61 protein-coding genes are annotated in these 93,753 nt (G+C 66.8%); 31 read left to right on the forward strand and 30 right to left on the reverse strand.

What is annotated here, in order from left to right; all coding sequences use genetic code 11:
• Nucleotides 1-240: 240 nt before the first annotated feature.
• Nucleotides 241-987 (reverse strand): LiaF domain-containing protein, encoded by a 747-nt coding sequence (locus DB30_RS10065; protein WP_146658427.1) that lies wholly within the window; start codon nt 985-987, stop codon nt 241-243.
• Between the two features lie 47 nt (nt 988-1,034).
• On the opposite strand from DB30_RS10065, the gene DB30_RS10070 reads away from it, so the two are divergent.
• Complete coding sequence (locus DB30_RS10070) at nt 1,035-1,829, forward strand: SDR family oxidoreductase (RefSeq protein ID WP_052548173.1); 795 nt, start codon at nt 1,035-1,037, stop codon at nt 1,827-1,829.
• Nucleotides 1,830-2,367: 538 nt separating this feature from the next.
• On the opposite strand, the gene DB30_RS10075 is transcribed toward DB30_RS10070, so the two are convergent.
• From DB30_RS10075 to DB30_RS41335, 4 genes are all read right to left on the reverse strand, one after another.
• Nucleotides 2,368-3,150 carry a response regulator transcription factor gene (locus DB30_RS10075; RefSeq protein WP_146658428.1) on the reverse strand — a complete coding sequence of 261 codons (783 nt, stop codon included), beginning with the start codon at nt 3,148-3,150 and terminating at the stop codon, nt 2,368-2,370.
• 319 nt (nt 3,151-3,469) lie between these two features.
• On the reverse strand, nt 3,470-4,402 hold the full coding sequence (locus DB30_RS10080; protein WP_052548175.1) for a PfkB family carbohydrate kinase: 933 nt from the start codon (nt 4,400-4,402) through the stop codon (nt 3,470-3,472).
• Nucleotides 4,403-4,455: 53 nt separating this feature from the next.
• On the reverse strand, nt 4,456-5,307 hold the full coding sequence (locus DB30_RS10085; protein ID WP_052548234.1) for an MTAP family purine nucleoside phosphorylase: 852 nt from the start codon (nt 5,305-5,307) through the stop codon (nt 4,456-4,458).
• Between the two features lie 269 nt (nt 5,308-5,576).
• A complete protein-coding gene (locus DB30_RS41335) occupies nt 5,577-6,422 on the reverse strand; it encodes a hypothetical protein (protein WP_052548176.1) in 846 nt (281 codons plus the stop codon).
• 372 nt (nt 6,423-6,794) lie between these two features.
• Between DB30_RS41335 and DB30_RS10095 the strand changes: the two genes are divergently transcribed.
• Both DB30_RS10095 and DB30_RS10100 read left to right on the forward strand, forming a co-directional pair.
• Nucleotides 6,795-7,301, forward strand: a complete 507-nt coding sequence (locus DB30_RS10095; RefSeq protein ID WP_146658429.1) for a hypothetical protein — start codon at nt 6,795-6,797, stop codon at nt 7,299-7,301.
• Nucleotides 7,302-7,315: 14 nt separating this feature from the next.
• The gene (locus DB30_RS10100; RefSeq protein WP_052548178.1) at nt 7,316-8,383 is read left to right on the forward strand and encodes an endonuclease/exonuclease/phosphatase family protein; all 1,068 of its coding nucleotides are present in this window, start codon (nt 7,316-7,318) and stop codon (nt 8,381-8,383) included.
• 113 nt (nt 8,384-8,496) lie between these two features.
• Here the strand turns inward: DB30_RS10100 and DB30_RS10105 are convergent, their stop codons facing one another.
• The 10 genes from DB30_RS10105 to DB30_RS10150 all read right to left on the reverse strand — a co-directional run bounded on the left by DB30_RS10105 (nt 8,497) and on the right by DB30_RS10150 (nt 25,948).
• Complete coding sequence (locus DB30_RS10105) at nt 8,497-10,197, reverse strand: CAP domain-containing protein (RefSeq protein WP_052548179.1); 1,701 nt, start codon at nt 10,195-10,197, stop codon at nt 8,497-8,499.
• Nucleotides 10,197-11,498, reverse strand: a complete 1,302-nt coding sequence (locus tag DB30_RS10110) for a carbohydrate-binding family 9-like protein (RefSeq protein ID WP_146658431.1) — start codon at nt 11,496-11,498, stop codon at nt 10,197-10,199. Before DB30_RS10110 ends, DB30_RS10105 begins: the two co-directional genes overlap by 1 nt.
• Nucleotides 11,499-11,507: 9 nt before the next feature.
• Nucleotides 11,508-12,209, reverse strand: coding sequence for a tetratricopeptide repeat protein (locus DB30_RS10115; RefSeq protein ID WP_146658432.1), 702 nt, complete (start codon nt 12,207-12,209; stop codon nt 11,508-11,510).
• Between the two features lie 4 nt (nt 12,210-12,213).
• Nucleotides 12,214-14,001, reverse strand: coding sequence for a serine/threonine-protein kinase (locus DB30_RS10120; RefSeq protein ID WP_165703687.1), 1,788 nt, complete (start codon nt 13,999-14,001; stop codon nt 12,214-12,216).
• Nucleotides 14,002-14,122: 121 nt separating this feature from the next.
• Nucleotides 14,123-15,994, reverse strand: coding sequence for a DUF4215 domain-containing protein (locus DB30_RS10125; RefSeq protein WP_165703688.1), 1,872 nt, complete (start codon nt 15,992-15,994; stop codon nt 14,123-14,125).
• Between the two features lie 2 nt (nt 15,995-15,996).
• Nucleotides 15,997-17,826 (reverse strand): RCC1 domain-containing protein, encoded by a 1,830-nt coding sequence (locus DB30_RS10130; RefSeq protein ID WP_052548184.1) that lies wholly within the window; start codon nt 17,824-17,826, stop codon nt 15,997-15,999.
• A gap of 721 nt (nt 17,827-18,547) precedes the next feature.
• Nucleotides 18,548-20,980 carry an RHS repeat domain-containing protein gene (locus tag DB30_RS10135; protein WP_477181445.1) on the reverse strand — a complete coding sequence of 811 codons (2,433 nt, stop codon included), beginning with the start codon at nt 20,978-20,980 and terminating at the stop codon, nt 18,548-18,550.
• A gap of 19 nt (nt 20,981-20,999) precedes the next feature.
• Complete coding sequence (locus DB30_RS10140; protein WP_052548188.1) at nt 21,000-21,476, reverse strand: lipocalin-like domain-containing protein; 477 nt, start codon at nt 21,474-21,476, stop codon at nt 21,000-21,002.
• Nucleotides 21,473-24,496 (reverse strand): beta-ketoacyl synthase N-terminal-like domain-containing protein, encoded by a 3,024-nt coding sequence (locus DB30_RS10145; RefSeq protein ID WP_052548189.1) that lies wholly within the window; start codon nt 24,494-24,496, stop codon nt 21,473-21,475. The genes DB30_RS10140 and DB30_RS10145 overlap by 4 nt, the downstream gene beginning before the upstream one ends.
• Nucleotides 24,497-24,748: 252 nt before the next feature.
• Nucleotides 24,749-25,948, reverse strand: coding sequence for a vWA domain-containing protein (locus tag DB30_RS10150; RefSeq protein ID WP_146658437.1), 1,200 nt, complete (start codon nt 25,946-25,948; stop codon nt 24,749-24,751).
• Between the two features lie 518 nt (nt 25,949-26,466).
• Here DB30_RS10150 and DB30_RS41340 point away from each other — a divergent pair.
• The 7 genes from DB30_RS41340 (at nt 26,467) to DB30_RS10190 (ending at nt 40,560) form a co-directional block, all read left to right on the forward strand.
• Nucleotides 26,467-27,138 carry a hypothetical protein gene (locus DB30_RS41340; RefSeq protein ID WP_146658438.1) on the forward strand — a complete coding sequence of 224 codons (672 nt, stop codon included), beginning with the start codon at nt 26,467-26,469 and terminating at the stop codon, nt 27,136-27,138.
• 217 nt (nt 27,139-27,355) lie between these two features.
• Entirely contained in the window at nt 27,356-29,299 is a 1,944-nt protein-coding gene (locus DB30_RS10165; protein ID WP_052548192.1) for a PAS domain S-box protein, read from the forward strand.
• 721 nt (nt 29,300-30,020) lie between these two features.
• The gene (locus tag DB30_RS10170) at nt 30,021-33,068 is read left to right on the forward strand and encodes a helicase-related protein (protein WP_165703690.1); all 3,048 of its coding nucleotides are present in this window, start codon (nt 30,021-30,023) and stop codon (nt 33,066-33,068) included.
• Nucleotide 33,069: 1 nt separating this feature from the next.
• Nucleotides 33,070-35,655 carry a helicase-related protein gene (locus DB30_RS10175; protein WP_052548194.1) on the forward strand — a complete coding sequence of 862 codons (2,586 nt, stop codon included), beginning with the start codon at nt 33,070-33,072 and terminating at the stop codon, nt 35,653-35,655.
• A complete protein-coding gene (gene dpdG, locus DB30_RS10180; protein WP_052548195.1) occupies nt 35,652-36,554 on the forward strand; it encodes a protein DpdG in 903 nt (300 codons plus the stop codon). Before DB30_RS10175 ends, dpdG begins: the two co-directional genes overlap by 4 nt.
• Nucleotides 36,551-39,850: a hypothetical protein gene (locus DB30_RS10185; RefSeq protein ID WP_052548196.1), complete on the forward strand. Its 3,300-nt coding sequence runs from the start codon at nt 36,551-36,553 to the stop codon at nt 39,848-39,850. Before dpdG ends, DB30_RS10185 begins: the two co-directional genes overlap by 4 nt.
• Nucleotides 39,850-40,560, forward strand: a complete 711-nt coding sequence (locus DB30_RS10190) for a hypothetical protein (RefSeq protein WP_052548197.1) — start codon at nt 39,850-39,852, stop codon at nt 40,558-40,560. The genes DB30_RS10185 and DB30_RS10190 overlap by 1 nt, the downstream gene beginning before the upstream one ends.
• An 8-nt stretch (nt 40,561-40,568) precedes the next feature.
• Here DB30_RS10190 and DB30_RS10195 read toward each other — a convergent pair whose 3' ends face one another.
• Both DB30_RS10195 and DB30_RS10200 read right to left on the reverse strand, forming a co-directional pair.
• Nucleotides 40,569-47,012, reverse strand: a complete 6,444-nt coding sequence (locus DB30_RS10195) for an AAA domain-containing protein (protein ID WP_052548198.1) — start codon at nt 47,010-47,012, stop codon at nt 40,569-40,571.
• Nucleotides 47,009-49,261 (reverse strand): hypothetical protein, encoded by a 2,253-nt coding sequence (locus DB30_RS10200; protein WP_052548199.1) that lies wholly within the window; start codon nt 49,259-49,261, stop codon nt 47,009-47,011. The genes DB30_RS10195 and DB30_RS10200 overlap by 4 nt, the downstream gene beginning before the upstream one ends.
• A gap of 201 nt (nt 49,262-49,462) precedes the next feature.
• Here DB30_RS10200 and folE2 point away from each other — a divergent pair, with 201 nt between their 5' ends.
• The 4 genes from folE2 (at nt 49,463) to dbpB (ending at nt 53,613) form a co-directional block, all read left to right on the forward strand.
• Nucleotides 49,463-50,266 carry a GTP cyclohydrolase FolE2 gene (folE2, locus tag DB30_RS10205; protein WP_052548200.1) on the forward strand — a complete coding sequence of 268 codons (804 nt, stop codon included), beginning with the start codon at nt 49,463-49,465 and terminating at the stop codon, nt 50,264-50,266.
• Nucleotides 50,267-50,352: 86 nt separating this feature from the next.
• Nucleotides 50,353-51,201, forward strand: coding sequence for a hypothetical protein (locus tag DB30_RS10210; protein WP_146658440.1), 849 nt, complete (start codon nt 50,353-50,355; stop codon nt 51,199-51,201).
• 2 nt (nt 51,202-51,203) lie between these two features.
• The gene (gene dpdA, locus DB30_RS10215; protein ID WP_052548202.1) at nt 51,204-52,484 is read left to right on the forward strand and encodes a tRNA-guanine transglycosylase DpdA; all 1,281 of its coding nucleotides are present in this window, start codon (nt 51,204-51,206) and stop codon (nt 52,482-52,484) included.
• A gap of 4 nt (nt 52,485-52,488) precedes the next feature.
• Entirely contained in the window at nt 52,489-53,613 is a 1,125-nt protein-coding gene (gene dbpB, locus DB30_RS10220) for a DGQHR domain-containing protein DpdB (RefSeq protein ID WP_052548203.1), read from the forward strand.
• A gap of 105 nt (nt 53,614-53,718) precedes the next feature.
• On the opposite strand, the gene DB30_RS10225 is transcribed toward dbpB, so the two are convergent.
• On the reverse strand, nt 53,719-54,843 hold the full coding sequence (locus DB30_RS10225) for a 6-phosphofructokinase (RefSeq protein WP_052548204.1): 1,125 nt from the start codon (nt 54,841-54,843) through the stop codon (nt 53,719-53,721).
• 30 nt (nt 54,844-54,873) lie between these two features.
• On the reverse strand, nt 54,874-55,836 hold the full coding sequence (locus tag DB30_RS10230) for a hypothetical protein (protein WP_052548205.1): 963 nt from the start codon (nt 55,834-55,836) through the stop codon (nt 54,874-54,876).
• Nucleotides 55,837-55,888: 52 nt separating this feature from the next.
• Here DB30_RS10230 and DB30_RS10235 point away from each other — a divergent pair, with 52 nt between their 5' ends.
• The 4 genes from DB30_RS10235 to DB30_RS10250 all read left to right on the forward strand — a co-directional run bounded on the left by DB30_RS10235 (nt 55,889) and on the right by DB30_RS10250 (nt 63,039).
• Nucleotides 55,889-58,036: a hypothetical protein gene (locus DB30_RS10235; RefSeq protein ID WP_052548206.1), complete on the forward strand. Its 2,148-nt coding sequence runs from the start codon at nt 55,889-55,891 to the stop codon at nt 58,034-58,036.
• Nucleotides 58,037-58,102: 66 nt separating this feature from the next.
• Complete coding sequence (locus DB30_RS10240) at nt 58,103-60,292, forward strand: CotH kinase family protein (RefSeq protein ID WP_052548207.1); 2,190 nt, start codon at nt 58,103-58,105, stop codon at nt 60,290-60,292.
• A 172-nt stretch (nt 60,293-60,464) separates the two neighbouring features.
• On the forward strand, nt 60,465-60,980 hold the full coding sequence (locus tag DB30_RS10245; protein ID WP_052548208.1) for a phage tail protein: 516 nt from the start codon (nt 60,465-60,467) through the stop codon (nt 60,978-60,980).
• 637 nt (nt 60,981-61,617) lie between these two features.
• Nucleotides 61,618-63,039 (forward strand): serine hydrolase domain-containing protein, encoded by a 1,422-nt coding sequence (locus tag DB30_RS10250; protein ID WP_052548209.1) that lies wholly within the window; start codon nt 61,618-61,620, stop codon nt 63,037-63,039.
• Between the two features lie 20 nt (nt 63,040-63,059).
• Here the strand turns inward: DB30_RS10250 and DB30_RS10255 are convergent, their stop codons facing one another.
• Together DB30_RS10255 and DB30_RS10260 are read right to left on the reverse strand one after the other, a co-directional pair.
• On the reverse strand, nt 63,060-69,506 hold the full coding sequence (locus DB30_RS10255; protein WP_052548210.1) for an Ig-like domain-containing alpha-2-macroglobulin family protein: 6,447 nt from the start codon (nt 69,504-69,506) through the stop codon (nt 63,060-63,062).
• Nucleotides 69,507-69,581: 75 nt separating this feature from the next.
• A complete protein-coding gene (locus DB30_RS10260) occupies nt 69,582-70,853 on the reverse strand; it encodes an alpha/beta hydrolase family protein (RefSeq protein ID WP_165703691.1) in 1,272 nt (423 codons plus the stop codon).
• A 66-nt stretch (nt 70,854-70,919) separates the two neighbouring features.
• Between DB30_RS10260 and DB30_RS10265 the strand changes: the two genes are divergently transcribed.
• The 5 genes from DB30_RS10265 to DB30_RS10285 all read left to right on the forward strand — a co-directional run bounded on the left by DB30_RS10265 (nt 70,920) and on the right by DB30_RS10285 (nt 77,570).
• Nucleotides 70,920-71,738, forward strand: a complete 819-nt coding sequence (locus DB30_RS10265) for a M23 family metallopeptidase (RefSeq protein ID WP_052548212.1) — start codon at nt 70,920-70,922, stop codon at nt 71,736-71,738.
• A 130-nt stretch (nt 71,739-71,868) separates the two neighbouring features.
• The gene (locus DB30_RS10270) at nt 71,869-73,641 is read left to right on the forward strand and encodes an adenylate/guanylate cyclase domain-containing protein (RefSeq protein ID WP_052548213.1); all 1,773 of its coding nucleotides are present in this window, start codon (nt 71,869-71,871) and stop codon (nt 73,639-73,641) included.
• The gene (locus tag DB30_RS10275; protein ID WP_052548214.1) at nt 73,638-75,017 is read left to right on the forward strand and encodes a serine/threonine-protein kinase; all 1,380 of its coding nucleotides are present in this window, start codon (nt 73,638-73,640) and stop codon (nt 75,015-75,017) included. Before DB30_RS10270 ends, DB30_RS10275 begins: the two co-directional genes overlap by 4 nt.
• A 30-nt stretch (nt 75,018-75,047) precedes the next feature.
• Nucleotides 75,048-77,060 (forward strand): hypothetical protein, encoded by a 2,013-nt coding sequence (locus tag DB30_RS10280; RefSeq protein WP_052548215.1) that lies wholly within the window; start codon nt 75,048-75,050, stop codon nt 77,058-77,060.
• Between the two features lie 39 nt (nt 77,061-77,099).
• Nucleotides 77,100-77,570: a hypothetical protein gene (locus tag DB30_RS10285; RefSeq protein WP_052548216.1), complete on the forward strand. Its 471-nt coding sequence runs from the start codon at nt 77,100-77,102 to the stop codon at nt 77,568-77,570.
• A 46-nt stretch (nt 77,571-77,616) separates the two neighbouring features.
• Here the strand turns inward: DB30_RS10285 and DB30_RS10290 are convergent, their stop codons facing one another.
• Nucleotides 77,617-77,778, reverse strand: coding sequence for a hypothetical protein (locus DB30_RS10290; protein ID WP_153258273.1), 162 nt, complete (start codon nt 77,776-77,778; stop codon nt 77,617-77,619).
• A 335-nt stretch (nt 77,779-78,113) separates the two neighbouring features.
• Between DB30_RS10290 and DB30_RS10295 the strand changes: the two genes are divergently transcribed.
• Together DB30_RS10295 and DB30_RS10300 are read left to right on the forward strand one after the other, a co-directional pair.
• Nucleotides 78,114-78,980 (forward strand): SDR family oxidoreductase, encoded by an 867-nt coding sequence (locus tag DB30_RS10295; RefSeq protein WP_052548218.1) that lies wholly within the window; start codon nt 78,114-78,116, stop codon nt 78,978-78,980.
• Nucleotides 78,981-79,028: 48 nt separating this feature from the next.
• Nucleotides 79,029-80,120, forward strand: a complete 1,092-nt coding sequence (locus DB30_RS10300) for a metallophosphoesterase family protein (protein ID WP_165703692.1) — start codon at nt 79,029-79,031, stop codon at nt 80,118-80,120.
• A gap of 11 nt (nt 80,121-80,131) precedes the next feature.
• Here the strand turns inward: DB30_RS10300 and DB30_RS10305 are convergent, their stop codons facing one another.
• Complete coding sequence (locus tag DB30_RS10305; RefSeq protein WP_052548220.1) at nt 80,132-80,686, reverse strand: hypothetical protein; 555 nt, start codon at nt 80,684-80,686, stop codon at nt 80,132-80,134.
• A gap of 128 nt (nt 80,687-80,814) precedes the next feature.
• On the opposite strand from DB30_RS10305, the gene DB30_RS10310 reads away from it, so the two are divergent.
• The 6 genes from DB30_RS10310 to DB30_RS10335 all read left to right on the forward strand — a co-directional run bounded on the left by DB30_RS10310 (nt 80,815) and on the right by DB30_RS10335 (nt 85,728).
• A complete protein-coding gene (locus DB30_RS10310) occupies nt 80,815-81,399 on the forward strand; it encodes a hypothetical protein (RefSeq protein ID WP_052548221.1) in 585 nt (194 codons plus the stop codon).
• The gene (locus DB30_RS10315; protein WP_052548222.1) at nt 81,396-82,151 is read left to right on the forward strand and encodes a hypothetical protein; all 756 of its coding nucleotides are present in this window, start codon (nt 81,396-81,398) and stop codon (nt 82,149-82,151) included. The genes DB30_RS10310 and DB30_RS10315 overlap by 4 nt, the downstream gene beginning before the upstream one ends.
• Nucleotides 82,148-82,858: a hypothetical protein gene (locus DB30_RS10320; protein WP_052548223.1), complete on the forward strand. Its 711-nt coding sequence runs from the start codon at nt 82,148-82,150 to the stop codon at nt 82,856-82,858. The genes DB30_RS10315 and DB30_RS10320 overlap by 4 nt, the downstream gene beginning before the upstream one ends.
• Nucleotides 82,859-82,920: 62 nt before the next feature.
• On the forward strand, nt 82,921-83,721 hold the full coding sequence (locus DB30_RS10325; protein WP_240480200.1) for a response regulator transcription factor: 801 nt from the start codon (nt 82,921-82,923) through the stop codon (nt 83,719-83,721).
• Nucleotides 83,718-85,220 (forward strand): sensor histidine kinase, encoded by a 1,503-nt coding sequence (locus tag DB30_RS10330; protein ID WP_052548225.1) that lies wholly within the window; start codon nt 83,718-83,720, stop codon nt 85,218-85,220. Before DB30_RS10325 ends, DB30_RS10330 begins: the two co-directional genes overlap by 4 nt.
• Before the next feature lie 46 nt (nt 85,221-85,266).
• Nucleotides 85,267-85,728 (forward strand): peroxiredoxin, encoded by a 462-nt coding sequence (locus tag DB30_RS10335; protein ID WP_052548226.1) that lies wholly within the window; start codon nt 85,267-85,269, stop codon nt 85,726-85,728.
• Nucleotides 85,729-85,732: 4 nt separating this feature from the next.
• Here DB30_RS10335 and drmC read toward each other — a convergent pair whose 3' ends face one another.
• The 7 genes from drmC to DB30_RS10370 all read right to left on the reverse strand — a co-directional run.
• Complete coding sequence (gene drmC / locus DB30_RS10340; RefSeq protein WP_052548227.1) at nt 85,733-86,524, reverse strand: DISARM system phospholipase D-like protein DrmC; 792 nt, start codon at nt 86,522-86,524, stop codon at nt 85,733-85,735.
• Nucleotides 86,521-88,401, reverse strand: a complete 1,881-nt coding sequence (drmB, locus tag DB30_RS10345; RefSeq protein WP_052548228.1) for a DUF1998 domain-containing protein — start codon at nt 88,399-88,401, stop codon at nt 86,521-86,523. The genes drmC and drmB overlap by 4 nt, the downstream gene beginning before the upstream one ends.
• 1 nt (nt 88,402) lies before the next feature.
• The gene (drmA, locus tag DB30_RS10350) at nt 88,403-91,906 is read right to left on the reverse strand and encodes a DISARM system helicase DrmA (protein WP_052548229.1); all 3,504 of its coding nucleotides are present in this window, start codon (nt 91,904-91,906) and stop codon (nt 88,403-88,405) included.
• 72 nt (nt 91,907-91,978) lie between these two features.
• Complete coding sequence (locus DB30_RS10355; protein ID WP_146658446.1) at nt 91,979-92,335, reverse strand: hypothetical protein; 357 nt, start codon at nt 92,333-92,335, stop codon at nt 91,979-91,981.
• Nucleotides 92,336-92,369: 34 nt separating this feature from the next.
• A complete protein-coding gene (locus DB30_RS10360; RefSeq protein WP_146658447.1) occupies nt 92,370-92,729 on the reverse strand; it encodes a hypothetical protein in 360 nt (119 codons plus the stop codon).
• A gap of 29 nt (nt 92,730-92,758) precedes the next feature.
• Complete coding sequence (locus tag DB30_RS10365; protein WP_052548232.1) at nt 92,759-93,136, reverse strand: hypothetical protein; 378 nt, start codon at nt 93,134-93,136, stop codon at nt 92,759-92,761.
• A partial coding sequence (locus DB30_RS10370; RefSeq protein WP_205632952.1) for an FG-GAP repeat domain-containing protein occupies nt 93,136-93,753 on the reverse strand: 618 nt, incomplete at its 5' end. The genes DB30_RS10370 and DB30_RS10365, both read right to left, overlap by 1 nt.

Here is a 93,753-nt window from a genome sequence, read left to right on the forward strand (position 1 = left end):
CTCTTCCGATCTGGGCTTCGGCGGACGGGTACGGGGGGCTTCGGCGGACGGGTACGGGGGCTTCGGCGGACGGGTACGGGGGCTTCGGCGGACGGGTACGGGGGGCTTCGGCGGACGGGTGCGGGGGCTTCGCTCGGGGCTGGCTGGTCGCGGGGGGATGTGTGGCCCCGGGAGGGGGCTCGCGTCTTGTACCGACTGCGGCCGTTGGCGCGGCTGGTCGCGTAGCGGGGTTGGCTGGGGCTATTCGAGCTGGCGTTGGTTGGGGTGGGCGCGGCGGAGCTTGCGGGCTTGTTTGCGCTGGCGCTTGGCGGCTCGGCGGGCCCGGCGGGCGGCTCGGCGGGTGGCTCGGCGGCGGCGGCGGGCGTCTCGTTTGCCTTCGCCGGGGAGGCGCTCGCGGATCTCGACGGAGGCGAACAGGACCAGGCCGGTGATGACGAGGATCGGAGCGTTGGGTCCGGATGGGGAGGCGGGGACGGTGTCGTCGCGCTCGACGGCGCCCATGATGACGCTGGCGTCGACGCGGACGGCGAGGTTGGGGGGCACGATGATGCGGGCCTCGGCGAAGATGCAGCGCAGCTCGATTCGGGTCTCGCCGGGGGCGAGGTGGGCGTTGCGAAAGTCGAGCTCGGCCTCGGCGAACACGCCGAGGAGGCGGTTGGTCTGGGCGGGTACCCAGGCGCCCTGCTGCTCGATGCTGGCGAACATCGCGACGATGCTGCGGGTTGGGGCGACGTCTTGCGCGTTGGCGAGCGCGATGGTGGTCGGGACGGCGAGCGCGGTCGTGTCGACGTGGTCGACGAGATCAGCGATCAAGCGCTCTACGGCGTCAGCGGTCTCGGCGTCCTGCAGCGCCTCGAGCCGACGCTCGAGCTCGTCGTCGTCGATCAGACCTTGGGCGTAGGCGTGCGTGATCACGCCCTCGGCGTGTGGCTTGGCGTCGCGCACAGTGACGAGGTTGTGGGGCGCTCGAGTACGGTCGACGTCCACGCCGCACTATTGCGCGATCTGGCCCGACAAGCCACCATCCGCGACGCATGGAGCACTTTCGCGACAAAGTCGTTTGGATCACTGGGGCTTCGGCTGGGATTGGTGAGGCGCTTGCCCAAGAGCTGGCGCGGCGGGGTGCAAAACTGGTGCTGTCGGCTCGACGCGAAGCGCTGCTCGAGCAGGTCCGCGAGCGATGTGAACGGGCAGACGAGCACATGGTCGTGCCCCTCGATCTCAGCGACGCGGCGACGATCGAGCAAGCCAACGCGCGCGTGCTCGAGCGCTACGGGAACGTCGACATCCTGATCAACAACAGCGGGATCAGCCAGCGCGGGACGGTGGTCGAGACCCAGATCGAGGTCGACCGGCGGATCATGGAGGTCAACTACATCGGCACGGTGGCGCTGACCAAGGCCGTGCTGCCGTCCATGCTCGCGCGCGGGCGTGGGCAGATCGTGGTGATCAGCTCGCTGATGGGAAAGATCGGCACGCCCCTGCGCTCGGCCTACGCCGCGTCCAAGCACGCGCTGCAAGGCTTCTTCGACTGCCTGCGCGCCGAAGTTCACGATCGAGGCGTACACGTGAGCGTGATCAGCCCCGGCTACGTGCACACCGAGATCACCAAGAACGCGCTCACAGCCGACGGCTCGGTCTACGATCAAGTCGGCGACGCCCAGAGCAAAGCCATGAGCGCCGAGCAGTTCGCTACCCGTTGCGCCGACGCGATCGCCCGCCGCGTCAGCGACAAGATGATCGGCGGCCCCGAAGTCTGGGCCGCCCGCCTCGCCCCGTTCTTCCCGCGCGTCTACGAGTACCTGGTCCGCCGCGTCAAAAGTACGTAATTGGACCCCCCCGGAGGGCTTCGCACTTCGCAGGTCACTCGCTTCGCTTCCTTTTTAGACCCCCACAGCCGTTTTCGCACTCCGCAGGTCACTCGCTTCGCTTCCTTTTTAGACCCCCCCGGAGGGCTTCGCACTCCGCAGGTCACTCGCTCCGCTCGCTCCCAACGGGCTGGCTGTTCGCGGGGGCATGTGTGGCCCCCTCGAAGGGGGCTCTTGTCTGAGCACCCACGGCCACCGGCCGGCGCTCCATGGTTGGGGCGCGCGAAGCCAGTCCCCGTAGTGCGAAGCCGCCTATGGGGTTCTCAAAAAACGATGGAGCGCCGCACGGTGACCGTGGGTGCTCTGACGAGAGCCCAGCCAGTCTCCCGTAGTGCGAAGCCGCCTGCGGGTCTCTAAAACCGATGGAGCGCCGCACGGTGGCCGTGGGTGCTCAGACAAGAGCCCCCCTCCAGGGGGCCACACATGCGACAGCGAACAGCCAGCCCGTTGGGAGCGAGCGCAGCGAGTGACCTGCGAAGTGCCAAACCCTCCGGGGGGGTCAGGACTTAGCCCAGGGGTCTTCGACGCCGGCGTCCTCGAGCAGCACCCGCAGCAGATCCGAGCGCGAGCGAGCGCCGGTCCGCGCCAGCACTTGCGACACGTGATACTTGACCGTGCGCTTGGTGCAGCCGAGCAGCTCGGCGATGCGCTGATCCGGGTCGCCCCAGAGCAGTCGCCACGCGGTGATCGTCTGGACCGGGCTGAGCCCCGCGATGAACTGCAGACGCGCGAGCCCATGGCGGATGTCGAAGCTGATCGACTGCGTCTGGAAGATGAGCATCTCTTCATCTTCGGAGGTCGGCAGATCGTCGCCGCCCTTTTGCCCAAGCGCGACGCGCCACGCCTGGGTCGCGCGCACGGTCGCGCCGATGCCGGCGAGCAGCGACGCGTCTTCGACCGGCTTTTGGATGTAGCCGTGAGCGCCGGCGCTCATCAACTGCGCGGGCACTTCTTCGTCATCCTGTCCGGTGACGACGAGCGCCTTGGTCAGCGGCCGGTTGTCGAGCAGCACCGGGATGATGTCGAGCGCGGTGCCGTCCGGCAGCGAGAAGTCGAGCAGCGCTGCGTCGAAGTCTCGGTGCTGGGCGATCGCCTCTATGCCCTCCGCGGAGGTCGGACATCCGACGACGTCATAGCCGGCGCCCTTGAGCGTCCGTAGATACATCTCCAACACGACGTCCATGTCCTCGACCACGAGGATCTTTGGCTTTGCACGCGCGACGCGTCCAAGGCTGGCGGGGATGTCGGGGACCCAACGAGAAGGGGACTCGGTGTCGCTCACGGAAACCTCTGGTGGCTCGGGTTCGGCCACGAGTGACTACGTATCAAGCGACACCGGATCGTGTCCACGCGAAGACTCGTTTCGGCTCGGTTTTCGTGGGGTCGCGTCGGATCGGGCACAGGCGGCCGCAGACTGTGTACCAAGTTTGCGCGGAATCGCGCGAGCTCGTAGCGGCCGCGGCTCCTCGCGGCGCCAGGACCCAACGAGCGGTGGTCAGGGACCCAAATCGCGGTCAACACGCAGCGATCCGGCGATCAGTCCGCTGGCCAAACGAGCGACTCGATCTCGATTGGCGCGCGGTGCCGGATCCCAAAGCGGATCAGAAGCGGGTCAGATCCACGAAGCGACGGTAGCGAGCGTCGACCTGATCGCGGGTGAGCCCGCGCAGGCGATCGTACGAGAAGTCCTGCACGCAGCAGCTCGCCATCGTCGAGCCCCAGATCACGGCCCTGCGAACGTTGTCGCCGCTGAGATCGCCGGTGCTCGCGAGGTGGCCCATGAACCCGCCCGCGAAGCTGTCCCCTGCCCCGGTTGGATCGACGACGTCGTCGAGCGGCAGCGCGGGCGCACAGAACATCGAGCCGTCGGGACCAAAACACAGCGCTCCATACTCGCCGCGCTTGATCACCAGCGTCTTCGGGCCGAGCTCGCGGATCTTCGCGGCCGCGCGGACCAGGTTGTACTCCTCGGTCAGCTGCAGCGCTTCTTCTTGGTTGATCGCCAGCACGTCAACGCGCGCGAGCACCCTGAGCAGCTCGTCGCGGGCGATGTCGATCCACAGGTTCATGGTGTCGAGCCCAACGAGGCGCGGGCGCTTGTCCATCTGCTCGAGCACCGCGAGCTGCAAGCTTGGCTGGATGTTGGCCAAGAACAAGAAGTCGCTCTCGCGGTAGCGCTGCGGCAGCTTTGGCGCGAAGTCTTCGAACACGTTGAGGTGGGTCTCGAGCGTGTCGCGCTGGTTCATGTTCTCGTGGTAGCGACCCTTCCAGCGGAACGTGAGGCCGTCGCTGCGCTCGAGCCCGGCGAGGTCGACCCCCGCGTGCTCGAGATCGCTGATCGACCCCTGCGGGAAGTCGTGGCCGACAACGCCAACGAGCTGAACCTTGGCCAGCGGCGCGGCGGCCATGGCAAAGAACACCGCGGCACCGCCAACGCTGTCCTTGCGCTCGGCGCTTGGCGTGATCACCCAGTCAACGGCGACGCTGCCGACGACCACGAGGTTGTGATTGGACTGATCTGAGGTATTTGGCATGTCTAGCCTATGAAGCAGCAAGAAGCAGCAAAGAGAGAACAGCGCGAACCGGCTCAGCGATCGCGGAGGTAGTGCCCCACGATCAGATCGAGGCGCTCGCGGGTCACGGCCGGGATCTTGGCGGGATCGGTGATCAACGCGCCTGCCAGCGACCGTGGCCACGGCAGCTGCTCGCAGCTGGTGGGCAGCAAGTTGACGAGCTCGAGCACGATCTTGCGGACCCGCGCGACGTTGGCCTGCATGATCGCAACGACCGCGTCGACGCTGACCTCTTGCTCGCTCTGGTGCCAGCAGTCGTAGTCGGTCGAGGTTGCGAGCACGGCGTAGGCGATCTCGGCCTCGCGGGCGAGCTTGGCCTCGGGCAGCGCGGTCATCCCAATGATGTCGCCGCCCCAGCGCCGGTACAGCTCGGACTCCGCCCGGGTCGAGAACGCGGGGCCCTCCATCACGATCATCGTGCCTTGCCGATGCAGCTTCTGATCACTCGCGGCGATGACTGGCGCAGCGGCTTCGGTGACCAGCTTGCGAAAGCCCCGATCAAAGGGATCGCCAAACTGGATGTGGGCCACGCAGCCGTTGCCGAAGAAGCTGGACGCGCGACCCTTGGTGCGATCGATCAGCTGATCCGGGATCACGATGTGACCGGGGGCGATGTCGGCCTGCAACGAGCCAACCGCGGAGGCGCTGAGCAAGTGCGTGACGCCCAGCTGCTTGAACCCGTGAATGTTGGCCCGGTAGTCGATCTCACCCGGCAGCAGGATGTGGCCCGGCCCGTGCCGCGGCAGGAACACCGCGCGCAGCGGCGGGCCGTTGCGGCGCGGCAGCTTGCCGACGACGAACGCCGCGGAGGGCTCACCGAACGGGGTCTCGAGCGAGACCCGCTCGACCTGCTCGAGCCCGTCCATGGCGTAGAGACCCGAGCCTCCCACGACGCCAAGGACCAGCTCGCGGCGAGCTTCGGAGGACGCGGGGTGCGGCTTGAAGGTGCTCACGCGGCGGCATCCTAACCAAGCAGGGGCCTCGTGCAAACACGCGCGGTGCCGCGGCGCGCCGATCGCCCCTCATGGGGGCTAGATCGCGTCTGCTGTCGTGCTTCGTCGATCCGCGAGGTCGCGCGATCGCTACAGCGTGCGGCGCGGTCAACACGGCCACGTACCCAGGTGCAGCCCCGCAACTACTCGAAGCGGTGCCCGCACGCGGTCGGCTCGACCGGCGCTTGCGAGCTGCCCAACCAGATGTCGTGGAGCACCAGCTGCTCGCCCTCGAAGCTGAAGCTGCCCTCGCCCTGGACGTCGTCGGGCAGGTAGTTTCCGCCAGTCGGCGTCAGCGACAGCGCGCTGGTGTCGAGGTCGTGCGCATACGTGGCCCAGTAGTCGACGTAGACCTCGAACGGCTCCCAGGTCACGCGCGCCTCGCCGCCAGCGGTGAACACCAGCTCGCCGATCGGATCGCTTGGCACGAACTCCGGCCCCCCGCCGCAGGGGATCCGCGCGACCTCGGTCCAGTCGCCTTTGAGCGGGTGCAGCTCCGGGAGGTACGCGAGCACCGTGCCGTTGACGGTGGCGAGCCCGTCTTGAATGTCTGCGCTGACGTTGAACAGCGCGCCATCCGGGACATCGTTGGCGAGCGTGAACAGGCCCGTGTCGGGATCGATCGTCGCGCCCGCGTCAACGGGATCGACCGTGTAGACCGAGCAGGTGTCGAGCTCCTGCAGACTCACGGCCTCGTAGATCGTGAACTGATGGGCCCCGCCGGGCACCAGCTCGAGGTTCGGGTTCCAGAACCGTAGATCCAAGAAAGGCTCGTCGGGCAACGGCGTCGGGCACTCCGCGTCGCCGTCGCCATCACCATCACCATCCCCATCACCATCACCATCCCCGTCCCCATCTCCATCCCCATCTCCATCCCCGTCGCCCGTCTCACCATCGATCGTCGTCGTGTCGCTGGTTGCGTCATCCGTGCAGCCTGTGGCCGCGAGCGCGAGCGTGAGAGCCGTGAGTGTCGCCAAGCCAGTCTTCATCGCAAAACCGTGCCCGCAGGCGCGGCCGCGTGCAAGCTCAGCCGCGCGGGTTCACGACCAGGTTCAACCCGCTGTAGGCATGTCCGGAATGCCCGACCCGCTGTGCCCCGTGGGTCGCCGCGGCGGCAAATCCGGCGATCGACTTACAGCCTTCGGCCCCATTCCCGGCGTAGGCCAACCGCGGTGATAGCATCTGAGATTGGACCGTTCGGACTTCTCACTATCGAATTGGCGACATTCGACCCAGGTTTGGCACGCGCTTGATGGCCCTCGGTGTTAGTCTCTTCTTCGCGGCGTGTGTGGGAGCGGCGCCGTGCTTCACGTGTCATTCGATTGTCCAGCATCAGTTCCCCGACCGAAGGATAGGGTTCCATGACCGCAGATGTACGTATTGTAGACGACAAGCTCGTCCTCGAAGGCCCGGTTCGCATTCAGAGTCGCGCGTTGACCAACGGCAACCCCAACTCGCTCAACATCGAGGTCGACGATAACGCGGTGACGATCACTGGGCCTCTGCATGCCCGCGCTGGCGCACAGATCGTCGGCCTCGAGTCAACAAAACTCTCAACGGATGAGCTGTTCATCGTTGGCGAGGAACTCGCAGGGTTGCCGGCGCTCCCAGCGGTCACCGCCGAAACACCCAGCAGTCCCAGCCCGAGCCCAAAGCCGAGCTTGCGCCGCCCCGGCTCGATTCGGGACATCGCGGGACTCAGGCAACCAATCTCGATCCGAGGGTCTGGACAGACGACGACCGGGCAGAAGTGGGCGCGTGACACCGGCCTGGTCACGAACCACACCCTCGACCTCGTCGAGTACGTGCGCACGTTGCATGCGCACATCGCCGCCCTCTACAAACGAATCGAGACACTCGAGTCCTGAGCGGGAAACCTCTGATGACCTCACTGCAAGATCTTGCTCGCTTCATGGATCCCCTCGATCCACCCACGTCGCTGTCGGCGCTGGTCGACATGCACCGATGGCACTCCCGAGCTGATGAGCCGGGCATCGCGCGAATGCTCCGACGTCACGATCATCCAAAACGGGTCGACATTCGCTTGTTGTGGCAAAACACCTTTCTGCTGTCGAGCGGATTCGGGATAGGCGACAAGCCTGATCTTGGGCCGCGAGCCAAAGCCATTGGCACGCTGATCCGCGACCGCTACGATGTCGCCGCGCTCGCGGAACTCTTCACAGACTCTGAGCGCAACGGCCTGCTCTCGGCGTGGCCACGAGGCCAGCGGCCACGCGCGTTCGGGATGGGCCCAGGAGCAATGGAGAGCTCCGGGCTGTTGACGGTCGTCAACAATCCCAACCTCCAGGTGACTCGCTCGGCTGAGGCCGAGTTCGAGAATGAGGCTGGCGAAGACGCGTTGGCTGACAAGGGGGTCCGTTTCATCGAGATCTTCGCGGGCCCCGGAACGACTCACATGGGCGACGGTCGCATCGAGATCTTCTCGACCCACCTGCAGTCCGGCGGCCATCGGGACGTCGCATTGGCCCAGGTTCGCGAATTCGTCAACAAGATATTTCCCTATTTTCACCGCCCAGAGAACGCAGCGATCCTCGTCGGCGACTTCAACATCCGGCCTGGCAATCCAGAGTTTCCACAAGCCAAGAGCGCGCTCGAGAGTATCGGCTTTCGAGACCTCTGGGAGACTCGGAGCAACACGCGGGGCGACACCGACCTCGGAGAGCGAGACCTGGCGCTCACCAATTCGATCTGCCCGCTCGATCCAGCCGATCCCACCTTGTGTCGCGAGCATGGACTTGGGCCCCGCAACTCCAGGCGCATTGACTACGCTTGGGTGCTCGAACCCACGAACGAAGTGGCGATCACGATCGACTTCTCACGACCGCGTCGCGTCCGGCCGCCCGACTATGCCCGAGGCGGGGGCAAGGTCGGGCTCTCCTCGGACCACCTTGGGCTCGAGTTGCTGATTCGTGTGGCCGCGAGCCGGTAATTGGGGACCGCCTACGCAGGTTGGTCAGCCGGGTCGGCAGCGTGTCGCACGCGGAGCCCGGTAGAAGCGCTCGTCGACTATCGCGGCCAGTAGCCGGGAGGTTCAAGGCGCTGTCAGCTGCCAACGAGCAGCACCATCACGAGCCCCTGCCCTGTCCCCGCTTGGGCCACGCCCACGCCAACTTTTGCCGCGGCCCCAAGCTGCAGCCACAGATCCAGCGAGAGCAGATCCGCGAAGCTCCCCGCCGTGACCTGGTGCTGTTGGAGCGACTTCAGGCCCAGCTCGAACACCTGCGCTTGCAGATCGTCATCGGTGATCCCCGGCCCGATCCCGGCGGCCCCGTCGGCGCGGCGCTGGGCGATCTTGTTCATCGCGCCGACCCAGGTCACGCCCGGCTTGCCCTCACCCTTGCGCCGCTCGTCGACCCGATCACGCAGCGCCGTGCTCGGCCGCGCGGGGGTGTCGGCGCCGAGCTTGGCGTAGAAATTTTGGGTCAAGAACACCGGCCGCGGGGCATCGGCGGCGCTCGACTCGGGCTCACCAAAAACCACGCCGATCCCGACGTGGGTGATGTCATCGGCGAGCAAATTGGCGCGGTGGCCCGGGCTGTTCATCAGGCTCTCGTGGATGCCCTTGGGCCCGTAGCCGCGCGCGACGTTCTCACGCACGACCGACCCCACGATCCCCGCTCGCTTGAAGCGCGAGGGCGCGTCGCCCGTGGTCGGCGAGGTGTGGCCCACGAAGCCGTTGGCGGCCATGTCGTCGCTGTGGCCCTTGGCGACCGTGGCCGCGCGGTCGTCCCACGCGAGGATCGACAGGCCCCTCGCCTCGCGCTCGGCGTTGAGCAGATCGAAATTGCCGCGGACCACGTCGGCGTCGGTCACCTTGGGGCCGATCCGCTCGTAGCCGTAGCTGATCTCGCCGGGCGGTTGGACCCCGCAGAACACCCGGAAGTTGGCGACGACCTCGGGCCCGAGCGCGCCGTCGGCCAGCACTTCGATCTGGTAGGCGCCGTCGCCCGCGTCGCAGCTGACCACGGCCTGGATCGAGCCGTCGCTGCCGACGACCCCGGCGACCCGCGCCCAGTGGCCCTTGGGATCGACCCGCTCAATTCGTGGCTTGACGCGCTTGCCCAGCAGCTTGCCGCGCAGCTCGATCCGCCCGCCGCTCTGGACCGTGATCGGAATCGGCTGCAGCTCGATCGCCCGCTCGACGATCGCCACCATCATGCGGGTCTTGGCCCCGCCGTTGACCGCCGACACGCCCACGCCCACGCGCCAGCGGCCCGGGGTTGGGGACGCGCTCACGGTGTTGAGCACCTCGTCCACGAGCGCGTCGAGGGCCTCGCGGCAGTCGGGCTTGGCGGCGTGATCGCAGCCGTGATCGCTGCCTTGCAGCTCGACGACGACGACCGCCGGCTGGGGATCCGGGACCCCGTGCCAAGCCAGCAGCGCGTCGAGCAGGGTCGGCGGCATGTCGAAGCGGCTGGGGCTGGCGATCGCGAGATCGTGAACCATGGCCGAGAGCGCCGGATCGTGGGTCAGATCGCTGCCCCGCTGGCCGCGGTGGCCGGCCTCGATCGCGCTGAGGATCGCCTGCTCGACCTCGCTCAGCGGATGCGGACGATCGATCCCGTAGGTGGCCGCTGCGGTCCCGCTGGCGTGGGCGACGGCCTGGATCTCGTTGATGTGGCGGCCGCTGCCCTCGCTCGGACGCGGCGGCGTGGGGCCAGCGTGCCCGCCCCCGTCACAGCCGAACAGAGCCAGGCAGAAAGCCAGACACGAGCCTTGCAGTCGCAGGTCAAACGAGGTCATCAGTTGTCTCCTGCCGCGGCGCTCGAGTCTACCAGCAGCAATTCGGCGGCGTTGCGCCACGCGTGAAAATCTGGGTCCAGGGTTGGGCTCAGGGCCAGGCCGACCTGGCGCTTGCGATCGGGCTTGTCGAGCCGAAACACGTTGACGCGCAGCTGCTGGCCAGGCTTGGGCGGGCACCTGATCTTGGTGTGCTTGCACAGGTCTGCCCACGCAAACGCGAGCTCGACGGTCCAGCCTTGGTCGCCGCCGCGGCGCTCGAGCTCACCGTCGAGGGCGACCGCGCTGCGCCAGCTGCCGTCCCAGCCCTCTTCGCCCTTGCGATACTTGGGGAACCGGGCGTCGAACTGGACGTTGCGGGCCGAGACCTGATGCTCGAGGTAGCGCGCGCCCGAGTTGTCACCGGCGATGAACACCTCGAAGGCCTCGTCGCGGTACAGCGGATCGTCGCGCTCGCGGTGCGGGGCGTGGAGGTCGGGATCGGGCAGCGAGCCCGCGACGTACAGGTGGTCTTGATCCCAGGCGAACCACACCTTGGTCGGGCCGCCGAGCTGCGCGTTGAGCTCGTTGGCCGGCTCGCCCTCGCGGGTGGTCAGCAGCACCGCGGGCGCCGTCTGCCAGGCCGGCTCGTCGAGCACGCCGTCTAGGTTGATCGAGTCAGCCACGCGGATCGCCTGGACCCGCGCGGGCCCCGGTTCCACGGGTACGACCCCCAGGATCACGCGCCCACCCACGGCCCGGGTCTGATCCGAGAGCATCTCGCTGCGGGGCCCGGCGAGCACGGGCATCGCCGTGCTGCCAAGGTGCAGCTCGAGCGCGACCACGGCCCACTGGGCGTGCCAGGTGGGACCGGGCGCCGGCAGCTCGAAGCGCTGGACGCCGTCGGAGTCGATCGTGACGTCCACCCACACGCTGCGTGGATCGTCTGGCTGCCCGCGCATGTCGTAGGCGACCTCTTGCTGGGCCGCGGCCCGCGGCGGGAGCAGGCCGAGCTTGGCGGAGGCGCTGCGCAGGCCCATGGTCTCGAACTCGACGATCACCGCGGGGCCTTCGGCGCCGATCCTCGTCGGCACCAGCGGCGTGGGGCCGATCTTGCGGGCGTCGATGCTGGACAGCGGCAGCGTGATCGTGCCCATGAATTGCTCGAACGCGGGGTCGTCCGACTCGGCGAACGGCACGGCGACCTGGGCGATGCGATCTGGCGGCGTCGCGTCGCGGCCCACACACGCGACCCCGCATGTGACCACGCATGTGACCAGGGGAGCGAGCGCGGCGACGCGCGTGCAGGTCAGGCGATGCGACAAGCGGGCACCTCAGAACCGAAACATCACCCCGCCAGCGGGGATCGGCTGCCGCGCTGCGCCGGCGCTCGCGGTGCCGGCGTTGGTGTTGTCGCCGTCATCCACGGCTGACGAAATCGCGATTCCAGCGATCGCCCCCGCCGAGGCCACGATCGCGCCCAGCGTGACCCAGAAGTACCACTTCTTCGCGATCGACACGGGCTTGGGCGCGTCGACGACCTGGGGCGGCGGCGGTGGCTTGGGGGCCAGCGCGGCGAGCCGATCCGCGCGCGCTTGATCGATCGCGTCACGGTGCGTGGACGCGGGCTCTTCGGGCTTGGTCCCGCGCGAGGCGGCCTCGATCTCGGCCAGCTGCGCGTTGATCTGCGCGCGCTCGCCAGCGTCCTCCGGGAGCAGCTCGAGGGCCGCTGCGAGCGAACGCTTGGCCTGCTGGTAGTCGCCAAGCGCGAGGTGGACCTCGGCCTCGAGCTGGTGGTTGGCCACCGTTGGCGCCGCTTCGGTCCGGGCCTGCGCGAGCTCGCGGGCGGTTGTGAGATCGCCGTCGTCCAGGGCCGCGCGGACCTGCGAGGTCTCGGGGGTGGACACCGCGCCAGCTGACTCCGAGGGCTGCGGCGCCGCGTGGACCGAGACTGGGATCGTCGTCGCCAGCGCCGAGGCCAGCACGCCTGCACACAGCCGCGCGAGCGGGGGGTGCGTGAGCAAGTGGTTGCGCACGGGCTCAGTCATACACGTCGTCTTTGATCGTGGGCAGGTCTGGATCTGGTTTTGCGTCGGACGGCTTGGGATCGGGCTTGGGCGGCGCAGGATCGGGTGGCGGGGGCTCGGGCGCGACGGGATCGGGCTTGGGAGCTGGCTTGGGATCCGTCTGCTTGGGCTCGGGCTTTGGAGCCGGCTTGGGCTCGGGCTTGGGAGCTGGCTTGGGATCCGGTTCGGGAGAGATCGCCGCTGGATCGGGCGACTTGGGCTCGACCGTGGCGACCGCGGGCTCCGCTTCGCGGACATCACGCGGCAGCTCTGCGGTCGGCTGATCCACGTCCACGTTCGGCGGCGCTGGGTTTGATTGTTCGCTGGCCCCGGACACCTCGATGGGCGGCGCCTTCGCGGCCTCCGCCGCTGGCTCGCGCGAGGGTTGTTCGCCGCCCCCGACGACGATCCAAGCGACACCCAAGCTCGCAACGATGACCACCGCCCCCATCGCGAGCACCGCCCGCCGACGCGCCGTGCCCCCCTGGCTCGTCGTGGGTGGCGCGGTGGTTGTCGAGCGCTGCGCCTCCCACCGCGGCTCGTCCCCCGCCACCACCACGCGCGAGGTCGAGGTCGAGGCTGCCACGTGTCCGATCGATGTGCCCGCGCGCTTGTTGGAGCCCGCCGTCGTCGCAACCGCGAGCGCGCGCACGGGGGCGTCGATCGAAGGCGCCGCGGTTGGCCGGTCCGAGATCGACTGCCCCGCCTCGACCTCGGGCAACACGTGGGTGTCCGCCCCAACCCCAGCCACGTTGTCGCGCGGACCGGTGCGCACGACCGCCAGCGCCCGCCGCTGGGCGTCCAGCATCGCCCGCAGCTCGAGCGCGAGCGCCTCGGCGGTGGGACGGCGCGCGGGATCCTTGCTCAACAAGCGCATGCACAGGGCCGCCAGCGCATCCGGGATCGGCCGATCCGGCGCAGCTTGGCGCGGGTCCAGGGGCTCGGTGTGAACATGCAGCGCCAAGATCCCAACGAAGCTCGGCGCGGTGAACGGGACGTTGCCGGTCAGCAGCTCGTACAGGATCACGCCCACGCTGTAGATGTCGGCCGCTGCCGTCAGCTGGGCGCCCGTGACCCGCTCGGGTGCCAAGTAGTAGGGCGTGCCAAGCAGCGAGCCCTGCTGGGTCTGCACGCCCTGGCCGCCCTCGGTGATCTTCGCGATCCCAAAGTCGAGGATCTTGAGCTGGGGACCCGGCGCGCAGCAAAACACGTTGGCCGGCTTGATGTCGCGATGGATCACCCCCGCCCGGTGAGCGGCCGCGAGCCCCTCGCACAGCTGCGCGAGCAGCTCGAGCGCGTGATCCAAGCGACCTTCTTGCTCGAGCCAAGCCTCGAAGCTCTGGCCCGCGAGCAGCTCCATGATCATGTAGGTCTGCGGACCCGCCACCCCGACGTGGTTCGCAAAGTCGACGATCTCGACGATCTCCGGGGTCCGGATCCGGCTGGCGGCGAGCGCCTCTTGTTGAAAGCGCGCGAGGTTCTCGGGCGACTCGCGGGCGTCACGGCGCAGCAGCTTGAGGGCGACCCGACGCCGCAACACGGTGTGCTCGGCCTCGTAGACCCGGCCCATGCCGCCCTCGCCGAGCAGCCGCACGATCTGGTAGCGCTCGCCAACGATCTCGCCGGGCTGCAGCGCGGGATCGGGGTCGGCACGCTCCTCGCTGCCAAACCGAAACGGTCGGGTGGGACGCGCTGTGGTTGCCCGCGCGACCAGCTGCTTCGGCGGCTCCGACGTCCACGCCGCAGTTCCCGTGCCCGACACGGCCTCCACCGTAGCATTGCTGACGCGCGCGCACCGGCCCGAGTTGGCTGCGCACGAGCTTGCGCCACGGCGCGAACTGGGTCGCGCGCGGCGCCCCGCCAGATCAATCGAGCGCCCGTGGCTAGGGTGTGAACACCTGGACGTTGCCCACGCTGGAAGGGAGCTCGGCGTCGCCGATGTCGTTGGTGTTCGCGTATCCAAGCGCCCCGTAGGCGCCATCGCCCCAGCAGCGAAGCGCGCCGCTCTCGAGGATCACGCAGGTTCGATAGTACCCTGCGGCGAGCGTGTCGACTGGGCTGAACCCGCCGATGTCCACGTTGCCAGCGACGGCTGGCGCCTCGTTGTCGCCAATATCCGCCAAGTTGCCGTAGCCGAGCCCGCCTTCATTGGCCCACCCCCAGCAGCGCACCGCGCCGCCCTCGAGCTGTGCACAGTTGGTGCGAGTGCCAACGGCGAGCTGCGTCACCACGCCGCCGATGTTCACCACTCCAACGGCAGCCGGATGCTCGTTGTCGCCAATATGGCTCGAATTGCCATACCCGAGCGCGCCGCCCCAAGCTGCGCCCCAACACTTCACGTCGCCGGTGTCGAGCAGCGCGCAAGTGTGGTCCAGCCCAGTCCCGACTCCAACCGCCGTGCCACCGAGTTGGATCTCCCCCCAGTCGGCGGGGGCCTCGTTATCGCCGACGTTGCCGCTCGAGCTGTATCCGAGGCGGCCAACCAGTCCATTGCCCCAACACGTGATACCGCCGGTATCGAGCAGCGCACAGACGTGGGAATCCCCCACGCTCACGTGGACGGCGACGCCCCCAATATTCACGTCTCCAGCAAACACAGGGTCTTCATTGTCACCGATGTTATTCGTGTTTCCGTAGCCGAGCTTGCCGAAGCTACCCGCACCCCAGCAGCGCACCGCGCCGCCTTCCAGCAGCGCGCACGTCGATCCGCCACCAGCATCCAACTCGACCACGGGGGCTCCCAGGTTCACGTCACCGACCTCGGCTGGTTCTTCGTCGTCCCCGATGTCGAGTTGATTGCCGTAGCCCAGCCTGCCGTTAGTGCCGCCACCCCAACATCGGACCGCGCCCGTGTCCAGCAGCGCGCAAGTGTGATGCGCTCCCGCGCTGATCTGAACCACCGCGCCGCCAACGTTCACGTCGCCCGCGCTGAACGGGTGCTCGTTGTCACCGATCGTGTCTGTGTTCCCGTAGCCCAGTCGACCGTGAGCGCCCCAGCCCCAGCACCGCACCGCGCCCGTGTCCAGCAGCGCGCACGCGTGGCTGAATCCATGGCTCACCTGCAGCACGCGCTGCTCGAGGCAGTCGAAGCAGCCGTCGTTGGCCTCGTCGTTGCCGTCCTCGCACGCCTCGCCAGCTTGGACAAAGCCGTCTCCGCAAGCCGCGAGCGTGCAGGCGGTCGTGCACGCGTCGTGTTCGTTCTCGTTGCCGTCGTCGCACTCCTCGTAGCCAAGCCACACATGACCATCACCGCAGGCCGCGAACAGACACGCGTTGGTGCAGCCGTCGGTGGGGTCCATATTGCCGTCCTCGCACGCCTCCCCCGGGTCGAGGATCCCGTTGCCGCAGGTCGCTAGCACACACGCGTTGGAGCACGCGTCGTCGTCGTCCTCGTTGCCGTCGTCGCAGGCCTCGCCGGCTTGCACGATCCCGTCGCCGCACACAGGCAGCGTGCAGGCGTTGGTGCAGCCGTCGTCGGTCTCGTCGTTGCCGTCGTCGCAGGCTTCGTCAGCCTCGAGCACGCCGTTTCCGCAGACGCCCTCGTCGCCTGTCTCGGTGTCGGTGCCATCGTCGGTCGTCGTGTCCGTCGACTCGGTCGTGTCCGTCGACTCGCCCGTGTCCGTTGGCGTCGTCGTCGCCTCAGTACTGTCGGTCTGGGTGGCGTCGTCGAGGGTCGTGGCGTCGCCCGAGCAACCGGCAGCGACGACACTAGCGAGCGCCACCGTCAGCGATCCATGGATACGTGAGCGCCGCATCATCAGAATATCTTCACGTTCGGTTCCGAGGCCGGCGTCTCATTGTCGCCGATCGGGTTGGAGTGACCGAGTCCCAGCGCACCGTAGATGTTGAAGCCCCAACAGCGCACCAGCCCGGTGGTGAGAAGCACGCACGTGTGCCTGTATTTGACGCTCAGCGACTCCGCGAGACCGCCAAGCTCGACTGTGCCGACCGACGCTGGGGGCTCGTTGTCTCCGATGTTGACAGTGTTCGCGTAGCCGAGCTGCCCGTAGTTGTTGCGACCCCAGCAGCGCACCGTCCCGCCCTCGAGCAGCGCGCAGGTGTGCTCGCGTCCGACCGAGACTTGGGTCGCGGCCGCCCCGAGCTCGATGTCGCCGGCAGAAGCGGGCGCCTCGTCGTCGCCGATGTCCATGGTGTGTCCATAGCCAAGCTGACCAAACTCGTTGCGGCCCCAGCAGCGTACGGCGCCCGTGTCCAGGAGCGCGCAGGTGTGCGACAAGCCGAGCGTCAGGTCGACGACGACACCGCCGATGTCGACGTCGCCCGCGCTCGCGGGCACCTCGTCATCGCCGATCCACGCTTCATTGCCGTAGCCCAACACGCCATCCCACCCCACTCCCCAGCACCGCACCGCCCCAGAGTCGAGCAACGCGCAGGTGTGGGCATACCCAGCCCGCAGCTGCGTCACGACCCCGCCCACATCAACATCGCCAACGCTCGACGGCAGCTCGTCGTCGCCGATCGTCTCTTTGTTCCCATAGCCAGGCGAGCCGTAGAACCCCCCGCCCCAACACCGCACAGCTCCTGTATCGAGCAACGCGCAGGTGTGGAGCCCGCCGGCGGCTAGCTGAATGACAGCGCCCCCAACCTCGACGTCGCCCCCCGTGCCGCCCGGTTCATCGTCGCCGATCGGCTCGACGTGGCCATATCCGAGCAGGCCGTCGAGGTTGTTCCCCCAACAGCGCACGCCGCCAGTATCGAGCAGAACGCACGAATGATCGTCCCCCCCGTCGAGCTGGACGACATCTCCACCAAGAGCGACATCGCCCGCGGCAAATGGATACTCGTTGTCGCCGATGTCCGAGATGTTTCCATATCCCAGCTTTCCGCCCCACCCCTCGCCCCAACACCGGACCGCGGCGGTGTCGAGCAGCACACAGTTCGCTTGTGCCATCGCCGAGATGGTGAGCACGCGCTGCTCGAGACAACCAAAGCACCCGTCGTTGGGCTGCTCGTTGCCGTCCTCGCACTGCTCCTCGCCTTGCAGGACCCCGTCGCCGCACGCAGCGAACTCGCACGACGTCGTGCAGTCGTCGTCGTCGTTGGGGTTGCCGTCGTCGCATGATTCGTGGCCCGCCCATACGATTCCGTCGCCGCAGATCGGGAACAGGCACGCGTTCGTGCAGCCGTCGGTGGGGTCGTCGTCCCCGTCCTCGCACTGCTCGCCCGGGTCCAGCACCCCGTTGCCGCAGCTGGCCAGCACGCAGCTGTTGGGGCAGGCGTCGTCGTCGATCGCGTTGCCGTCGTCGCAGCTCTCGCTCGGGCCGGGGTCGCCGTCGCCGCAGACGTTGAGCTGGCACATGGCGTTGCAGAGCTGACCCGGGCCGTTGTTGGGGCCGGCGTCGCAGGGTTCGTTGGCCTGGACGATGCCGTCGCCGCAGGTTGGGAGCGTGCAGGCGTTGGTGCAGGCGTCGTCGTTGACGAAGTTGCCGTCGTCGCACTCTTCATCGGCGTCGACGGTGGCGTCGCCGCACGCGGGGTTGGGGGGGTCGTCGGTCGTGGCGTCGGTCCCCCCGGTCGTGGGGTCGCTCGAGCTTCCCGTCTCAGTGGCCGACCCAGTCTCCGACATCGTGCTCGTGTCGAGTCCGTAGTCTGTCGTCGCGTCAGCTTTACAGGCTGCGAAAATCAGCAACGTTCCGAGAATTACGAGCGGCCTTCTTGGGTTCGTTGCCCACATGCTTCGGCAGTAGAACACCACTCGGTCTTCAACACAAGCCCGAACTAGCAGTGCTCCTAGAACACTCATCGTTAATTCCTGCGGCACAGATCCACTCCGCCCGGACCTCCCAATCAGCCCAGCTCTTTCTAAACAAATCGAGGATCCCGAACCATTGGACACAGGTTTCACTACACGTTTTTTCACGCCCGCCCCGGATATTCGCCGTTCCGAATACAGTCAATGCGATCCTGAATCGCCCGACAAACCAAGGCGATCAAGTCATCCAAGCCCATACTCTCGGCCACCGCTACGAGATCTGGTTCCAACCCCGCGAGACGGCCAATGAGCGCCTTGCGAACCCTTCCCGGTTCCAATGGCAAATCGAGTTCTTGCACCTCAACCTCGAGCGCCGGTTGCAGGAGGCCAAGCAGCTTGCCGATGAGACCAGGTCGCTTGGGCGATGACTTCACCACTAGGACCACGGGTTTCCCGTCCGCATCCCAACCGTGATCACCATATTCCCCAGCGAGAACGTCCGGCGGTTCGGCGCAGCTAAGCGCGTCCCCAGTGGTCTCAAAGATGTTTAGATCCCACGCCCCCCCCGGCCCAAGAAACACTAACGGTTCCCTCATCAGAAAAACCGATCCCAGAACGACACATCGTCCGGATGTAGGTCCCAAGGCCGATGTCGCCCGAGGCCTCCACCTGGCTTTCCCTGACCGTTGGGCAACCGCTTGGACCGCCAGTGATAGTGAGGATATCGCCCCGTCGGGTGCGGCGCCCAATTACTACTTCGGTTACCCCAGGGAGCGATACGCAAGCGAACGCCAATTACAAGTTCCTCTCCTGCAGCCACGCTCGGACCTGCAATGCACGCTTGGGTCGCAAGGCCAGCCAACAAACCGTAGGCGTAGTTCGCGTCGTAATTCACTACATCATCCAAATTCGTAAAGTTTTTACGGATAGCAGCACCTAGCCCGAATGAAACTGTATCACCCCAACCGACAATGAAGTCGGGGACTCCAGACTGGTCAAACCACGTCCATGCATCACCGTACCAGGAAAGGCCTTCGGGATCGATCCGATTGACCGGATCACCGTCGACGTAGAAGTACAAGTTCGCCTGTCCCCCATCAAACAGGATCGGATCCTTCATCATCCACCGCCCGATCAGCGGATCATACAGCCGCGCCCCAAAGCGCACGAGCTTGACATCCGGATCCCACAGCCCGCCCGCGAACCCAAATGACGACTCGTACCCAGAGTTCCACTCCGTGATCACCTCGCCCCAGGGCCCGTACTCGATCGTCTGGACCAGGTTCCCTTCATCGTCGACCACCGCCCGCACACTGCCGCGGTAGTCGGTGATCAACCGATACGTCTCGCCCCCCGTGATCACATAGTCCGGCACGTGCCCACGGCTAGCGTACACATACCGCGCCGTGATCACCCCCGTGTCGTCGACCTCGGCGACGGGGTTGAGTTGGTCCTGCCAGAGCCAGCCCTTGTCGAACACATTGTCGATGTAGCGCGCGACCACGCGACCGCGCGCATCATAGTCGTACGAGATCTTCGTCGAGTCTGGGAGCGTCACCGCAAGCAGGTTCCCGAGCGCGTCGTACTCGTACTGCCGCACGTCGGACACGTTGTATGCCTTCTCGATGATCTCGCCAGCGGGGCCGTGGACGAAGTCCCAGTTCCCGTACTCCTCGATCCTATCCTGCTCGTCGTAGGTCGCGTAGGTCGTGCCGCCCGCGGTCGTGACCGACAACCGGTTCCCGTTGTCGTCGTACGTATAGGATGCGTACGCAGCATCTCGCGTTACGTACGAGAGCCGACCGCGGTCATCGTACTGGTACGTCCATGCCACCGGCGTCCCGCCGTCCACGGTCTCGGTCTGCTCGGTGATCCGTCCCAAGTGATCGCGCTCGAGTTCGTAGGTGAACAAGCTGTCGATGCCGTCGTAGATGTACTCGCTGCCGTCGACATCGCCAAAGCCGTCGTAGGTCAGCGTCTGTTCGATGTCGCCGACGGATACCGTCTCGATCTGTCCCGTCGTGGCCGAGCGAGCCAGGGTCGCGGCGCCGACGGCCGTCACGAGATCATCGTCGTCATAGCTGACGCTCACCGTCGAGCCAGCGTTGATGCTCTGGCTGCTGATCCGCCCGGCGCTGTCCAACCCCCAAGCGACGACACCCGCCGTGTCGCCGCTCCATTCTTCGGAGGTGAGCACAGAGCCATTGTACGTGAAATCGAGCTCGGTGCCTGCCGCTGCGTACGGGCCGGCGAGATTCTCGATCCGGCCGGACGCATCGTAGGTGGGCGTGATCACCGCCCCCTCGCTGGTGCTCACCTCGTCCACGCGGCCGGTGCTCACGCTGTACTCGATGTCGATCGTCTCGGTGTCAGGCCGGGTCACCTGCACCAGCCGATGGTCGTCATCGTACTCGTAGGTGGTCTCGTCGGTGCCCATGAATGCATCCGGGGGATCGTACTCGTCGAGCCGCCCAACCGGATCGTAGCTCATCGTGTGCGCCGACTGGCCGGGCGGCGTCACCGACACCAAGCGTCCCTCCTCGTCCCAGCCCAGACCGAGGGTCGAGGCATCCGGCAGCAGCGCCGACACGATTCGACCCACGCCGTCGTGACTGAACTCGTAGGTCCGCGCGACCATCCCGAGATAGGCGACGAGCTCGTCGACGAAGCCATCCGTGTCCCGGTCGAGCGTCGTACGGCGCAGATCGGCTCCCGCGCCCTGTTCGACCTCGATAACTCGGCCCTGCATGTCATAGTCGATCGAGATCGCGCTCACGCCCGGGGGCGCATAGCTGATCGTTCGGCCGGCGGAGTCCAGCTCATACGTCATGACGCGCCCTTCGGGGCTAGTCATGGTACCAATACGCGTCACCGTGTCGTAGCGGTACTCCCACGGAGCAGTGAAAGCGGAGTCACGTGCAGTCTCCTCGACCCAGTCATCGCCATCTTGGCTATCTCGACCGAGCACATCGCACCTCGGCTGGTCATGATGTCGACCGCGAACACGCGCGAGAGCAACCACGCCCACTCGATCGCCGGCGAGCGCGTCACTCCCCCGCTTGGGTGTGCGCGCGCCAGGTCGCGACCGCGACGACCTCGCGGCCAGCGAAGCGCTCGGGTGGCGCCCGCAGCTCGAGCAGACCGTCGACAAAGCGATAGGCCCGCGTCTCGATCTTGCCGGTCCAGTTGGGAAAGGAGCTCGCCTCGATCCGGTGATGCACGACCTGCCGATCGAGATCGATCTCGTAGCTGCCAAAGTAACTGAGGCAGGTCTCGAACGCCGCCTGGAGCTCCGCCGCGCTCGCCACCCGCATGTCGCCGCTGCTGAAGTTGGAGCGCTGCGCGGCCATGATCTGCATGCTCATGCGCCCGGCGATCTTGGGCGGCTCCTCCAAGCCACCCGACTCGCGCGGCACGTAGATCAGCTGACCGCGCGGATGCAGCCCGAGCGGGTGCGTGGTCTCGCCGTCGACGGACACCACCAGCGACACGGCGTCCCAGCAACCCCGCAGCGGCGTGCTCATGCGCCGGGCTCCCCCGTGAGACCCACGTCGAGACCCAGGTCCTCACGCAGCGCGCAGGCCAGCTCGGCCGCCGCCCCGCGCAGAAACAAGTGGCCGCCCGCAAAGCGACGCATCCGAAAGCCGGCGCCCCCGTAGGCCGCCCAGCCCCGCATGGAGGCTTCGTCGGCGGCCCGATCTTCGGCGCCAACGTACGCGAACAATGGACAGGTCAAGCGCGGCTCGGACGGCGGGCGATAGTCCTGCTGAAGTCGGAACGCCGCGCGCAGGGCCGGGCGCAGCGCTCGCGTCAACGCCTCGTCACTGGCGAAGCGCGCGAGATCGTCGAGGTACCCGATGCCGCGCAAGAACGCAGGGTCGGACAGGCGCGCGTCGAACTCGTCGGCGTCGAGGCCGGCGAGATCGCCAAGACCAGCCTCGGCCCCGGGGCTGGGGTGGGCCGCGACGCACACGGACGAAGGCCCCGGTCGCCCCCGAGCCTGGAGCTCACGAGCTAATGCCAGCGCAACGAGGGCGCCAAGGCTGTGGCCATACAGGGCGAAGGGCGGCTCGAGGATTCGGTCGTTCTTGTCGAGCTCGTCGAGCAGCGCGCTGACGAGCGTCCGCATCTGCTCGAAGGGCGGCTCGCGCTCGCGGTCGAGGCTGCCGGGCAGGCGAACGGCCCACAGCTCGACCTCGGGCAGCAGCTTCGCCCACGGTCGAAACACCGACGCCAGCCCCCCGGCGTAGGGGATGCAAAGCAAGCGCATGCGCGCCGTCGCAGGCCGAGACAGCGACTGCAGCGCGCCGCTTCCAGTCGCCTGTGCGCTGTCGCGCTCCACCCACGCGGCCAGCTCCGTGATGCTCGGACCGTCGAGGATCCGCCCGATCGGCAGACGCACGCTGAAGCACTGCTCGATCGCCTCGGCGAGATCCAGGGCCATGCCCGAGTCGAGGCCGAGGCTCGCCAGCGGCCGGTCGACGTCGAGCTCCGTCGGCGCCATCTCGAGCACCTGAGCGACCTGCTCGCGCATGCGCGCCTCCACGCGTGCCTCCACGCGCGCCTCGGGGTTCCCGGAGGACACCGGAGCGTCCCGCCGAACCTGGGCGTGGGCGCGCTCGACTGGTGTCTCGAGCGGGGCGGCGTCGGGCTGCGCGAGACCCAGCCGCAGCTCACGCCCACGCGGCGACTCGATCCAGTAGCGCTGACCGGCGAAGGGGTAGCTCGGCAGCGAGGTCAGCTTGGCGCCCGCCGTGCAACTGGCCACGAGCCGAGCCGGAACACCGCGCACGTAGAGTCGAGCGAGCCCGCGCAGCAACCCTTCGCGTTGCGCTGGAGCCTGGTCCGCCGCTGCGAGCTCCGCGTCGTCGACCCCACGCGCGGCCGGGTGTTCGCCGGACTCGATGGGCAGCGCGGGCTCAGCCTCGGCGCCCGGGTCCGATGCTTCGGGCACGACACCGTAAAACAGCTCCGCGTGCGACTCCCCGGCCAGGTGGGTGTCGAGCAGGCTCGCCAGCTCGTCCCGCGACCGAGCCACACACGCGACGCGATGCTCGAGCTGGGCCCGCGCGATCGTTGACAGGCTCAGATCAGCCAAGCTCGCCTGCGCGCCTCGATTGCCGCGCAAGAACGCGGCCAAGCGCGCGCAGGCTCGATCGAGCTGGGCCCGGGTCCGACCCGAGACCACGAACAACTGCGCGGCTTCGGAGGCCGGGCTTGCCTTGGCGTCGGGCTGGGGCGGCGGCGCGCCCTCGAGGATCAGGTGGGCGTTCGTGCCTCCCAGACCAAAGGTGTTGATCCCCGCGAGGCGACGCCCGTTGGCGGCGGGCCAGGGCTCCAGCGAGGTCGGAATCCGCAGCCCGAGCCCCGCGAGGTCGATGCTCTCGGGCGCCGAGCGAAAGTGCAGGTGCGGCGGGATCTGCCCGTGCTCGAGCGCGAGCGCGGTCTTGATCAAGGCCGCGACGCCGGCCGCCGCCTCGGCGTGCCCGATGTTGCTCTTGACCGATCCAAGCGCGCACGCGGGCCCCTCGCGTCCACCCCCCAGCACCTGTCCAAGGGCCTGGGCTTCGATCGGATCGCCGACGGGCGTTCCGGTCCCGTGGGCCTCGACGTACTGAAGGTCGGCGGGCGAGATCCCAGCCCGGCGCGCGGCGACGCGAACCACCTCCTGCTGGGCCCGCGCGCTCGGCAGGGTCACGCGCCGGGTCCTGCCATCTTGATTGACCGCCGAGCCGAGGATCACCGCATAGACCCGCTCACCCGCGGCCAACGCCTGCTCGAGCGGGCGCAACACCACGACCCCCGCGCCCTCGCTGCGGGCGTAGCCGTCGGCGCGGGCGTCAAAGCCCTTGCACCGACCATCGGGCGCCAACATCCGGGCCTGGCTCGCGGCGATCGTCGGCTCGGGCCGAAGCATGAGGTTGACGCCGCCGACCAACGCCAGCGACGCGTCGCCGGAGCGGATGCTCTGACAGGCGAGGTGAACGGCGACGAGCGACGAGGAGCAGGCGGTGTCCAGGACCACGCTTGGACCGCGCAGATCAAGGGCATGCGAGATCCGGTTGGCGGCCATGCAGCCGCCCATCCCAACCACGGTCTGCGCGTCGATCAGCTCGCGCTCGTGGACCGAGGTTCGGATCGCCAAATAGTCCTGGAGCATCAGCCCGACGAACACCGCCGCGTCACTGCCTGCGAGCGCTCGCGGATCCCGTCCGCTGTCCTCGACCGCCGCCCAGGCGACCTCGAGCAGCAGTCGATGTTGAGGATCCATGTGCGCGGCCTCGCGGGCCGAGATCCCGAACAGCTCGGCGTCGAAGCGATCCATCTCGTCGATGAAGCCGGCCTCGCGGGTTGAGATCTTGCCGCGCCGGGCCGCGTCGGGGTCGAACAGGGCGTCGACACACCAGCGATCACCGGGGACCTCGCGCATCGCGTCCCTGCCGGTGGCGAGCAACTCCCACATCGAGATCGGCGAGTCGACGCCGCCGGGGAAGCGACAGCCGATCCCGACGATCGCAATCGGTGCTTGGGCGGACGCGGCCATCAGCTCGCCTCGCTCCGCGCCTCGGTCAGCTCGGTCAGCTCGATCAGCTCGGTCAGCTCACCGAAGGTCCTTCGTGCCGCCACGGCGCGGAGTATAGCCAGCGGCAACCATGCCGTCGTGCGTGTCCTACGCGACCCGCACGATCGGCCCACAGCTCGTTCCGAGGACCCCAAAGCGCAGCATCGCTATCCCCGCAGCTGCTGACGGTCGTCAACGCCGGCAGAGTGCAGTGCGCCCGCGGGGGCCCCAAGATCAATTCGGGTTGCAGTAGAACTGGACGTTTGCCGTCTTGAACTCGGCAAGATCCACACACCCAGCCCCGCACATCTCGACCTGCAGGAACGTGTCGTCCGTGTACACGAACCCATCCTCGTTCTCGCAGTCGTCAACTAGCTCGTACTCGTTCCCGCCGATCTCGACCTTGGTGTAGAGCGGGAAAAACGGCGCCTCGGCGAAGTTGAGCAGGCAGCTGAGCTCGTAGGACTCGTCGACGAGCTGCTGCAGCGCGACGCTCAGCGCTTCGGCGTCGTCGGCTTGGTAGTACGAGTGCGGCGGCATGGGGTTGGGGGCCCCGCCTGCGTCGGCCATCGCGTCGAGCTGCATGATGATCGGCCCGAAGACCGACGGGGCGATCCCGACCACGTAGGTGATGACGCCGGCGTCGAGTCCAGCACCGATGGTTGCGACGGCGTTGTCGAGCGCCGCGGCCTCGTCTTCGGGCGTGTCGACGTCGCAGCTGAAGCGACCGTCGGTGATCAAGATGACGACCTTGGTCCCGTCGGCCTCGAACGGGATCATGTAGTTCATCATCTTCTCGAGCGCCAAGGGCGTGGGGGTGCCGCCGTTGACCATCTCTTGCGGACCCGGAATGTTGGCGAGCAAGGTGACGGCGTTGTTGAGGTCGAGCGGCACGTCCATGCCGTCGCTGACCCCACACCCGCCGAAGCCTGCGGTCGAGAAGGTCTTGGCACCAAACGCGATGTTCATGTCGTTGCCGTCACCCACCACGCCTTCGACGGCCTCGTAGAGGCTCTGCCAGCGCGACTTGTTGGGGTCCATCAGGTCGAAGCCGGTGTCGTTCATGCTGCCCGACCGATCGAGCAAGAACGCGACGCTGGGCGGCACCGGAGCGATGTCGCTGTCGAGCTCCTGGCAGGCGTCGTCACCGTCACCGTCGCCGGTACCGGGATCGCCGTCGCCGTCGCCGTCGCCGTCGCCGTCGCCGTCACCGTCGCCAGTACCGGGATCGCCGTCGCCGTCACCGTCGCCGTCGCCGTCGCCCATGGTGTTCGTGTTGCTCTCATCGCCGTCGCCATCGCCGTCGCCGTCACCCGTTTCGGTGTTCGTGCTCTTGGTGTCGCCGGCATCGGCGGAGCTGTCCCCACAAGCGGGGGCGCAGACGAGGCAGGGGAGGCTCAGCAAGACTAGTCGAGTCGCGTGGCGGACCTTCATGGGCTGCACGATACAGCGTTCTCCATCCTCGTCACCCGTGAATTAGTTGTGAGCTTGACCCTGGCGTGAACCTCGTCGTTCTCGTGAGCATCATCGCCAAAGTCTGCTCAACGAGTGGGTGGCGACACGACAACGGTCGGGTTCAGATCCCGTTGGAAGGTGGGCGGATGCAGGACATCACCTCCCAGCTGTTCAGCTAGTACCCTGCCGCTGGCGATCGCCACATTGGCAGACAGCGAGACGGAAGTCCGCGACGGGTTCCCGGCCTGGTCGGGGCGCACATAGCAGCGGCCCTGTTCGAGTAGGTGCGCTCGCCGACCGCGGGCAGAGAACCGTCCGCGTCGACGGCCGCGGCTGGGCTGTCGACCGGCTCGCGCTTGGGGAGCTTGGACTTGCCCATTCGGGCTTGGTTTACGTCAGACTGCATGGTCGATGAAGCTCGCACGACATGCGCCGTACTTGACAGCCGTCGCGTCGCTCAGGACTCTCCCGAGATGAATACGCGAGTGCTTGTCCTCATGAGTCTGTCAGCGCTGGGCTGCAACGACGAGGGCGGGCGTGCCACCGATACGTTCGCGGTCACCGACGACGACTCGGGGACGACCGAAGACAGCGGCGACGGAGACGGCGACGGAGACGGAGACGGCGACGGGGATGGGGACGGCGACGGCGACGGGGATGGCGACGGCGACGGCGACGGGGATGGGGATGGCGACGGCGATCCCGAGCCGTGCCCGGAGCCTGACCTCGACGTTCAGATCGTCAGCTGGGAGTCCGTCCACGGCATCGCGTTTCCGGGCCCGATCTACAACCATGCCAAGAACACGGTCATCCCCGACCCCGGCTACCTCGCGATCGAGTTCAACACCGCCAACTTCGTCAACCAGGGCGCGGTCTACTCCGTCGGGAACACCAACACCGGGGGGGCGCGCTGGGGCTCGATCAGCCGCTGCCCCGGCCAGGTCCACGATCCCCAGCTCGACGCGGCCAACTGCACGCACACCTGGGGCATCGGCGGCACCATTGAGTGGACGACAGCGCAAGACCCCGAGGACGGGACGTGCGCGCTCGAGCCGAACACGACCTACTACTTCAACCTGACGTTCGTGCGCGACACGGGCGACAGCACGTGCAACATCATCGCCGGCAACAACTGTACGACCACGGTCGCCGCCTCGTATCAGCCCTGAGCCCCCGGCCCCTAGGAGCCCGTGGTGGAACCCCTCGCGCCGCCTCGCTTGGCCTTTTCGCCGAGGGCAGTGTCGCCGAAACTTGCAGTACGCCCGGTACAGCTGCGTTTCGGCTCCTCGCCCTCGCCGAAAATTCCGGCGCGAGGCGACACGATGGGTTCCACCACGGGCTCCTAGCAGGGTTCACGCCGCGAAGAACTTTGTCATACTCGCGTTGGTGCAGGACCACGATGTCAACTTGCGCTTCGGGGTTCGCGCGTTGCAACTCGGCTACATCGATGATCACCAGTTTGCCGACGCCTGCACCGCGTGGGTACGGGACGGGCAGAGGTCTCTCGCCGAGCTCATGTGCGCGCGCGGTTGGGTGACCGAGCAGCAGCGCTCGGACCTCGAGCACCACGCCGGCGCCGAGACTCACACCGTTGTTCGCGCTGGCAACCGCGTCGACGACCGGCTGATGCTCACGCTGCACGCCAATGGGCCCCGCGACTCCGTCCTCGATCTCGAGCCCGCCGACTTCGCCAACCTGCCGCTCACGGTCCGCCAACGCATCACGCTCCGCGGCATCCACTCGTCCGGTGGCATCGGCGAGGTGTGGCGCGCCTACGACGAAGTGCTCGGCCGCGAGATCGCGCTCAAGCGACTCAAGCACAGCCAGGCCGCGCACGTCGACAGCCGGGCCCGGTTCTTCCGTGAGGCGCGGATCACTGGCCAGCTCGATCACCCTGGCGTGGTGCCGGTCTACGACTACAGCCACGCGCAAGACGACGGCGCGCACTGCTTCTACACCATGCGCTTCTTGCAGGGCCGCACCCTGTCCGAGGTCATCGCCGACTTCCACGACAACCGCAGCGCCGACGAAGACATGGTGTCGCGCCCGCTGCTGCAGCTGCTGCAATATTTCATCAGCGTCTGCAACACCATGGCCTTCGCCCACTCGCGGGGTATCGTCCACCGCGACCTCAAGGGCGCCAACGTGATCATCGGCGACTTCGGCGAGGTCATCGTGCTCGACTGGGGCCTCGCCAAGCACGTGGGCTCTGGCAACGTCAGCGCTGATGCCAGCTCAGCGCCAGACCCCGGCGACTCGCTCGCCGGGCTCATGCCCACGGCCACGCTGCAGGGCGACCTGCTTGGCACGCCCGCGTTCATGTCCCTCGAGCAGGCCAAGGGCGAGGTCGAGCGCATCGATCGACGCACCGACATCTACAGCCTGTGCGCGATCCTCTACGACATCTTGACGGGCCGCCCCCCGTTTGACGGCGATGACGTCGCTGCAATCATGGACGCGGTCATTCGCCAACCACCAACACCTCCGCGCGCGCTCGTGCCCGGCGTCCCAGTCGAGCTCGAGCGCATCTGTCTGTGCGGTCTCGCCAAGGCTCCAGAGGCGCGCTGGCACACCGTCGGGGAGCTCGGCGACGCGGTCGAGCGCTGGCTGACCACCCTGGCCGAGCGCAAGCGCACCGACCAAGAGCGCGAGCGCTTCTTCGACCTGTCTGTGGACCTGCTTGCGATCGTGGACTCCGGCGGCCACATCGCCCAGTTCAACATGGCCTGGACCACGCTGCTCGGGTGGCCCAGTGAGTCGCTCGATGGCGCCGTCCTGACCGAGTTTGCGTGCGAAGACCAGCGTGCCTCGCTCACCGCCGGGCTCGCCAAGATCTGGGCCGGCGAGTCGGACGTCGAGCTCGAGCTGCGCATGCGCTGCGCCGACGGATCCTCGCGCTGGATCGACATCCGCGCGCGCTCGATCCCCGACGAAGCCGGCGTGTACCTGGTTGGCCGCGACGTCACAGACCGCCGTCGCAGCGAGCAAAAATTCATGGGCCTGCTCGAGTCAGCGCCCGACGCCACCTGCGTGATCGATCGCAGCGGAACGATCGTGCTGATCAACCACCAGCTCGAGCGCATGTTTGGCTATTCGCAAGAAGAGCTGCTCGACCAGCCGATCGAGATCCTGGTGCCCGAGCACCTGCGCGGCCGTCATGTGGGGCATGTGCGTGGGTTTGTCAGTGACCCAACGCCAAGGCCGATGGGCTCGGGTCTAAAGCTGCAAGGGCAGCGCAAGGATGGGACGACCTTCGCCGTAGAGGTGAGCCTGGGCGTGCTCGAGACCGAGACGCAGATGCTGGTGTCCTGCGCGCTGCGGGCTCGTTAGCGCGGGGCCAAGCGCGACCTTCGAGTTGCCGCGCGTTCGAGGAATGGCACACGATGGCGGCGCCTCTCCGAGGACTGCATGACAGCGCGAACTGACACAGGTCCTGGTTGTGGGAGTGTCGACTCTTCGCCGCATGAGCGAGCGATGCCAGGGCGTTGGCGTCGTCGAACCCGCCGCTGAGATCGTGGGCCGAGACCGCGCCGCGAAACACGGCGACCCAGTCGCTGGCGTTCACGTGCTCGGGGACCGCGGCGAGGAGTGCTCGAACGGCTGGCATGCCGCGCCCGCCGACGCACAGCTCCGCTCCGGCGTGCAGCCGAGCGCAATCGTCAGCAAACACGGACTAAGTCGCAGCAGAGCATGTGTCTTGCTGGGCGCGGATCTCGAGGCTAACACGTTCGGAAGCGCGCCGGGTCAGGGACGCACAGAGCTTCGCAGCCCGTGACCTCGATGAACTCTGTCCACCAGCTGTGTAGAAAGTGATGCTTGAATCTCGGTCCCTGTTGGGCGACCATTTGCGCTCGGGACAGCGCAAATGCAGACTGGGACACTCGTTCGACTTCGCCACAACCAGGGGCTAGGGCCCGCACGGCTGCTCGAGGCGAACCCACACGGTACGGTGTGGGTGGAGTTCCTCCATCGCGTTGGCGAGCGCCAGGTGCAGGGGCAGCTCCTCGAAAGATTCCCCCTATATATAGGCCAGCGAGTCAGCATCACGTCGATGGAGGGTCGATTCGTCGTTCGCGAGATCCAGGAGTTGAATGCCGACGACGAGTTGCGCCGCTGCGTCATTTCCGATGGCGATACTGACCAGACTTTGCCTGAGTCGATCCTCCTGCCAGTGCCCCCTTCCATCGACGATCCGGCCAGCTTCTTCGAAAGTCTGCAGTGGGACCAGCCCCATCACTTTTTTGCCCGGCTGAATCTCTCGTTGACGCGCACACAGTGGTATTCGGTGTCCGAGGGCCTCCCAACCCTTCGGGGCGCTCGGGTCCGTCCCCTTGCCCATCAACTCTACGCCGCGCGCCGCGTGCTCGAGGCCCATTCTCCTCGCTTCGTCCTGGCTGACGAGGTCGGGCTAGGCAAGACCATCGAGACCGGGTTGGTCATTCAGGCGCTGCTCGCTGCCGACCCAGACTTGCGTGTGCTGGTCGTCGCTCCTGGCAGTATGAGTCGGCAGTGGTTGTGTGAACTCTACTTGCGCTTTGGTGGGCGTGCATTTGTACATGTTCCCGGTGACGTTGTCGGGGGCCCACCTGTGGCGGAACGCCGGCGACGGCTAGCTGCCCCGCGGCTCATCGTCTCGACGACGGCGCTACTTGTCGACGAGCCGTTCCGAAACGCGCTGGTGGATCTGCCCTGGGACCTCGTGGTCATCGACGAGGCTCACCAGATTTCACCGCAGCACTCCCTGTATCCGACGCTGCGGGAACTCTCAGCCCGTAGCACTGGTTTCCTGGCGCTCTCAGCAACACCGTCCAAACGAGAGGCTTGCGGCCTCACGGGCTTGCTGGCCCTCGTGGCACCCGACGCATATGCGCTGGACGACGGGGACGCGCTCGCGGCGAAGTTGAAGGATCGACGTGACATCTGGCGGGCGCTGACGTCCACCGAAGACATTCTGGGCGCGGCCCGAAACTCCGAGGATGGAGCGCCCGACCAAGAGACCATCGAGTTCCTCGTCGATGACTGGAACGGCGTGCTGCCGGAAGAGCCAGAGGTCGCGCGGATGTTGAGTCGGGCCCGAGACGGCGAGGTCGAGGCGCTGGACGAACTCGTCGCCTATGTCCAGGAGCACTATCGGATCGATCATCGTATCGTGCGCACGCGTCGCCGAACGCTCGGCGTCCTGGGCACGCGCTTCGCTCGTCGGCAGTTGAAGTACCTCGAGTACGAGCCCTCTGCGCCCGAGATCCTGCTGGCCCAGCACATGGACAAGCTGGCCACACCGGAGGCCCAGACCGCAGCTCAGACTCTGCTTCGTATCTTGTTCTGGCGAGGGCTGTGTGCCACGGCCAAGACCTTCATCGAGTTGATCGAAGGGCGCGTTAGTGCACTTGAACAGGACGAGCATCACGACACCGATGCGTGCGCCCACGCGCTGACATCCGACCCCGGGCCAGGAGAACAAGAACAACTCGAGCATTTGCTTGTCATGCACACTCCCGCGCTACCCGAAGAGCGCGCGTGGCTGGAAGCGGCTCGCGGGCTCGCGCGGGAGTGGTTGGCGGCTGGATCGGATGCCTGTGCGCGGCATCGCGACGTGATGAAGTGGCTCGGCGAACTTTTGACGACCTCACCGAACGCAAAGGTCCTCGTGTTTGCTCAGGACCGTTCTACCGTGTGCGAATTTGTCGAAGTGCTGCGAGCCCATCACCCGCAATGGGGCGCGGAGGCATTCCATCACGCATTGGATGATCGAGAACTCGAGGAAGCGGCGCATCGTTTTCAGCGACTTTCGCGGCACAGGATCCTGGTCAGTGACGAACTCGGTGGCGAGGGACGGAATTTCCAGATGGCAGCGTGTGTGGTTCACCTGGATACACCGTTGTCGGTCGGCCGTGTTGAGCAGCGGATCGGCCGACTCGACAGGATGGGTCGCGAGCCGGATTGCCCAGTGACGTCCATCGTCGTTCGCGGGCCCAGCCGTGTGGAGCGGGCACTACAAGACATGCACGAGTCGGCATTTCGCGTCTTCACCGACTCGGTGGGCGGCCTGGAGTTCGTCCTGCCCCGGCTCCAAAACATGATGTACGCGGCGATCGGCAAGGGCGAGGACCTCGCCGAGATTACTCGGCAGATGAAGTCCGAAGTCGACTCGACCCTGGCCGAAGTCGACGAAGACTTTGAGTTGTCCTTGGATTCGTCGAGGAAGCAGCTCGAGCAGGCCCGGGAACTCGCCGAGATCTTTGAGGAGTCCGCCGACGACGGCGAGGAGCGCAAAGTGAGGCACTGGCTCGGAACGCTCGGAGTCGATCCTGGGCGTGACCGGCGCAAAATCAGGTTCAAGTGGACGGCAGAGACGCTGAGCGAGCCACTCTTGGGCTTCGACGCCGGCGATGGAAGCACACCTTTTGGCACTTTCGATCGCTCGGCCGCGCTCGCGGACGAGTCACTGCACTACTTCGCTCCGGGACACAAGCTCGTCGATGCCGCGCTAGCTGCTCTGTCCTCCAGCCGCCATGGCCGAGCGACGATGCTTCGCCGTGAGTTGGGCTCGCTACACCAAAACCAGATGTTCATCGTGCTCTTGGGGACCAGCCGCTTGGACGAGAGCGACTGGGAGGGCGAGGGCATCCCCACCGGACTCCAGACCAAGGCACATCGCTTTTTGTGGCCCTCTTCCGAGATCACCTGTGTGCGAATCAGCGTCGACGTGGACGAGGAGCCCGAGATGGTGAGGGATCACGAGCTTCGCCAACGGCTGATTCGAATCTACGAGAGGGATACCGGCGATCGCGAGTTCACGGTCGATGAACTGCTCGAGGCCGTCTCGTCGCCGGGTCCATTGTGGACGGCCGTGCGAGGGGCGGTGTCCACCGGACTGGACGAGCTCAATCGAAATCTCGAGAGTCTCCGGGATGAGGCAGCCCAAGAGTTGGCCGAGATGATGAGCATGGAGATGGGCTATCTCCGCAACCAGATCCGCTTGGGGCTGCTCGACGCCCGTGACGCCCACCACGGACTGCAGCAGCGTGAGCGCTTGCTGCAGAGCGTCCGCCGGGCACGGATCGAACTCGAGAGCATCGCGCTGGTATTGGGCCGATAACATGCGCCGCGACTGGTACGTCTTCGACTCGTTGTCCGACCTGCTCGACGCTCTGCATCGTGGCTGGCATCGTGGACCTCCCGAGGATCCGTCCACCCAGTGGCTGGATGCCGCGGTCGAGCGTGCCTGGTTCGCTTTCGCAGCCAGTGACGGGGTCGATCGTCTTGTCTGGCTCCGGGAGCTGGCTCGTCTGCATGGGGGCACTCTCGAGCTTGCAGTGGGCTTGATTGATCCCGTTGACGCCAAGTTGCTCGCACGCTTCGGGCTGCGCTCGAGTGTAGTGCAAGAGCACCTCGTGTGGCGGATCATGGATGCGGCCGAGGCCGCGCTGCCGGCTCGGCTGCGCGACCAACTCGCCGTGAGCCTGCCGGTGGATCCGCACCCTCGACGTGTGTCCCTCGAGGAGCCGCCGGACGGGGTATTGCTGCGCTGCTCGTCGCACGAGCAGTACCGAACCACGACACAGAAATCCGCAGTGCGTGCGTTGTGCACGATGCCGGCCGGGAAGAGCCTTCTGATCACGATGCCCACGGGCAGCGGCAAGAGTCTGTTGTTTCAGCTGGGTGTTCGGTGGTGGAACGAGCTCGCCAGCGGTCGAGAGCGCGCCTGCGTGCTCGTCATCGTACCCACGGTCGCGCTCGCGCTTGCGCACGAACACACGTTGCGACGCATCGAAGGGCTCGAAGGTAGTCAGGCGCTGACCGGTGCCCTATCGGGTCAGGAGCGCGACGAGCTGTTCCTACGTTTTCGCCGTGGAGAAGTCCCGATTCTTCTTGCAGCGCCCGAGTCCGCGCTGGGCTCGGCCCGGTCGGATCTGCAACGCGTTGCCGCGAGCCTGAGCGACCGCCCACTGGCAGAGCGCGGGCGTCTGGCCGCAGTGTTCGTGGACGAGGCACACATCATCCACAGCTGGGGGCGGAGCTTTCGACCAGACTTTCAGCGCCTCCCCGGTCTGGTTGAGCGCTTGCGGGCGAGCAATCCCTCGCTGCGTACGGTGCTGCTCTCGGCGACCGTCGGTCGAGAGGCCAAGCAACTGCTCCGTCGACAGTATGCGAAGGATCTGGAGATGCTCGAGGTCGCTGCCCAAGCGCCGCGAACCGAGCTGGATTTGTGCATCCACCACTTCGACGACGCCGGGGAGCGCGATGGTGCGGTCATCGACCTCGTTGACCTGTTCCCGCGGCCGATGCTGCTCTACACGACCGAAGTGGACGATGCCGAGCGGATTCACGCTGCACTATCGGCCCGGGGCTATCAACGTCTCGCCTGCTTCACCGGAAACACGGGTCCGCGCGAGCGCCAAGCCATCATCGACGGTTGGCAAGCGAGGAGCATCGACCTCGTCGTTGCAACCTCGGCTTTCGGCATGGGCATCGACAAGTCCGATGTGCGCGCCGTCGTCCATGCGTGCCTGCCCGAGGACGCGGCTCGGCTGTACCAGGAGATCGGACGTGCCGGCCGCGATGGACACCAGGCCCTCGCGGTGGTGCTCTCGAGCCAACAAGACGAGGTGCTCGCCGTGCGCATGGGAACAGGGCAGGTGCTGTCGGTCGTCAAAGCCAAGGAGCGCTGGATGTCGCTTCTGGAGCAGGCCCGACGCGACGGGCCGATCTCGGCGGAGACGTTCGAGGTCAGCCTCGACGCGGAGCTCGAGCGTCTGCCTCCGCGCACCGGTCAGCACCATATGAACTGGAACAGGGCGCTGCTCGTCCAGCTGCAGCGCTACGGGGCCTTGAAAGTGCTCGCCGTCGACGACACCCGCGACCGCTGGACGCTGCGCATGCTCGAGCCCGGCCTGCTCGATAGCGACACCGCGGCGCAACTCGTCGAGCAATATCTCGCCGCTCGGAGCAAAGAAACCCGTGCCGCGCATCGGCGGGTCGACGCGCTCCTGCAGCTCGTGCGGGCGACCCAACTCGTCGGCGACAACACGGATGCTGCCGAGGACGAAGTGGAGGTCGCCGAGGATCCGCTCTTGGACTATAGCTGCCTCATGCTTGCGCTGTTCGAGCAGGTCGAGGATTCGCTCGAGATTCAAGAGCCTTGCGGGCGATGCATGTGTTGTCGGAAATGGAAGCAACAGCCGCCTGGCCGTGTGCGCCACCAGGGGGGCACGGCGGTCTGGACCACGCCGACGGTCGGTGATGACCCCTGGGCCGGAGCACGCGTGGCGTTTGCTCGAGACCCGGAGTATCGCGATCTGAACAATGTGATTCGGGATTTGGTGCGGGTCGGCTTTCAGCAATTCATCGTGCCGGACGGACGAGCCATGGACACCGCGCGCGTGCTGGCTGAGTACGCGGGACATCCAGGCCTGGTTCTGGAGGCTCAGCAGATATTGACGGACGCGTGGCGGGCGATGCCGATCGCAACCGTGCTGTTCTTCGATCCCACGCTTGGAGAACGCGCGCGCACGATCCTCTACACGCGGACCCGCGATCACGTCCTGGCGACCCCACGCGTTGGGTTGCTGTTCGTTGCCCCGCACGATTTACAGCTTCAGGGCAAGCGGTTGAGCGCGATCGCTTCCGCCCACGGACCTATGGACATCGAAGATCTCGTCTATCATTCGGGAGCCCATTCATGAGCCTCCTGTCGGACACCCAAGGTCGCCCCGAACCCGTGAGGTCGCTGTTGCGGTTGCTCGACGCTCTGGGAGGGCGAGCGACGCGTGACGAGGTCGACACCTGGATGATGCCTGCATCATTCCGAAAGCACGGGGAGCGCAGCCTCTCGCAGGTGAGCCAGACGGTCGGCTGTGCGCGCAGTCTCGGCCTGGTCGAAGACGATGGGGATGCTCTCGTGCTCAGCGTGGACCCAGCGCCGAACGGCATGGAGGCGTTTTTGGACCTCGTCCACGCGCGACTGTGCGATCCGCAAAACGAGGCGGACGACGTCTTGTTCAGGGCCTACGCCTGCGTGGTACTCGAGACGGAACGGACGGGCAACACCGACTGGTTGGCCCAGTCGAGCGCCGCGATCGCCACCTCCATCAACAGGATCCTCGCGCACGGCGAGAGCGGTGCCCAGCGTGTCTTCAACAATACCAAGGCCCCGGCATGGCGTGCGTGGATGGTCGCGCTCGGCCTCGCCATCGAGGGCGGCAACACGCTACCGTATCTGTTTCCACAGCCAGCACAGCGCCTCATCCGGGAGTTGCCTGCCATCGCCGACGCGCACGGGCGCGGGGTAGAGATCCCAGCTGCGACGTTCATGGCCGAGATGGGCCGGCGCATGCCTTATCTCGACGGTGGTCAGGTTTACGCGCGCGTCGCCGCGCAGTTCGCCGAGGTGCACAGTTGGCGTTTGCGGGCGGGCTGGGTAACGACCGTCGTCAGCGAGGCGCTGCGAGATCTTCATGACGAAGGCACCATCGAGTTGGTCGCACGAGCCGATGCGGCGGACGCCCTGAGCCTGCATCGCGAGATCGGCAGTTCGCTGCGTTCCTTCGTCGGTGTCATCGTTCGAGATGAGGCAGACCAATGAGCTTTCGCAACTACGCGTGCTGGAAAGTCGATGACGCGACAGCAATGCTCCGCACCGAGGCTCTCGAGAGCTCTCGGGCGGTGTTCATGGCCGTCCACTCGCCTATCCGCGATTTTCAGGTCGAGGGCGTGCTGGCGGGACTCCTCGATGAACGCAGCGAGACGGGGCTGTTGGATGCGCTCACGCGCCCGGACCACCGTCACCTGTTTTGTGTGGTCCAGGGTGAGCCTGGCTCGGGCAAGTCACATCTCATCCGTTGGCTGCGCTTTTGCTGGGAGAAACAGCGCAAGCAAGACCTGGTCTTGATGGTCCCCCGCAGCAACGGGAGTCTCGAGGGCGCCCTTCGGCACATGAAAGAGCGGCTCCCGGACCGCTACCAACATCTGTTTGCGGGTCTCGGTCAGGTGCAGAACACCACCTTGCAGGGCCGCGCGCGCGACTTCCACAGCAAGTTGGCCAACAGCCTCAGCCCCAACTACTTCTCCGGGGAGGCACCTGAACATGCCGAGTGGGCAGAGAAAAATCAGCTGAGTCGCCTCATCGGCCACCACCAAGTGATCGAGCAGTGGTCGGCTCCCCGGCGGATACTCGAGACCCTCTCTGGTGGCTCGGAGCGCAACTCCCGGGTCGAGTCGTTCACGCTGCGAGACGTCCACGAACTCGCGCTGCTGCTTCGCTCTGTGCGGGATCGGACGATCGGCCCCAAAGCCCTGCAGGCGCGCCGAAAATTCGAGCTGGAGTCTGCACAACTTGGCCCGCTCTTGGACCAGAATCTGGACGGATCCGTCGACGCGGCAGCGGCCCTCGCGGTTGCGCCCATGCTCGTTCGCCTGCGGGAAGCCCTGGATGCACGCTTTAATGCCGTCGTCCAGGATCTGGTCGGGGTTGGCCGCGATGGTTTGGTGCGAGCCTTTCGCCAGTTGCGCAAGCATCTCGCCAAGAGTGGTCAGCGACTCGTCTTGCTGCTTGAAGACATCACCAGCTTTCAGGGCGTGGACAAGCAGTTGCTCGATGTGCTCGTCGCCAAGAGCGAGACCGAGGAACACGGCGGGGAGCTGTGTGATCTGCTCAGCGTGGTGGGCATCACGACGGACTTCTTCGATCAATCGATGCGAAGCTACGGCAACCTGCGAGAGCGCGTCTCGCTGCATGTGTATCTGGGCGACGCAACGGCCGGCCAGGCAGCGCAGAGCCTCTCGCTCACGGACTCTAGTGGTCGCCAGCGCTTCGCTATCCACTACCTGCGAGCCGTGCGGGCGGGAATCGACACGATCGAGCGCTGGGAGCAGAGCGGTCACGGAAAGCCGACCAACGCCTGCGTGGCCTGTCCACACCGCGGTCCCTGCCATCGTGCATTCGGCAGCGAGGACGGAGTGGGCTTTTACCCGCTCTCGCCTCGCGCCATCGATCGCATCTTCGAGTCACTGCGCGACCCCGCGGGCACCATGAGCCTGCGAACGCCCCGGGGCATGGTCCAAAATGTATTGTCCCCGCTGCTGCTGCACCCCGAGCGGCTGGAGAGGGGCGAGTATCCCCCGGCGAACCTCGAGGGCACCTACTTGCCCAAAGATGAGGGCTATCTGCTCGGACAAGTCGAGCGGATCCCGGCGATGTTGGACGACCCCGCCGATAGCGAACGCATGCGTCGCTTCATCGCGTGGTGGTCGTCCAGGGATCCTGGGGCACAGACCAGGCGCGATGCCCAGGGGCGACTGCTGTTTGCGGAGATCGCCAAGGAAGCCTACGAGGCCTTCGATCTGTGCTGGCCGGGTGAGCCCGTCGAGACCGAAGGAGAGGAACCTGACACCCCGGCTTTGATCGCGTTCGAGTCGAACGAATCTGCGCGCGCAGATGAGGTTCCCGAAGCAGACGCCGCTCCGGTTCCCTCTCCACCAGCACTTCCAAAGTCCCCGCGGGCCAAGGATGACAAGGGCACGAGCGCACCGCACAAGGTCAGCCGCACGCAGATGGACAAGCTCCGCACGGAGCTCAAAGGTTGGTTCGAGGGAGGCAGGGTGAGCGACGACAAGAAGTGGTCGTTGCTGCTGATGGAGGTTCTCAACACGCTTCCGTGGCGCAGCCTCGACGTGCCCCACTGGCTTCAGCACAGGTTGTTCACGGACTCGACGGTCATGCTCGAGGGCTCGCGCAAGGCTAGTGTGCGGCACTTCGTGATCCCCCGAGTAGACTGGGTTCGAGAGGGGCTGGATGGCTGGCTGGCCCTGCGAACCCAAAGTGGGGGCGAGGTCGAGTACCACCGCAAGCGCGTGGCTCGGTTTCTTCGCAGGTTGAATGGACTCGTGCTCGCCCATGTCGAGAGCAAGAGTTTGGCGGCGTCCGAGGGCGGCGTGTGGAACCCAGCCGGGACTGCCGCGCAAGCCCTGTTGGCCCGGGCCTGGCTGCAGGGCCGACTGCCAGAGGATGCGTCTTTGGCCAAGCGCTGGGAGATGATCCTGGTTGAGGATCAGGGGGCGGCGCTCAGCGCCGCCAACCATACCCCTGGGTGGCAGGAAGTGATTCGCAAGGTCGGACACTACCTGGGTGTCTTTCGGCAGTTCGTACGGGACTGGGTCCAGCTGAGCCTCACCCCCGAGAAGGGAGACGACGGAATCGTCGATGCTGGCGCCATCGCTCCCGCGCTGGTGGCCTTTGGCCAGCGGCTCGCTCCAGATCTACCGCCACTCGAGCCCGTCCTTCCCAAGCAGCTGACCGAGTGGGTCTCAATCGCGGACGTGGGGCGAACCGTCCGCAAGATCATGCCGCTGCTTGCTCATCACGAGTTCAATCGCGTCAAGAAGGACATCGAACTTCTCGAGTTCGCATGCGATCGCCGAAGTCTCCCGCAGTACTTCGTCGAGGTCGGCCAGACGATCGAGCAACTCCGGGCGATGGACAATCGAGCACCCCAGGCTCGGATCGAGGAGTGGCATCGCGTTCGGCGCTTGCTGACAGACAAGAACATGCTCGAGCCCAGCGAGGGCAGTGGACTGCGAAAGCTGGATGATTTTCTCGGCGACACCGATCCCGATGCTCGGGAGGCGTTGGAGAAGGCCGACCCCATCGACCAGTTGGCCTGGATCCTCAAGAGTCCCTACGACAACCTCGTCCTGATGGCCTCGCAGGTGGAGATCGTGCAAGCGATCCTCGTTCAGCTCTGGTCCTACGTGTCGACCCTGCTGCAGGAGTCTCCCGGCGACGACAGTGACGCCCCCGGAGCCCTCGACGCCGCAGGTACACGCCTGGGCTGCGCCGCCGAGCAACTAACCCGGGTGCTGACCAGCGAAGGGAAGTCGTGATGGCCGAGCCTGAGACCCTCTCACCCTTGCGCTCCTTGCAGGCGGCCGTGCAGGACGGCCGACTTGCGGCCGCGGTTCGCCGCCGAGAACACGGCGCCGCTCTCGACAAGGCGTCGCGTGCCTTGGCGAGTTTCGGGGGGTCTGTTGATCGGATCGAGGAGCTGGTTCGCGTCGCGGCCACGGTCGTTACGCACATCGATGAAAACAGTCAGATCGTGCTGCGTAGCAAGCTCGACACGCTCGCGCAGAAGAGCCACACCCTCGTCGGCGAGATCACCACGGAGATCCTCGACAATTCTTGGCGGCAGCTGGAAGAGATCGACGGCCTGACTAAAGACATCAGCATGCAACTGCAGCGAGCCTGGAACAGCCTGATCCAGGCCGAGTTCGCAACCCTCGCGCAACTCGGTGGTGCTTTGAAGATGATGAAGGCCGAGACCGAATTGGGTGAACGCATGCGAGTCATTGCCCATGACGCGTTAGCACTTGGAAGCCAGTTTCCCCCGAGCGAGACGGCACTGGAGGCACTGGCCAAGCACACTCAGGCCCGGAACGAGGTGCGCGACAGGTTATCGAAGTCCGGATCGGGGATCAGCTCGTTTCTGCTCAAGGTCGCCGAAGGTCAGGCGACGCTGGCCGATTTGGATCAGGAGACGCTGGATTGGCTGCGCAAGCAGGGGGCCATGCAAGCGTTCGCGGTCCGCCTGTGAGGGGCGGCTCAGCTCCATCCCAAAAATTCCGCCAGCCGAGTCAGCACCGTCCGGCTGACCGTCGCGTCCAGCATCTGCTGGGGGAACAGCGGTGACCCCGTGTGAAGACAGGCCTGACAGCCGTCGACGCAGAGTCGCGCGCTGAGCCGGTAAACCTGATCACCGAGTCGAGCATCCGCCTCCAGCGATCCTTCCTGCGCCGCATCCTCGAGTTCGAGGTAGCAGCGGCGAAGCTGAGCCCAGCGCTGGACGCTGGGATCTCCGCCGCGGGCGAGCGCGACGACCCGTCCTACCAGTTCCCAAGCCGTGGGGTCGCGGTCCATCTCGGCGCTCAACTGTTCGCGCACGGTCCGGACTTCTTGCTGGAGACTCCGGTAGGAAAAGCGCTCGCCGCCGATGTCCTCGCTGTCATACAGCACCCGGACGACCGATTGCATGATGTTGGCGTCGTCCTCGGGGTCGAGACCCAGCACGCCGGCTAGCTCTCCGATTCGGTCGGCAGATATCGGATCCCTCAACGACCACGTGTTTGCGAGATCTGCATCCTCGAGTAATCGCTCGAGGACCTCGTCCTCGCGCGCATTCGGACACTCGAACAGCGCACCGGCACGCAGTTCGCCGAACGCGATGTCCAGGGTCTCGAGGAAGGTTCGCGTGGTTCCGTCTCCGTGCTCGCCGTCTTCGCAGACCACGATGACGTCATCGGCATCTTCACCGAACTGAATAGGCAGCTTGGTGTGAAACAGTACCCGTCGCGGATCGCCGGCACCGTGGATCGCGAATAGCTGCTGCAGACGCATCGCTAGACCGTGCAGAGCGAGGGATCGCAGGTACTGGCGAAACCCCTGGTCGTCCTTGCAACCCGCGATTGCCTGAACGAGGAAACCCTGCATGCCGGCCAGGTGTGGTTTGGCCAACTCTTCAGCAATTCGAACGATCCGCTGCTCGGTGAGCAATGGGTGCAAAGACAGGTATTGAGTGTAGGTCTCGAGCAGCAACTGGCGAAAGTGGCCCACGTCCCAACGCCGAAGCAGCCGCTGGAGCTTTTCGTTGGTGTTCTCGAACGCGCGGGCGGTAACCAGCAGATCAGCGAGTTCGCGGGCCTGGAAGCGGTTCATACCGGCCTGCGGTGCGCCACTGAGAACGAGGAAGCGAAAGTACTGTCCTCGCAACCAGCGCCCATCGCGGGTGCCCTCGATCCTGTCGAACTCATGTTCCACGAAACGATCCAATGTGTCTTGATCGAGGCGCAGCCGGACGCCCTCGGTGCTGACCTGATAGCCGTAGAGTTGAACGGCCGGCGCGGGTGCGCCACGCTTGTGGTGGGCCGCGTGTTGCTGGGCTTCGACGAAGGTCTGCGTGTGGATGAACTCCTCGCGTTTGAACGAATTGACATCGACGATGATGCGAGACTCGGCGCCCCAGTAGATCCGGGACACAGTCAAACCGGTGCCTTGTTCGGCGGCTCCGCTACCCTGGTAGGCGTAGAGTCCCGTCGTGAGCGGCTCGAGGGCGCCCACGGCGCGGGGCTGGCCCTGGTCCCGGCGGGCATTGCAGATGATGAAGCCGCTGAGGCTGCCCTGACTCTTGGGGTTGATCCCAGGATGCTCCTCGGCTGACGAGGTGAGGTCGACGAGCCGCGTCGTGGACCTGTCGTAGCCGACGAAGGGAGTCCACCCCGCACCGTCGAACCTGCCGAGCTTCTCGAGCCGGAGTTCGCTCGGACGAATTGCCGCGAGCACGACGTTGTCTCCGATCTCCTGGTGGAGGTAGCGAGGAAGCGCGAGCCGAAGTGCCGTCAGGCCACCGGGTATCGGTTCGAAGGTTTCGTGTTGCGAGCGGTGATCAACCGCAGCCCAGGGGGTGCGACCGCTGTGTGGGGTGACCCAGTGGGTGACGCCGAATCCGTAGCGACGCGTGGCCGTGCCCGGAGCACAGGTGGCCAGGGCAACGCCGATATCCTCTTCCTTACCAACCGGATCATTGTTGTCGTCGATGAAGCTCACCCGGACCGCCGGCAGGTTAATGGTTTCGAATAGCTGGGTGGGCACTTCGGGGATCTGAGCGACCCAGCAGGCCAGACCGGTTGTCGCAGGATTGCTGATCTTCGGCCTGACCTGTGCCCAGAGCGCCTGCAGATCCGTGATGCCCATATCGACGAAGACTCGCTCGCCGAAAATATCGCGGATCATGATCATGGCTTCTGCGAATACGTGTGCGGGCAAATTCGGCGACGGGTCTTGTCGATAGTGGTGATTCCGCGCCGCGGCGTCCAGGAGCGTGGCGATGAGTTGACCGCGGCGAACGAAGAAGTTGCGCATGTTCAGGGGCACGCGAAAGCTCGCCGCCTCGAGCATGCGTTCGGGTCGTCGAAAGAACCACGTGTCCCGCGGGCTGTAGACCGAGAGGGTAACGCCGGTCACGGGACGATCGTCCGCGCCGCGACCACCGCGCCCCTTTCGCTGCACGAAGCTCGCCGCGTTCAGGGGCGCATAGTGCTGAAACACGAGGCTCATCTCGGGGTCGTCGAAACCGACCTCGAGCGAGGACGTGGCGAATACCACGTCGCTGCTTCCGATCATGTCATCCACGCGTTCCTTGGTCCCGGAGAACACCGGGCTTTGACACACGGAGAGACTCTGGCCGGCTTCATATGCACCATTGGCGGTCTCCTGGTGGGGGTCCCGGGCCGCGAAGAACCAGCACTCCCCATCGACGAATCGGCTGCAGGTCTCGGGGTGGCCGCAGCACTCGCGGCGGGGCGTGGACTCCGGGGGAACAGTGCCGTACCGACTCGTACGCAGCCGAGCGAGGCGATTGTTCCGCTCCGCGTCGATGTAGTCACCGTGCAAGCGTTTGACTTTGTCGATGGAGTCGAGGAACGCGAGCGCTCGATAGCCCCCACGATTGCCCCGACGGCGTCGCATCCCATGGGCCAGACACATCAACGACTGGATCGTGGTCGAGGCGCCGGCCACATCCTTGCCGCGCGACTCAATCTCGGGCTGGACGAAGTAAAAGTACTCGCGCGAGCGTGGATTGGGCTCTCGCTCCTCGGGTGTGGGAGAGATTTGCGTCACTGGCCCGCAGCCGCACAACTCTTCCCAGACACGGCCGGGCTCCCCGAGGGTGGCGCTCATCCCGACAGCGAGGGGGCGGTCTTGCGGGTCGCGGCTGTTGATGCGCAACCGAGCCAGCAGCCGACGTAGCGCATAGCCGACCTGGGCGCCTTGAATGTGCGAGTAGATATGGATCTCGTCAGCGAGCACGGCGCGTGGAGGGAGAACACCCCTGGCGTCTCCGAACAGGCGACCACGCCATTGGCTGTGAAGCCAGCTGTGCAGAGATTCGGTGGTCGTGATGAAGATGCTGGTGTCGACTTTGCCCAGGCTCCGCTTGGATCCGACCCAGCCCGCAAAAGACCAGCCGCAACGCCGACAATGCAGGTGATCCGGCTGGTGAGTGTCCGGCGTGGGTGTCAGCAGCAAGTCCCCCCCACACTCGCCTTCGGGGCAAGGGAACAGCGGAAAGGCATAGCGCGATCCTACGCGCTTCCAGTGGGCGCCGAGTTCCCCATCGAAGTTACTGGGGACCTCGCTGTTTTGCACTCCCAGGGTCAGTGTGGGCATCCCGTCTTGTCGGGCCAGGGCAGCGAGATAGCCGGCGAGCCGTTGTGCCTGGTTGTTGGCGAGGCGGATACGCGGATAGACCAGCACGCAACGAGTCCCGGTCACGCCCTCGAGCGCATCGATGGCTGAGGCAATGATGAGAGGCAGAGCGGCGGCCTCGGTCTTGCCCGATCCGGTGTCAGCGGTAATCACGAACGAGCGAGTCTCGCTACGTCCGAACCAGGCTGGAAGCACCTCCAACAGAGCGCGAGACTGAAAGCCGGTCAGCAGCGGGTCGTCGACCATCCAACGCTCGCTGAGCATCTGACCGGCGCCACGCAGGACCCGGACCGTGGTTGGATCGCTTCCGAGGAGTTCCTCGAGCGTCGTCAGCGTTCGGCTCAGTGGCTGGTTGCGGGTGGGCTTGGAGCGATCAACGAAGCGCACCTTGGTCGCGCGCACCAAGAAGGGTCGGTTTCCGGCGTCGTCTTCTCGGAAGCGCTGCTTGATGTAGCGAAGCTCGCGGGCAAGCTCGGCCGCGCGGCTGCGCATGCGGCCATCGTCGAGGCTCATCAGCCATCCGTCTTGACGCAGGCGCCGGAGTACGGGGGCGAGCTCGGTGGCCGATCGGTGGGTGATGCTGGCGAGCTCGGCAGGGTGAACCCAGGCCTCGTAGACCCCAAAGTTGATGCGCCCCTGCTCGAGATTCTCGAGACTGTTGAGCACCTCGAAGTCAGATTCGGAGGGGACCTCGGGCAGAGGCAGGCGCTCGACAGGCTTCGCCTCCTGTTGCCGGGCCACCGTCAGGTCGAGGGTGCGCCGTCCTTTGTCGTTGGCTCCCCATTCCAGCACACCTTCGACAACCAGCGCATCGACGAGGGGCTCGAGCCGGTCCTCACCATCCAGGTCGAGCCAACAAAAGTGATCGCGAACGATGAAGTAAAAGGGGGCGTACCTGCCATGACGCAGCGCACCGAGCAGGCCTTGGATGTGGTTGCGGACCGACTCGAGATCACAGGGGAGCGGCCGCTGAGCGGGATCTCGGGGCTTGGCCGTCCAAAACGGGCCGTAGGGGCCATCCTTGAGTCGAATCACGACCATACCCAGCTCGAACAATTTCAGCAGCCCTTCGTGGATCTCCTGCTGAGTCCTCGACAGCGCCTTCGTCAGGGCAAAGCTCGCCGCTGATTTATGCTTGCTGGTCTTCGCTAGCCGACGGATCGCATCGAGCAATTCCGTGAGTACTGGGTCGAGCGCGCCTTCGTCGGGTGGGGGCTCGGACGGGACTTGTGTCGCGTCGACCTCGAGATTGGCTGCGTCGTCAAATCGTCGGACTCGCACGGTCAGCGGAACCGAGGCACCCGCGGGCCCCATCACCGACCAGGTCGCCACCTCTTGAGTCTCGTACACGAAGTTTCGCAGCACCTGGGCCTGCTCGAACAGCTCGTCGTCTTCAGGCACCACGCTGAGCAACTGTCGCGCCACTACCAGGATGAGCTTGGTGCGTGCGCGTGTGATCGTGACGTTGAAGCGCTCCGGACTGAAGATGAAGCTCGCCTCCATCTTGGCAAACTCGGGATCGGAGACGGTGTAGCAAGCAACAATCGCGTCTCGCTCTCGCCCCTGAATACGATCGACGGTCTCGACGACGCAGTCCTCGCCAAACCCCGTGGCGCGGATCAGCGTACGAAGCAGGGCGTTTTGGGCCCGGTGCGGCGAGACCACTGCGAGCCGTTGATTCCAGAAGGTTTGCGACGAGAGTTCGTCCTCGCGGTCCGGGGGGACCATGCGCGCCCGCAGCCGAGCCACGAGCCCCGCCGCGATACGCGCCTCAAACTCGTTGGAGGTTCCGCAGAGTGGGCCGCTGTACAGTAGTATGCAGACCGGGTTGTCCGGGTCGAGAGCGTGCCGCTCCCAATCTTGCAGACCCAGTTCCCAGCTCTCATGAAGCGCGAGGCGCTTGCTCTTGACCTCGGCGACGGACTCGTAACGGCCTTCGTAGAACACCTGCGCGGGGTATTCGGACAGCAGCTGGTTGAGCCGGAATGTCTCCGTTAGCGGAAATACCTCGATGCCGGCGTGCTTGAGAAAGCCGTAGAGGCTCGAGCCCAGGCGTAGGCCATCGATTTCACGTTCGTGGGTCTCGCGGACTGGAGCGAGTTGCTTGTCATCACCGGCGACGAGCACCCGTCCCTGCGGCGCCAGCCCAGCGATGCTGAGCAGCCCCTGACTGATGACCATCTGCGAGGCCTCGTCGATGCACACGAGATCGAAGAGCGGGGCCGTCGGGCCCTGGGCCTCGGCGAGCCTACCTCGCTCGATCGCCCGAAATAGTCCCCAGCCGGTTGCGCCGATCACCACATACTCGGAATTGAGGGCCTCTCGGAGGTCTTCCGGCTTAATGACCTCCACACCGTCGGGAAGAGACTGGTCGGGCTCGTGGCCAAGCCAGATCATGCGAATTGGGCCCCTGGCATGGATCGCTCGCTTCCTCACCGCCTCGAGCAAGTTGGCGATCGAGTTGCGCGTGAAGCCGGTGACGTAGACTCGACATGGCCGCCCGGCCGCTCGACGACCTTCGAGATAGCCCAGCGCCATCCACGATAGGGCGAATGTCTTGCCGGTACCTGGGGGCCCGAGGATCAGCGAAGTGCGGTGTTTGGCGATGCCCTCCCAACCGCGCTGCTGAGCTTCACGCAGAGAGAACTCGGACTGGTTGCCGATGATGGCTTCGCGGGCGAAGGCCAGCCCGGCTAGCCAGTCTCGCTGCGATTCCTCTGATACGTCGTGGGCAAACTCCAGTGGCCGACGCAGGAAGGTGCGCAAGTCGTCTCGAACCGTCATCCGGCCCCCTCACTCAGGTAGCGCAGGAGGGTTTCCATGCGAGCTGTGTTGACGTCGACATGACCCTTGTCCAGGAACCAGCCAGCGGTCGGTGTGTCCCGCATCAGTCGGCGCATGGTCTGGCTCGTCCAGGCTTTCTTCCAGATCTTCACGCGCAACCGACTGGGATCGGCGCCGGACAGCAACTCGACCGTGCATTCGGGCCAGCGCGAAGGGTCCATGCGCAGGTCCGGGTCGTCGTCGGTGAGGATTAGGCCCAGGCTACCCGGTGAGATCTCGGCCTGGCGGCTCTCAGGCGGCACCAAAAAGTCCAGGATTGCGCCCCCACTCCGATTTTTCGCTTCACGAAGCTCGAGATTGGCGTAGCAGCGCAATCGCTCTCGGCGTTCCTCGGACGGGCGGGCCAGATCGATCAGCGCGCCGAGACGCTCCGCTCGACTTTGAAGTAACTCCTGGGCGAGCAGCACGTCGAGGTCGATGGCTTCGAGCGGGTGAAACTGCTCTTGAAAGCGAAACGGCGGCTTGCGCAGGCGCAAGAAATCGTGGCCCGACTGCGCGTTGTCGTCGAGTATCCACTGACAGAGGCTCTGCATCGCGCGGAGTCGAGCGATCGCATCCTGTTGCGTGGCTTCGACCCACTGAGGCTTGTCGCCGAGTTGTCGCATCACGTCGATGGACAGGCGTGCGGAGAAGGGCCGTGTGAAGGGCGGCCCTGGAAGATACGGGCTCTTCAATGGAGGTGTCGCCTCGGCCAGGGCTCGGCTTACCCGCGCGAGGTCGTAGGAGACCTTGGCCGGAAGCACGTACAGCTGCTCTATCACGCTGCGCAAGGCACTAGCCGGCAAGTGATGGGCCCCGCGATACTCAGGCTCGGGTGCGCGGACTTCCTCTGGTGGAAACAGGCGCACGAGATGAATGAGGCCCGAACGAATATCGCTGTCGTCGAGGTGAGTGGCGAGAGTGTCGCGGAGGTCGTTTGCCTCCGACGGTTCGTAGACGAAGATGTGCATGCGCAGGCCCTCCGTAGTAGGGAGACGCTGGTTGTGCTCGTGGAGCTCTTGCAGGACATCGATGAGGCCACGCAGCACGCGGGTGAGCGCCGGCAATTCATCTGTAGGCCGAGTCACTACCTCGACCACCGGTGGCCTGGCCCGCTTGCCGCCTACAAGACAACCGATGGTCACAAGGTGAGCGGCGACCGGGTCCCGATCCACGACGAGGAAGATAGGCACGTCGATTTGTGGCGGCATCAACCAGGTGTGGTGTTCGGGTAGGCGGCACCACTGCCTCGAGAGCAACGCCTCAGCCCTGTTCTTGAGCAGCTTGCCTCGGGTGCGCAGCGTCCAGGTGTCATCGCCCAGGTGAGACGCGCGGGCGACAGCGCCGAGTGTTCGCAGACCATTACGATGAAGCGCGGCCTTGGACTGGTGGGAGAGTCCCGGTATTGCGGATATGTCCCAGTCTTCCCGAGGCCGATCGTCAGCGATGGCCTTGTCGCAATGCTGCAACCACTTACACTGCTCGCATTTGAAGTAGAGATGAAAGAAAGTCTGGTCTGACCCGCTGCCGATCTTTGTCTGGCTGATGGAACCGAGTTGGCGGCGAAAGAAGTCGCGCAATAGCTCCTCGTGGCTGCGGAGATCAAACAGACCTCTCTCCGCCTCCCATAGCGGGCCTCCGTCCGCGCCGATAGACCAGATGTTGGCCTGACGATGGATCGGCGGCTCATTGATTCCCAGTGAAGCGAATACTCCGCGCAACATCAGTGCGTAGAAAGCGACCTGTGCGCGATGATACTGGGTCGGGCGCCGGGTGTGTTTAACGTCGATAATTCTGAGGCACCGCTGCTTCCCCTCGCCCACCCACTCCATGAAATCCGGTAGGCCAGAGCGTATGGAGACGTGCTCAGGGAGTTGAAGATCGCGTCGCAAGGATGGAGTCTCATCGAGCTTGGCCTGGTAGATGAGCCTCGCTGGATGTTCTCCGCGCAAGAATGCGGCGGTCAGCCCCGGGGGCACGTGAAGACTCCCACCGTTCGGGCGCAGGATGGACTCGCCCCGCTCGCGCAGTCGTCGGAGTACGTCTTCCTCGAAACGGACGCCCTCCTCCCTACGGATGCTGCGGTCGTCGACCTCGTGCACGGGGACGGCGTCCCTGACCTCACGCGGAAGGGTCGCGTAGATCAACCTGCGCTCACAACGATACTGAAACCAATCCTTGATGTCGCTCGCGCGGATTTCCATTTTCATCGTGGCAGTTCACGCCTCTGCGCGAAGTTTCGCCAATAATACGAGTTCTTTCTGAGTGTGTCTCCTGGGTTCACAACCGTTAGCAACAGATTGACGCACGTTTGCCATGACGCTGGACCAAACGGCCCACTCGTCAGGGCTCGACGCGTCCGGATACAGCCCAGTTTCTCAACCACTTGATCTATGGTACGAAACCCGGCTATGCAGGACGTCCAGGGCCTACCAGACGACCGAGAAATCCCGATCGACCGCGTCGGCGTCGCGGGTCTCAACCACCCGATCGTCGTCCTCGACCGCCGCTCGGAGAAGCAGCGGACCGTGGGAGCGTTCACGATGTCCGTTTCGCTGCCCCGGGAGCAGAAGGGCACGCACATGAGCCGGTTCGTGGAGGTCCTCAACGACCACCACGGAGAAGTGACGATGCGCACGGTTCCAAAGATCTTGCGAGATCTCCAGGATCGGCTTGGCGCATCCTCCGCACAGATTGAAGTCACGTTCCCCTACTTCCTCGAGCGCGCGGCGCCGGTGAGCGGGGCGACGGCGCTCATGGACTACTCGTGCGCGTTCATCGGTGAGCTTCGCGAGGACCACGATGATTTCGTCCTCCGCGTGCGGGTGCCAGTGACCAGCCTATGCCCTTGCAGCAAGGCTATCTCGGAGCGAGGTGCTCACAATCAACGGGGCTACATCACGATGTCCGTTCGGACGAACACCGACAGTTCGGGAGATCCGCAGCTCGTGTGGATCGAGGAGCTGATTCAGGTCGCCGAGCAGTCTGCGTCGGCTCCCGTATATCCGTTGCTCAAGCGTCCGGACGAGGCCCACGTGACCGTGCAAGCGTACGACAATCCAGTCTTCGTCGAGGACATGGTTCGCAACGTCGCTCGGCGACTGCAGGACGACCCACGAGTTTACTGGTTCGAGGTCCACGCCGAAAACCACGAGAGCATCCACAACCACTCGGCCTTCGCTCAGGTCACGTGGTCTCGCACCGAGAATCAATGACTGTCCATCTCGTCGCCAGCTGCACGGACCGAAAGCGTTCGAAGGTGCCACCTGAGCTGCGGCTCCGCGAACTCGCTGGCGGCTCAGTGAACGAACGCGTGCGCGGGTGGCTGACGACGTTGAGCAACTCGGCGACACCCGCTCTGCCAGCGCGCGAACTCTACGGCGGCGAGCACTGGAAGCTCATCCTCGAACTCGAGAGCGAGTTGCGCGAGACTCGGGGAAATATCGAACTCTCCGTCGCCTCGGCCGGCTATGGCTTGGTGTCGGCCGACGCGCACCTCAAGCCCTACTCCGCCACGTTCGCTGGACGCCAACCCGACTCGGTGGCTCAGAACCAGGACGATCGGTCTTCCACGTGGTGGGACGGGCTTTGCGCCGGTGGAGAATCTCCAAATTCTCTGCAAACTCTGATGAGCGGGGCCGAAGGTCTCGTCGTGATCGCATCTGCCAAGTACCTTCGGGCCATGCTGCCGGATCTCCTGCTCGCACGCGCCACACTGCCGGACCCTGGCAACCTGGTGGTCTTCGCCGGATCCAAGGTGGACGAACTGGAGAAGTCACTCATCCGGGTTGATGCGCGCGTCCAAGTCGCCCTCAAAGACGTGGGTGCGGACCGTCTGCGCGGTACCAAGCAAGGTCTCGCAGCCCGAACCGCGAAAGAGTTGTTGTGCCAGACCAAGACCTGGCCACCAACGGCCGCCGTGCTCAGTGAGGCGTACGAACGCCTCGTCGCTGGCGTCGCCCCACCCGAGGCGTTAGATCGTGAGCGCCACGAGGATGACGACGTCTCAGCGTTCATTGCCAAGGCGCTGGACGAGAACCCGCGCGCTGGCTGGACTAACCTGCTACGCACCTGGCGAGCCCAAGGCCAGGCTTGCGAGCAATCACGCTTCCGTCGTCTCCACGGCGAAGTCAAGGCGCGGAGGTCCTGACCGTGCACTACTTCCTGCCAGACAGCCAAGACCTGGTCGACCCGAGCTTCGACTTCGAAAAAGAGATCCGCAGTCCCGACCGTGTACGCCACCGCGACGATCGCTATGCCCACGAGGTGTTTGGCTCCCGGGCGTTCGACGGCATCCTCGTGTCCAAGGGCATCGTGGACTCGAATGGCGGCACTGGCCGCTACACGGGTCCGCAGCGGCGCCGCTTCGATCGTGATGGCGTCAAGCGCTTCTTCCGGGCGCAAGGCCACGGTTGGGGCAAGCTGCGCTTCATGGGTGACTGCGGCGCGTTTACCTATGTGAAGGACGAGGTCCCGCCCTACACGGTCGACGAGGTCATCGATTTCTACGTCCGGGGCAAGTTCGATCTCGGGGTTTCGGTCGACCACATCATCCTCAGCTACGACCCAGACTGGGACGCGTTCGGCAATGCTTCGGTGCCACCGGAGGTGCTCGAGCGGCAGCGGATCACGTTCGAACTCGCGCGGGAGTTCATCAAGAAGGCTAAGAAAGCTGGTGGTTTCACACCTTTGGGTGTCGCCCAGGGTTGGAGCCCATCCTCGTACGCGCACGCGGTCAAGCAGCTGCAGAAGATGGGCTACAAGTACATTGCGATCGGCGGCGTGGTACCGCTCAAGACTCACAAGCTGATCCACGTGCTCGATCAGATCAACGCGATACGCAACCGCGGCGTGAAGCTCCACCTCTTGGGCGTGACGCGCCTCGAGAAGATCGCAGACTTCCGCTCGTACGGAGTCGCCAGCTTCGACAGCACGTCGCCGCTGCGTCGCGCGTGGCTGGACAACAAGGTCAATTATTTCACGCCTGATCGCTCCTACACGGCGGTTCGGGTGCCCCAGGTCGACGGCAACGTGCGTCTGCAAAAGCGCATTCGAGCGGGCGAGGTCAAGCAAGAGCACGCGCTCAAGGCCGAGGCCAAGTGCCTCAAGTACCTCGCGGAACTCGATGCTGGCAAACGAAGCGCAGCGTCTGTGGTCAAGGCTCTGACGGAGTACGAGCGCATTCACGATCCGGGCGGCGACCGCTCGGAGCCGTACCGCGAGGTGCTCACCGATCAGCCCTGGAAGGCCTGTAAGTGTGAGGTGTGCATGCGGCTCGGACATCACGTGATCATGTTTCGAGGCGCCGAGCGCAACCGCCGACGTGGTTTCCACAACGTGGCGGTGTTCTATCAGCAGCTACTGCAGGAACTTGCGCGACCCAAGCGTCGTAACCCCGCGCGCGAGCCCGAGCAACAACTCCTGAGTGTCTAGGTCCATGCCCAAGTCCCGTTCAGTGATCAAGGTCCCGGCGATGGAGATCCATCAATCGCCGGGACGCAAACTCTACACCTTCGCGATCGACGGCAAGCACGTCTACGACTTTGCGGACGTCTCCCGCATCCGGCGCAACGAGAAGACCGAACTCGAAGGCTACCAACGGCCTGAAGTCATCGCGCACATCCAGGAGATCAAAGAGTATATCGAGAGTGACTCCCCGATGCTTCCCAACGGCGTGGTGGTCGCCTTCGATTCGCGGGTGAAGTTCAAGCGCGTCAAGACCACAGAACTCGACATGGGCACCGATACTGCGATGGGTGTGCTCGAGATTCCCGTTGGAGAGGATCCCAAGCGCGGACGCGTGGGGTTCATTGTTGATGGGCAACAACGGCTGGCTGCCATTCGGGGGGCGAAGATCAAAAAGTTCATGGTGCTGGTGTCCGCGTTCATTACTGATGATCTGCGCCAACAAACGGAGCAGTTCATCCTCGTCAACTCGACCAAACCGCTGCCCAAGGGGTTGATCTACGAGTTGATCCCGCACACCGATGCAAGGTTGCCGACCGCGCTGCACCGACGCCGACTCGCTGCATTTTTGCTCGAGCGGCTCAACCATGAACAAGGGTCGCCGCTCCACAAGATGATCCGCACCCCGACGGCGCCGGACGGGGTGATCAAGGATAATTCGATGCTCAAGATGCTGGGCAACAGCCTGAGCGACGGGGTGCTCTACGAGTTTCGGGATCGCAATGAGCTGACCGACGAGTCCGTGGCCGAGATGCTTGCGCTGCTTCAACGGTTCTGGGGCGCAGTGAGCGAGACTTTTCCTGACGCGTGGGGAAAGAAGCCGCGTGAGTCGAGGTTGATGCACGGTGCGGGGATCGTGAGCATCGGCAACTTGATGGATCACATCGCCTCGCAGCGAACCCGCCGCTCGACGATTCCCTCGCAACAGTACTTTCGGAAGCACCTCTCGCTGGTTGCACCCGAGTGCGCATGGACAGATGGGGACTGGCGCTTCGACGACGACGACGTGCGGAGCTGGAATCAGATCCAGAATACGCGGCAGGATGTCGAGATGCTGACGGACTTCTTGCAGCGGGCGTACGACGCCTCGGCGTAGCAGCGCGGGCCACAGGCTGCGAAACAACAACGCGATGACGCCGACGACGATGGCGTCCCCAATGATCAATCGTCTCCGCCCACCTCCACGGCGCCCCCGGAAGCGCTACAGCGTCAGCACCGTCTCGAGTTGGTTGAAGACCGCCTTGCGCCACTGCGCGAGCTCCCCTTCCCCATCCAGCAGCTGCTCGGTCGCGCGCAGCACCGCCGGTAGATCAACCACGAAGCAATACGGGTCGTCAGCCGAGCGCGTCGCAATCTCGGCCGGCAGCTCGCTCGGAGGCAGCCACGCGACCATCACCCGCGTGCGCCCTGCGATCAACGCCCGCACAGCGACGTTGGCCAGCCGCGAGCCAAGCAGACGATCGAAGGCCGACGGCCGACCACCCCGAACGACGTGGCCCAGCACGGTCACGCGGGTCTCGACCGGGTGCTCGGGGTCGCCGCGGCGCGCGAGCTCCTCGTCGACCCTGCGCTTGAGCTCGGTCGTTGGCAGCCGCACGCCCTCGGCTGTAATCGCAATCACCCGCCGGTCCCGAACCGCCCGCTTGCGCACCGCCGCGACCGCCCGGACCACGTCGGCGACCAGCTCCTCGTCGCTGCGCTCGGCCTCGGGGAACAGCACCAGATCCGCCCCGGCCGCGACCGCCGAGGTCATCGCCAGGTAGCCACATTCGCGGCCCATGACCTCGACCAAGAAGGTGCGATCGTGGGCCGAGGCCGTATCGGCGATCTTGTCGCAAGCCTCGACGATCGTGTTCATCGCCGTGTCCGCGCCGATCGAGAGGCTGGTCAGCGCGAGATCATTGTCGATCGAGGCCGGGATGCCGACGACCCGCGGGGCGTGCTCGCCGGCCTCGTCGGGATCCGAGAGCGCCAGGGCCCCGGCCAGCGATCCATTGCCGCCGATCACCACGAGCCCCGAGATCCCACGCGCAGCCAGGACCGCCCGCGCGCGGTCGCGGGTGGCCTGCTCGTGAAATGCCTTGCAGCGAGCGGAGCCCAGCATCGTGCCGCCCTCGCGGACGATCCGCTGGACGTCGCGGGGGCCGAGCGGCTCGAGCTCGTCTGCGATCAAGCCTTGGTAGCCATGCCGCACGCCGTACACCTCCCAGCCAGCCGCGGTCGCAACCAGGGTCGCCGCGCGCACGGCCGCGTTCATGCCCGGCGCATCGCCGCCGCTGGTCAACACCGCGAGTCGTTGGTTTGGGGGATTCGTGGTTTGGCTCATCTATCTTGCGCTCGAATTTCAGCTCGGGATTCAGCTCGCGCGAGGCTTCTCGCCCGGCTGTGGGCCGCGTTCGTAGGCCGGTTCACTGTTGGCATCGAACTGGCTACGGACCGCCTGCAGCCACGCCTGCAGCTGCGGATCCTCGCGGCCTCGCGCGAAGTCGGCCGCCACCGCGATGATCGGGTGAGCCAAGCTGCCAAGGCCCGCCACCACCTCGAACGCGGCCGCGCGCACGCTGGGCTCGCCCTCGTGCTCGATGATCCGCAACAAAGCGGCCCCGAGCTGGCCAGCGTCGCGGCCGTGCTCGTGCAGGCGCTCGAGCGCGCGGCGGCGATCATTGGGCTCGGCGCTGGCCAGCGCCCGCCCCAGATCGGCCCGACGCGTCGGCGTCCACGGCTGCTCCCCCCGATCGAGCGCGGCGCTAGCGAACGGCAGCGGGATCACGCGCGCGTCGACCCCAAGCGTGAACAAGCTGATCAGCCGGGTCCCGAGCGCGTCGCGGCGCTCGCTCAGCTCGGTGAACAGCTGCTCGCCCGTGCCCTCGGGCTCGGGCTCGAGCTCGAGCTGGCGCAGGCTGATCGGCGTGCGGCCCAAGCGGCTCGCGTCGTCGCCAAGCAACAACGCCACGCAGGCCCGCAGCCGGTTCGCGTCGCCGCGCAGCTGCAGGCGCAGCACGAAGGGGGCGTCCGGCCGACCCAGCAGCGCGGCCAGGCGATCGGGTGTGGCCCGGGCGAGCTGGATGTCGGCGATCAGCCCGCGCTCACGCACCACGTGCGGGCGCCCGAGCGCGGGATCGTCCGCGAGCACCAAGCGAGATCCCAGCCGCCCGCGCAGCGCCCGCGCCCGGCTTCGGAGGATCTGCCGCTCGGGCCGGGCCAGGCCGCCCGCGTCCACACGCACGCGAACCGCCAGCCACTCGCCGAGCGGGTCCCCCTGGGCCTGGAGTCGATCGGCGATCACGGGGATCTCGGCCAGCTGATCGACGTCCCACACGCGCGCCCAGGATAGCCCAAGCGCAACACGGATCGGCTATGATCGCGGCCCCGTGTTCAAGGATCTCGAGACTCCGCAGCTGGTCATGATGTTGATGGGCTTCGCCGGCATGCTGGGCTTTGCCGGGCTCGCGCTGTGGCTGTTGCGGGCGCAGAGGCGTCAGGCGCCGCAGGCCGGCTCCGCGGGTGCCGTGTCGAGATCCCAGCCGCAGGCGGCTCCTGCCCCCGTGATTTCGCCGCCGCCCGAGCCCTACGATCCCACGGAGTTCATCGCGATCCCGGGTCAGCGCGAGCTCGACTCTCCGCTCGCCGCGGGGGTCGGCGCCGAGAGCGTCGAGGCGTTCTCAGATCAGCACGCGGACACCGAGTTTGCGCCGCGAGACAAGACCGAGTTCATCGCGGCGCCCCTCGGTGGTCGACCTGATCCCGATCCCGATCCCTTTGCACATACAGCGATGGTGGCCAGCGCCGAGCTGCGCGAGCGCCAACGACTGGCGGCCCAACCAGCGCCCGACTCGGAGAAGACCGCCTTCGTCGCGCCGCCACCTCCCGACGACAAGACCGAATTCATCACGCCGCCGCACGCTCGCGAGCCCGCGCCCGACAAGACCGAATTCATCACGCCGCCGCACGCCCGTGCGCCCGCGCCGGACACCACGGGCTTCGTCGCGCCGCCACCTCCCGACGACAAGACGGCATTCGTCGCGCCGCCGCCTCCCGACGACAAGACGGCATTCGTCGCGCCGCCGCCTCCCGACGACAAGACGGCATTCGTCGCGCCGCCCGAGCCCGCTCCAGACCGGACCGCCTTCATCACGCCACCGCACGCGCGGGCGCCCGCGCCAGACCCGACCAGCTTCGTCCCGGCACCACCCGCGCGCGCGCCCGCGCCAGACCCGACCAGCTTCGTCCCGGCACCACCCGCGCTCGCGCCTCCCGTCGCGCCCCCGAGTCCGCAGATGATCGAGCGCCCAGGCCCGGTCCCGGACCCACCGCAGAAGTCCGTCATCCCGTCGGCCCCCGCAGCGCCGATCAGCGCTCGCCCGTCGGCGCCCTCGATCGATCTGAACGAGCACTTTGCCCTGGCCGCCGCCGCCTTCGAGCAGCTGCAGACCGCGACCACCAGCGCGTCCCTGCAAGCCTGGCGCGGCCACGTAGAGGTGCTGGCCTCGGTCCCGGGCGAGCAGCTCGCGGCCCACCTGCGTCCGCACCTGAGCGCGCTACCCAGCCACCGCGCTGCGGCGGCGCTGCTGGCCCTGCTGCACAGCAAGTCGTGGCCGGCCAGGCGCGCGTTTCCGCAGCTGCTGGCCGAGCTCGAGCCCGACGCTCGAACTGGCGCGCTGGTGGTCCTGCGGTCCTGGAATGACCCCCGCGCGCTTGCGATCGCCGTCGCCGCGCTCGCGCTGGCCGACACCGATGAGCTGCGCGCGACCTGGCTCGAGTGCTTCGCGGATCACGGGTGGGACCCCGGCGCCGAGGCGATCGACGCCGCGCTCACCCACGCGAATCCGCAGGTCGTCAGCGCGGGCCTGCGCGCCCTCCCCCACTGCGCGACCGCGTCCAGCCTCGAGCCCAAGCTGGCCAACCACGTGTTCGCCCCGGATCCTCGGGTGCGCGCCCAGGCGATCGAGACCTCGCTGCTGTTCGCAAACAACAGCGCGTGGTTGGTCTGCCACCAGCTCGCCCGCAACCCCAGCTTCCCCGGCGCGGCCGAGCTCGCCGGGCTGCTCGGCACCCAAGCAGAGATCGAGAAGCTGTGCGCGGCGCTCGTGGCCAGCCCCACCCCCGCGCTGCTGCGGGGGCTTGGGCTCTCGGGCCGCCACGTGGTCCTGGACGTCTGCGTGGGTCATTTCGACGACGAGGATGCAGACATGGCCGCAGCCGCGCGCGCGTCCCTGCAGGCCGCCGCTGGGCGCAGCTTCGCGGATGCCCCGGAGGCCAAGACCTGGCTCGCCGCCCAACCCAGCGCGCGACTGCTCGGCGGCGCGGTGCGATCGGGCAAGCAGGTGTTGGCGACCCTCGCGTCCGCGCAGCCGCCCCTGCGCCGCGCGATCGCTCGTGAGCTGCGGCTCCGCACCCGCGCCCGCGTGCACCTCGACGTCGACACCCTGCCCGACGCGTGGCGCCACCAGATCGAGCAGCTGAGCCACAACGAAGCATTTGGCGCGATCGACTTCGATCGCGGGTTTCCGTGGGTCTGATCCGCTCCGCGCATTGACCCGGCCACCAGAGCCCAGGCGAGGTATCAGCTCTGGTACCTTGCTGATATGCGCTTTGCTGCCCTGACATTCGTGCTCGCGCTGCTGCCCCTCACGGCCCTCGCGGTCGAGCCGGTCGGCGTGAGCGTCGAGCGAGGCCTGTTCATGGAGGCGGTCGCGTTCCCAGTCGAGCTGAGCTGCGCGACCCCGGGCGCGACGATCACCTACACGCTCGACGGCAGCGATCCACGCACGTCCGTGACCGCGCAGAGCGGCCCCTCGGGCACCCAGGTCATGATCGATCCCAACGCCTCGGCGGCCCCAGGCGTGGTGCTGCGCGCCTACGCGTCCCTCGATCCAGACCCGCCCAGCAAGATCGCAGCGCACACCTACATCTTCTTGCCCGACGTGCTCACGCAGCCAGCCGAGCTGCCGGGCTGGCAATCCTACGACTACAACGGCGGCGGCGGCCCTGCTCATCACGACCTCGAGATGGACCCCGCGATCGTGAATGACGTTGTCTATTCGCAAGAGATGATCCCCGCGTTGACGGCGATCCCCACCATGAGCCTGTCAGCCGAGCAAGGCGCCCTGTGGTCAGCCTATCGCGGCGACGCCGAGATCATGGTCTCGATCGAGGTGATCTATCCCGAGGGCGACAGCGAAGACACCACCGGCGGGCTCGAGCGCCACAGTCATGACCGCGTGAAGAACTCGATGCGGCTGTCGTTCAAGTCGCAATACGAGGATCCCAAGTGGAGCACGGATCTGCTGCAGCGCGGGCCGCTCAACGGTGCCAGCGCCGTCGCCAATTTCGACCGGCTGGTGCTGCGCGGCGGCAACAACCGCAGCTGGGCGCGCAACTGGAACCCCGATCGCACCACCTACACCACCGATCAGTGGATGCGCGACACCTCGATCGAGCTGTCCGGCGTCGGCTCGCACGGCACCTTCGTCCACCTGTACCTCAACGGGGTCTATTTTGGCCTGTACAACCCCGTCGAGCGCCTCGATGAGTGGTTCACCAGCGCGTACATGGGCGGGCCCGAGACCGATTGGTTTGCGATCAGCCACGCGGGCCCCAAGGGCGGCGATCCAACCCGCTGGGACTATCTGTCGGGGCCGCTCAAAGACACCGACATGGCCCAGCTCGAGAACTATGAGGAGCTGCGCGAATACTTGGATGTCGACATGTTCGCGGACTACCTGCTCTTGCATTGGTACGCCGGGGTCCGCGATTGGCCCGGCAACAACTGGTGGGGCGGCAACCAGAACGTTCCGCCCGCGCCGTTCATGTTCTTCACCTGGGACGGCGAGTGGTCATTTGGCGTGGGCATGGGCTCGCCCACGCAGCCGCAGGTTCACCCGGATTTTCTGGCCGGGGTTGGCAAGGGCGCGGGCCCAAGCACGGCGCGGATCTTCAACTCGGCCAAGCACAGCCCGGAGTTCATGATCGCGTTCGCGGACCGGGCCTATCGCGCGCTCTACAACGACGGCGCCCTGCGGGACGAGCACGCCCGCGCGCGCTGGCAGGCGCTCGCCGACCACCTGCGGACCCCGGTGGTCGCCGAGTCGGCGCGCTGGGGTGACGCGGTGATCGGCGGGCCCACGCGCACCCGCGATGAAGATTGGCAAGACGAGGTCGATCTCCAAGACGCGTACATGGACGGCGCCGCCGCTACCATGATCACGGCGCTGCGCAATGAGCAGTACTACCCCTTGGTCGATCCGCCGCTGTTCTTCGATGGCGCGGCGCTGATCGAGACCACCCAGCTCGAGCTCGAAATGGGGACACCATTCGCGACCCGCCTCGAGCTCGATGGTGGCGGCGGAACAATCTATTACACCGTTGATGGCACGGATCCACGCGCGCCCGGTGGCGCGCCGCAGGGGATCGACGGCGGCGTCACGGTCGACGTCGACCTGGTCTCGCCAGCGCAGCTGCAAGCCCGCACGCTCGACGGAAACGAGTGGAGCGCCCTGCACCTGCTCGACCTTCACGGTGTTTCCACGGGCGATGGCGACGGCGATCCGGGCGATGGCGACGGCGATCCAGGCGACGGGGACGGCGATCCAGGCGACGGGGACGGCGATGGAAACACCGCTGACACCGACACCGAGACCGGTACGTCGGGCGGGGATCCGGGCGTCGCGGCCGGCAGCGAAGGCTGCAACTGCGCCGTCCAAGCCGCTGGACCGCCTCCTCTGCTGTTCTTGGTTGGATACGGCTTGCTGCGACGGCGTCGACGCGACGCCTGAACGCGCGCCCGATCATGCAGCGTGCATGAAAACTCCGCGCGCCCTGTGTACGGTCTCTTGGCTTCGCGACGCTTTCACTACAAGTGCTCGATGTGCGGTGATACGCTGCCGGGGATCCCGCTCGACGTCTCATGACGATGCGTCCTCACCCGGGACTCTCAGGAGATACACCATGGAACCATTCATCGGCATGATCGTGCAATTTGGCGGCAACTTCGCACCCCGTGGTTGGGCGCTCTGCAATGGGCAAATTCTCTCAATCGCCCAACACACTGCGCTGTTTTCGATCCTCGGTACCACGTACGGTGGCGACGGCCGCACCAGCTTCGCGCTGCCCGACCTGCGCGGCCGGGTCGCCATTCACGAGGGCGCGGGGCCCGGCTTGACCCTACGAAAGCTCGGCGAGACGGGCGGCCACGAGACGGTCACGCTCACCGTCAATCAGATGCCCGCGCACAACCACCCGGTGCTCGCTGACAAGACCCTCGCAACCACGGGCGACCCGGTGGGCAACGCATTTGGGCATACCGGCGACACGTCGATCTACGAGGCTGGCCCGCCCAACCAGGTCATGGACGCGGACACGATCGGAAACAGGGGCGGCGGGCAACCGGTGGATGTGATGCCGCCGTTCTTGGCCATCAATTTCATCATCGCGCTCGAGGGCATCTTCCCGTCGCGGAACTAGAGCGCCGATCAGTTTGGAGTCGCGGCGTCAGGTGCGTCTGGGGCCGTTCCTGCCTAGGAGGGAGGCCGAAGCTGTATCCGGCATACTGCGAGCGCCGACCGACAACGGCAGGGGCGGTCCCAGATGTGCCTGGCGTCGTGAATTCAAACTGATTGGCGCTCTAGCAGCCCGTGGTGCAATGCCTCGCGTCGCCTCGCGCCGGGATTTTCGTCGAGATTGAGGAGCCGAAACGCAGCTGTACCGGGCGTACTGCAAGTTTCGGCGACGAAGAGCTCGGCGGAAAGACCAAGCGAGGCGGTGCGAGGCATTGCACCACGGGCTGCTAGCCCCGAATCAAGCGCTGCGCGCTCGACTCGGGCCTACTATGTCTTCAAGGGGGCTTTCGAAAGCCCCTCGCTTCGGCGGCGGAGCCCCCTTCGCTCACCCCAAACGCTCGCCTGTCGGCTCGTACTAGCCCATCTCGTTGGTGGGACGATACCAGGCCGCTGCGGCCGGGCGACCGCCTGAGCTTCCTCCACGACACGCGCGCGGAAATCCGTGGGCGTGCTGGTGCAGCGGGTGTTCGCTGTCGCCGTGCCATGCTAGGTTCCCGGGCAGTCGACGGGAACCGAGAGTGCACAAGCCGCTAGCCACTACATTGATCGGACTCCTCGTGTTTGGGATTTGGGCGATCGGGCTCAGCGCCACCTTGCAGGCGGCCGCGCCCAGTGGGTCAATCGATGACTTCATCGACAGCGAAATGCCGGCCTCGGGGGCGCCTGGGCTGGCATACGCCGTCGTGGTCAATGGCGAGATCGTGGAGGTTGGTGCGCGCGGTGTCCTAGAGCTCGGCGAGAATCAGGAAGTGACCCCCGACACGCCCTTCCTCACGGGCTCGATCTCCAAGAGCTTCACCGCCCTGGCGGTGATGCAGCTCGTCGAAGCGGGCAAGATCAACCTGGACGCGGAGCTGTCCCGGTATCTCGACAGATTCTCGGGCGGACCTTCTGGGTCGATCACCATCCGGCAATTGCTCAGCCACACCAGCGGGTTCTCCACGCTGCAAGGGAACGCCCCCCCCGCGGAGCGCCCAGAACAGAAAGATGAGCTTGCACGCGTCGTCGACCAGCTCGCCACCCTGGCTCCCGCCTATCCACCCGGCACCACCTGGGAATACTCGAACCTCAACTATCAGATTCTCGGTCGCGTGATCGAGGTCGTGAGCAACCAGGACTTTCAAACCTATGTGGTGTCCAACATCTTGGTCCCGGTGGGCATGAAGAACAGCTTTGTCGCCAACGGCGAGGTTCACGAAGAGATGGCCACGGGTCACCTGCCGTGGTTCGGCACCAAGCGCCCGCTGGCCGAAAATCGGACCCGCCGCAGCACCGCTCCTCAAGGGGGGGTCGTCGCTAGCGCGAGCGATCTTGCCCGCTACATGCAGGTCATGTTGAACGGCAAGGATGATGTTCTGAGCGCCAGCGGCAAGGCTGCGATGATGCGGCCGGCGAGCGATGCATCACCGTCGTACGGGTTTGGATGGTTCTTGGATGCACAAAGCGGGAGCGTCTGGCACTCCGGCGCAAGTCCTGGGACCGAGACCCTCGCCACCATGGTGCCCAACGAGCAGACGGGCGTCGTCGTGCTGGTCAACTCGGGGGGCGGACTGGGCTTTGGCGAGTCGGCGCAGCTGCGCAACGGCATCACCGCCCGTGCGATCGGCGCAGACTACGACGGGGAGGGCAGCCGCTGGGCGCAAAAGGCAACCTTCGTTGCAATGCTCGTCTTACCCTTCGCGTACTTGTTCAGCATCCTCTGGGCATGGCGCGAGCGAGCTGCGATCCGAGCCAAGTCGGGCCCGTTTGGCGTCTTCAGCCTGTGGTTCCCGCTGCTCACGACGCTCGGCGCGGCTGGGTTCATCTTCGTGCTGGTGCCCAAGCTGTTTGGCGTCCCGCTGGGAACGCTGCGCCGATTCCAGCCTGACTTCGCGCTGGTCCTGAGCGCGACCGCCGTGACCGGCGTGGTGTGGGCGGTGTTCCGGCTTGGCGTGGCCTACAGCGGCAAGTCACGCCAAGCCTGATCGCGCTTGGACCACCCTGGTCACTGCACGATCTTCACCATTGACGACGACCCATGCCCAAACCGCTCGGGCTCGTACATGGCCTCGGCGTGAACCGGCGGCAGCACGAATGTCCCCAGGTTGGTCGCCCGCGCGGTGTAGCTATATGTGTAGACCCCCGCGCCCAGGTGATCGGCAAACAACAACATTCGGTCATCCCGCATTTGCGTGTGATCGAAGCTAAACCACGGGTACCACCAACCCCGGCTCACCTCCGCGTATGGGTACCCCCGGTATCCATAGTCGTAGTCGTAGCCACCGTCGTAGTTGGCGCCGCCCCCAGACACCCCAACGCTAGTCGAGAAGCGCGGGTTTTGGCCCTCGAACCCACCGGGCAGCGGATCATCAACGACCACGAAGTTGGCCCGATCCTGCACGGTCAAGGTCAGCGTGACCTTGACGTTGGTCCCCGCCTTCACGCTCCACGAGCCATCGTCGAGCTGCCGGACCGCGTTGGGATCCGGCTTGTCGGCGCCGCCCTCGGGCAGCGCTTCGTACCGGCGTGAGACCGTGAACCCGCGATCGACCGGATCCATGTGAAAGTCCGCAGGCGCGTAGCGCAGCCCCAGCCGGTAATACAGCTTGCCCGGCCCCTCTTTGGCCAGCGTGACGCTCTGGACCGACTGGCCAAGCAGCGCCCGCATCGGCAGCTGTTGGTTGACCTTCGCCATGTCGCGCCCCTCGAATTTGGCCTCGCCCGCGAACATGACGTCGAGCCAGATCCGGGCCACGTAGTCCGGGGTCTCGCTCTCGATCGCGGCGTAGTAGCGCGACGCGGCCATCAACGCCCACGCGTTGGCGTGCGTGGTGGTCCAGCGCCCGCCGCTGCGAGGGTCGCGGTCCGACATCAAGCCGGCCATGATCTTTGGCGCCATGCCTTCGTCGCCGGTCTCCTGGCCCAGCTCGATCAGCGCCATCAAGGCGATCGCGTCGGTCTGCGTGTTCGAGTGCATGAGCGCGGCCAGACCGTCGCCAGCCGCTTCGGTCTTCGACTCGGCGAAGTGGATCACCCGCGCGTTCTCGATGACGAGATCCTCGAGCTCGGCGAGCACGGCCTCGACCGGAGCCTTTCGCTTGTAGCGATGCGCGGCGCTCATCAGCAGGATCCGCCCATACAGCGGGATCTGGGACCGCTTGGCCCAGACCTTGTCGAACAGATCCGCGCCCCGGTCTTCGCGTGACAGCAGCCACAGCGCAAACGCCCGCGTGGTCCAATCGTAGTAGGTGCCCCACCGCGTGGTCACGCCATTGCGCACGTAGCTGTCTAGATACGCCATCGCGCGACCGAGCTTGGCCTCGTCGACCTCGTAGCCGGCCTGCTTGCCCTCGAGCAGCGCGAGCGTGACCCAGGTCGAGACATAGGGCCAGCTCTCGCGGCGCTTGTCGTCGCCCCAATAGGTGAAGCCGCCGTCCCAGTTTTGCCGCTGAAACAGGCGCTCGATCCCGTCGCGCGCCAGCGCGTCACGCCGGGCCCGATCATGGACATCGGCGATCGGGAAGTCGTTCAGCACGTCGCCAAGCGCGAAGATCGGCAGCAGCCGGCTCGCGGTCTGCTCCGAGCACTCGTAGGGGTAGCTGACCAAGAAGTCGACAGCGTCCTCGAGCCCGTTGAGCGCGGTCGAAGACATCGAGACATCGAGCCCGCCAAACCCAGGCAGCGCGTCCTTGGGCAGCTGCACTTGGCGCTGCACGGACGCCGAGGTCATGCCGTAGTCGGCGAACGCCTGCTTGGTCGCGGGCACCAACACCGGAATGTCGAGCTGGGTCGCGTCGCGGCCCTCGTTTGACAGCGCGGCGAACTGCAATCGCATGATCCCCACGCCGTCAACGGCCATCGGAAACCGGACCTCCCGGGACTCGCCTGGCGGGATCTCGAGGGTGTCCTGCACGCTGCCGAGCATGGTCACGTTGACCCCACGGGTCCCAACCATGATCGCCTGGGTCGTCTCGCTCTGGTTGTCGACCATGACCGAGGCCTCGAACTGATCGCCCATGTTCAAGAACCGGGGTAGCGAGGGCCGCAGCATGATCGTCTTGCGGACCCGGACCGAGGCCTCGCCGCTGCCAAAGCGATCGGGCCGGTCGGGATCAATGGCCACGGCCATGATCCGAAAGCTGGTCAGGTTCTCGGGCATCTCGATCGTCGCGCTGGCCCGCCCCTGCGCGTCGGTCTTCAGCTCCGACTCGAAGTAGGCCGTGGTCGCAAACAAGGTGCGCAGCGACACCTCTTGGGCCATCGCCACGTTGGCGTCGAGCGTGGTCGTGGCAGTGCTCGCACGCGCGGGAGAGGGCGCGGGCGGTGGCATGGCCCCCGGCGCGGACTTGCGCTTTGACTCCTTTTCGGCTTCAGCGGGCATGTTGCCGCGGCCGCCAAACCCTGCCCCAGAGCCCCTGCCGTAGCCCGACCCAGACCCGCCGCCGCCGCCGCCCTTGCCGATCAGCCCCGTGGTGCCAAGACCGATCGTCCCCTCACCCGTCCCGCCGCCGCCGCGCCCGGTCCCGACCAAGCCCAGGCCGCCCACGCCGTAGGCCTCGCCGACCTCCCCACCCATGAGGCCGCCCGTGTCCGCCGAGGGCACGTCCGGGGTGGGCCCGACCGAGGGCTTGGGTTGCTGCTGGGCGTCGCGCGGCAACACCAGGCTGTGATCCGCGAACAGCCCAACCTCGCCGGGCCGCTGGTAGTGAAAGAACGAGAGCGGATCCGGGGTCTGGTAGCCCATCAGGCTGAGCACGCCCTCGTCGACCACGAACAGCGCGACCGCAGCGGGGATCGACTCGCCGTCGACCGCGTGGGTGTGCAGGTCGACCCGCAGCTTGGTCCCAGGCTCGACGCGATCGAACTCGGGCTCGACCTCGACGACCACGGTCTTGCTGTCCTTCGACACCATCAGCTGGACCTGGCCGCTGGCCGCCGCGGGGGCGCCCAGATCCTGATCTTCGGGGGCCCCCGCCACGCGGGTGCGCGGCTTGCTGAGCACCGCAGACGCCGTCACGCCCGCGACCATCTCGGGCGTGATCGCCACTTCGACCACCGCGACGCCGCCGCGCACGTGCAGCTGATGGGTCTGGGCCAGGCCCTCGCGCTCGATCACCAAGAACCCGCTGGCCTCGTCGAAGGGCGAGCGGACCAGCAGCTTGGCCGTGTCACCGGGCTCATAGCTGGCTTTGTCCGCGACCAGATCGACGCGCTTGTCTTCGTCGTCCCAGACCACGGCGTCGTCGCCATGCACGTAGAGCTCGAGCACCGCGCGGTTGCTGCGGCCCTTCGCGTCGGTGATCTCGGCGACGACCTCGTGGGTGCCGGGCTCGCCCACTTTGACTTCGCACGCGACCGGCGTGGCCCCAGACGTGAGCGCGCAGGCGCTGGTCTTGGTCTCTTCGGTTGAATACGCGTAGGTCCAGACCCCCTGCTTTTGCACGGCTGTGCGGGTGGTGTCCTTGCGAATGACCTTCAGCGCGACGGGCACGTCGTGCACGCGCTTGCCCTCGACGTCGACGACCACGGCTTCAACCCGGGTCTGCTCGCCCTCGCGCAGCACGCTGCGCTCGGATCGAAGCCCCACATAGTAAGCGGCCGGATGCACGACGAAGCTGCCGTTGCCCGCGATCGCTTGGCGGTTCTCGTCGGTCACCGTCGCCGCGATCGAGAAGGTCGCCGCGACCGGCGGCGGATCGACCTTGGGCGCGTCCTCGGGATCCGGCTTGGCTGGCGGCGTCTGGCCCGGCAGCGGCGGCTCGACCTGCGCGAGCGCGTGGGTGACCTTCAAGATGCCCTGGGCGTCGAGCTGCTTGGACTTCGACTCGAGCTGCTGGGTGGGGTTCCAACCACCGCCCCAGTACTCGCCGCCGCGCCCGTAGCCGCCATATCCGCCAAACCCATATCCGCGCCGGCCCGGCGACGCAGAGAAGTGAAACCCCGAGAGCCCCTCGGCCGGCGGGCGAAACTCCGTCGCTTGGCGCGAGAGCGTGTAGTGAACGTCGGCGCCGATCATTGGCGCACCAAACAGATAGCGACCGCGGATCTCGGCCTCGAGCTCGTCGCCAAAGTACAGCGGCGACGACTCTGCCCGCGCGACCTCGACCTCGAACTCGGGCGTGCGAAACGCCTCGACCGCGAAGTGGTGATAGAAAGTCTCGCTCGAGCCAAACAGCCCGTCGTGCTCGAGCTGAAACGTGTACGTGCCGGTGTCGCCGTTCTCGTCGGTCTGAATGTCGACCGCGAAGGTCCCAAATGCGCTGATCTTAAGCTCGCCCTTTTGGACCTCGACCCCGCGCTCGGTGCTGACCTGGTACTTGGCGGTGATCCCATTCCCCCACGGGATCACGGCGCCAGCGGGCCCGCGGGTCTCTTTGCGCACAACCCCCACGAGGTGAACGAGCTCCCCGGGCTTGTAGGGCTGACGCTCGGTGAAGATGAAGGCCCGGACCTGATCCTCGGCCTTGTCACCGTACAAGCGCGAGACCCAGCGGCCCTCGAGATCGCTCCGATCCAGGGGCAAGAACGCCTCGTCGTTGCCCTGCTTGACCGCGAGCATCAAGGTGTACATGCGTTCGCTGCCAAGCTTGGGCCGCGCGACGCCCTTGGCGTCGGACTTGCCCTTCCAGACCTCCCGCGCGCCTTGATCCGTGAGCAGCCGGACCTCGGCCCCCGCGATCGGCTCGCCGGTGTCGAGCGCGGTCACCAGCGCGACCGCGTCGTGGCGATCCACAGCCGCGCTCACGCCAATGTTGGTCAGCTGAACGACCTGCCCCAGCGTGCTGCGCTCGGTCCAGCCCCAGCGCTTGTACTCTTCCGAGCGCAGCATGAGGTAGACGAAGGTATCGGTGCCATCAATGTAGTCGTCGAGGTCGAGGGTGATCGTCTGCTCTTCCTTGCGCGACTTCGAGACGTTGATCTTGTGGGTGTGCTGGGGGCTGCGAAGCTCCTCGGGCCACTTGTAGTCGTAGGCGGCCATGCCGTCGTGGCGGTGATAGCTGCCAAGCTCGGTGCTGTTGAAGGACGAGGCCATGACCTCGATCTCGCGCAGACCCGCGACCTTGATCTGGAGCGTATGACCAGCCTTGGCCTCGATGATCCCGGAGTGCTTGGCCATCGGCCACACGCGCAAGTTGGGCTCGAGCGGGCCAAGCTTGACCTTGGCCTTGTAGGGCTTGGCGAGCGCTTGTGCGTAGACGTCCTCGATCCCCGCGTCCACGCTGACCTCGTAGGTGGTGTCACCCATGAAGTCACCGCTCAGCTGGATGCCGTTCCAGCCCGCGTCGATCTTCAGGTTGTCCACCGCGGGGCTGACGTGGACCTTGTCGATCACCCGCGCGTCACGGATCTGGTTGCTGGCGTCAATGATGATCCCATAGCTGGCCGAGCACGGCGACGAATCGCAGCGATGCGATGACAGCTTCAGCGGCGGATAGGTATGAAACGAGAACGACAGCTTGTCGCTGCGCAGCGGTCCCTCGCCGTAGACGCCCGGGGGCAGCTCGACGGTGTACTTGGTGTTGGGCGCCAGCTTGGCGGTGGGGCGCAGCACGACCACCCGCGCGCGCTCCCACGCCTGCTCGCCGCCGATCACCGCCTGGCCAACCCAGGGATCGACGAACTTGGCCAGGTCCTCGTCGTTCCAGCGCGACTCCGGTATCAGCTCGAACGCCACCCGCTTCGAGCCGGCCTTCAAGCTCAGCGCCGAGGCGACCGCGGCCGCGTCGACGCCCTGGTTGAAGCGCAGCAAGATCGGCTGATCCAGCGCGACGTGGGTGGCCCCGTGTTGATGCGGCACGCTGCGATCGAGCGCCAGCTTTGGCGTGGAGATTGACCACTCGACCGGCTTCGCAAGCTCGGTCCCGTGGGTTGACTGGGTCCCCGCGGGGATCGTGATCTTGTAGTCGGTCGAGAACGGCAGCCGGCCGCTCGGGTAGAAGGCCAGCGTGCGCGTGCCCATCCAGCGAAACTCACCGTCGATCGCAGGCTCGATCTGCATCGGGGCCGTGAGCGCGCGCAGATCTTCGATCGACGCGAGCGGGACCATGGGGTGGTTGAACGACACCCGGATCGCATCAACCAGACCCTGATCGCCATCCGGGCCCTTGCGCAGGACCTCGAGCGGGCCGGTTGGTGGCTCGGAGATGCCGACCGCGTCGCTTGGCGGAGCCGGCGGCGGGAACGGCAGCTCGATCTCTTCGCCGACCTGCGCGGGCTTTTGCGGGCCGGGCTTGGGGACCAGCTCACCGTGGAGATCGGCCGCGCTTGGATCGAGGGGCGCGACGCCAGCCCAGAGGTCCAGCTCCACGACCGGCTCGGGCTCGGGCTCGGGCTCGGGCTGCTTCTTGGTGCACCCGACGAACACGAGTGCGAACACCACCAGCAACAGAACGCTCGCGCGCCAACGTGGGGTGTGCTTCGACCGAGCAAAGACGGCTTGGGGTCCGCGCATGCCGGCATGATAGCGCGGCAGCGACGCGAGGGTGCGTGATTCAGGCGGACACTTGGAATCACCGGAGCGCTGGGTTCATGGTCGCCAGCGATCCTCGGGCAGCCCGAGCCCGCCCGAGAAGCGCCGGGGCTGATCCTTGTGATAGACCTTGGTCGGGATCAGCGTGACCTCGGGCAGGCTCTGCATCCCGTCTTCGTAGGCGGCGCACCACGCTTTGTAGTCGTCCCGCCACTCCTCGGCGCGGGCCTCGAGCTCCGCGCAGGTCCAGCTGCTGCCGGCCACCTGCTCGCTCGGCCGCGAGGCGCACCACGACTTCTTGTCGGCCCACAGCGCGGCTTCGGCCTTCATGTTCACGCACCAGGGATCCCGGCCCGCGAAGGGATCCGCGATGCCCTTGTCGGTCACGACCAGCGTGAGCTTGGCGCTCGCGCCAGTGTCCTTGACCGCCGCGTAGCAGCCGTCGGCCCAGCTCTGAAAGCTGGCGTCCAAGAAGATGTACTCGCGCACCTTCGCCGAGCCGCGCCGGGCAATGTTGAGCAGGGCGATCCCGCCAGCGCTGTGGCCCTCGGCGATCACGGCGTCGGGCAGCTTGCTCGCGTGAACCCCCAATTCGTCCACGAGCAGCGCCGTCACCTGTTCGTGGAGCTTGGCAAAGTCGTCGCGGTAGTCGGGCGGCGCGGCGGGATCCATCCACATGCGATCGTAGGCGACGTTGCTCCACCCGCGGTGGCCCGGCTCGAGCCGCTTGCCCGCGCTGAACGGATAGATCAGCGCGACGTTGTGGTGCGGCCGATCCTGCTGCAGCTGCGTGATCGCGGCCAGGGTCTGGCCAAGCCGCTCCCAGCCGACCCACTGGTTCTTCTTCAGGCCCTCGCGCTGCTGCTCGACGTGCTCGCTGTAGGTGCCGTGAAAATGAAACACCAGCTCGAAGGGCTTGGCATCGTCGGCCCCGGGCGGGATGAAGATCAGCACGTCCCGCCCGCCGTTGCCCTCGAGCTTGCCGATCCAGAGGGTGCCGACCTGCTCGAGCGCGGCGGCGAACTCGACCAGGCCCGGCTGCGCGGTTGGGTCGACCGTGAAGCCAGCTTGAATGGTGGAGTCCGCGACGACCGGTGGAGGTGGCTGGGGCTGGGCCTCGGGCTGGGCCTCGGGCTGGGGCGACGCGGGCCCGCGCTCGAGCTCGGACGCCGCGCTCGCCTGTTCGTTGGCGGCGGCCCCGGGCGAGACGATCTCGGCGTCAGCGAGCGCAGGCCGGTCACCGATCGGCTCGGCGACGTTCCCGGGCGCGCATCCGCTCAACGCGAACACGAGCGCGAACGAACACCCCCCGTTCATGCGCTGCGCCACTTCCCGCATTGTGCCCCACCGCTGGCGGGCCTTCCAGCTCGAACACCGATCCCCTACCCTGGCGGCATGCGCCTCGCCCGATCTGCAACGCTCGCGCTCGCGCTCGCGCTCGCGCTCGGCTCGACCACCTGCGGCGGCCCCGACGGAGACATCGTCTGGCCGATCTCGGGCTCGGCCAAGCCCGACGCCGACACGATCGCCGCCCCGTTTGGCCCACGCGATCAATCTGGCAAGTACGACTTTCACGCTGGCACCGACTTTCCGGTCCCCGAGGGCACCAAGATCCACGCGATCAAGGCTGGCGAGATCGAGAAGGTCGTCGACTGGGATGGCAAGACGGGCCCTGGCAATTGGGTGTTGATCGATCACGGCGGCGGAGAGAAATCCGCGTATCTGCACATGAGCAAGACGTCGGTCAAGGCCGGCGAATTCGTGGAAGCTGGGGCGGTCCTGGGCCGCAGCGGCAGCGTTGGCGCCAACTCCGAGCACCTGCACCTCAACTACATGGTCGGCGTGCAGAGCAACGGCGCCGACGAGGCCGTGGCCCGCAACGTGCTCGAGCTGCTCCCCCACGGACAGATGCCCCCGCTCGAGGTCACCTTCAGCGACACCGCCGTCGAGCTGCGCGTGCCGATCCAGATCATGACCATCCAGACGATCACGGTCGCGGGCGCGGGCGAGTCACGAACCCTCGATTACGCGGGGGTGCTGGCGATGGGCAACCCCGATCGTGACGATCCAAGTCAATCGGGGCTCACGGTCGCGGTCACGGATGCCGACGACGGCAGGTTCACCCTGACACTGGCGGTGCAGGCACCAAGCTTCATCCCGACCCAGGTGATCGTGACCGACATTGACGGTGAGTCGTCAACATACCAGCCCTGATCCGTCGAATTGCGTAACAGGACCGTAGCCACCCGGCCGGACGCTTCGACCGCACCGGATGACACAACCCCGTTTTGGGAGTATGCCAAGATCACCCTCGCTGCGTTCCGCTCGCGCGAGGCGCCCTCTCATGTCGACTCCCCCCAAGGGCAAGCCGGGCATCTCGCTCCGGCTCAAGCTCGGCGCGCTCGTTGCCGTCGTTGCAACGATCCCGCTGGCGCTGATCGGCTGGCTGGCGATTCAGGTCAACTCGGACACCCTCGAGACCACGCAGCGCGAGCTTCAGGTGGTCGTGCTCGGGGATCTGTCACGCACGATCGACGACGAATTCGCCGACGCAGAGGCCGGCCTCGACACGATCGGCCGGGTGTTGTCGGACACGGCGATCGACCCAGACGCTCGCATCGCCCTGGCCAAAGCCACCGTGGAGGCCCGGATCAGCCTGGATCACGCGGCGATCTACACCCGCGAGGGCGAGCTCATCGATGTGATCAGCGAGCGAGATGTGGTCGACACCGCGTTGCTGCCCGAGCAGCTCTCGGCGGAGCTGATGGCCGCCGCCGCCCCGGTCCGCGCGGTCACGGGCGAGGTCTACAAGGCCGAGCCGGCACCCCGCGTCACGATCGCGGTCGCAATTCGCCCCGAAGGTCCTGATGGTCCGATCAGCGGCTTTGTCGTCAGTCTCGTGTCTGCGGTCGGCATTCAAGACCGGGTCATGCACCTCGCCCAGGCCCACCTTGGCGCCGGTCCAGAAGCGCTGTTCGTGGTCGACCGCGATCTGCGGGTGATCGCGCATGTCGATCGCGAGCGCGCGGTCACCCGCAGCTCGGCGAAAGATGCGGGTGCGCTAGCAGGCATCGACCCACAGGCGCTGCAGCCAATGCTGGCCCGCTCGGGTGAGTTCGAGGGCGCACAGATGGCCATGGTCGGGACCGTGATCGGGCTGCCGGATCGGCCGTGGGCCGCGGTCGCCCAGGTCCCGCGCGCGCGCGCCTACGCAACCTTGGAAGAGATGCGCAAGATCGTGATCGGCACGGTCGCGGCTGTCATGCTGCTCGCTGGCGGCTTCGGGGTGCTCGCTGCCCAACGCCTGACCGCCCCGCTGCGGGCCCTGACCGAGTTCGCTGGCGACTTGGCCAAGCGACGCTTCGATCGCCGCGTTCAGCCGCGCTCGCGCGACGAGCTTGGGGTGCTCGCCAGCGCGATGTCCAGCGCCGCGGCCGAGCTGCAGGCGAGCGAGGCCAAGCTGGCCCGCGAGATCGAGATCCGCCATGACCTGGGTCGCTACATGCCCGCGGAGATCGTCGAGCGCGTCGTCAACCGCGAGCAGGACATGGGCCTTGGCGGCGAGCGCCGCGACATCAGCGTGATGTTCATGGACGTCGTCGCGTTCACCCCGCTCACCGAGAAGCTGCAAGCCGAGGCGATCGTCGAGCTGCTCAACCACCTGTTCACGATGTCGACCGAGATCGTGTTTCGCCACCAGGGCACCGTCGACAAATTCATTGGCGACAGCATGATGGCGTTCTGGGGCGCGCCCGCAGACTGTGAAGACCACGCCGAGCGAGCGGTCGCGGCCGCCGAAGAGATCCTCTCGTGGCTCGAGGTCTCCAATCAGCACTTTCGGGATCGCTACAATTGCACGGTGCGCCTGGCGATCGGCATCAACTCGGGGCCGTGCGTGGTCGGCAACATCGGCTCGGACCGGCGCATGGAGTACACGGCGATCGGTGAGGTGGTCAACGTCGCGGCCCGGCTCGAGGCGATCGCCCGGCCGCAACAGATCTTGGTCACCGAGCGCACCCGCGAGCTGGCCGCCAGCGCGTTCGACTTTGCTTCGGTCGGGCGGCAACAGATCGGCGGCGGTGATCAGCCAGTCAAGCTCTACGAGGTGCGGCTGTGAGCACCGATCCCTCCGCGCAGGTCAGCGCGGGCACCCGGATCGGCGATCGCTACGAGCTGCTGGAGCTGATCGGCGAAGGGGGCATGGGCGCGGTGTGGCGGGCCAGGCAGCTCAACCTTGGCCGCGACGTTGCCCTCAAGCTGTTGGTGCCCGCCGACTTCGAGAGCCGCGAAGAAGCGCTGCGCCGGTTCGGCCGCGAGGCGCGGGTCGCCTCGGCGATCAAGCACCCCAACGTGATCGAGGTCTACGACGTCGGCGAGTTCGAGGGCCTGACCTACCTGGCGATGGAGCTGCTGCACGGCGAGAGCCTGCGCGACCGGCTGGTCGACCCGCGTGACGCGGGCCTGCCGGTCGCGGCCGCGGACATGCTCGAGATGAGCTTCGTGATCGACGTGGCCCAGGCGATCGCCGAGGCGCTCGTCGCCGCTCACGCCGTGGGCGCCGTGCACCGCGATCTCAAGCCCGAGAACATCTTCTTGCAGCTCACCGGCCCGCAGCTCAGCGGCGAGAGCATGCGCGTGGTCGTGCTCGACTTTGGTCTCGCGTTCATCGAGCACGACGAAAAGCTCGGTCGCATGACCCGGCACGGGGTCGTGATGGGCACGCCCGACTACCTGTCCCCCGAGCAGGCCCGCGGCGGCGAGGTGGGCCCGGCGTCCGACGTGTACTCGCTGGGCTGCGTGCTCTACGAGCTGCTGTGCGGTGCGCCGCCGTTCTCGGGCAGCTCGCTCAACGTCATGACCCAGCACCTGTACGTGATCCCCACGGCGATCGGCGCCCGCCGGGCCGGGCTGCCGCGCGAGCTCGAGGAGCTGACCATGGCGATGCTCGGCAAGCACCCCGAGCAGCGCCCGCGGATCTTGGAGGTCCGCGATCAGCTCGAGCTGCTGGCGATGACCTTGTCGGGCCGCCGCAAGCACCGACGCGACGCCAAGGTGCTCGAGAACCGGGCCGAGCGGATGATCTCGTTCTCCCCCACCGCCCCGCTGGCAACCACCACCGCTGCCGCAGCTAGCTCGGCCTCGACGGATCTACGCGTGGCGCTGGTCGGCAGCCTTGGCGAGGTCGCCGAAGAGATCGATCTGGGCTTGCTCAGCAACGACATGGCCCTCGGGGTGTGGACCGGCGCGGTCGCAGATGCCGACGTGATCCTCGTGGCCAGCGTGGAGGGTGACATCGTCGCTCGCGTCGCGCAGCTGGTGGAGACCGGGCTCCCCGTGATCGCGGCGATTCGCAGCGACGACCGCCAAGCCATGGGCGAGCTGGCCCGGGTCGGCGCCGCCGAGGTCACGACCTTGCCCCTGGCGATCGACAACTTGGTGCGGTCGCTGCGACGCGCCAAGCGACGCCATGATCGCCGCAACCGCCCCCGCTGACGCCACCTTCCAAGCCCTGCGCGACTCCCCATGAAACACGTCTCCAGCGCCGCCCCCCTGTGCCTTTTCAGCGCCCTGCTCATGCTCGCCGGATCGCGCCCGGCCGCCGCTCACGACGGGCCAGACGGCAAGATCACGCACAAGCGCAAAGAGGTCCGCACCCAGCCCGATCCCGAGCAAGAGTGGCGCGACGCCGAGGTCGGCGACCTGGTCTACAAGCTGGGTCGCGTCAACACCCTCGCGGACTCGACCGCGGCCGTGGTGTTTCGTGATGACAGCAGCGTGGCGATGCGCGCCGACACCTTGTTGATCATCTACGGCCACCACGCGCTGCGCAACAAGAAGCTGGTCGCGACCGGGGCCGGGCTCGAGCGCGGCGCCCTGCGAGCGCGGCTTGGTGAGCTCGAGGCGATGACCGACGACAACGGCCGGGCCGCGGTCGCAACCCCAGGCGCGACCACGGAGCTCGAGGGCGGCAACAGCCTGCTCAAGGTCGACGACGCCGGCACCAGCCGGATCCACAACCACGGCAACGGCAACGCCACCGTCGCGGCCAAGGCCGGCGGCAAGACCAAGGTCAACAAGGGCATGGGCGTCAAGGTCGAGAAGACCAAGCGCGCCGCCAAGCCGATCCCGCTGCCGCCCACCCCAAGCTGGGTCGCGGGGCCAGAGCAGTTCTTGGGCGTCTCGGGTCGGATCAGCGCGCTGCGGGGCGGCTGGGGCACGATCGACAAGGCCAACAGCTACTACGTCGAGGTCGCCGCCGACCCCGAGGGCCTCGATGTCCTCAGCGCGATCGAGGTGCCCAAGTCCGTCGAGAATTTCGAGGTCCACGGGCTCCCACCCGGCAGCTATCACGTGCGCGTCGCCGCCGTGGACAATGATCAATTCGAGAGCATCCCTTCGGACGTGCGCAGCGTCGAGCTGCTCGATGTCGAGTTGGTCGGGCCCGGCGACGTGGGCCCGATCTGGCCCGAGGGCGCCGACGCTGGGCTCGCGCCGGTGCCGGTGGTCTTGCCTGGGACCGCGCTCTCGCTCCCGGCGGGGATCCGCTGCGGAGCCACGGCCGAGCTGCTCGAGGCCCGGCCGCTGTTCATCGAGCAGGGCGTGCACGAGCTGGTCTGCCAGAACGACGCGGGTGATGCGGTGGTCAGCTTCCCGGTCCGCGTTCCGGACCTCGCCCCGGGTCTGCGCGACGGCGAGGCTTCGGGCCCCGATCAGGCCAAGGCGGTCGAGGTGGTTCGGGGCCAGCGAACAACGCACGAGCTGGTGCTGGACACCGCGCTCGCGCTCCCCGAGCAGCTGTATTTGAGCGCGCCAGAGGGCGTCACGGTCGAGTCGGTCACGCCGGGGACCCAGCCAGGGACCTGGTCGATCGTGCTGCTCGCGGGCCCGACCGCCGCGCCCGAGGCCGAGCTCGGGCTGAGCTTCCTGGCCCCGGGTACCAGCCAGGCCAACACCCAGTTTTCAACTGTGTCGATCACGATCGTCGAGCCGCCCGAGGGCCCGACCGAGCCCGCCAAGCCCGAGCGACACATGTTCGAGTTTGGCGTCGCGGGTGGCCTCGTGCTGCTGTCGCAGACCCACGGGCTCTACCACTCGATCGACACCGCCCACCAACCCTTCCATCGGCCCGCGGGCGAGTTCGTGCTGCGGGCCGGCTACTATCCGATTCGCTGGGTGGGCGTCGAGCTCGACGGCCGCGTGATCCCGACCCGGGTCGCCAACGACGCGCGCGCGACCGCCTACTCCGTGCGCGCGCAGGTCCTCGGCCAGCTGCCCTATCGCGTGACGCCCTTCATCGTCATTGGCGGCGAGATGCTGGGCGTCAGCTCGGGCCCGGCCGCGGTCGGCAAGGACACCGACTTCGGCGCCCACGCGGGCGGCGGCGTGAAATTTTATGCGACCAAGCGCGTCGCCCTGCGGCTCGGGGTCACGGGCATGTTCCACGAAGGGCTTGGAACCAAAGGGGCGGTGCACCTCGAGGCCGACTTGGGCTTGAGCGTCGTGCTGGGTCGGCGCAGCGCGGGCCGCAAGCGCTGAGCGCCCTGCCGGACGAGCGCCTATGCTGGTGGCCAACGAATGGGTCCGCAGGCAAGCATCGACGTCGAGCTCGAGCCCGACGCGGCGATCGAGCTGGTCGCCGCCAGCTTCGCTGCGGGCCGCGGCTGGGCGATCGAGCGCGAGGGGCTTCTGGCGCTGAGCATTCGTCGCAAGCGGGCCTTTGACTACTACTTCGAGTTGGAGCCGGGGCCCGACACACCCTTGCTGACCCCGACAGTTGGCCTCGAGGTCGAGGCGCGGCCGCTCGAGCGTGGCGGCGCCCACGTCCGAGCTTGGACCACCCACCATGACTGGCTCTCCCAGGCCGCGTTCCTCGTCGCGGATCTGAGCTTCTTCTTTGGGTTCCACACCTTTGTCGCTGGGGTCACAGCGCTCGAGCAGCGCCGCAGTCGACGACGCGGCAAGCGGCGGCTGGTTGCGCTTGCGATCGAGCCGTTGGTTCCACACCAGCGCGCCGCCGATCCCGGCCCGTTTCGCCGCGGTCGGTGAGCGATCGCGGGCGGCCTACGACCCGCGCGCAATCGCCGTTGGAGGTTCACTCTTGGTTGGCGAACGCCTCGACCTCGCGCAGCCCGAGGTCGACGGCGTCCCGCATCACGCTCGCAACGCCGTCGCGGCGGGCCTCGAGCAGGGTCCTGGCCGCCTCCGCGTGGGCCATTGTGCAGCCGGACCCGGCGCCGGTTTGCGAGCCGCTCATAGAGCACCGCGTGAACCGTCGAGCTGCGAAACCGCAGATCCACCCCCGACTCGGGATCCTCCTCGGCGAGCAGATCGCGGGCGACCGCGGCTTCGACGAGCTCGTCGAGCGCGTCCTCGTGCAGGCCGGTCGCGCGCGCGAGCACCTCGAAGCGCAGCCGCTCCTTCCTCGCTTCGCGCCAGGGACGCCAGGCCCGGCGCCTCAAACCATCAGATTCACTGCGGCAGGGTACTAGAAGCGGGCTCGTGTCTCGTTGACTGGACGCGCACCTTGGCCAGTCACCTTGGCGCGGTCGTGGCTCCATGGCGCGCCGGAAACCATCTAGTATCGCGCGCATGTTCGAGCGCGGGCTTCTCAGCGATCACAACATCCTCGTCACAGGCGGCGGCACCGGTCTCGGCCGGGCCATGGCCCTTCGCTACGCCGAGCTCGGTGCCAGCGTTGGGGTCCTCGGGCGGCGGACCCAACCGCTCGAAGAGGTCGTCGCGGCGATCACCCAAGCGGGCGGCAAGGCGGCGTGGGCCAGCGCGGACGTGCGCGAGCGGGACAGCGTCGACGCGGCGCTCGATCAGCTCGAGACCGAGCTAGGTCCGCTGACCGACGTGGTCAACAACGCGGCCGGCAACTTCTTGTGCCCAAGCGAGGATCTGTCGCCGGGCGGCTTTGATGCTGTGGTCAAGATCGTGCTCTATGGCACCTTCAACGTCACCCAGTCCCTGGGCAAGCGCTGGATCGAGCGTGGCAAGCGGGACCACGCGCGCGGCTACAGCGTGCTGTCGATCGTCACCACCTACGCGTGGATGGGCTCGGCGTTCGTGCTGCCCTCGGCCTGCGCGAAGGCGGGCGTGCTGGCGCTGACCCGCTCGCTGGCGACGGAGTGGGCAACCTATGGGATCCGCCTCAACGCGATCGCCCCAGGCCCGTTCCCAACTGACGGCGCGTTCTCGCGGCTGCTGATGCCGGGCGCAGAGGCGCTCGGCAAACACCGGGTGCCGCTGGGGCGCTACGGCGAGCCGCCCGAGCTCGCGGATCTCGCGGTGTACCTGACCGCCGCGCCCTTCGTGACCGGCGAGTGTGTGACGATTGACGGCGGCGAGTGGCTCAACGTTGGCCAGGAGTTCGCCTCGATCACGGCCCAGCCTCGCGCGCAGGTCAAGCAGGTGTTTGCGAACATGCGCGCGAGCACCCACAAGCCGGAGTAAACGCGGGGGCGATCGGCTCCGCCAGTTGTGGCACCATCGCGTCTCGCCGTGCGCCGCCTTCCCTTCCCCGTTGTGGTCCTCGCCACCGCGCTCTCGCAGCCAGGCTGCGTCGCGGTCGTCATTGAATCGAACCTCGAGGGTGAGACCGGGGACGGCGATCCCGGCGATGGCGACGGCGATGGCGATCCCGGTGACGGCGACGGCGATCCCGGCGACGGCGACGGCGACACCAACACCAACACCGGCGACGGCGACGGCGACACCAACACTGGCGACGGCGACCCAGATCGGTTTCGGGTGGTCGTGATCGCCGATCCACACATCCCGGCCCCCGACTACCCGGGCGGCGACAAGTCGCTCTCGGAGGCCCGCGCCAGCCTGCTCGAGACCCGCGACAAGATCGAAGCGATCGTCCCGCCGCCAAGCTTCGTCGTCGTGCTGGGCGACCTCGTCGACGACGCGTACAAGTCGACCGAAGCGGTCTGGTATCAGGCCAACCCCAACGCGTTCGCCGACGTCGCCGACATCCTCGACGGCTTTAGCGTGCCCGTGTACCCCTTGTTTGGCGACAGCGACTACGCCGTCCCCGACCACGCCAAGACCTTCTCGCACCTGCTGTTTGGCCAGTTCTACGCCAAGGACCCCTACTACGCGGTCGACCACTTGGGCTGGCGCTTCGTGTTCACCAACAGCGAGTACGGCCAGACCTACGACGAAGGCACGCTGATCTACGATCCCGAGCGCGGATCTTATGGCGGCACCCAGCTCAACTGGATCGCAGATCAGCTCAGCGCGGGCAAGCCCACCGTGCTGTTCAGCCACTTCCCGCTGTACCAGGTCGCGGTCGACGAGGCCCCCAACAACGGGCAGTTCACCGACCTCGAGACGGTGCTGGCGATCCAGGGTGAACCCGTCGAGCTGGTGTTCGCGGGGCACGAGCACACCTGGCTGGACATGCCGGCGACCTTCGCCGCGCCCCACGTCGTCGTTGGCGCAACGCGCTACGACACCGACAATTTCTTGCTGATCGAGTTCACCACCAACACCCCACAATACGAGATGTTGGACCGCAACAAGGTCGAGTGGGGCACCGCAGAGGCCGACACGTGGGTCTACGACGGCACCCCCATGCCCGGCTGATGATGTGACCCCTACAGGTATCCAAACAGGGCGACCCGCAGGCGCTTCAATTCATCGACCAGCTCCGGGTCGCCCTTGCGCATCGCCAGCCCGGTCGCGCGGGCTTCGGCGATCAGCACGTTGACCAGCTTGTCGGCCAGCTTCAGGCGCTGACCCAGCTCGCGGGCCGAAGCCTCCTCTTCGGCCGACAGCCCGTCGGCCGCGGCCACGGTCGTGGCCCCCGACAGCAGATAGCAACCCTTCTGGCTGCCAGCGGCGAACAGCTCGCTGGCGTGCTCCACGGTCACGCCCTCGGTCGAGAACGCGACCACGTGTCGCTGAATGTCGTAGGGCAGCGCCGACATGATCATCAGGAATTTGAGCCCGGTCAGCTCCTCGCGGCTGAGCCCGTCGACGCCAGCGATGACCTTGATCGCCTTGGCCAGGTTGATCTCTTCGGCGAGCGAGAGCTTGAACCCAGCCGCGCGCACCGAGTTGACAGCGACCTCGCGCTCGGCGTGGGCGCGAGCTTCGGGGTCCATGTCGTCGAGCAAGCGCTGGGTGCTTTCGGAGATCGGGTTGGCCATGGCTGCACACGACCTTGCCAAGTTCGCTCGTCAGCGTCCACTTGCGCCAAATCTGCACAAAATCGGCGGGCCAAGGCCGAATCCCCGTCGAAGCCATTGCACGCCGGCTTGCTAGTGCTGACTCGACGATGCACGCAACGACCTCCCCGTTCCCCCTGCACGCGCCCCCCGACGCGCTCCCTCCAACAACCGCGGTGCGGGGGCGTGACCTCTCGCTGGCCCTGCTGGGCCTGCTCGCGCTCGGGGGCGCGGCGGCGCTTGGATCCCCGGCCGGGCCGGCTGCAGTGCGCCTGGCCCCGAGCGTGCTGTTGGTCGATCTGGCGGCCTTGGCCCTGACCGCGCCGGCCCTGATCGCGGTTCACCAATTCTTGCGGCTGTCCGCCAAGCCCGAAGATCTGGCCGCCGGGCTGGGCCGGGCGCTCGTCCACGGCGGGCGCGTGGCCGCGGGGCTGAGCGTGATCGTGCTGTTCTTCTCGGCGACGACCGACTTGGCGATCCCCATGTTGTTGGCCTCGCTGGTCGGCGTGGGGGTGTTCACGACCGCGACCGCCTGCGTCGAGCTGAGCCGCGCCGAGCGCAAGGGCGGCCCGGTCGTTGGCTACTTCCCGCTGTTGTTGCTGGGGTGGGTCGCGCTCAGCTGGATCATCGCGCTGCGGGTTGGCGTCGACGTTGGCGCGTGGGTGATTGGGTTCGAAGGGGGCGTGTGGTCATGAGCGCCGGATCCCCAACCTCGAGCTTGGCCCTGGTCGGCGTGCTGCTGCGCGATCCGGCGCTGCTGCTGGGCACCGCGTCTGCAGACGCCCACGACGAGGCCAACGTCAGCGACCGCCTCGCCGTGTTGGCGCCGCGCCTGCTCGGGATCACCGTCGCGGGCGCTGCGATCTTTGGCCTGGTGATCGGCTCGTATCGCGGTGACTTGCAGTATGCCTACGCCGCGATCAAGACGCCCTTGCTGCTGCTGATCCCGATCTTGATCGGGCTGCCGGCGATCCGAGCGTTTCACGACGCCTGCGAGGTCTCGATCTCGTGGTCACGCCTGGCGCTGGCGAGCATGGTGGCGATCGCCCGCACCGCCGCGCTCGCGGCCGCCTGCGGTCCGATCCTGTGGCTGTACCTGTCCATGCACCCCGACTATCACCGCGCGGTCCTGGCCATGGCTGGATGCCTGTGTCTGGTCGGGCTGCCGGGGTTGATGACCCTGCTCGCCAGCCTGCCTGGCGGCGGCCGTCATCGACCGCTGGCGAGCTTCGCCTCGGTCGCCGTGCTGGGGGTCTTGCTCGCGCAGTCGGGGTGGCTGCTGCGGCCCTTCGTGGTCCGCCCGCGCGCCGAGATCTCGTTCTTGCGCGACGTCGAAGCCAACGTGTTCTCGAGCCTGGCCAGCTCGGGCAGCTCGGCGCGCGGCCACTATCGAGGCTGGGACGCGCGGGGTGCTGGGTTGCTCGGCCGCGAGGAGTCGCCACGATGATCGCCTTGGCGCTGTCCCTGGATCTGCTCGGTGAGCCCCGCCTGCTCGGCGAGCTCGCTAGCGGCCGCGTGCCCTCGCTGTGGGCCACGCTCTCGCTCGGCTACCTCGGGATCGGGGCGGCGATGGCCTGGCACCTCGGCCGCCGCGGTCACGGGCTTGGCACGGCCACCAGCGCCCTCGCCTGTTGGCCGCTGCTGCTGGGCCTCGTCGGTCGCCCGCCGCCGCAGACCACCGAGCTCGACCTTGGCCACGCGCGCCCGATCCAGATCGGCCCCAACCACAGCCGCATTGAGGGCTGCATGGCCACGCTGCAAGAGGGTCTGCAAGAGGACTTCGACGGCGCCGCGGGGACCCGGCTGATCGACGCCGCGCAGCTGGCCAAGCTCGCCCACTCGCTGCACCGCGCGGATCATCGGATCGCCCGGGTCGATCGCCTGCTGCACGAGACCGCGGCCCAGGGGTCGGCCCACGTCGAGCTCGACCCCCAGCTGCAGGCCGCCCTCGCAACCTTGCGCGGCGCTCGGGATCACGCCCACGACGAGCTCGAGGCCGTGCTGTCTGGCCTGCTCTCGCTGCGGGTCCAGCTTGGCTTGTTCGCGCTCGCGGGTGAGTCCGAGCCGGTCCGCGCGCGCCTGCTCGAGCTCGAGGCTCGCGTGGCTGCGCTCGCGGAGCTATCCTCCGTCGAGCTCGCGCAGGTGGCATCATGAGCGCCCTGCTGCACCTCGGAGCGAAGCCCATGGTCGCGCCTGCCCGCCCCCCAAACTCCGCCTTGGCGAGCTCCCTCGCGATCTTGGTCGTCGACGATGATCCCAAGCTGCGCGAGGTCGTTGGCTACGCGCTGCGCCGCGAGGGCTACGAGGTCTGCGAGGCCCGCCACGGCGGCGACGCGCTGTCCCTGCTCGAACAGCGCAGTTTTGATCTGATGGTCGTCGACGTCTCAATGCCCGAGGTCGACGGCTTCGAGTTCGTCCGCCGCCTGCGAACCCGCGACCTCGTGACGCCAGTGCTGTTCTTGTCGGCCCGCAGCGACGAGATCGATCGGATCTTGGGCCTCGAGCTTGGCGGCGACGACTACGTGACCAAGCCCTTCTCCACCCGCGAGCTGGTCACCCGGGTCAAGGTCATCCTGCGCCGCGTCACCCGGGAGCGGGCCGACGCCCAAGCCAGCGCCAACGGCAGCGGCAGCCACAGCGGCGGAACACTCGACGAAGCCCGGGCCGACGAGTCGCAGCTGATCGTGGGCCAGCTGCGGCTGAGCCCCGAGACCCACCGCAGCTGGTGGGGCGAGCAAGAGGTCGTGCTCACGGCCACGGAGTTTCGCTTGCTCGAGGTGTTGATGGGTCGGCCGGGTCGCGTGTACTCGCGCGACGAGCTGGGCGAGCTGGCCTACCCCGACACCCGCCACGTCTCGGGCCGCACGCTGGACTCTCACGTGCGACGGATCCGGGCCAAATTCAGGGCCGCGCTGCGGTCGGGCTCGGGCTCGGGTTCCGGGGGGTCCGGCGTGGTGGCAAACTTCGATCCGGTCGAGACCGTGCACGGCGTCGGCTATCGCCTGCGCCAGTCATGAGCCCATCCACGCCAGGGTCAGGGTCAGGGCCAGAGCCGCGCGAGCGCAACCTGCTGCCCGAGCTGTCGCTGCGGACGTGGCTGCTGGGGTCGCACCTGCTGGTCTTGCTGTTGCCCTTGCTCGCGTTGATCGGGACTGGGGCGCTGGCCATGGACCTGCGTCGGCAGACTCGCATCGACCTCGAGCACCAGGCCGACGTGCTCACGGTGTTGGTTGCACAGATGCTGGCCAACCCCGGCGGCGAGCAGCGGCCCTTGCAGCCGCGCTTTGATCCGCTGTTGATCGCGATCCGCGACCGCACCCTGGCCAGCGTGCGGATCGTCGACGCCAACGCCCAGGTGCTCGCGTCGAGCTCGGGGGATCAGCTCGACGAGCACGACATGTCACACGACGCCGTGGTGAACACGGCGCTGTCTGGCCAGACCGGCATCGCAACCCGCGATCGTGATCGCCCGCGCCACGGCGAGCCACTGTCCAGCCCAAGCCGCCGCGCGCGGGTCCGGCTGTTCATCGCCAAGCCGATCTACTCCGCGCAGCCCGGCCGCGAGCACGAGATCATCGGCGCCGTATTGCTGTCCCGCACCCCCCGCGAGGAGCTGCAGGCGCTGTATCACATGTCCCCGCGCCTGGTCTTGGGCCTGCTCGCCGCGCTGCTGCTCACGATCGTGCTCGCGGTGTTCGCCGGGCGGCTCGCCACGCGCTCGCTCGAGTCGCTGGCCGACGCGGCCCGGCGGATCACCCACGGCAGCGGCAGCGAAGGCGCCAAGCTGATGCGCAGCGCCGGCTCGCACGTCGACGAGGTCCGCGCCCTGGCCACGGCGACCGCCGCGATGGCCGAGCAGCTGCAGTCGCGGGTCGAGTACATCAATGAATTCGCGGGCAACGTCGCGCACGAGTTCCGCACGCCGATCGCAACCTTGCGCGGCACCGCGGAGCTGATCCGCGACGACGAGGACATGGCGACCGAGCAGCGCAGGCGGTTCTTGGACAACGCGCTCGAGGAGCTCGAGCGACTCGAGCGCCTGGTCGACGGCCTGCTCGCCCTCGCCCGGGCCGAGCAGCCCCACGGCGGCGCCCGCTGTTCGCTGTCCGAGCTGCTAGCGAGCGTGCCGGGGCGCTGGCCCGAGGTCAGCGTGACCGGGGCCGAGCAAGCCGGCTCGGTCGAGGGCAGCGCCGCCCAGCTCGCCAGCGTGCTCGACAACCTGATCGACAACGCCTACGCCCACGTCGGCGACGAGGTCCGGGTGCAGGCCAACGCCCTGGCCGCCCGCGACGGCCGGACCGGTTTCGAGATCATCGACGACGGGCCGGGCATCTCGGTCGCCAACCAGGCCCAGATCTTCGATCGCTTCTTCACGACCAACCGCGAGCACGGCGGCACCGGCCTCGGCCTTGCCTTGGTCCGCCGGATCGTCGAGACCCACGGCGGGACGATCGAGCTCGAGAGCGCGCCCGGACGCACCTGCATGCGCGTGTGGCTGCCGCTCGCCGATGATTGAGTGAGTGACATTCGCCAGCGTTGATCGTAAGCACCTTCGAGCGCTCATGACTCTACAAATTGGCCAGCAAGCACCCGACTTCGACGCGACCACCCACGCGGGCGAGTCGATCAGCCTTTCTGCCCTGCGCGGTGACAAGGCTGTGGTCCTGTATTTTTATCCGAAGGACGAGACCCCCGGTTGCACGGCCGAGGCGTGCAGCTTTCGGGACGCCTACGAAGACTTCACCGACGCGGGCGCGGTGGTGATCGGCGTCAGCTCCGACAGCCCGGACAGCCATGAAAAATTTGCCGCGAACCACCGGCTCCCGTTCAAGCTGATCAGCGACGAGAGCGGTGACCTGCGCCGCAGCTACGACGTGCCCAAGGCGATGCTGGGCATGCTGCCTGGGCGCGTGACCTATGTGATCGACAAGCAGGGCAAGGTTCAGCACGTGTTCAACTCGATGCTGAAGGCCAAGCGCCACGTCGCCGAGGCGCTCACCGTCGTCAAGCGGCTGGCGGGCTAGCTCCTCACTCGCCAACGCGGCGCAGCAGACCGTTGGCGATCAGCCCCTGCCACTGGCCCAGCAGCGTCCGCGCGAACTCGGGGCTGCTCAGGACCACGCCGGCTTCGATGTTGCGGGTGGTCCCGGCGTTGGTGAAGTTGGCGCTGCCCACGATGCAATGCTCGGCGTCAACGACCACCGTTTTTGCGTGCATCTGGGCGAAGAAGCCACCGTTGCGGTGCTCGGGATCCGCGTTCCAGCCGACCGTGCGCGGGTCGATGTAGAGCGTGGGCGCGAGGTCCTTCCACGTCCAGACGTTCGTGAAAAATGCTCGCACGGTGGCGTCGATCTTCTGCTCGCGGCTGCGACGATCTTTCGAGTCAGAGGTGACCTCGAGCACCATCGTCACGTTGAGCCTGCGTGTGCACATGCGCTCGTACAGCGGCGCGAGCAGGCTCTTGTCGTCAAACCGGTAGCCAGCCCAAAACACGCTGTCCCGCGCGCCCGAGATCAGCTCGAGCAGCTTCACCCGGGTATCCAAGGCCCCGCTCCCCGGCGCCTCGGGCCCCGTCCACAGCAACCGCGGGCGCTCGCGCTCGGCCCGGTCTCGCTCGCCCAGCAGCGTGTCGAGCACGGCCACCAGCGGCGCGTGCGACAGCTCGCCAAGCACCCGCGCCAACAACCCCGCCGTGTCCGCCTCCAAGCCGCGCGCTTGCAGCTCCCGGCGGGCGAGCGGGATCGTGAGCTTGCCCTGCACCACCCAGTTCCGCAGGTGCCCAAGGCTGGCCCGCGACACGCCGTTCAAGTTCTCGCTCACGGTGGCTCACCAAAAAACGCGAGCTGCTCCGCCTGCCCGATCGTTGGAAACACCAACCCCCGATCCAAGAAGCGATTGAACGACTCACACGAGGTCTCGGGGATGTACACGCAGCTGTGACAGGCGGCGCCCTCCGTGCTGCGATCGTCGAACTCGAGCTCGGGCTGATGCAGCGCGCAGACCGGGTCGCCCGAGCACAGCGTGCCCAGATCAAACGCCCGGCGCAGGTGGTGTCGCAAGTAACGGCCCTGCTCGACCAGGCCACCAAGCGTGCCCTCGGACCCGGGCGTACCCGTGCTGAGCAAGATCCCCGCTTTACCCGGGTTGCCCCGGCTTGGCTCCTTGCAATAGATGCGCTCGCGGATCGAGCTGGCTGCATAGCCACACTCGAGCGCGATCGCGGTCATCAACAAGTGCGAGAGCGTATGCAGCATGTAATAGCGCGCCCCACGAAACTCCACGGCCCCGTGCCGCTGCGCCGCCCACCGGCGAAACCCGGTGAGCAGGTGATCGTTGCGGGCCCGGACGCTCTCGCGCGCCTCCCAGGCGGTCAGGCTATCCTCGTCAAACTGCAAGAACAACCCCTCCCCGTTGATCTCGATCGCCGGCAGCCACTTGGGTTCGAGCGCCAAAGGGGCGATCTTGGCGTCATCGCCAAAGCTGCCGTCGGCCCGGGGGATCGCGGCCTCGAGCCGCGAGAACCCAAACTGAGCCCGGACCTCGCGCAGCTTGGGCACCAGCACGACCCGGCCGATCCCATGGGGCAGGCCCTCGGCTGACGGGCGCATGGTCCGGGCAAAAAACCGACACCCCAGCGGTGGCTGGACCGCCGGCTGCTCGACCGGCGCGGTCACAAACGCGTCGTACTCGGCCTCGTCGAGGGGCGGGAGCGCCTTGTCAGCTCCCTCGCGACGCCGCTCGATCGCCGCGAGCACAGCCTCGTCGCCCCAGGCTTCGAGCAAGGTCGCGCGCAGCTGGGGGGTGTGCTCGCGCAGCACCTGCAGCACCGCGACCGTGGTCACGGTCCCGAGCGTGGCCCAGTTGGCGGCGACGGCCTCCGCGATCGCGTCGTCGTGCAGCGGCAGCCACAGCGCGCTCAGGCTCTGGGCGAAGTAGCCGTTGGTCGCCGTGCGCACCAGCAATCGGGCCTTGTTTTCACACGGCTGGGCGGCGACGTCGTGATCTCCCAGCCACGGCCGCGCGCCGCTGCACTTCGGGCGCAACACCTCGATCAGGGCCTGCGCGAGCTTCGGGTTGGCCCCGCAGTTCTCACACACAACCCGGATCTCGCTGATGTCACCCGAAGCGCCCTCGCGCAGCTTGATGTCGGGGGCGTCGCAGCGCGGCTTGCCGCCCGCCCGGTGACACCACACATCCCACGGCCAGTCATTGATGTGGCCGTCCTCGCAGACCGCCACAAACCGCACGGGCACGGCCGGCGCCGGCTTCTTGGGATAGCCCGGCCCGCACTGGTGGGTCCGACCGCGGCTGCCTTCTTCAAACTCGGTTGCGTGGGCGATGCTGTTGCAGCGCTGACACTTGAAAAACCGCGGAAACTCGAGCGCCTGAATCCCCTGGCGTGGCGTCGCTTCGTCGTAGTTGCACTCGGGCGGCGGCCGCAGCTCCAGGTTCACGGCCGGGTTCATGCCCAGCCCGCGCATGACCTCGACCAGCTTGGCGGTCAAGCGCGGCTCTTTGATCTCCTCGACCCCGTGCTTGGGCGGCGCCTCGTAGCGCCAGTAGTCGAGTCCACCGATCAGCACGGCGTCGTTGAGCAAGTCGATCATTGCGCCGGGCCCATAGCCCATCAGCAGCTGGCTGCGACGAATCTCGCCCTCGGGCCGATAGCTCTTCTTGTTCTTCTTGCTGCGGGCCATATCAGGACTCCTTGGCGCCAAGCTTGAACCGCCGCCACACGTGCACGCTGGGCTCGACGTCGCGCATGGACGTTGGCGCCACGAAGCGGCGCTCGTCGGCGGTGAGCATCTCTTGCACTTCGGGGTCGGGGCTCTGGGCCTCGAGGGCGTTGCGCAGCAGCGGTCGGCCCTTGTCACGGAAGCTGTCGTAGGGCGAATAATGCAGGTGCGCGAGCTTGGACTTGCGATCGTCGATGATGCTGAGCCAACAGTTGAGCAAGCTGTCCGCGCGGTCGCGCACGGTCCGGGCAAACACGTCGCCGACCGCCTCTCCGGCCGCGCCGATCGCCGGCTGATTGGCGGCCTTGCGCTGGATCGCGCCCAAGATCCGCCCCGACGCCGCCTGCAACCCCGCCGCGTTCATGGCCTCGCCCGAACCGGTCATGTCCACGTCCAGCAGCCGGGCGAGCGCGACGATCAAGGCCGCGAGCCCCCGGTCGATCGCCGGGGCCGAGAACGGCGTCACGCTGGTCGCTTCTACGTGGCGGTAGAAGCTCTCGTGGTAGGCGACAAAGTGCTCGTAGTGCGAGCGATCCCGCGGCCGGTAGATGTTGTAGGCCATCACGACCAGGCCCGGCCACTTCGACGAGCGACCGACGCGGCTGCTGGCCTGAATGTACTCTGCGGTGGTCTTGGGCTGGCCGGCGACGACCATGACCCCGAGCCGCGAGATGTCGACGCCAACCGAGATCATGTTGGACGCGAGCAGCACGTCGAGGCCCTTGCCTTCGGTGTGGGGCGTGGCTGCCCGGCCCTTGATCGTTGCAATACCCGCCGTGCTCTCGCGGCTGGTGAGCTCGTCGGGCAGGCCGATCGTGCGCCTGGCCACCCACTTGTGCGGGGCCACGGCGTCGAGCGGCAGCCCGTCTTCTTGCTGCCGGGCCCGGGTGGCGATGTCGTCCTCGACCAGCCGCCGCATGCCCCCGAGCTCGCGCAGCGAGTTGAAGTAGCCGGCCAGCGTGAAGTAGCCGTCGCTGTCCTCGGGGCTGGCGCCGCCGACCTTCTCGGCCCAGGCCGCGGCCCCCAGCACACACAGATAGGTGCGCAGCAGCACCCGCTTCATCGAGCGACCCGCCGCGGCCACGCCCACATACACACGCCCGGGCTTGTCGTGCTCGACCAGCGAGAACCAAGTCTCGAAGGGATCGAGCCCCTGCGGCGGGAACAGGTTGGTCTCGCGCCGGCCGTAGAGCGCCTGGACTTGCCGCTGCGCCCGACGGACCGTGGCCGTGGCCGCGATGATCTTGGGCCGAACCCGCTTGCCCTCGACTTCGCGGGTGCACAGCTCCTCGATCGCGGTCTCGAACAGCCCGACCATGGTCCCGAGCGGGCCCGAGATCAGGTGCAGCTCGTCCTGCACGATCAGCTCTGGCGGCAGCAGCCCCGCGATTGGCTTGGCGGCCTTGGGAATGCTCGCGGACGGGTTCGCCGGCCCGTAGTAGCAGACGTCGTCGCGGTGCGTCGCGCGGCCAAACAGCAGGCCCGTGTCCCCGCGCCAGGGCAGCATCGCAAACTTGTCGACGGTTGCGACCACGAAGCAGGGCAGCTCCCGATAGACCTGCTCGTCCACGAATTGCAGCGGCAGCCCGGCCCGGCTGTGAGGCGCCTTGGCGAACTCACACCCCTCTTCGTGGCAGCGCACGACCACGCGCTCGGTCGCGGTCGTCGTCGACTCGACCGTCAACGACTTGACCGTGAGCGGCTTGCCACACCAGGGGCACGACTGCAGCGGGCACGGGTGGCCGCCAATGCCGGCCCGAAACGCGGTGAGCTGCTCCTTGAACTGCGCGAGGGTGTTCGCCGATGCCTTGCCACCGACCCACAGCCCGATCTCGAAGCGCCGCTCGCCAAGCAAGACCCGATAGCGATCCTGACAGCGCATGGTCTCGAGCGCGCAGATCAGCGTAGACGCGCGCTCGAGCTGATCGAGGGTCAGCAGCCGCAGCGTGTAGCGCAGCAGCACCGCCACGCCCTCGCCGCCGTGCGCCGTACCGAGCCCCCGCATGCGCCGAAGCAGCAGCGTGAACGCGATCAGCCCCAGGTACGCCTCGGTCTTGCCGCCGCCGGTCGGGAAGAAGATGAGCTCCACCTCGTCGCGGTGCCCCGACTCCGCGCTGGGGTTGGCGATGTCGTCGAGGCACAGCAACACGAACGCGAGCTGAAACAAGCGCCACTTTGGGTTCTTGGCCCACGGCTCGTTGGCTCGTTCGCCGCGCTTCTTGGCCTGAAAGAACATCGCCCGATTGGCGTAGGCGAACGCCTGCAAGACTTGGCGATCACGCTTCAACAATTCGATGCCGCCGCGGATCCGCTGGGCCGCCATGCGGGCCCGCGTTACCAGGCTTGCCAGCGTCTCGGCCCGATCGCGCGACAGCCCCTGCGCGGCGCCGACCAGGGCGGTCTCGATCCACGCCTCGTAGGCAGCCGGCAGCCCACCGAGCGCGGCCTCGACCGCGGCCGCGTCGCCGAGCAGGCCAAGCTCTTTCATGGACACGGTCACCGGGGCGTCGGACCGGGCGGCGACGGGCTTGAACTCCGCTTGGGGGATCCACGCAATCTCGACCGCGGCGACCCGCGGCACGCCTGGCTCGCCAAGCTCGGCCCGCATCGACCCCGCGACGGCCCGCGCCGCGACCCCGTGGCCAACGGCGTACTCGAACTCGTCGCGGTACTGCAGATCGTTGATTTGATCGTCGAGGTCGCTGCCGCCTTCGCCGGTGAGATCTGGCCGGGCCAAGAACCCGAGCTCGCAGTGAAGCTGATACTCGAGCTGAAACAACAAGGTCTCGTCGCGGTGGGCCGCGGCCTCGGGCGAGCGCCGGTTGACCACAAACAGCGCCAGCGCCTGGGTCCCGTCGCCCCGGCCCGCGTCGGCGACCCGGCCCTGCAGGACCACGCCGCTGGCAACCGGGATGCCGCGGGTCACCAACGCCGCGTCGAGCTCGACCACGACCTCGGGGCACTCGACCTGCACACGCCGCCACACGCGGGTGCCGGTTGGCTTGGTCTGCGCGCCCCCTTCATCTGTCAGCCGCGACAGCTCGCCAGACTCGCTCTGGATGGTATCGAGGCGGTACTCGCCCCAGCGAAGCCTGGCCCTCACCTGCTTGGCCTCGCGCGGCAGCAGCACCGAGATCCCGACCGAGGCCGGAAACACCTTGCGCGTGGCTGGCTCGGGGTCCGGCGTCGCGCTGTCGTCTGTCTCTTTGTCGCTGCCCAGCTCGTAGCCATCGTCGCCGTCGAGCGCGTCGGCTCGCTGCGGGTCCACGAGCTCACCGTCGTCGTCGTCGTCGTCACGGCCGTCGGCTCGGGCCGGCTCGCCCTCGCCCTCGACCATCGGCGGGGACAAGAAGCCGGTCAGGTAGCGGCGGGACGGCGCGAGCCGGAGCAGCTCCTCGCCGGTCGCGTCATAGGGGCCGACGAGCTCGGCCCGCAGGGCTTGGATCAGGTGTTCGCGGACGTGCATCGTGGGCGGGGGGTGAGGATAGACTAAATCTCGCGCGCGGGGTCTGCTGACGTGGAAAGGTTGCGTGGCCCCCTACTCCTGCTCGCAGCAGCACTTGACCGAGTTGTTGAACTGCCACTCGATGGGCTCGTCGCACTCGTGCTCGAACAGAAGTCCGGTCCGATCGGGATCCTCACACAACGTGATGTCGTAGTAGAGCCGGTAGGTATACCCCCCACACCCGTTGGCGACACACGAGCTCCCTTGGGCCTCGCAAGCCTCGGCGCAGGTCGAGATGTCATTCATCACGGAACATTCGGCATAGGTTGGGGTGCAGGCGCCGGCCTTGCACTCGCCGACGCCCGGGAAGTTGGGGCCGGCGGGTTGGCACATGCCGTCGCAGTCGGAGTCGATCGGGCGGGCGCTGCACGCCGCCACCAGGAGGCTCAACACCGCAATCGTCTGCCTGCTCACCATCCGCCCCCTACTCCTGCTCGCAGCAGCACTTGACCGAGTTGTTGAACTGCCACTCGATGGGCTCGTCGCACTCGTGCTCGAACAGAAGTCCGGTCCGATCGGGATCCTCACACAACGTGATGTCGTAGTAGAGCCGGTAGGTATACCCCCCACACCCGTTGGCGACACACGAGCTCCCTTGGGCCTCGCAAGCCTCGGCGCAGGTCGAGATGTCATTCATCACGGAACATTCGGCATAGGTTGGGGTGCAGGCGCCGGCCTTGCACTCGCCGACGCCCGGGAAGTTGGGGCCGGCGGGTTGGCACATGCCGTCGCAGTCGGAGTCGATCGGACGGGCGCTGCACGCCGCCACCAGGAGGGTCAACACTGCAATGGTCTGCCTGCTCACCATCCCCCCTACTCCTGCTCGCAACAGCACTTGACTGCTTCGTTGAGTTGCCACTCGATCGGATCGTCGCATTCGTGCTCGAACAGGATTCCAGTCCGATCGGGGTCCTCACACAAGGTGATATTATAGTAGAGCCGGTACGTATACCCCCCACACCCGTTGGCGACACACGAGCTCCCTTGCGCCTCGCAAGCCTCGGCGCAGGTCGAGATGTCACTCATCACGGAGCATTCGGCATAGGTTGGGGTGCAGGCGCCGGCCTTGCACTCACCGACGCCTGGGAAGTTGTGGCCGGCGGGTTGGCACATGCCGTCGCAGTCGGAGTCGATCGGGCGGGCGCTGCACGCCGCCAGAATCGTCAGGAGGAACAGAACATGACGTCGCATCAGTACGCTCCCCCGAAACCAACGGGATAGGTGCCAGCTGGCGTGGTGACTGGTGGCTCGCACGCGAAATCGCGATCGTTGGGCAGGCACCTCCACAGCGGGCTCTCCAGGTTTGGGTCGTCGGGTTTGTACCACAGAATGTCGGAGCAGCCGTCGTTATCGAAGTCGGCTACATAGGGGCTGTAGTCCTGGTGCGTCGACAAGACGCGAGACGTGTAGGTCTCGTCTTCGGTGAAATACCAGATTTTCGACGTCACGTGGACCGTTTCCGCGTAGGCAGCGAACCAGAGGATGTCATCGATCCCGTTGGCGTCAAAGTCGCCAACAAATGGCCGATAGTCATGTGTGACTTGGGCGCTTGCAGCCGCGAAGAATATTCCGTCTGCGTCGGCCTGAGACCACCACATGAGGTCAGCCCCATCACCAGCCGAGTACCAGAAGATGTCGGTCATGGCATCCCCATTGAAGTCGCCAACGATCGGTATGTACTCGACGCCCTTGTCGAGGCCCATCGTTCCGGCGTTGGAGGGGCCGTTTGCATCGTAGCTGAAGTTCTGGCCCATCCACCGCCACGACGATATCTCACCGTTGTGTGGATCATACCAAATAATATCATT

The sequence above is a fragment of the Enhygromyxa salina genome, from assembly GCF_000737335.2.
Classification (GTDB): Bacteria; Myxococcota_A; Polyangia; order Nannocystales; family Nannocystaceae; genus Plesiocystis; species Plesiocystis salina_C.

What these genes read in the sequence shown, in the direction of transcription:
- DB30_RS10070 (WP_052548173.1), top strand. Translation starts at nt 1,035, where the DNA reads ATGGAGCACTTTCGCGACAAAGTCGTTTGGATCACTGGGGCTTCGGCT.
- DB30_RS10080 (WP_052548175.1), bottom strand. Translation starts at nt 4,402, where the DNA reads ATGCCAAATACCTCAGATCAGTCCAATCACAACCTCGTGGTCGTCGGC.
- DB30_RS10085 (WP_052548234.1), bottom strand. Translation starts at nt 5,307, where the DNA reads ATGGACGGGCTCGAGCAGGTCGAGCGGGTCTCGCTCGAGACCCCGTTC.
- DB30_RS41335 (WP_052548176.1), bottom strand. Translation starts at nt 6,422, where the DNA reads ATGAAGACTGGCTTGGCGACACTCACGGCTCTCACGCTCGCGCTCGCG.
- DB30_RS10095 (WP_146658429.1), top strand. Translation starts at nt 6,795, where the DNA reads ATGACCGCAGATGTACGTATTGTAGACGACAAGCTCGTCCTCGAAGGC.
- DB30_RS10100 (WP_052548178.1), top strand. Translation starts at nt 7,316, where the DNA reads ATGACCTCACTGCAAGATCTTGCTCGCTTCATGGATCCCCTCGATCCA.
- DB30_RS10105 (WP_052548179.1), bottom strand. Translation starts at nt 10,197, where the DNA reads ATGACCTCGTTTGACCTGCGACTGCAAGGCTCGTGTCTGGCTTTCTGC.
- DB30_RS10125 (WP_165703688.1), bottom strand. Translation starts at nt 15,994, where the DNA reads ATGCGGCGCTCACGTATCCATGGATCGCTGACGGTGGCGCTCGCTAGT.
- DB30_RS10130 (WP_052548184.1), bottom strand. Translation starts at nt 17,826, where the DNA reads ATGTCGGAGACTGGGTCGGCCACTGAGACGGGAAGCTCGAGCGACCCC.
- DB30_RS10140 (WP_052548188.1), bottom strand. Translation starts at nt 21,476, where the DNA reads ATGAGCACGCCGCTGCGGGGTTGCTGGGACGCCGTGTCGCTGGTGGTG.
- DB30_RS10145 (WP_052548189.1), bottom strand. Translation starts at nt 24,496, where the DNA reads ATGGCCGCGTCCGCCCAAGCACCGATTGCGATCGTCGGGATCGGCTGT.
- DB30_RS10150 (WP_146658437.1), bottom strand. Translation starts at nt 25,948, where the DNA reads ATGAAGGTCCGCCACGCGACTCGACTAGTCTTGCTGAGCCTCCCCTGC.
- DB30_RS41340 (WP_146658438.1), top strand. Translation starts at nt 26,467, where the DNA reads ATGAGTCTGTCAGCGCTGGGCTGCAACGACGAGGGCGGGCGTGCCACC.
- DB30_RS10170 (WP_165703690.1), top strand. Translation starts at nt 30,021, where the DNA reads ATGGAGGGTCGATTCGTCGTTCGCGAGATCCAGGAGTTGAATGCCGAC.
- DB30_RS10175 (WP_052548194.1), top strand. Translation starts at nt 33,070, where the DNA reads ATGCGCCGCGACTGGTACGTCTTCGACTCGTTGTCCGACCTGCTCGAC.
- dpdG (WP_052548195.1), top strand. Translation starts at nt 35,652, where the DNA reads ATGAGCCTCCTGTCGGACACCCAAGGTCGCCCCGAACCCGTGAGGTCG.
- DB30_RS10185 (WP_052548196.1), top strand. Translation starts at nt 36,551, where the DNA reads ATGAGCTTTCGCAACTACGCGTGCTGGAAAGTCGATGACGCGACAGCA.
- DB30_RS10190 (WP_052548197.1), top strand. Translation starts at nt 39,850, where the DNA reads ATGGCCGAGCCTGAGACCCTCTCACCCTTGCGCTCCTTGCAGGCGGCC.
- DB30_RS10195 (WP_052548198.1), bottom strand. Translation starts at nt 47,012, where the DNA reads ATGACGGTTCGAGACGACTTGCGCACCTTCCTGCGTCGGCCACTGGAG.
- DB30_RS10200 (WP_052548199.1), bottom strand. Translation starts at nt 49,261, where the DNA reads ATGAAAATGGAAATCCGCGCGAGCGACATCAAGGATTGGTTTCAGTAT.
- folE2 (WP_052548200.1), top strand. Translation starts at nt 49,463, where the DNA reads ATGCAGGACGTCCAGGGCCTACCAGACGACCGAGAAATCCCGATCGAC.
- dbpB (WP_052548203.1), top strand. Translation starts at nt 52,489, where the DNA reads ATGCCCAAGTCCCGTTCAGTGATCAAGGTCCCGGCGATGGAGATCCAT.
- DB30_RS10225 (WP_052548204.1), bottom strand. Translation starts at nt 54,843, where the DNA reads ATGAGCCAAACCACGAATCCCCCAAACCAACGACTCGCGGTGTTGACC.
- DB30_RS10240 (WP_052548207.1), top strand. Translation starts at nt 58,103, where the DNA reads ATGCGCTTTGCTGCCCTGACATTCGTGCTCGCGCTGCTGCCCCTCACG.
- DB30_RS10245 (WP_052548208.1), top strand. Translation starts at nt 60,465, where the DNA reads ATGGAACCATTCATCGGCATGATCGTGCAATTTGGCGGCAACTTCGCA.
- DB30_RS10255 (WP_052548210.1), bottom strand. Translation starts at nt 69,506, where the DNA reads ATGCGCGGACCCCAAGCCGTCTTTGCTCGGTCGAAGCACACCCCACGT.
- DB30_RS10265 (WP_052548212.1), top strand. Translation starts at nt 70,920, where the DNA reads ATGCGCCTCGCCCGATCTGCAACGCTCGCGCTCGCGCTCGCGCTCGCG.
- DB30_RS10270 (WP_052548213.1), top strand. Translation starts at nt 71,869, where the DNA reads ATGTCGACTCCCCCCAAGGGCAAGCCGGGCATCTCGCTCCGGCTCAAG.
- DB30_RS10280 (WP_052548215.1), top strand. Translation starts at nt 75,048, where the DNA reads ATGAAACACGTCTCCAGCGCCGCCCCCCTGTGCCTTTTCAGCGCCCTG.
- DB30_RS10285 (WP_052548216.1), top strand. Translation starts at nt 77,100, where the DNA reads ATGGGTCCGCAGGCAAGCATCGACGTCGAGCTCGAGCCCGACGCGGCG.
- DB30_RS10290 (WP_153258273.1), bottom strand. Translation starts at nt 77,778, where the DNA reads ATGAGCGGCTCGCAAACCGGCGCCGGGTCCGGCTGCACAATGGCCCAC.
- DB30_RS10295 (WP_052548218.1), top strand. Translation starts at nt 78,114, where the DNA reads ATGTTCGAGCGCGGGCTTCTCAGCGATCACAACATCCTCGTCACAGGC.
- DB30_RS10305 (WP_052548220.1), bottom strand. Translation starts at nt 80,686, where the DNA reads ATGGCCAACCCGATCTCCGAAAGCACCCAGCGCTTGCTCGACGACATG.
- DB30_RS10310 (WP_052548221.1), top strand. Translation starts at nt 80,815, where the DNA reads ATGCACGCAACGACCTCCCCGTTCCCCCTGCACGCGCCCCCCGACGCG.
- DB30_RS10315 (WP_052548222.1), top strand. Translation starts at nt 81,396, where the DNA reads ATGAGCGCCGGATCCCCAACCTCGAGCTTGGCCCTGGTCGGCGTGCTG.
- DB30_RS10320 (WP_052548223.1), top strand. Translation starts at nt 82,148, where the DNA reads ATGATCGCCTTGGCGCTGTCCCTGGATCTGCTCGGTGAGCCCCGCCTG.
- DB30_RS10330 (WP_052548225.1), top strand. Translation starts at nt 83,718, where the DNA reads ATGAGCCCATCCACGCCAGGGTCAGGGTCAGGGCCAGAGCCGCGCGAG.
- DB30_RS10335 (WP_052548226.1), top strand. Translation starts at nt 85,267, where the DNA reads ATGACTCTACAAATTGGCCAGCAAGCACCCGACTTCGACGCGACCACC.
- drmB (WP_052548228.1), bottom strand. Translation starts at nt 88,401, where the DNA reads ATGGCCCGCAGCAAGAAGAACAAGAAGAGCTATCGGCCCGAGGGCGAG.
- drmA (WP_052548229.1), bottom strand. Translation starts at nt 91,906, where the DNA reads ATGCACGTCCGCGAACACCTGATCCAAGCCCTGCGGGCCGAGCTCGTC.
- DB30_RS10365 (WP_052548232.1), bottom strand. Translation starts at nt 93,136, where the DNA reads ATGCGACGTCATGTTCTGTTCCTCCTGACGATTCTGGCGGCGTGCAGC.